Annotated in this window: 77 protein-coding genes, 1 other RNA gene and 3 pseudogenes (1 of these 81 cut by a window edge); 8 read left to right on the top strand and 73 right to left on the bottom strand. The window is 37.6% G+C overall.

Annotation, left to right across the window (positions count from 1 at the left end; genetic code table 11):
• Positions 1–207: 207 nt before the first annotated feature.
• From ACVBAX_RS17920 to ACVBAX_RS17890, 7 genes and pseudogenes are all read right to left on the bottom strand, one after another.
• Complete coding sequence (locus ACVBAX_RS17920; RefSeq protein ID WP_447118229.1) at positions 208–1,200, bottom strand: zinc-dependent alcohol dehydrogenase family protein; 993 nt, start codon at positions 1,198–1,200, stop codon at positions 208–210.
• Between the two features lie 72 nt (positions 1,201–1,272).
• The gene (locus tag ACVBAX_RS17915; RefSeq protein WP_447118235.1) at positions 1,273–1,800 is read right to left on the bottom strand and encodes a nucleotidyltransferase family protein; all 528 of its coding nucleotides are present in this window, start codon (positions 1,798–1,800) and stop codon (positions 1,273–1,275) included.
• 314 nt (positions 1,801–2,114) lie between these two features.
• Positions 2,115–2,563: pseudogene (locus ACVBAX_RS17910) on the bottom strand (GNAT family N-acetyltransferase).
• A gap of 350 nt (positions 2,564–2,913) precedes the next feature.
• On the bottom strand, positions 2,914–4,245 hold the full coding sequence (locus tag ACVBAX_RS17905) for a sigma-E factor regulatory protein RseB domain-containing protein (protein ID WP_447118227.1): 1,332 nt from the start codon (positions 4,243–4,245) through the stop codon (positions 2,914–2,916).
• Positions 4,235–4,786 carry a sigma-70 family RNA polymerase sigma factor gene (locus ACVBAX_RS17900; protein ID WP_447118226.1) on the bottom strand — a complete coding sequence of 184 codons (552 nt, stop codon included), beginning with the start codon at positions 4,784–4,786 and terminating at the stop codon, positions 4,235–4,237. Before ACVBAX_RS17900 ends, ACVBAX_RS17905 begins: the two co-directional genes overlap by 11 nt.
• A gap of 534 nt (positions 4,787–5,320) precedes the next feature.
• Positions 5,321–5,755, bottom strand: a complete 435-nt coding sequence (locus tag ACVBAX_RS17895; protein ID WP_447118225.1) for a DUF3231 family protein — start codon at positions 5,753–5,755, stop codon at positions 5,321–5,323.
• A gap of 173 nt (positions 5,756–5,928) precedes the next feature.
• Positions 5,929–6,150, bottom strand: coding sequence for a DUF3231 family protein (locus ACVBAX_RS17890; RefSeq protein WP_447118224.1), 222 nt, complete (start codon positions 6,148–6,150; stop codon positions 5,929–5,931).
• Between the two features lie 261 nt (positions 6,151–6,411).
• Here ACVBAX_RS17890 and ACVBAX_RS17885 point away from each other — a divergent pair, with 261 nt between their 5' ends.
• Complete coding sequence (locus tag ACVBAX_RS17885) at positions 6,412–6,873, top strand: hypothetical protein (RefSeq protein ID WP_447118223.1); 462 nt, start codon at positions 6,412–6,414, stop codon at positions 6,871–6,873.
• A gap of 101 nt (positions 6,874–6,974) precedes the next feature.
• On the opposite strand, the gene ACVBAX_RS17880 is transcribed toward ACVBAX_RS17885, so the two are convergent.
• From ACVBAX_RS17880 to ACVBAX_RS17825, 12 genes and pseudogenes are all read right to left on the bottom strand, one after another.
• Positions 6,975–8,552, bottom strand: a complete 1,578-nt coding sequence (locus ACVBAX_RS17880) for a SagB family peptide dehydrogenase (protein ID WP_447118222.1) — start codon at positions 8,550–8,552, stop codon at positions 6,975–6,977.
• Positions 8,553–8,575: 23 nt separating this feature from the next.
• Positions 8,576–10,522 carry a TOMM precursor leader peptide-binding protein gene (locus ACVBAX_RS17875; RefSeq protein WP_447118221.1) on the bottom strand — a complete coding sequence of 649 codons (1,947 nt, stop codon included), beginning with the start codon at positions 10,520–10,522 and terminating at the stop codon, positions 8,576–8,578.
• Positions 10,519–12,432, bottom strand: a complete 1,914-nt coding sequence (locus ACVBAX_RS17870; RefSeq protein ID WP_447118220.1) for a putative thiazole-containing bacteriocin maturation protein — start codon at positions 12,430–12,432, stop codon at positions 10,519–10,521. The genes ACVBAX_RS17875 and ACVBAX_RS17870 overlap by 4 nt, the downstream gene beginning before the upstream one ends.
• A gap of 155 nt (positions 12,433–12,587) precedes the next feature.
• Positions 12,588–12,914, bottom strand: a complete 327-nt coding sequence (locus ACVBAX_RS17865) for a heterocycloanthracin/sonorensin family bacteriocin (RefSeq protein WP_447118219.1) — start codon at positions 12,912–12,914, stop codon at positions 12,588–12,590.
• A 331-nt stretch (positions 12,915–13,245) separates the two neighbouring features.
• An RNA gene (gene ffs / locus ACVBAX_RS17860) (signal recognition particle sRNA small type) lies at positions 13,246–13,323 on the bottom strand.
• A 61-nt stretch (positions 13,324–13,384) separates the two neighbouring features.
• Positions 13,385–13,789, bottom strand: a pseudogene (gene hepT / locus ACVBAX_RS17855) (type VII toxin-antitoxin system HepT family RNase toxin).
• Positions 13,779–14,183: a type VII toxin-antitoxin system MntA family adenylyltransferase antitoxin gene (gene mntA, locus ACVBAX_RS17850; RefSeq protein WP_391559043.1), complete on the bottom strand. Its 405-nt coding sequence runs from the start codon at positions 14,181–14,183 to the stop codon at positions 13,779–13,781. The pseudogene hepT and the gene mntA overlap by 11 nt, the downstream one beginning before the upstream one ends.
• A 141-nt stretch (positions 14,184–14,324) precedes the next feature.
• The gene (locus ACVBAX_RS17845) at positions 14,325–15,074 is read right to left on the bottom strand and encodes a YwaF family protein (RefSeq protein WP_447118218.1); all 750 of its coding nucleotides are present in this window, start codon (positions 15,072–15,074) and stop codon (positions 14,325–14,327) included.
• 18 nt (positions 15,075–15,092) lie between these two features.
• A complete protein-coding gene (locus ACVBAX_RS17840) occupies positions 15,093–15,302 on the bottom strand; it encodes a hypothetical protein (protein WP_447118236.1) in 210 nt (69 codons plus the stop codon).
• A pseudogene (locus tag ACVBAX_RS17835) lies at positions 15,297–15,496 on the bottom strand (DNA replication protein DnaD); the annotation flags it as partial. The pseudogene ACVBAX_RS17835 and the gene ACVBAX_RS17840, both read right to left, overlap by 6 nt.
• Before the next feature lie 184 nt (positions 15,497–15,680).
• The gene (locus tag ACVBAX_RS17830; RefSeq protein ID WP_447118217.1) at positions 15,681–16,655 is read right to left on the bottom strand and encodes an aldo/keto reductase; all 975 of its coding nucleotides are present in this window, start codon (positions 16,653–16,655) and stop codon (positions 15,681–15,683) included.
• A gap of 66 nt (positions 16,656–16,721) precedes the next feature.
• Entirely contained in the window at positions 16,722–17,882 is a 1,161-nt protein-coding gene (locus ACVBAX_RS17825) for an MFS transporter (RefSeq protein ID WP_447118216.1), read from the bottom strand.
• 348 nt (positions 17,883–18,230) lie between these two features.
• On the opposite strand from ACVBAX_RS17825, the gene ACVBAX_RS17820 reads away from it, so the two are divergent.
• Together ACVBAX_RS17820 and yidA are read left to right on the top strand one after the other, a co-directional pair.
• Positions 18,231–18,776 carry a TetR/AcrR family transcriptional regulator gene (locus ACVBAX_RS17820; RefSeq protein WP_447118215.1) on the top strand — a complete coding sequence of 182 codons (546 nt, stop codon included), beginning with the start codon at positions 18,231–18,233 and terminating at the stop codon, positions 18,774–18,776.
• A gap of 205 nt (positions 18,777–18,981) precedes the next feature.
• On the top strand, positions 18,982–19,788 hold the full coding sequence (gene yidA, locus ACVBAX_RS17815) for a sugar-phosphatase (RefSeq protein WP_447118214.1): 807 nt from the start codon (positions 18,982–18,984) through the stop codon (positions 19,786–19,788).
• 77 nt (positions 19,789–19,865) lie between these two features.
• On the opposite strand, the gene gerQ is transcribed toward yidA, so the two are convergent.
• From gerQ to ACVBAX_RS17785, 6 genes are all read right to left on the bottom strand, one after another.
• Positions 19,866–20,357: a spore coat protein GerQ gene (gene gerQ, locus ACVBAX_RS17810; RefSeq protein ID WP_447118212.1), complete on the bottom strand. Its 492-nt coding sequence runs from the start codon at positions 20,355–20,357 to the stop codon at positions 19,866–19,868.
• 22 nt (positions 20,358–20,379) lie between these two features.
• The gene (locus ACVBAX_RS17805; RefSeq protein ID WP_447118211.1) at positions 20,380–20,856 is read right to left on the bottom strand and encodes a cell wall hydrolase; all 477 of its coding nucleotides are present in this window, start codon (positions 20,854–20,856) and stop codon (positions 20,380–20,382) included.
• 185 nt (positions 20,857–21,041) lie between these two features.
• Positions 21,042–22,292: an ATP-binding protein gene (locus tag ACVBAX_RS17800; protein WP_447118210.1), complete on the bottom strand. Its 1,251-nt coding sequence runs from the start codon at positions 22,290–22,292 to the stop codon at positions 21,042–21,044.
• Positions 22,293–22,463: 171 nt separating this feature from the next.
• A complete protein-coding gene (hprK, locus tag ACVBAX_RS17795) occupies positions 22,464–23,381 on the bottom strand; it encodes an HPr(Ser) kinase/phosphatase (RefSeq protein ID WP_430773508.1) in 918 nt (305 codons plus the stop codon).
• A gap of 305 nt (positions 23,382–23,686) precedes the next feature.
• A complete protein-coding gene (locus ACVBAX_RS17790; RefSeq protein WP_447118209.1) occupies positions 23,687–25,285 on the bottom strand; it encodes a nucleoside hydrolase-like domain-containing protein in 1,599 nt (532 codons plus the stop codon).
• Between the two features lie 180 nt (positions 25,286–25,465).
• Positions 25,466–26,344: an aldose 1-epimerase family protein gene (locus ACVBAX_RS17785; RefSeq protein WP_447118208.1), complete on the bottom strand. Its 879-nt coding sequence runs from the start codon at positions 26,342–26,344 to the stop codon at positions 25,466–25,468.
• Between the two features lie 186 nt (positions 26,345–26,530).
• On the opposite strand from ACVBAX_RS17785, the gene ACVBAX_RS17780 reads away from it, so the two are divergent.
• On the top strand, positions 26,531–27,157 hold the full coding sequence (locus ACVBAX_RS17780) for a metal-dependent hydrolase (RefSeq protein WP_447118207.1): 627 nt from the start codon (positions 26,531–26,533) through the stop codon (positions 27,155–27,157).
• Between the two features lie 102 nt (positions 27,158–27,259).
• Here ACVBAX_RS17780 and ACVBAX_RS17775 read toward each other — a convergent pair whose 3' ends face one another.
• From ACVBAX_RS17775 to ACVBAX_RS17735, 9 genes are all read right to left on the bottom strand, one after another.
• Positions 27,260–27,793 (bottom strand): M15 family metallopeptidase, encoded by a 534-nt coding sequence (locus ACVBAX_RS17775; RefSeq protein WP_447118206.1) that lies wholly within the window; start codon positions 27,791–27,793, stop codon positions 27,260–27,262.
• Positions 27,794–27,910: 117 nt separating this feature from the next.
• Entirely contained in the window at positions 27,911–29,752 is a 1,842-nt protein-coding gene (locus ACVBAX_RS17770) for a carbohydrate-binding domain-containing protein (protein ID WP_447118205.1), read from the bottom strand.
• Between the two features lie 113 nt (positions 29,753–29,865).
• Positions 29,866–31,797: a fructose-1,6-bisphosphatase gene (fbp, locus tag ACVBAX_RS17765; protein ID WP_447118204.1), complete on the bottom strand. Its 1,932-nt coding sequence runs from the start codon at positions 31,795–31,797 to the stop codon at positions 29,866–29,868.
• Positions 31,798–31,930: 133 nt separating this feature from the next.
• The gene (locus tag ACVBAX_RS17760) at positions 31,931–32,416 is read right to left on the bottom strand and encodes a nitroreductase family protein (RefSeq protein WP_447118203.1); all 486 of its coding nucleotides are present in this window, start codon (positions 32,414–32,416) and stop codon (positions 31,931–31,933) included.
• 27 nt (positions 32,417–32,443) lie between these two features.
• The gene (locus ACVBAX_RS17755) at positions 32,444–34,285 is read right to left on the bottom strand and encodes an ABC transporter ATP-binding protein (RefSeq protein ID WP_447118202.1); all 1,842 of its coding nucleotides are present in this window, start codon (positions 34,283–34,285) and stop codon (positions 32,444–32,446) included.
• A complete protein-coding gene (locus ACVBAX_RS17750) occupies positions 34,278–36,011 on the bottom strand; it encodes an ABC transporter ATP-binding protein (protein WP_447118201.1) in 1,734 nt (577 codons plus the stop codon). Before ACVBAX_RS17750 ends, ACVBAX_RS17755 begins: the two co-directional genes overlap by 8 nt.
• A gap of 124 nt (positions 36,012–36,135) precedes the next feature.
• Complete coding sequence (locus ACVBAX_RS17745; RefSeq protein ID WP_430773499.1) at positions 36,136–36,597, bottom strand: MarR family winged helix-turn-helix transcriptional regulator; 462 nt, start codon at positions 36,595–36,597, stop codon at positions 36,136–36,138.
• A 463-nt stretch (positions 36,598–37,060) separates the two neighbouring features.
• Positions 37,061–38,017 carry a siderophore ABC transporter substrate-binding protein gene (locus tag ACVBAX_RS17740; protein WP_447118200.1) on the bottom strand — a complete coding sequence of 319 codons (957 nt, stop codon included), beginning with the start codon at positions 38,015–38,017 and terminating at the stop codon, positions 37,061–37,063.
• Between the two features lie 174 nt (positions 38,018–38,191).
• A complete protein-coding gene (locus tag ACVBAX_RS17735) occupies positions 38,192–38,758 on the bottom strand; it encodes a GNAT family N-acetyltransferase (protein WP_447118199.1) in 567 nt (188 codons plus the stop codon).
• Positions 38,759–39,042: 284 nt separating this feature from the next.
• Here ACVBAX_RS17735 and ACVBAX_RS17730 point away from each other — a divergent pair, with 284 nt between their 5' ends.
• The gene (locus tag ACVBAX_RS17730) at positions 39,043–39,483 is read left to right on the top strand and encodes a DUF5392 family protein (protein ID WP_447118198.1); all 441 of its coding nucleotides are present in this window, start codon (positions 39,043–39,045) and stop codon (positions 39,481–39,483) included.
• A 45-nt stretch (positions 39,484–39,528) separates the two neighbouring features.
• On the opposite strand, the gene ACVBAX_RS17725 is transcribed toward ACVBAX_RS17730, so the two are convergent.
• From ACVBAX_RS17725 to ACVBAX_RS17710, 4 genes are all read right to left on the bottom strand, one after another.
• The gene (locus ACVBAX_RS17725) at positions 39,529–41,313 is read right to left on the bottom strand and encodes an ABC transporter ATP-binding protein (protein WP_447118234.1); all 1,785 of its coding nucleotides are present in this window, start codon (positions 41,311–41,313) and stop codon (positions 39,529–39,531) included.
• Between the two features lie 22 nt (positions 41,314–41,335).
• Positions 41,336–43,099: an ABC transporter ATP-binding protein gene (locus ACVBAX_RS17720; protein WP_447118197.1), complete on the bottom strand. Its 1,764-nt coding sequence runs from the start codon at positions 43,097–43,099 to the stop codon at positions 41,336–41,338.
• Between the two features lie 97 nt (positions 43,100–43,196).
• Positions 43,197–43,625 carry a MarR family winged helix-turn-helix transcriptional regulator gene (locus ACVBAX_RS17715; RefSeq protein WP_447118196.1) on the bottom strand — a complete coding sequence of 143 codons (429 nt, stop codon included), beginning with the start codon at positions 43,623–43,625 and terminating at the stop codon, positions 43,197–43,199.
• Between the two features lie 145 nt (positions 43,626–43,770).
• Positions 43,771–44,217: a YfmQ family protein gene (locus ACVBAX_RS17710; protein ID WP_447118195.1), complete on the bottom strand. Its 447-nt coding sequence runs from the start codon at positions 44,215–44,217 to the stop codon at positions 43,771–43,773.
• Positions 44,218–44,514: 297 nt separating this feature from the next.
• Here ACVBAX_RS17710 and ACVBAX_RS17705 point away from each other — a divergent pair, with 297 nt between their 5' ends.
• Complete coding sequence (locus ACVBAX_RS17705) at positions 44,515–45,972, top strand: aldehyde dehydrogenase family protein (RefSeq protein ID WP_447118194.1); 1,458 nt, start codon at positions 44,515–44,517, stop codon at positions 45,970–45,972.
• A 189-nt stretch (positions 45,973–46,161) separates the two neighbouring features.
• Here the strand turns inward: ACVBAX_RS17705 and ACVBAX_RS17700 are convergent, their stop codons facing one another.
• From ACVBAX_RS17700 to ACVBAX_RS17575, 26 genes are all read right to left on the bottom strand, one after another.
• Entirely contained in the window at positions 46,162–47,304 is a 1,143-nt protein-coding gene (locus ACVBAX_RS17700) for a glycerate kinase (protein WP_447118193.1), read from the bottom strand.
• Between the two features lie 146 nt (positions 47,305–47,450).
• The gene (locus ACVBAX_RS17695; protein WP_447118192.1) at positions 47,451–48,539 is read right to left on the bottom strand and encodes a tartrate dehydrogenase; all 1,089 of its coding nucleotides are present in this window, start codon (positions 48,537–48,539) and stop codon (positions 47,451–47,453) included.
• A gap of 33 nt (positions 48,540–48,572) precedes the next feature.
• Entirely contained in the window at positions 48,573–50,000 is a 1,428-nt protein-coding gene (locus ACVBAX_RS17690; RefSeq protein WP_430773488.1) for an aldehyde dehydrogenase family protein, read from the bottom strand.
• A gap of 24 nt (positions 50,001–50,024) precedes the next feature.
• Entirely contained in the window at positions 50,025–50,984 is a 960-nt protein-coding gene (locus ACVBAX_RS17685) for a transketolase family protein (protein WP_447118191.1), read from the bottom strand.
• Positions 50,984–51,838, bottom strand: coding sequence for a transketolase (locus ACVBAX_RS17680; RefSeq protein ID WP_447118190.1), 855 nt, complete (start codon positions 51,836–51,838; stop codon positions 50,984–50,986). Before ACVBAX_RS17680 ends, ACVBAX_RS17685 begins: the two co-directional genes overlap by 1 nt.
• Before the next feature lie 118 nt (positions 51,839–51,956).
• Positions 51,957–53,231 carry a TRAP transporter large permease gene (locus ACVBAX_RS17675; RefSeq protein WP_447118189.1) on the bottom strand — a complete coding sequence of 425 codons (1,275 nt, stop codon included), beginning with the start codon at positions 53,229–53,231 and terminating at the stop codon, positions 51,957–51,959.
• A gap of 4 nt (positions 53,232–53,235) precedes the next feature.
• Complete coding sequence (locus tag ACVBAX_RS17670) at positions 53,236–53,727, bottom strand: TRAP transporter small permease (RefSeq protein WP_447118188.1); 492 nt, start codon at positions 53,725–53,727, stop codon at positions 53,236–53,238.
• 59 nt (positions 53,728–53,786) lie between these two features.
• The gene (dctP, locus tag ACVBAX_RS17665) at positions 53,787–54,806 is read right to left on the bottom strand and encodes a TRAP transporter substrate-binding protein DctP (protein ID WP_447118187.1); all 1,020 of its coding nucleotides are present in this window, start codon (positions 54,804–54,806) and stop codon (positions 53,787–53,789) included.
• 87 nt (positions 54,807–54,893) lie between these two features.
• Positions 54,894–55,985, bottom strand: a complete 1,092-nt coding sequence (locus ACVBAX_RS17660; RefSeq protein WP_447118186.1) for an NAD(P)-dependent alcohol dehydrogenase — start codon at positions 55,983–55,985, stop codon at positions 54,894–54,896.
• Between the two features lie 46 nt (positions 55,986–56,031).
• Positions 56,032–57,063: a zinc-dependent alcohol dehydrogenase gene (locus ACVBAX_RS17655; protein WP_447118185.1), complete on the bottom strand. Its 1,032-nt coding sequence runs from the start codon at positions 57,061–57,063 to the stop codon at positions 56,032–56,034.
• A 297-nt stretch (positions 57,064–57,360) separates the two neighbouring features.
• Positions 57,361–58,359 (bottom strand): LacI family DNA-binding transcriptional regulator, encoded by a 999-nt coding sequence (locus ACVBAX_RS17650; protein WP_430773479.1) that lies wholly within the window; start codon positions 58,357–58,359, stop codon positions 57,361–57,363.
• Positions 58,360–58,526: 167 nt separating this feature from the next.
• Positions 58,527–59,468 carry an agmatinase gene (speB, locus tag ACVBAX_RS17645; RefSeq protein WP_447118184.1) on the bottom strand — a complete coding sequence of 314 codons (942 nt, stop codon included), beginning with the start codon at positions 59,466–59,468 and terminating at the stop codon, positions 58,527–58,529.
• A 325-nt stretch (positions 59,469–59,793) separates the two neighbouring features.
• Positions 59,794–61,170, bottom strand: a complete 1,377-nt coding sequence (locus ACVBAX_RS17640) for an APC family permease (protein ID WP_447118183.1) — start codon at positions 61,168–61,170, stop codon at positions 59,794–59,796.
• Between the two features lie 336 nt (positions 61,171–61,506).
• A complete protein-coding gene (locus tag ACVBAX_RS17635) occupies positions 61,507–62,091 on the bottom strand; it encodes a TetR family transcriptional regulator (protein ID WP_447118182.1) in 585 nt (194 codons plus the stop codon).
• A 65-nt stretch (positions 62,092–62,156) separates the two neighbouring features.
• On the bottom strand, positions 62,157–63,248 hold the full coding sequence (gene ribD / locus ACVBAX_RS17630) for a bifunctional diaminohydroxyphosphoribosylaminopyrimidine deaminase/5-amino-6-(5-phosphoribosylamino)uracil reductase RibD (protein ID WP_447118181.1): 1,092 nt from the start codon (positions 63,246–63,248) through the stop codon (positions 62,157–62,159).
• The gene (locus tag ACVBAX_RS17625) at positions 63,241–63,996 is read right to left on the bottom strand and encodes a GTP cyclohydrolase II (RefSeq protein ID WP_430773475.1); all 756 of its coding nucleotides are present in this window, start codon (positions 63,994–63,996) and stop codon (positions 63,241–63,243) included. The genes ribD and ACVBAX_RS17625 overlap by 8 nt, the downstream gene beginning before the upstream one ends.
• A gap of 34 nt (positions 63,997–64,030) precedes the next feature.
• Positions 64,031–65,089 (bottom strand): LLM class flavin-dependent oxidoreductase, encoded by a 1,059-nt coding sequence (locus ACVBAX_RS17620; RefSeq protein ID WP_447118180.1) that lies wholly within the window; start codon positions 65,087–65,089, stop codon positions 64,031–64,033.
• 207 nt (positions 65,090–65,296) lie between these two features.
• Positions 65,297–66,475, bottom strand: a complete 1,179-nt coding sequence (locus tag ACVBAX_RS17615; protein WP_447118179.1) for a sulfite reductase subunit alpha — start codon at positions 66,473–66,475, stop codon at positions 65,297–65,299.
• Between the two features lie 179 nt (positions 66,476–66,654).
• Positions 66,655–68,280 carry a ribosomal protection-like ABC-F family protein gene (gene abc-f, locus ACVBAX_RS17610; protein WP_447118178.1) on the bottom strand — a complete coding sequence of 542 codons (1,626 nt, stop codon included), beginning with the start codon at positions 68,278–68,280 and terminating at the stop codon, positions 66,655–66,657.
• 278 nt (positions 68,281–68,558) lie between these two features.
• Positions 68,559–70,328 carry an alpha/beta hydrolase family esterase gene (locus tag ACVBAX_RS17605; protein ID WP_447118177.1) on the bottom strand — a complete coding sequence of 590 codons (1,770 nt, stop codon included), beginning with the start codon at positions 70,326–70,328 and terminating at the stop codon, positions 68,559–68,561.
• 73 nt (positions 70,329–70,401) lie between these two features.
• Positions 70,402–72,483 (bottom strand): S-layer homology domain-containing protein, encoded by a 2,082-nt coding sequence (locus tag ACVBAX_RS17600; protein WP_447118176.1) that lies wholly within the window; start codon positions 72,481–72,483, stop codon positions 70,402–70,404.
• A 279-nt stretch (positions 72,484–72,762) separates the two neighbouring features.
• Positions 72,763–74,196 carry an aldehyde dehydrogenase family protein gene (locus ACVBAX_RS17595; protein ID WP_447118175.1) on the bottom strand — a complete coding sequence of 478 codons (1,434 nt, stop codon included), beginning with the start codon at positions 74,194–74,196 and terminating at the stop codon, positions 72,763–72,765.
• Positions 74,197–74,277: 81 nt separating this feature from the next.
• Positions 74,278–76,044 carry a thiamine pyrophosphate-binding protein gene (locus tag ACVBAX_RS17590; protein WP_447118174.1) on the bottom strand — a complete coding sequence of 589 codons (1,767 nt, stop codon included), beginning with the start codon at positions 76,042–76,044 and terminating at the stop codon, positions 74,278–74,280.
• Positions 76,041–77,036: a zinc-dependent alcohol dehydrogenase gene (locus tag ACVBAX_RS17585; protein ID WP_447118172.1), complete on the bottom strand. Its 996-nt coding sequence runs from the start codon at positions 77,034–77,036 to the stop codon at positions 76,041–76,043. The genes ACVBAX_RS17590 and ACVBAX_RS17585 overlap by 4 nt, the downstream gene beginning before the upstream one ends.
• A gap of 130 nt (positions 77,037–77,166) precedes the next feature.
• Positions 77,167–78,018, bottom strand: a complete 852-nt coding sequence (locus ACVBAX_RS17580; RefSeq protein WP_447118171.1) for a sugar phosphate isomerase/epimerase family protein — start codon at positions 78,016–78,018, stop codon at positions 77,167–77,169.
• A 41-nt stretch (positions 78,019–78,059) separates the two neighbouring features.
• Entirely contained in the window at positions 78,060–79,019 is a 960-nt protein-coding gene (locus tag ACVBAX_RS17575; RefSeq protein WP_447118170.1) for a hydroxymethylglutaryl-CoA lyase, read from the bottom strand.
• A gap of 289 nt (positions 79,020–79,308) precedes the next feature.
• Here ACVBAX_RS17575 and ACVBAX_RS17570 point away from each other — a divergent pair, with 289 nt between their 5' ends.
• Entirely contained in the window at positions 79,309–80,670 is a 1,362-nt protein-coding gene (locus tag ACVBAX_RS17570) for a hypothetical protein (protein ID WP_447118169.1), read from the top strand.
• A 42-nt stretch (positions 80,671–80,712) separates the two neighbouring features.
• Here ACVBAX_RS17570 and ACVBAX_RS17565 read toward each other — a convergent pair whose 3' ends face one another.
• From ACVBAX_RS17565 to ACVBAX_RS17530, 8 genes are all read right to left on the bottom strand, one after another.
• Positions 80,713–81,720, bottom strand: a complete 1,008-nt coding sequence (locus ACVBAX_RS17565) for a LacI family DNA-binding transcriptional regulator (protein ID WP_447118168.1) — start codon at positions 81,718–81,720, stop codon at positions 80,713–80,715.
• 116 nt (positions 81,721–81,836) lie between these two features.
• Complete coding sequence (locus ACVBAX_RS17560) at positions 81,837–83,114, bottom strand: TRAP transporter large permease (protein WP_430773459.1); 1,278 nt, start codon at positions 83,112–83,114, stop codon at positions 81,837–81,839.
• Between the two features lie 51 nt (positions 83,115–83,165).
• Complete coding sequence (locus ACVBAX_RS17555) at positions 83,166–83,657, bottom strand: TRAP transporter small permease (protein WP_430773458.1); 492 nt, start codon at positions 83,655–83,657, stop codon at positions 83,166–83,168.
• Positions 83,658–83,773: 116 nt separating this feature from the next.
• The gene (locus tag ACVBAX_RS17550) at positions 83,774–84,820 is read right to left on the bottom strand and encodes a TRAP transporter substrate-binding protein (protein WP_447118167.1); all 1,047 of its coding nucleotides are present in this window, start codon (positions 84,818–84,820) and stop codon (positions 83,774–83,776) included.
• Positions 84,821–85,342: 522 nt separating this feature from the next.
• Positions 85,343–86,467: a diguanylate cyclase gene (locus ACVBAX_RS17545; RefSeq protein WP_447118166.1), complete on the bottom strand. Its 1,125-nt coding sequence runs from the start codon at positions 86,465–86,467 to the stop codon at positions 85,343–85,345.
• 34 nt (positions 86,468–86,501) lie between these two features.
• On the bottom strand, positions 86,502–86,690 hold the full coding sequence (locus tag ACVBAX_RS17540) for a hypothetical protein (RefSeq protein ID WP_447118165.1): 189 nt from the start codon (positions 86,688–86,690) through the stop codon (positions 86,502–86,504).
• A 171-nt stretch (positions 86,691–86,861) separates the two neighbouring features.
• Positions 86,862–87,695: a rhamnulose-1-phosphate aldolase gene (rhaD, locus tag ACVBAX_RS17535; protein WP_447118164.1), complete on the bottom strand. Its 834-nt coding sequence runs from the start codon at positions 87,693–87,695 to the stop codon at positions 86,862–86,864.
• Between the two features lie 172 nt (positions 87,696–87,867).
• Positions 87,868–87,996 carry a hypothetical protein gene (locus ACVBAX_RS17530; protein WP_430773454.1) on the bottom strand — a complete coding sequence of 43 codons (129 nt, stop codon included), beginning with the start codon at positions 87,994–87,996 and terminating at the stop codon, positions 87,868–87,870.
• A 167-nt stretch (positions 87,997–88,163) separates the two neighbouring features.
• Between ACVBAX_RS17530 and ACVBAX_RS17525 the strand changes: the two genes are divergently transcribed.
• A complete protein-coding gene (locus tag ACVBAX_RS17525) occupies positions 88,164–88,409 on the top strand; it encodes a YkuS family protein (RefSeq protein WP_447118163.1) in 246 nt (81 codons plus the stop codon).
• A 41-nt stretch (positions 88,410–88,450) separates the two neighbouring features.
• Here the strand turns inward: ACVBAX_RS17525 and ACVBAX_RS17520 are convergent, their stop codons facing one another.
• On the bottom strand, positions 88,451–89,391 hold the 3' portion of the coding sequence (locus ACVBAX_RS17520) for an erythromycin esterase family protein (RefSeq protein ID WP_447118162.1). Its footprint extends 319 nt past the window's final position; only the last 941 of its 1,260 coding nucleotides appear in the window; its start codon lies off the right edge, out of view; it ends in the stop codon at positions 88,451–88,453.

Raw genomic sequence — 89,391 nt, 5'->3', positions numbered from 1 at the left:
TTCATTTTATACCCTCCTGGTTAATTGAGTTGTCCTTTTCGCTTGCAGGCTTTGGACTCTCTCATTCTACCAAGAGGTTATTTTTTTGTTCAAACCTCATTTTCATTCATTACAGGAATGCTGCCCCTTTTCTTAAGTAAGAGATTCAATAAAAATAGGCATTAATCCTTCTTGGATTAATGCCTATTTTTATTGAGCAAGATGTACTCAGTAACTTGTTAAAAATACTTTCCCTTTTGTTTTATTAGAAAATTCAACAGCGTCAATTGCCTTTTTAACATCCGACAAGTCATACTTTGAATCGACCATCATCAACCGTAATTGTTTACCATCTATTAGGCGTATTAAATGATTAAAAGTTTCTTGCCATTTTTTTGCAGAGACATTTTTATTCCAATTCCGTAAATGAAACATATTCGCATTCACTTTTGCTTGATTTACAATTTCTGCCCAATTTACTTGTACCCCAGATAAAAGACCGATTGTTAAAAACTGTCCATCGGGTCGGACACTAAAAGCTAATTCATTTCCATCCGAACCTCCAACAGAATCAATGGCAGCATGTGCACCCATTCCACATGTTAATTCCATAACGCTTTTATTTAGGCAACTTATAGAGGTATCAATCACATTAGAAGCACCGAGTTGAATTAATTCCTCTGTATACTTATTATTTCTAGTTACTGCAATCAATTGAAAACCTAAAATCTTTGATAATTGAGCAAAAATATGACCAATAGAAGAACCACATGCGTTAACCAATAAAACATCATTTGGTCTTATTTTTAAAACTTCCGTACAAACCACCCACGCTGTAACGGGATTGATATACATTTGTGATGCAATAAAATCATCAATAGAATCAGGTATATGAACGGCGAATTCTGCTGTTGTCTTAACAAACTCTTGCCATGTACCTTCCCCTCGCAAAGGTAAAACCCGTTTACCAATGAGGTTCTTTGAAACTAAAGGACCTACATCCTCTACAATCCCAACTCCTTCATAACCAGGAATATTAGGTAAAGAAATTCGATGAGAATACGCTCCTCTAACTGGAATTAAATCAGAAGGATTGATAGGTCTTGCCAACATTCGAACAAGAACTTCATTATCTTTTGGTGGTTCAATGGTTTTATATTCAATTTTTAAAACATCTTTAGGGCAGCCGAATTCGTAGAAATTAATATATTTTGCGTCCAAAACAATAAAGGCTCCTTAATATAAATTACAATTATTTAATTATAGCATTTTTGACTAAACTGCTCCTTTAGCTTAGTAAGAATGAGTAATATAATGCACTTTTAAATTATTCCAAATTGATTTCCAATTCTTTTTTATGATTCCGGCTTCGTAAATTTCAACTCGTTCTTTAGTCTCTCTAAAAAAAAGAGTTGGCTTCACTTCTAGATTAATAACATCACTAATACCACAAGGGGCTATTAATTTCACATTTTCTCTTTCATCTAATTTTACTCCTAAAGCTGTCGCTGTTTCTGGGAACTTGGAAATAGCATCAACGGAAGAAGAATAGGGGGGCATATTGCTTTTAATGTGCATTCTTGCTTCATTTTTTACAGACCAAGGAGCTTTAGGCATAAGGGTTTTAAGCATTTCCTCAAGCTTCTTTTCCGTTAATTCATCAATATTTCTAGGGTCAAAATAAATTACATCAATATCTGGAATTGGAGTTCTTTCATTGAAATTATGTAATGTATCCCATATTTTTGAACGAATAAATCCAGCACAGATCCACCAATCAGGCAAATTCAACGATTTAGCTGCTTTTAATATATCCATCATCCATTCATCTTCTGTTATAAGTTCAATGATTTTTTCCTCATTTATCACTGTAAATTAGCTCCTTAAAATGTGTATTACATTAATAATTCGTTAAACTTGAATGCTTATCCTTCTTCAACAAACCTGCTCCTTTTCTACAATTAGAAAAGAGGATTGCAGTAAAAAATCCTATTCTTACACTTCCTCTAATCTCGACCCAGTTTAGTTCCTATGTTTAAAGGCAACCAACTAGTGAACTGCACCCCAATTGTTAGACACTAATCTAACAATTGGGGTGCAGTTCACTTTCAGGTGCTTTTAAATTGGGTTTATTGTTATGAATTATTTTCTCTCCATTCGTTTGCTAAAACCCCATAAACGGTAATGTCAACATAATGGTCATATAGCCATTCTGCTTGCCTAATTATCCCTTCATTTACAAAACCTAATCTTTCTGGAACGCTCCTACTTTTTTTATTTCCCACAGCAGCTCGAATTTCCACTTTATTTAAATTGAGGTGAGTAAAAGCATAGTTAGTCAATGCTTTAGCAACTTTGGTCATAATCCCTTTTCCTTGATATTCTTTTCCAAGCCAATATCCAAAATATGCCGTTTGTTGGACCAATCTATACTGTTGAAGCCTGCTGTTCCAACAATTTCTCCATTGAATAAAATAACGGTATATAAACTTTGATTTTCGGCATAACCTTTTAAACATCCTCGAATAAAGTCTTTTGTATCTTCAACATAGAAGTCCCATGCCGAACATAGTAATTTAGCAATTGTACCAACAAATGCATAGCAGGAGGTTGCCACGAAGAAAATTGCTTTTTTATTCATTAACGAGGAAATAGTGACAAACAGAAGTACTGTTAGTGATAAATTTGAGCAAATAATCGATTCTGTATTATAAATTAAGTCTGTCATTAATAGATAGTTTCATAGAGTAAAGCCACACTTCACTTAATGAAGTATGGCTTTTTTATAGTATACCTAACTAAAATAATCTTAGTAGACCATAAAAACCAGGTCTTTATTAAAACAAAAGAAGAGCAAATCTCTCTGCTCTCCTTTCTTATTAGGTATCCTTCCGAATCTGCCCACAATATATCATTCTGTTGTAACTGATTCATTTACTCACGCACAATCTTTAACGTGTCTACCTTATACCCTTCAGCAAGTACGTGAAAATTATATTGGGACTTTTCGGATGAAGCTTTTGTAAGATATACAAACCCTACTTTTCCGTCCTTCTCAATTCTGTCCACTACATATCCTTTTTCAACAAAAATAAACCATTGGTCATACTGTCCATTAAAACGAAATAACGTTGTCTCATTTGGTCTCTTCTTTGCTTCTTCCCATTGATTCTTTAACTCCTCGGGGATAAATTCATCTATATTCCCATTAGTCATCTTAGGTTGAGTATCTTCTTCCACATCTAAATTCTTGTATCCTTCTAGGTTTGGAGTGAATTGTTTACTATCAATCGGAATGTTAATTTCAAGTTTAGTCGGATATAGGTAGTCCACAACCTCTCCTTCTGAGTTGTACGTTTCGTATTTAACTAGGATCCCTGTATCTTTATCCACCCAAAAACGGAACGATTGGAAATCTCTATGATTTTTATTTCCTTTAATAATAAGCGTATTATGCCCCAGTATCTCTTCATTTTGTTTTTCAATATCCCACGAGTTTAAGTCTCTTGTATAGTTGGATGCTATTTCATAAGGAAACAACGTTTCATTCGCAACACCAATAGGAGGTCTGCCCCGATAATTCGTAACATCGGTTCCTGGAAATGCCTCATCAAGTGTAATAGGTTGACCAAAATTATCATAATCAGCATATTTAAACTCTTTAAATGTATTTGTTTCTTCTGAGAGCGCCCAAACGGAACCACCTAAATAATATTCGGAATTTATTACCTTTTTACCATTAACAGCTTCTGTGGTTTTACTAACTCCTCCAGAAATCTCGCCAAGGCTAATAGTATACTCCACCTCATATTCAGCTGGGATATGACCGTAATGCATCTTGTACTGACCAGAAGCTGTTTTAAAATAATCAACAGTATTAATCATTTTTGTAAGAATTTCTTCTTTGGTCATATTATCATAATTTTCTTCTTGAACGGTTGGGACATATTCCGTTTCACTGTCTAATGGCTTCGTTAACGATTCCTTGGTATCTTCCTTTGGTTTGTCTATTTGTGTTTTCTCTGATCCCGAGGGCGAGTTTAATTGCATGCCTACAAAATACGTTATACCTAGAGCTATAAGGGATATAACGGACATACTGAGGACCATATTGAACTTGTTCTTCAGTGGCGATAATCGACTACTATTATGTTCGGGGTTTTTAATGGAATGTAAAACCTTATGATAGTGTTTATCCTCAAAAGATATGTCCCTAAAAATGGTTTCATCCATTTTTTCTTTTAGATTCTCCAATTTATTTTCCATTAATGGCCCACGCTCCTTCGAATGATTCTCTCAGCTTAAGACGTCCACGATGCAGCCGAGTTTTCACGGTACTCGAATTGGTTTTTAATAAGTTCGCGATTTCCTCTACCGAAAACTCCTCATAATAAAAGAGAATAATTACTTCGCGCTGTTTTACTGGGAGTTCCATTACTTTCTTGGATATATCTTCTTTGTCTTCTGAAACAACGTAAGTATGATCTAAGTTAGCTTTGGTTTGTTTGGACTTAAAGAAATCGGTTATGTATAAATTTTTATAAGACCAGCTCTTTAAAACATCTTTACACCTATTTACCGTGATTCTAATTAGCCAGGTTTTATAAGAAGATTCATTTCTAAAGGAATCCATCTTCTCATAACACTTAATAAATACATCTTGCGCTACATCTTCTGCTAACTGCTTTTGTTTTAGGTAGCTATACGCAATTCTTATCACATCATTCCCATAGGTCCTCATTAACCACTTCAGCTTTTCTTCTCGATTCAAATGTTCTAGTGGCTCTGATGTAGAGGCATCTATCATATAAATCTTGCTCCCCTCGCAATAATTTTTGTAATTAGACGATTCAAATTTTTCCAAGGTTCTGTTTTGAATTAATTTTATCCTTAATAACGCATTTATCGTATAGATTCTTGTTTTTCACAATAAAAAAAGACCTGAAACGAATTCAGATCTCTATTTTAATTGAAGTAGAAATTTTTCATTTATTAAAATAGATGTCTCTACTCTTCTTCTCCTGTGATGCTCGGATTTATCAAATCTGTTATCCTCGCGTCAAATTTTATTTCTACTTTAAATTCTCGTCATATGATGACAAATGACACAAATATGAAAAAATCCATCTACTACTTTACCATTCACTCTCAATATGTGTTAGCTCACTCCATAAAGGCAATATACCATTTTGTTCCATAAAAGAAACAAAACTACTACAGTTTGTTTCTGTGGTGGCCATTTCCATGTATACTATTGAAATAGTAATTATTATGAAGAAAGGGATGTAATCTTATTTACATCCCCTTTCCCTTATATTGCTTTTTTGACTGTCCAATAGCATTAGTTATTTATAATTTTCCTGTCATCCGCATTAGGAGGTTGCTCCATCCAATTTTTTTTAATCATTAACTTACCAAAACTACCATAAACAAGTAAATCATCTAGAATTGCTTTTTCACATAATGTTGCAATATCTGCCCTCATACTGTAAATCGCAGCAGTACCGTAATAGGAAATAGCTGCAGCAAATAAAGAGCCTGCATGAAACACCATCAGTTTATCAGAAAAGGGTGCTATATTTGAATTTGTTAATTCGGAGTCTAATGTACGAGGTATATGTAGGTTTTCTTCAAGTAACAATTTCGAAAAATTGCCAAGGTGTTTATTACTTACTTCTTTATCTTTACATACTTGCCTAAAGGCGATTAGACACCCCTTTGTAATGGAGCTTTTCTCCAAATTAAAATATATATTACCACATTCAAGAGTATTCATGGTTCTTTTATTACCAAATATATCCGTTACATAATCAAGAGTCCTGATAAATGAATTTTATCTGGTGTCGAATACAGCGGAGGTTTCTCGAGAAGATTTTTTTTAAACAAGGTCTGTCAATGATTCGTTATATAAATCCATAGTGTTAATATTACATTGGTAATAAAAATCTCTTATGTCCTGCCGAATGGAAAGAGTAAAAGCAAGGCTGTAAGACTGAGCTGCGTGCATAGACAACCAAGTCTATGAGCAGTTTGAAAAACTTTTTTTATCGTAGAGTCTTTAATGTTCTTATGCATGTACTTGATCACACAAATCCCCATTGTCTCACGTATGTAATGGGTCCACAAATTTGCTATTTCTGGAGAGGTTAATCTATCAGTATTTTGATTCATTTTTCTCATCCTATAATTTGTTATTTTTTTTATTGTTATCCATTTTATAGGTCATTATGTATTTTACATCATGCTCCCCCCACAGGGTCCTTGCCCGAAATTTAGTTACTTTGCTGATTAATACATGTTTCAAAAATACGAGACTCTAGTGACCCTTGTTCCCCGTATTCTATGTAAACACATACGTTTATCGTATAAGTCGAATAAATATATGAGCCAAGAGTAACACTACCAATAAAACTAATGTGGGGTATTAATGACATGAAACAGACTATTCTCTGGTCACTCTTGATATTGCCTTGGGCGTCCTTGTTTTTTTTGAAAATGGATATTGTACGCAGGTACATGCCAGTCGCTCTATTTATGACCGTTATTCATACCTTGGCATATCAAGCGGCTTACCATTACGGATGGTGGAAAGAGACAGGTTCGAGTCTGTTCGGGTGGGATAAAGTCATCCCGGTTCCTTGGGTGTACGGAGCATATTTAGTTATAGTTATCTGGATATTCCACTTTACATTCGGGAAATTTCGGATGTATTTGACTGTCAATATACTTTTGGACGGGGCATTTATGTACCTTGTTTATCCGGTATGGCAACGGATGGGGCTTGTATCGAGTGAATCGACATTGTCTACAATAGCTATTGTTACTATGATGGTCGGTTTTGCGTTAATTATCTATATGTATCAACTGTGGCAGGACGAAGTGTTCTTACCATGAAAAATGTGCGAATTCTACTTCTTACACTAATTAAAAAAGAATTCACCCACATAATCTCTGTGAAGTGAATTCTCCTACATAATATCCCATGAAGCAGGCTTTTAACAATGCAAACCTCCTACTAACCAAGGCCGGTGTTGATAAGGACCAATGGGAATCTGGATGAGAGCCGTATTTCCTTCAGTATCCAATCTATACAGGTGATCACACAATTTCACATCATATCCGAGGAGTGGGTGCCCTCCTAATCCTAACGCTGATGCAACGATGAGTAATCGTTGCACGAGCATACCTGCCTCCATCTGCTGGATACGATATCCTCTATATCCGAATGCATCTTTATCGTAATCCTTCTCTCCTGTCACATGAAAGCAGAGTTGGACTTGGAGTAAATTGACATTATCCATTGACATCCCGGATTGGAGCAGGAGTCGGTGATCCCCGGGTTGGACCTGTCTTAGTCCATGGACATGACGTTCATAGTGATATGCACCATCAGGAATGCCTTCTACATTATACATACAAACACTTAGATTGACGCGTGGCTCATGGTTATGATACACAGCTTCCAAATCATTTCGATACGAAAAGGAGTCCGTCGTCTCCTGCAAGAGATAAGCTACTAACTGTTGACTGACTTTTCCCAACACGAAATCCAAGCTAGGAGAAAATCGATTTCGACTTGCAGTTGCCAAATCATATGACATCCACTCTGTTTCAGGCAGAGCTAACAGTTGACCTTCCGCTTTCACATTTTGCTTTTCCTTGACAAATTCAAACGAAGAAGGAGAATTTTGCATGGCAGCTTGACTTAATTTGGTTAACATAGGGAATTCTTTTACCTTCTTTGAGCGGACATAGTGATCAGGATGAATCGCTTGTAATTCCCGGATCAGCTCTTCTGAGGATACCACTCTTTCCCTTTCACTCCCGTTTGCTGACCAAATGGTAGGTTCAACCGATAACGGGATGACCGCATAAACGCTTTCTTCTTTTTCCGATAAACCTAGCAAATGATTTACGGCCTGATCCAGATATTGAAAGTACACCCCTGATTCCCAGCTAAACCGTTTAGATACTTCCAATAGCTGCCCCATCAATACACCCGCATCCAAACCCTGCAGTCGGTAGGCAAAGTTATTATATTTGAAAAAATTTTTCCAAAACATCGTCGACACAAAAACCGTACCAAAACATGAAGATACGTCACAGCGATAACCAAGAGCCCGGGTAATATATGAATCGAAATTGCCTTCTCGCAGCAAGACCAAGCGGTGGTGTGCCACATCGTAATGGTAAACCCCGTGGGGCAAATCATCCATTTTCAGATATACGTATAATTCGTTTGGATACAACCCTCCACCCGACGGAGCAAATCTTCGGAACGATTGCATCATGTCTGTGTTGTTCTCTCCAGAACTTGTTGAGAAAACAGATTGACTAAATTGAGTCAGCCCGAAGACATACCATAGAAAATGACTGATTTCACGAAGATCGGGTTTTACGGGAGGTTTAGAACCTTCAAGTGTCAACGGTACATTTAGAGATAATGGTACGACAGGCAAACCTCGGTATAGTTTATAGGCAAGTGGCCCATCCTCCCAATCCACTTCCCAATTCGGGATGCTTGCCTTTTCAATATCGAAATGTAAATTGTGCAGAAACTCATCACAATTCATAACAATCGCCTCCTAGTGACTGCTTATGGAAACGGATGAGGATGGGGATTGAGCTGTTCGGTCGTCAGCGGTTCCGTTGTATATCCCAATTCCATCGGGACCCTTAACACCCTCTCGAGTCCGGTTATTCGTGTAAGATGCTGTCCGAATGTCATTGGAAGCATTCCTGGAATCAGTACTTTCACACAATATAGGTTGTTTTGAAGCGTTTCCGGTGTTGACTGATCCACCACAATCACATCGAGGTTTAATCGGCGAAATTCTTGAAGAAGTTCCAATAGATCATCGGTAAGATCTAAATGCTTACGTCTAGAACCATATTCCTCTTCAAAGGTTCTTAATGGGCGATTGTCCTCTAACAAAAACTTTAGGCGCTCTTCGGCCTCCGGTAATCCATACAACATCCCATGATCGTCCATCTGTCTTACCAAGCTTGAGTCATGTAACATACGCAAATACTCCGACTTGTTTTTCTCCAATTTCTCATCCAATGACAACATCATCCCAGCTAACTCGTGAACAGCCGTTTTTACCGCACGTACGGGGTCCAAATGAGCTCCAGCCGCACATATCAGATTCAAACCTGTTTTCTTTCTATTTTTTGCGATTGCTAAAATACTCGGAATTCCGTGCTCCATGGTCGAGTTATATAAATGTAAATCATATCCACCAACCGTTTGCATCCGGTCAATCATTAACAGAAGCTCTTGATCCTCCGTGGAGTATGGATCAAGACGCGGCAAAGGAAGCTCTGCATACCAAGTCATTAAGAACGAATCCCGCTCCACCACTTCCAAAATACCATAGAAAATAGCTTCTTCTAAACTACCTCCTAGCGCACATCCGTTGGAAGTCTCATAGACGAACCCTCGCGATTCGCAACCCAAACTGTAATAAGCCAGCAACTCGGGGACCAGTATCGGACGCTCCTGCAAAAATGAATATCCCCATACCCAATTGATGGGGCGATCGGGATCAAATTCTTCAAATGGAAAACCAGGTCTTTGGTACTGTTCTTTTTCGTGCACACCTACTTCAATCGGATGGAGTGCCTGATTTTTCAACATGTTATAACTATCATGGACCACGGTCCGTTTACCACGGGGCTGAAGTCCACAGTACCGCTCCAATCCTTCCAATATCGCCGTTAACTCACTTACCGCGAAGGAGTTGGTCCGGCCCGCTGTTCCCTCATCTCCCTCGAACAAAGGCAGATTAACACTTACATCCGCAAAGGTATGAACAAGGTTGACATGTTTTTCATTTAAAAGCCCTGTACGTGGATCTAGATAGTCTTTCATTAAAACTGTACTCAGACTATCTAGCGAACGGGTGCGGAAATGGTCACGGTTAAACTTCGGAGTATGTCTCAATGAAATACCTGCCATTTCGGGTGAATCGACTGGTATTGAACTGCAAACGGGACACAAAGGGTCAGGCAGGAACTTATGCCAGGAACAGTTCAAGGTTTTCAGATTGAGAAAACAGACTTTTCCTTCGGAGGCCACCTCTTCTCCTTGTATGATTCTTTTTACCTCAGCTTCAATTATGTGTGCCAACTGTTGGAGTCCTGTACGTGATGCCCAAGCTTCCTGGTGCATTCCCCCATTTGACTCCAACCGCCTCTGCATCTCCCGCATGTCTCTACGGTCGTGTCCTGTCAAAAGACGTCTTGTCTCCACACATTGAGTGCAACCCGGGGTACCAGGCCGAACTAGAGGACCTATGATTCCTTCTCCAAAAAAACCAAAACCTCGTAGCCATGGAGTGTTGATACGACGAAACATCTGTTCTGCTTGTTGATAAACAGAGGGATTCCAGACATCCTGCAGCACCAATGCCAAATCGATGGTTGTTGGTAGGATGCTCTCGAAATTAGATTTACGAACCACAAGGTATTGAGAGGATATTTCTTCACATATGAAGTCTGATAATATCCCTTCTCCGACCACTAACACAACAGCACTCACTTGAATCCCTCCTCTTGAATCAATACCCCGAATACCCCGGCCAATTTCTGTTTAAGAAAAGGTTCCACATCAAGTTCATACACCTGAAGCTGCTTTCTGTTCCGTTCAAGGACTTTAATTGCTTCCTGGAGGTCCTCAGAACGAATCCTGTCTTCACACATAAGAATTTCTATACTTTCCGGTTCTTTTTCATCCAAAAATAATGAGGTAAATTCCAATGATCGCGGTGTTTCCGATTCTCCATGGTTTTGGCCTTTTGCAATAGCCTGCTGCAAAGCGTTTCGGAGTGCCAAGGTTCTATTAATATCTACACTGCCATACCATCCGTCTCTTGTGCCAACCCACACAACCGGAAATCCCGACACATTCTCCCCTAAGGCAATGGTCGGTGCACCTTGCATAGTCGTTAGGGACTGCAAATAAAAACGGCAGCGTTGATCCTCTACCTTCCTGAACTTCACTATAGAAACGGAATAACTCGGCTCGCGGCTTTGTCGGATTAACTCCTCTTCCAAACATTTTTGCAGGCCCCGCCAAACCCCTTCCGCTAACATAATACCAGCAGCTATTTTCACTTGTGGAGGCAGCTCAAAGATGTCGGCCATTTTTGAGACATACATTTCAATTCCGGTCAGCCCTGCTTCTATTCGCGCTTCCTGATGTGTCAGTGCTGAACATACCCTCTCCTGCAATAGGTCAGTTGGTCCCTCGGTTAATGGATTAACCGCCTGAACCGAGCACTGCGATAATGGTAGCTGCTTTAAATCTCCTTCCTCCCATTTGTGAAAAATCCCTGATACCTTGGATGTTAGCAGATTAAAGTGAACCAGTAATGAACTCGGATCACGATTTTCTGTTCTCTGTTCCAGTCTTACATTGATATCCTCTACTAATCTAACAGACGGATGTCTAGTTACTAGTGGATGAGGAATGAACGGATGCCAGTTACCTTCAAGTGTTTCTAAATCTAGAAGAAAGAATCGTTCTTTCTGTTCCTTTTCAGACACACCTGTAACATGCTTATACAACTCAAATACAATCACATTAGCAAGCATGGATCCAGCTGTCGGAGAATATGCGGAAAATGGCTGGTCATTGATGAGTGCTGTTTGGTGAAGACGGCGCCATGCAGACTCCCAACACCCTTCTGAATTTGGATGCACGAACGGTCCAGCTAACCCGACCTGTTCCAAGCAAATAGCAGGGAGAAACACCTTCTTTCCCTCCCTGCTAACCTTATGTAGAAGTCGTAGTTCCTCTACATCAGCCTTTTCTGAAACATACAAAATGTAATCAAACGGTTTCATCACTTCCTGCCAATCTCTTTCCTTGTTTTTGGTAAGCTCCTCTATCTCCACTTCATCGTCTGTTTTACGGGCACGCGCCACAAGTTCGTTCAACCGTCGTCTATTGGTCTGATCCGTATCCATTATCAGGATTTTGAACTTGGGATGTCCGGAAGTAAGTAACGAAGAAATCAACGAAATAAAAAATGGCCCTGATCCTACAGCCAACACATTCGACTGTCGATAGCATTGAAAACGGAACGCTCCTGAATCTATTAAGTTATCGACAAATTCGATTTGACAAGCATGGTTTTTTATAACCTGTTCTGTCAATTGATGCGGACGTTCTTGACTTACATCTCGAGCAAAACCGTTACTTACTAGTGTTTCTGCAATTTCAAACACTCTGTCACGGTATGGACCCGGTAATCCGGTTGTCAAATACTCCAAAGTGTGCTGGCCATTAAACATCGGCATTAACTTTTCAACCCACTTATCGATCATACTGCCTTCCATACGAAAGGAACTTACATTATTCCGAAAAAACACACCGCTGTTGGGGTATGGGAGAAAAAACGTGTCCCTTTTTACTTTCAGACGCGCAGAAGGGGTTAAATTTGTCACTTTCGTTCCTCCTTAGGTCCTCATCATTAATTATCATCACTATTATCCTATGTACTGCAATTTGTCCCTTATGTTTATACTTATAGAGAAGAGCCCCTGCGACGTGCAAGGGCTCTTCTCTATAAGCAACTGGGTTTCCATTTATAAAGCGAAAACTATCTTCCTCCGCAGCGATTTCCTCCACCACAACGGTTTCCGCCTCCGCAATTATGACCACCGCAACGATGTCCGCCGCCGCAATTATGACCGCCACATCGATGCCCACCGCCGCAATTAAAACAGTTAAAGCAGCTGAAACAATTAAAACAATTAAAGCAATTAAAACAGCTGCTAAAGCAACTAGAACAACGGCCAAAACCACCCACACCTACGAATAAACGGTCCTGATCACCATAGAATTGGTTTGGATCGTACGTCACTGGTTGGGAAGCTTGGAAATCACCGAGATTTAACGCTTGAAGTTCATTTTGAAAATCGTACATTTATTTAACCTCCTAAATAATTTAACCAAGGGCAGTTTCACTTTTTTAAAACGAGGTATGACAAAAGTACTTTAAATATAGGTGATTATAATGATTTCGAATCCTCCCCAACAAAATATGTACAATGGGTGGGTGTTGCTACTGATATAAAAGCCTATTTTGCTGATTTTAAAGAATCTTCTCGAGTTACAAAAAGGGGTGCCTCCAAAAGTTATTATTTTGGATCATTGGAGGATTTCATTAAGGGAGTTGAGCATGTTTCAGGCAAGCGCACGCCTGTTGAATATAACAAAACCCACAAAGATGGAGTCTTTGTGGGTTAAACTTCGTATGTATCGCCACAAACAGGATTCTACTTAGTGCTGCTACCTTCCGGTCCTGACACATTTCATAGCTCTGTCTTGGCTTGTTTATATAATAACAAATATTATGGTGAAGATAAATAACAAATAATGTTAACTCCCTCAGAGTTAAAATAGAAGTATTGTCTTTGTAAAATGATTAAAATCTACTATATGATTCTCTAAAATTTTCTGCAGTATTTCTAAATTAAGATCTTGATAATCATGAACAGCAATGTTCCTAAATCCAACCAAGCTTTCATTTTACTTGATAATGAAGATGATATAATATTCTCTTGCTCTAATAATGTAAAAGCATCACGACTGTTTTGCGGTAGACCAAGCTTTTTTTCAGCTACTATATGCATCGCAAGACCTATACTTGCTTCACATGCTCGTTGTAGGTTTAATACTATAGAGTCTTGTTTAGTAAAATTTTTTAGATGCTCTGGGTGTATTTCCATATTCTTCATGAATACGCTTAATACAGCGTTCAACAATATTTATTTTATTTAAAATGACATCATTTTTCATAGATTGACCCGCTTTCATCTATTTGTTTTAAGATGGGAGCTCTTTCCTCGTTTAATTTGGCATACATCTTGAACGTTTTGAGTTCAAATTCTGCCTTTATATGTTCGTCTTCACAATATATTGTTCTTCCTGTATGAATAATCTGTGCTTGGAACACAGTACTTGCCTTTGATAGATCAATAAGATCAACTTCGATATTTATTTTTGAAGCTAATTCTTGTGCTATTAAAAATAGATCATACTTCTCTATTTCACTTTCTGATAGAAAAGCAATATCTATATCGCTATCCTTATTAGTTCTTCCAGTCACTCTCGATCCGAAGAGAATGATTAGTACAGGAGCTATTTTATTGGATAAAAATTGGATTATTATATTTTCAATATGTTTTTCCAATCTTAAAGTCCTCCCGACTTCTTTTTTTCAATTATAGCAATATTCCCTATAAAGTCTTATCGTTGATCTGTACAGTTCTATGAAAAATTGCAATAGCATCAATGATAAATTTCCTACCCTATATAAACGCTGAGGATCTACTTATATCCTAACCCTTCTTGTGTTATTTGATTTTCCTGACAGCTTCCATCGTTCAAATAATATAAAAGGCAAATAAAGCAATATACATAAAACGAGTGCAACTATCTCAAGTGAAATAATATACCAAGGCCATGGTCCAAGAAAATCAAGCAAAGATACAGTGTCAGGTTTTCTTGCGAGAAACATATAATTTGCTCCTGTTAATGCATTTACCGGGATCACAAACACCATTAGAACATTTAACCACAGCATCGTCCTTGCAACCGATATCCAAGTAGGTCTAAAACCTTCTACTGCAGTCATAAAAAGCGCTGTTAACAAGATTCCCCCATGTCCGATAAAAAAGTAAAAATACCAAAAATGCGGAAAAGCAACATCAAGCACTGGGGTTAATAACGCTTGTATCGCACCAAGGGTTCCTGCAAAAAAGACGAATTCATACAAGTAGAAATTACGAAAAAACAGCAGTAAGATCGATAAAAATAGGGTTAATGTACATAGATGAAACGGTAGCGATTGCTCTGCTGTCCAATTGCCGGTAGTGAGGTACCATAAATGTAAACCAACATGCAATAGGAGCATAAGCAATGCTAATCCGTAACGAAATTTACGGTTCCACCCGGGTTTACGTAAATGTGCTCGGAACCAAATGACTGTCCCTAAGACCAATATAATAAACAAAAGCGCCACACCATGCTGAAGCGAATACATTTCAAATGGGTTGCCATAGTGACCAAAGAATGTTTCCATAAGCCCCCTCCTATTTCACTAAGTAGTATACTTCCTTCCAAATATTAGTGATTTCCAGTTATATAATAATTCTTCACCAAATGTACTAAAAGCTTTTTGTTGTAGTTTTTCTTTTTCTTTTTTCTTTTTTTTATTTTCCCCACGTGTCGTATCATGACACATGGACGTATCGTCTAGATCTTCACATGCTATATCTACATATGTATCAGTTTCTTCTTCACTGTCCATTAATGAATGCACACTTTCGATGGAGTAGCCCAAATCAAAAGCCATTTGCTTTTTCGTAATTTTATAGATTCCAATTCGTGTCGTATCTGGATTGGTAAGTAGATACAGTAGAAGTATTTCTCCTCTCGCGTCATCTCCTCAGAGAAAATCGGGTTCTTCCAAAAATTAATTCGTACCATTCTATACTTTTCCATTTTAAACCACAGTCCTTTCATCTATTAAATTCCTCTCATAGATGATATATATTGAAATGTAGCAAATGGTTAGGTATTTTTCAAAAAAAAATCTATTTATTTAATGACAGCGGTATCAAAAAAGGGAACCAGGAAACCTCTGAACCTCTATTTAAGAGACTTAGGGGTTTCAATTTATATACTATTACTTAAAACCAACAATTTGATGTGGTATGTACGGCTCTTCTAAATAAGCAATCTCTTCAGGTGTCAAGTTAATCGAAAGAGCAGCTACCGCATCTTCTAGGTGAGACAACTTCGTAGCACCAACGATTGGAGCGGTTACAGGCTCCTTCAGCAGTACCCAGGCAAGTGCGATATGTGCACGTGGAACTTCATGTTTCACGGCCAACTCTGCTACTCTTTCAACAATTAAACGATCTGTATCTTTATTGTAAAAAGTACTCTTCGTACTGTCTTTTTCAGATCGAACCGTTTTATCTTCCCAATTTCTAGTCAATTTCCCGCCTGCAAGCGGGCTCCACGGTATTACAGCGATCTTTTCTTCTTTACATAGCGGAAGCATCTCCCTTTCCTCTTCACGATACAAAAGGTTTAGTTGATTTTCCATGGATACAAAACGAGTCCATCCATTTTTTTCAGCTACATGTAACGCCTTTAAAAATTGCCATGCAAACATCGATGAAGCACCAATATATCTTACCTTCCCAGCCTTAACCACATCATGTAAAGCTTCCATCGTTTCCTCAATAGGGGTGTTATAATCCCAACGGTGAATTTGATATAGATCTACGTAGTCTGTTCCTAGTCTCTTAAGGCTATGATCAATCTCCCTCATAATTGCTTTTCGAGAAAGACCTTTACTATTAGGACCGTCAGACATCGGGAAATAAAGTTTGGTTGTGATAACTATTTCGTCCCGATTTGCATAATCTTTTAATACACGCCCAACAATTTCCTCGCTCGTTCCATTTGAATAATAGTTTGCTGTATCAAAAAAGTTAATTCCTAAATCAAGAGCTTTTTTAATAATGGGACGACTATTCTCTTCATTTAATGTCCAAGCAGGATATCCTTGATCCGGTTCACCAAAACTCATACATCCAAGACAAAGTCGAGACACATCCAAACCAGTATTTCCAAGTTTTACATAATCCATTTTATCTTCCTCACTTCCAAAATATTATTTAAGGGTTAAGACCAATTGTGGGTGCTACATCCTATTTTAAACAGCGGCATCAAGATCCCTATTTTTTTGTACCAACCTATTCACATAAAATCTAAAGACTACCAATGCACACCCTACAGACACGGCACTAACGATGAAAAGTACTGAATAACTTGTGTACTGCGATATCCATCCCAACATAATTGATCCAAGTCCAATACCTAGATCCGTTGCAGTAAGCAAAGAAGCATTGGCTATCCCTTTACGATCTGGACGAGCAAGACGTACGGTGGCTGCTTGTATAGCAGGCGATGCCGAACCGAAACCTATCCCGTATAAAACAGCTGAAACGAGTATTCCAATTAACCCTTCCGCTAGACTCAAGGAGATGAGCGCTATAATTGTCATACCAAGAGCTGGAATAATCACATACTTCTCTCCATGTTGGTCCGAAAGTTTTCCAGCAATAGGGCGACTAAGAACAAGAGTTGCAGCATACACCATAAAAAAGGCACCAGAATTAAAGGCAAGAGAATTCGTAAATAAAGGGACGAAAGCTGTAATCCCACCATAGGCAACATTTAAAAAGAAGACACAGATAGTAATAGGTAGGACTGTTTTTTCAAAAAGCTCTATTTTTTGCATCCCCGTTTTCTTCGGTTGGAAAGGTATTTTAGCACCGAACATCAACAATAGCGCAACTACAGAAAGAACGACTGAGATGAAAAACAACGCTTGATAGGATATGTTTTGTGTAATCCAAATTCCGCACATTGGCCCAATTGCCATGGCGAGGGTCATAGCTGTGCTGAACCAGCCCATTCCTTCCCCTCTTCGTGTAGAAGGTATGATATCTGTAATGGCGGTAAAAATGGCAGTGGTTGAAACGGCCCAACTAAATCCTTGTAAGATCCGTAGGCCTAGTAAAACAAAAACTCCACCAACCCAGCTATAGAAATACATAGCCAATGTAAAAATTAGAAGACCCCATAAAATAAATGGTCGCCTACCGTAACGATCTAATAGCCCTCCGATGATTGGTCTAAGAATAACAGCAGATAGCATAAACGCACCCACTACCAGACCCACCTGACTTTCGCTTCCCCCAATGTGTTTAATAAACAGCGGCAGTGTTGGTAGAAGCATATAAAACCCAGTAAAAAGGAAAAGCATACTTACGGTCATTAGAATAAATGGCTTCGTCCATAATCGTTCCATGTTGTCATTCCCCCTAGATTACTAGTTAAATAGAAGCGACTGATTCTTCTCTCCTGAGTCTTCAATACAAAGCCATTATGAATCTTCACTTTATCACCTCTACTAATAGAAAAAGCAAAACCTTACCCTTTTTAAGGTAACGGTTTTGCCTGATTTATCAGTTACAACCCGTGTCTTATGTTTCCAATTATATATAATTGGAAAGCACTTTCAATTGTCAAAACAAAGGGGTTTGTAAATTAATAGACAAATGGTTGATTTTTGTTCAATATCTTTAAATAAATCATGTTACATTATTAGACATTTGTTTATAATTAAAGATAATTTATTAAAGTTGGTGAACATATAATGAGTAAAATCGATAGAAGAATACTTAAATCCCAAGACGCTATTAAAAATGCAGTTATTCAATTAATGTCAGAAAAACATTTTGATGATATTACAATTCAGGATATATCTGATAAGGCAAATGTAAGCCGAGGAACTATTTACCTTCATTATGTTGATAAATATGATCTATTGGAAAAACTAATTGAAGAACATATTAATAAGCTACGGGAGCTGTGCGAATCTGCATCTGATTTAGAATACGGAGAAGCAAATTTACCGTGGTTTAAATATCTAAAAAATAATTATTTGTTTTTTTCTACCATGTTAGCAAGTAAAGGGGCTCCTTCGTTTCGTAGGCAATTCATTGAATTTCTTATTGAGGAATTTACTGATGAAGTAGATGCTATAACTGGGGTAAATTCCGATGTAAATAAAGATATTATTCTACAATTTATTGTTACCTCATACGTAGGGATAGTAGAATGGTGGTTCAAAAATGGAATGCCGTATTCCCCGGAAGTGATGGCAGAACAAGTGGGAATATTATTAGAACGAAATTTATAAGCAAACGATATAATAAAAATACTCGTGATCCCGCGTGGTTTACACGACCGCTGACATTAATAAGGATGCAAGATTTAACTTAAGCAAAAGAATGCCTTCACATAAGTACCCCTTCAAACATGCTCTATTGTTTGTGAATTTCCTACATTCAATTTATTTGTGCTACCATAAGGTAAATACCTAATAATGGAGTGGATCAATAAACATGTATAAATTGCTTGCAATTGATATCGATGGAACCTTAATCAATGATCGTAAAGAGGTAACAAAGGAAGTAAATGAGGCAATCCAAGCAGCTAAGCGAAAAGGAGTCAAAGTGGTCATTTGTACAGGGAGACCTATCGGAGGAGTTCATGGGTTCATAGAAGAGTTAGACCTTCATGACCAATATGTCGTGACATTTAATGGCGCACTCGTTCAACATTCCGAAACAAAGGAAGTGGCGTCAGAAATTTCTTTAACACATGATGACTTAATGACACTTTATGGAGTCAGTCAGGAACTCCAGACATCCATGCATTTCTTTGATTCACAAAGAATATATACTCCCAATAAAGACATTAGTCCATTTACCGTTGTGGAATCATTTGTTAATGGTGTGCCTTTGCACTATCGTGAAATTGAAGAAATTCCATCAGACATCTTAATACCGAAAGTAATGTTTGTGGGAGAACCTGAGCGTTTAGAAAAAACGATAGCTACAATTCCAGCAACTCTTAAGGAAAAATATACGATGGTGCGCAGTGCTCCCTATTTTTATGAAATTTTACACCCAAGTGTAAGCAAAGGAAATGCCATAAAGCTTCTTGCTGATAAATTAGGTATATCTCGTGAAGAAGTCATCTGTATTGGAGATGGCGAGAATGATTTAACAATGATTGAGTATGCAGGTTGTGGCGTTGCAATGGGTAATGCCGAGGAAAGTGTCAAAGAAATCGCTCAGTTTCATACACGATCCAACAATGAGCATGGAGTCGCCTATGCGATTGAACAATTAATAATAAATACATAATATAGAAAGGCTTATATCATAACGAAAACCCGCTTTTCCGAATAAGGATTAAGCGGGTTTTAATTGGTTTTACAAACTCAGTCCGTAGATGTAAGAGACGCCTGAACTTCTGGAGAGATTGTTGGAAAAGGATAGTTAATTTCTTCTTCAAATTCCACCCAATCAAGATTTGCCATCATGAGCAAGTAGCGTTTGCCGCTTGTTGGATCACTTATGATGATATGGTCACGACCAGCTGTTTCTACTCGCCCGTGGTAAACCATCGCGTTCCATTTGCTATTACCTTGGTAAGTAAAGTAAAAAGTTCCAATTTTACCTTTGTTATAGCGTATTATATTTTCGATAAAGGATTCTTCCACCGCGCCTGCCACAAGCTGCTGTCCAGTCCCCATCGGAACCACTGGGACAGAATACGTTGGTCCAGAAGGCATGCCCGCCGGGAAGCCAGTAGGCATAGCCATAGCCGCTGGGAAGCCAGGAGGTTGTGTGCCACTTTCCCTGGTCATAGAAGATGGATAAAGACTAGAATAGTAGTTCATGGGATAATAATTAAAGTCTTGACAAGACATAAAAAATCAACTCCTAAAAATTTTATCTATAAAACTCTGTGCAGTAACCCGGTACAGCGATATAGAAGCAATGATTTCGGTACGCAAAATCAAACTTCGTCATAGGTGATCTAGGCATAGTAGCGCCACAAGGTGCTCGAAACTTTTTTCCGGGACTTGGGTTATAAAACCACAAATTCATTCTAGCACGAGGTTCCCTATGTCCATGCAACAAATTCCTAGCTCTTTGAAGGTCTTCTTCACTGGGCCGTTGTGTATACAATGATCCATTTAAGACGGGTTCGAAATGAGGGACCCCAGTTCCAGGTATCGTTTGATAAATGGCATGCCTTATATTACGTAGGTTTTTGAAATCAGGAGCACAGTTGGCCTCAACTCGATTGGCCACAACCGTTCCCACCTTGTTCATGCCTTGAACACCTTCTCCAATCGCTTCAGCCAACATGAGCCTTGCCAACTCTTCCACGTCACGTGAATTATGCTTAATTCGTCTGCCCATTTTCTCACTCCTTCGGCTTATACAATTAATTTATTAACCGAAGCTGGGTTTGGTAGCTTGCCTATCTGCCTATATTTTATAAATTATAATTAACAACATAATCACTCACCAAATTACTCAAAAGAAAAAAACCTTATAATTAAGGCTTTTGCTCAGCAATATTTTATAATCTTATAAAATACTTTCTATATAATTTGCGGTAATAAAATGATAAATTCTGTTCCCTTATCTTGTACACTATTTACTTTTATTTTTCCTTTGAAAGAACGGATTATTTGAAAACTTACCATCATACCTAATCCTGTTCCCTTTTCCTTTAAGGAGTAAAACGGAGATCCAAGTCTGTCTATTTGTTTTTTTGTCATTCCAATTCCTTGATCCTTAATCATAATCTTTATATATCCATCATCTGTTGGAGTACAGCTAACCCAAACCGTTCCCCCATTCGGCATAGACTCTACAGCATTTTTTAAAATATTAATCAACGACTGGTTCAGTTTTTGAGGATTAGCATAAATATAACAGTTAGTAAGAATATCCATTTTAACCACAACATTGTGATTTATGCTGTAACTTCGAATGATATTTACTACACGTTCTATCTGATACCCTACTTCGATTTTTTCAATGTTATTGATTGAGGGTTTTCCAAAGGATAAAAAATCATCAATAATTTCATTTGCACGATCTAATTCTTCAATTGATATTTTGATATAATTTTTCTTTTCTTTAGGCAATTCGCCTTCGTTAAGAAGTTGTAAAAAACCACGTGTAACTTGCATCGGATTTCTGATTTCATGAGCAAAAACACTTGTTAACTCACTTATCACTCGTAATTTTTCCGTATTTTGCACCTCTAGACGGAGCTGGTGAATCTCCCTGATTGTTTCTATTAACATTGTGAAGAACCAAGTAACAACTACTACAAAAATAAGATGAACAATCTGTACTTTTAGATAATCATAGGAAAAACCTCTTAAAATAACGAAAATAGTAAGACCGATAAGACAGTAGTAAAAGGAAAGACCCACCGCAATATTAACCCTTTTGTCCTTTTTCGAACGTGAAAACCTTCTTTGAAAATAAAATATTACAGGAAGTGATAAAAATAAAACAAGAATCGTATTGTAAAATCCTATACTGATGCCAAAGGAAAAGCGAAAAAGTACAATTAAGACAGATAAGAAGATTCCTGGCCAAAATCCACCATATAACGTCCCAATTAAAAGAGGAATGATTCTTAACTCCAAACGAGCATTTTCACCAAAATCCACTGGAAAGGACATGCAAAATATAATTGATATTCCCCACAAAACAGTCATTATGATGTTTTTATTTTTAGCACTTTTTACCTTTTCTGTAATAAATGTATAGTAGATAAATATGGGTATTACCATAAGGGTGAGTTGAAACAAAAAATCTTTTATAATACTCATCTTTGTGACCTTTCTTATATATAATCATTCTGAATTTGAGATATTTATATTATCAATATCGACCCATTTCCCCTAAAGTACAGTATTTCTGTAAAATTTTTATACAAAAACTAAAAAAAGGACATTAATCGTAATGATTAATGCCACTAATTACAAAGAATATTATATCAGCTAAATATCAGACTCTAACCGTTGTATAAACTCCTCCGCTGCACTGTATCCTTGCTGCTTCAGAAGCCAGTTATTTGCCGCTGCTTCAATTAAACCAGCCACATCCCGACCCGGTTGAAGCTGAATCTCTATATGGGGAATTTGCACTCCCATATATTCGGTGTATTTGGCTTCGTGATCCAACTCATTATTGAGTGAATTCTTCTGCCACTTTGTCAGTTCTATATCAAGTGCAATCCTCGTCTCATCTTGAAAAGCTTTTCTGCCATATAAGCGGACCACATTTAGAAGCCCGATACTCCGTAAAGCCAGGAACTCTTTTGTTTTTCCATCATGGGTTCCTAGAATCGTACGTGGACTGAGTTTTTTCAATACAACAATATCATCAGCCACAAGCCTGTGACCCCTACCAATCATCGTATGTGCCGTTTCGCTTTTACCGACACCTGAATTTCCCCGAAGTAAAATGCCCATTCCATATACATTGATACAAACCCCGTGCACTGCTATTGCTGGAGCTAATGCTTTTAGCATATAATCATCAAGATTTGTGATAAATTCAGAAGTAGGCTGAGGCTCATTTGTACATAACAACGGAATTCCCTCTTCAAGGCAATACTGAGTTAAATAAGTTAGCCCCTCCTGTCCAGCAGTAACGATAAAGCAGGGTGGATGGTATTTTACAATATTACCTATACGCATCTGACGTTCCTCTAAACTCAATTTGTGCAAATATGTAATTTCTTTTCTACCAAGAATTTGAACACGTTCCGTCGGAAAAAAATCAAAATGACCAACAAATTCCAAGCCGGGACGGTGGGATCTTGATTGTTTTATTTGTTGCTTTAATTTATTTTCCCCTGTTAGTATTTTTAATGAAAATTTTCGAACCAAATCTTCAACCGTTAAAATTTTCACATTCTATCTCCCTTTCATTCCTTATTACGTTCTTTGAATGAATATATAATATTATATCAATGTATATATCCAAAGACTATCTAAAACACAAGTGACACTAATAGCTGAAAAGAAAAAACCGTAGATTAAATCTACGGTCATACCTACTTTTCCAATAAAAATGTTAGCCCCCATTGCAGAACATTACTATAATCTCAATTAGAATTCGTTTAAGAAGGCGGGGACATATTTACAAAAAAAAGCCAAGGATTTCTTCTCCTTGACTTCGCTTCTTTTTTAAATATGAACTTTTAGGTTATTTACTTCTATTTAACTGTTAAAATAACACGTTGATAGTGTTTTAACCCATGTACACCATCATCTTGTACTTCTGCAACTATATGAATGGTGTCCCCTGACTTTGCATCTTCTGGGACAGTGAATTTCACGGTTTTTGAATTGGCTCCTTTTAAGGAAATACTGTCTGTCACTTCACCTTCAGCCAATTCACGATGAAGTCCTAGCTGTAAACCTCCTGCTAATTGTGGGATGGTTTCTTTTTGAGGTACCTTTGAGTCTTCATAAGTGTCTGCCTCAAAGTATCTCCACCATTTATATGTTAGCTTATCTCCATCCGGATCTGTCCCCTTAGCGTGCAGTGTTACTTTTTGTCCTTTGCTTACAGTTAAATCTAATCCTTCTTTAATTGTTAGAGTTGGATTATGATTGGCATCTTCATACTTTGAGGCTACTAGCCAATCAGCTCTTGCGGCAAAATCATCTTGTATATCGTCAAACCATCGCATTAAAGAGTATTCCGCTTCATAACGATTCGTGTAAACATTGTAATCTAAAACGGTGTTTCTGTATAACTTATCGTTTACCGCACCGAAGCGTCCACCCCAACCACCATAAGATGGATCTTCCATACTTCTTAACCCATTATTAATCAGATAGAAAAAGGAAGGTGAATCTCCTTCAGAAATGAAATCATATTTGTTATATTGAGGATTGTTCGTTAAATATTCTTCACTTCCACGTTGCTCTTCCGGTAATTCTCCTTCGATTATGTTACCGTCACCCATTAATGCATATAGCTCCATCAATGGTCCGTGTTCATACTTAATATTCTCCTTATTCCATGCACCTTGTAGCCTACTATTTACTTCATCCGTATGGTATTTCCATGCATAGGCAAAATGCCAAAAGTTCGATTGATCATTTATAATTCTTATATCTGGCCAATTCTTTGCAATATAAGAATTATAGCTATCATCTTGATCTAAAATGATATAAAGTACTAGTTTATCACTGACTCTTTTTTTAATTTCTTCCCAGTCTTCTGTACCTTCATATTCTTCTTGGATTGATTTTAACGCTCTAGCAGTTGTGTTTGTCCCACCCCAAGTTTGAACATATAAATCGCTTTCATTATTATCTAAAAATAGATCTTTTAAAAACTCAGATCCTTCTGTTATTTGTTCCATCTCACCTACGTCTGAAATATTACCAATTTTTGTTACGCTACGTATGTAGTCTGGAGTCGGATATCCATCGGCGTGTTGAATTAAATTTGGATAGCCCTCTTCATATGCGTCTATCATTTTCGATAACCATTCTGTTCCTGTCCATCTAAAAGGTTCTATGCCCTTTTCTTCATCACCAGCATAGTGATATACAGAGCTTGTTAGGACAATTCCTTCCAAATCCATCTCATTTGCATATAAAAGGTATCTGATAACGGAATTCATATCATCTACTTCACCATCAGTGGTAATGACTGTTCTCGCTTTTGAAGTTTGCTTATTCTTACTAACTTCAGGTTTTACAGCATTCTCTTTAACACTAACATTCTGGTTACTAAAACCGCTTGAAAAAAATACACTGACTAACAGCAGAATACATAATACCAATTTACGTTTCATTTTATCCTCCTAATTCTTTGTATTTTTCAACAAATAAAGCTTAACATTAAAACGTTTACATAACCGAGCAAACTTTTTCCCTTTCTCTCCGGAAAAGGTTATTGATTAATAACGTAATAGATAAAATGAAAGAACTCCTAAAAATGTAAGAGTTCTTTCATGTTTAAATTAAAATGTCTATTATTTAAATCTCATTGAATACTCAGTATGGAAAGTATTTCCTGGTTCAAGCATATTATTACCAAACTTTTCACTAAAGTTCCCTGATGTATCATATGTATCGGCCACCCCGTACCAAGGTTCTATGCATACAAATGGTGCAATACTGCCATCTTCATCGATATATTTTGACCAAATTCCAACAAACGGAAAATTTTCAAACATAACTTCTACACCATGACTGGATTTATTTGATACCAATGTAATCTTGTCAATATTGCTGAATACGAGAGCATCATGCGCAAATAATGAATTCGTTAATGGCAGCATTTCAATATCATAAACACTCCCTTTCTCGTGAAGCAAAGAGTTCTGCAACTCATATTCCATTACACTCTTATCTTCAGCAGGAGTAAAGTGTAGACGGTAATCCTCAATGGTTTCATTTTCTAATAGAGGAATCTTAAAGGCAGGATGAGCACCAATAGAAAAATGCATTTCCTTCTCATTTTCATTCACAATTTCCCAATGTACAATCAGTGAGTCGTCTTCAAGCATATACCGGATAATCGCTTGAAACTCATAAGGATACACCTCTCTAAAACGTCCAGCCGATTCAAAAATAAACGTAGCATTTGTTGCTGTCTGCTCTAGTACATTAAATTCAACGTCACGTAAAAAACCATGTTGTGACATCTTATACGTTTGACCATCGATTTGATATTGATCATCTTTTAATCGTCCTACGATCGGAAACAATACTGGAGACACTCTTCCCCAGTATTTGTTGTCCCCTGTCCACATATAATCTAGTCCATTTTTCTTATGCTTTACTTTACGCACTTCTGCTCCATGACTGTCTATACCTACCTTCAACCATTCATTTTCAACAGTAATCATATTCTCATTCCCTCTTCTTTCTAGTCTGATATGTATAAATTCTATACTAAAAGACTCACTCCCAAAAAGAAAGGCTTAGTGATTTGATACCAATAATAATTTTCTTCTAAACAGAACAGATGTTTTGTAGTAGAATATACAAAGTGTTTTGATTTACTACATAATAGATTTATAGAGGTGGAAGAATTGAATGGTACATTGCATGCAGCAGTAGGTTCAGCAACAGGATTTGTCGTCGCAAATTCATTACAAACATCACCGACTGCAACACTTTTGTTAATCGGGTTGGGAGGAATTTCAGGTTTAATCCCAGACCTGGATATTGACGGAAAGCTTCGTGGTAAAATTACCCTTTCACATAAAGTGATTCGGCTATCTGCTCTAATCATTGGAATAATGATGGTTATCTATAGTTTCTTTGAGAAGTCAGAGATTGAGAGATGGTTAGGAGTAGGTATCGGTTTAATGATCATGTTGATCTCATCATTAATTAGGCAAAAACATATGTTAACTATTACTGGAATAGCTGTTTTTGTAGGTGGATTTTCTATAGAGGAGCTTTGGGTCATTTTATTGGGGATATATATCATGATAGCATCTGTATCTTCGCATCGAAGCTATACCCATTCATTAGTTGGAGTGGCTTTCTTTGGCTTTATTGCTTCCCTTTTTGAGTCCTCACTTAGAATTGAGGGAGTGTTCTATGCTAGTCTAGGCGGTTACATTAGTCATTTGATTGGAGACTTAAAAATACTTCCGTTTAATAAACGAGGAGTAAAGATGTTTTTACCACTTTCATCCAAGGAAATATAAATCCGCACTTTGGCAGTAGTATGAAGGGAAAAAAATGCCGATCACCAATATAAGGTAATCGGCATTTTTTCTATTATTTTTAATAAACTCAGGTACGATTGATTAATAGGCTGTCAGTGCCTCTTCTGTTGGTCTTTCACCTCTTTGCAATTCATTAAGACTTAGACCAAAATCTAGTTGTAGATGGGGGTAATCTTCGAATCCATTCCAATCTCCTCCCCATTCAAATCCAAGTTTCTTAGCCCTTTCAACCACTTCCATCCAATCTGCCGATCCATTTCCATTTCCATCAAACTCCATATCCCAAATAACCTGTCCTGCTTCTGTCTTTAGAGCAAAGTCGACTGCAAGTCCAAAATTATGAAGTGACTCTCCACCCTTTGCATACGTAACAATACTACCTGCTGTCGTACGACCTTGTTCATATAGTCCATTTTGTTCCTCCACACTGCGGAAGCCATCCGTAATAACGACCGTAATTCCTTGATCCGCCATATTTTGAATGAGTTGATTTGTCCGCTCTTCTACTACTGGATGAAGAGTGGTTGGTAATGGGACATCTTCTTTTTTTATATATTGGTAGTATATAATAATTGCAATCAGAATCATGCAAATGAACATCCAAAATCTTTTCATGGCTGCGTTTCCTTTCAAAAAGTAGATCATACAGTATATAGACGTTCGAGAGTATGAATAGTTTCATTTTTTCATAGAAATTAAAAATCGAAAAGAGGGTGACTTCACCCTCTTGTTTTACCCATTCAGCCTTGTCATCACATTTGAGATTGTAAAATCTACTACGATAGTGCCACCGCTATAATCGCTGTCAGTGTATAAACCATTCGTTTCCGTTCCTGTTGAAGAACCTCCTGAATATAATGTATAGCTAGAATCTTTTGCTAAGTCCGGTGAACTAATATATAGGGACTGATAATCTTTTTCTGGTGCAAATGTGGCGATCGTGTTTCCTTCACTATCTTCTAGATGTACCATTGTTCCTGCCGCCTGCGATTCTGGATAAGTCATCATAATTGAATATTGACCAGACGTCTCGGAGCTAGTTTGTGTTTTCGTACTTCCAGCTGCTACTAATACTCCTCCCGTTATTTCAAACGTCTCCACATAGTCTATTTGACCATTTCCATCATCCGTTGGTCCATTCACAACAACTGTACCATCCGTCATAACAAATGATCCGTTGGAATCCAGTCCATCTCCCAGTGAATTTACAGATACATATCCGCCTGTAATCTGAATAAGATGATCCTCTGTTGTACTTTCCACCATGTTCTCTCCTGAGGAGTCAGCTCCACCACCCACATTTAGTCCATCATCAGCAGAAGTAATGTCGATTGTACCACCCGCAATCGCAACAATTTTACTTTCGATTCCTTCATAAGTCTTTGTAATTGTAAGATTTCCACCTTTAGTTACTACCGAAGAATCGGCGTGAATCCCATCATCTCCGGATGCGATTGTAAGTTCCCCAGCTTCGAATAGAACACTATTGCCACTGTGAATGGCATCATCATATGAATCAATCGTAAATGTTCCTCCACCAATTGCAAGCTCTGTTGTTGCTTTCAGACCTTTAGAGCTCGTTATTTCTGTAGTGGTTGTGGAGTCATCGGAGTGCCCTCCACTAGCAAACTCATTTATTCCAATGGTTTCAGGACTTCCACCACCCGTTGCAATGGTATACTCTCCATCTAATACATACAGGGAAGTTTGAGCTTGGATCCCGTCATTGTCTGCTACAATGTTATATGTTCCACCTTCAAGGGCAATATTTCCTTTTTCAGCATCTTCATCATTTGTTGATTTGATTCCATCACCGCCGGCTGTAAGTGTCAAATTCCCATCTTGAACAGCTACTAAATCACGTCCAACAATCGCATCATCTTCAGCCGTAACCTCAATATTGCCACCTGTAATTCTTAATTCATCTTTTCCAATTATTCCATCATTAAAGTTCGCCTCTACATAAAGCTTACCATCACCATTAATGGTTAAATGATCTTTACTAAAAATAGCTGAATTGGGTTCCTCTTCTTCTGTATCATCGTATACATATTGCGTTCCATCAGAAATTGTATTCTCTGTCCCCTCCGGTAACGATATCACCGTCTTTTCAGCATCCTTCACATAAATGGGAGCGGAAGTACTGCTATGAATGTCTACTCCATTTAAGACAAGTCGAACGGTACTTTTATCCTCCGCTTCCACAACGATTTGACCATCATCTAATGTTCCACTTAGAACATAGACCCCACCCGTACGGATGTAAATCGTACTTTCAGACACAACCACAGCTCCTGCTCCTTCATAGGAGGCTGTTGTCCCATTTAATTGAATATACGTTGGGTCCTCATCTTTCCACTCTGTATAAAGATCATCATCGCTGTATGTAGCTAGCTCACTTACAACTGTTTGTATATTCCCATCACCAATCGTACTTAATGTGTCAATATTTACTCCAGATGCGGTACTAGTTGATGTTGAAGTAACTGACTCCTCACTATTGCTACAAGCAAATAACAAGGTTGCACATACCAATGGTGCCACCCACTTTGTAAATCTATTATTTTTTTTCATTATTCGGCTCCTTTTTTTCTTGTTGAGCCTATTATGTTATATCAACCTTAACAAAACCTTAAAGATAAAAAGTTTATGTAAAAAAATAGGACAGTTTAATTCACTGTCCCGGCTTATTTCATATATCGATATTCTCGCAAACTATTCAAAATAGATATTTCCTGTAATAACTCTTCTCCCACATTTGTTTCTCTTACCTTTTTTCTTTCGAGTTCTTTATCTACCAATCTTTTTACCGATAGAACATCTGTTCCATTACATAGAACATCTTGTTTTGAATTAAATTGCTTATGAGCCACCAGCTGCATACCGTACGAATTATATAATAACGTATAACCCGCTATCCCTGTTGTTGATTGATACGCTTTGGAAAATCCTCCATCTATGACAAGCATTTTACCATTTGCTTTAATTGGATTTTCTCCTTCGATTTCTTTTACTGGTGTATGACCATTGATAATATGACCTTGATCGGGATTCAGACCAAACTCGGCTAGAATTTTACGGCATATGTCCTCGTTTTCACGTAAATAGTAGTATGGGTTCTTTTTCTCTTTATGGGTTTCCTTATCTTTAATGAAGTATCGCTCAAAGGTTGTCATCGCTCTTTTTCCAAAGAGAGAGGAGTACTCTCCTGTCCATAAATACCAGACCATATCTGTCGCCAGATCATCTGTCTCTTCAGGATTTGCAAAAGAATGACGTAAATAATGTTCAAATTTATCCAGTAATTCCCGACCAGCATAGGTTTTATTCTCAATCACCATTTTCTCCATATATCCTTCTTCATCTAAAGGAATACAGCCATGGATTAATAAGTTTCCGTTATATCTCAAATAAAGACTGCCTTTTTTCATTAGAAAATTCATATGTCTTGCTAACTTTTCCGAATGCTGGACAGAAAATAACAGTCTTTCGATCACTTGAGCTTCTTCCTCTAATAATTGATCGGGTTGTTCTGGATTCACTGTAGCAAAGCAGCTGTTTTCCAGTTGGAATGTTTTCCCATGGATGGTAATTTCATTTCTGTCATAATCAATTTTCTCGAGCAAAAGTCTCTCTGACATATTAAAGTTCGGGCGTCTCTTTATGATCGGCATCTCTAGTTTAAACTGAATCATGGAAATGGCTTGATGAATTTTTGTAATTTGTAGTCGTTCATGTTCTGATAGTTTCTTATCTGAATGTACCTTTGGTCTAAAAGCGGGATTGTCATTATAGTATTTCTCCGCCAGATTAAGAAGCGGTCTAAGATTGATTCCATAAACATCTTCAATAATATCCAAATTATCATACCGAGCACAGATACGTATAATATTAGCGAGACAAACCTTTGAACCAGCGAATGCACCTAGCCATAGAACATCATGATTTCCCCATTGAATATCAACAGAATGATAATTGATGAGAGTTTCCATAATTTTATCTGGTTCAGGTCCACGGTCATAAATATCCCCAACTACATGAAGATGGTCAACTACCAATCTTTGAGTAGTATAAGCTAGACCAATTATGAGCTTTTCTGCCTGTCCTAAGGAAGTAATTTGTTGAACAATCTTCGTATAATATTGTTCCTTATTGTTGGAATCATCTGCTTTATAAAGTAATTCTTCAATTATGTAAACAAACTGATTGGGCAATGCTTTACGTAATTTCGAACGTGTATATTTAGAAGAGGCATAAGATATGAGCTTTATCATACGATAGATGATGACTATATACCATTGGTTAACTTCTTGATCACTTCTAAAAGTATTTTTTACTAACTGTAATTTTTCTTCTGGATAATATATTAATGTAGCAAACTCATTCATTTCTTTTTCAGTTAAAACATCTTGAAACAGGTCTTTTATTTTTTCCTTTACATTTCCCGATCCATTTCTTAATACATGCTGAAAAGCTTGATACTCCCCATGCAAATCACTAACAAAATGTTCTGTTCCCTTTGGAAGATTAAGGATCGCTTCTAAATTAATAATTTCCGTTACTACTTTTTCTTCACAATCATATTTTTGGGCCAGTAAATCTAGGTATTTTGGATTCAAGGTATGTATCCCCTTTCATTGTTCACCACTATTTTACACTTTAATAGATTTTGAGGAAATACTATATTTCAAAGTCAACCATAAAAAAGCAGTGATCTCCCTATAGGAGCCACTGCTTTCAAGTCACTATTTTTTATGGAAGATACTTCATTTTTTCCTGTATAGACGTTCTTTCTTTTGGTTGACTAATCTCTTCTGGATAACCTATGCCAAATACCCCGATACAATCGTACCCATCTGGAATACCCATGATTTCACGGTTTTTAGCTGCATTCCCCATGGAAGACCAGAAAGTTCCAACGCCTTCTGCCCAAGCAGCTAAATTTACGTTTTGAACAAAACAAGCGGTGGCAAGAACATTTTCATATGTCTCTATTTCCGTGGATCCATGTTTGGATAGAACGGCTAGTACAACAGGTGCATGACAAAAATTTGTTTTATGGTTTAATTTTGTTCTTGTTTCTGACCCAATCATATACACTTCCCATGGCTGAGTCATTTTATGATTTGGAGCCATCGTTCCGGCTTCTAACCATTTATTAATTTGTTCTGGTTCAACCATGTCCGATTTAAATTTTTTGATATTTCGTCTAGAATATATAGTTTCTAAAATATTCAATGTATTTCCTCCCCTTTGTTCTGATCATTAACTTACACGTTTAAACTGACTGGTATAAAGCTCATAATAAAATCCTTTTTTCTCCACTAATTCATTATGAGTCCCTTGTTCGATAATCTCACCTCCATTAATAACTAAAATTTGATCCGCTTCACGAATGGTGCTCAAACGATGAGCAATGACAAAACTCGTGCGATCTTTCATTAATTTTTTCATCGCTTCTTGAATATGCATTTCGGTGCGTGTATCAATACTGCTTGTTGCTTCATCTAGAATTAATATCGCTGGATTTGCTAAAATCGCTCGTGCAATTGTAAGCAATTGACGTTGTCCTTGGCTTAGGTTCGCACCCTCTGCCGTAAGAACTGTATCATATCCCCTCGGTAGCTTTTGAATAAAGCTATCTGCGTTAGCTAGTTTAGCGGCTTCTTCAATTTCTTCATCAGTTGCCTCTAATCTACCATATCGGATATTTTCTCGAATCGTATCTGAAAAGACATAGGCATCTTGAAGAACGATCCCTAATTTCCGGCGCAGACTATCCTTACTGATCTCTTGAATATTTGTCCCATCAATAGTTATTTTTCCATGATTTATTTCATAGAATCTGGTTAATAGATTCACAATGGTAGTTTTTCCAGCTCCCGTTGGTCCTACTAAAGCGATAGTTTCTCCTGGTCTTGCTTTTAAGGATAAACCTTTTATTACGGGTAACTCTTTCTTGTATCCAAATGAGACATCATCAAAAATGACTTCTCCTGTCATATTTGTTATTTCTTTGGAAGATTGATCATTATCAAACTCCGTTACTTCATCTAATATATCAAAAACTCGTTCTGCACCTGCTACCGCTGATTGAAGCATATTAAATTGGTTCGCCAATTGATTTATAGGATCACTAAATTGTCTAGAATACGTAAGAAAACTCACAACGACACCAACTGTAATGGCTTGCTCATAGGCCATCCAGCCTCCTGCTGCAGCAATGATAGCAAAGCTTATATTTCTCATCACATTCATGACCGGTCCCACTAGACCGGAATAGATTTGCGCTTGAATGGATGAGTCACGTAATTTCTCATTAATTTGTTGAAATTCCTCTTTCACTTTTTCCTCACGGTGAAAGACTTTGACAACTTTTTGTCCGGAAATCGTTTCTTCAATATAGCCGTTCAATTCACCTAAATATAGTTGTTGGCTTTTAAAGAATGTTCGAGTATATTTGGCTATTTTGGAGGTTAAAAACACAACTATGGGAATCGTTATGAAACTAACAAACGTAAGCCAAATATTTAAATGAATCATAAAAGCTAGAGCACCAATTAATGTTACTACACTAGAGATAAGAGATGTGAAGCTTTGATTTAATGTATTCGTAATGTTTTCCATATCGTTCGTTGTCCGGCTCATTATTTCCCCGTGGCTTCGACTGTCAAAATAACGTAAAGGCAATTTTTGGAGGTGAGAGAATAAATCTTTACGCATATCAAGCACCGTATATTGAGAAACAGACGCCATAAAAAACGATTGAAGCCATGTTGCTAGAGCACTAAAAACATAGATACCTAGAAGGGCGAAACATAGCCACAACAACCCATTATAGTCTTTTGGTATGATAAAACGGTCAATGAAGAGTCCTATGAGATAAGGTGCCATTAGATTAAAGGCTGAACTAAGAATGGTGAGAATAACGACAAGAATCAGACCCTTTCTTTGCTTACCAATATATGACCAAATTCTCCGTAACGTTTTCTTAGTATCATATGCTCGTTGGACAGGCATGTTCCCTCGAAATGCCCCTGGCCCTCCACCCATTCCCATTTGCGGTCCCATTGGTGGTCTCATTTGGGGGTTTCTCTGTTCAGCCATATACGACCTCCTCCTTCCCTAATTGAGATCGATAAATTTCCTGATAGACTTCACTCTGACACATTAATTCTTGATGAGTTCCTTCCGCCACAATCTTCCCATCATCGAGGACAAGAATTTTATCTGCTTCTAATACAGAGGAAATTCGTTGAGCAATCAGAAAAGTAGTGCTTTCTTCCATAAGTTCCTTAATTGCTTTCTGTATTCGAGACTCGGTCCCTAAATCAACCGCACTCGTGCTATCATCGAGAATTAATATAGACGGACGAATTAATAGTGCTCTTGCAATAGAAATTCTCTGTTTCTGACCACCGGAAAGATTAACCCCTCTTTGGCCAAGTATAGTATCATAACCGTCTGGCATACTCATGATAAAATCGTGTGCACTGGCCGCTTTTGCCGCCTTTTCCACATCCTCTTGAGTTGCATATGGCATTCCATAACAAATATTGTCTCGAATGGTTCCGCTAAACAAAATGGTTTGCTGCAAAACCACACCCATTTGCGTTCGAAGATGTTCTAATGACATATTACGAATATCCTTGCCATCAATGAGCACTCGTCCTGCACTTACATCGTATAACCTAGGAATTAAACTTACCAATGTAGATTTACCTGAGCCTGTGGCACCTAAGACCGCAACCGTCTGACCAGCCTCTACCAAAAAGGTAATATCCTTCAACACGGTTTCCTTCGATCGATCAGAATAACCAAATGAAACGTGATCAAACATGACTTCACCTCTAGTAATGACATGGGATACAGCACCCTTATAGTCAGTTAGATCGGAATCGGTGTTGAGAACTTCTTGTACACGGTCGGCTGACACCTTTGCACGAGAGATATTCATCATGATCATTCCAATCATCATGATGGCTGATAAGACCTGCGTCACGTAGTTAATGAAGGCAATCAGGTCTCCAATTTCGAGGGATCCATTCCAGGTCTGTCCAGCTCCAAACCACAGAATAATGACTAAGCTAACATTTATAATGATCATCATGACAGGCATGTTTAATGAAACAAGCCGAGTCGCTCTCACAGCCATATCGGTATAATCCGTGTTTGTACGACTGAAACGAGTATTCTCATAATCAGTACGAACAAATGCCTTCACCACACGAATCCCCATTAAGTTTTCTTGCAGAACGCTATTCACCTTATCTAACTTTTGTTGAACAGTCGAGTATAGTGGGAACGCGTAACGGATCAGTAAATACAAAACGACTAATAAAATAGGAATCGTTAGAACAAATATAATCGCCAGTTTTATACTTATAGTAAAAACCATAATAACACTACCAATGGTCAATAGCGGCGACCGGATACTTCTAAGGGCCATTAAAACAAACATTTGTAATTGGACTACATCGTTTGTCAACCGTGTAATTAAGGATCCACCTTCAAATTGATCCAAATTTTTAAACGAAAATGTTTGAACCTTATCAAATGCATCCTTTCTTACATCAGCAGCAAAGTTCACCGACGCTTTACTGGCAAATACCGTACAGCCTACGCCACCAAGTAGACCAAATAAAGCCGCAAGAATCATGAGACTACCTGTCTTTAATATGAATTCTAAATCATTGTTAAAGACGCCATGATTCACAATCTCCGCCATCAGTTTCGGCTGAAGCAAATCCATAGATACTTCAATAATCATAAATAACGGTGCCAATATGGTTGCTTTCCAATAGGGCTTTAAATATTTCATTAACTTTCTCATAAAACACCTCTCTCTAACAAGGCAAAAAAAATGATACAAGAATACTACGTTGAGTTGGTCGATTTCATTTTATATTATATAGCGAACCTAACTATTTAACCGGCTTAAAGCCGAATAAAACCTGCTAGTCTTCTTTCCTACAGTGTGAACCATGTGGCTTGAGATTTGCTGTCATTTTCATCATAATTTCAACCAGCGTGTTCTGTTCCTCCTGGGTTAGCTGATTAAAGGGACCAGCCAGCATCTCCATTCTGGAATGTTTTATTTTAGAAATCATTTCTTTTCCAGCCTCAGTTAATTTTACGATGCGTGTTCTTGCATCATTTTTATCCGGTTCACGGTAAACCGTCCCAGCTAACTCTAATCGATCAATCATTTGAGACATGGAACTCGAACGAACTTCTAGCCGATCCGCAAGCTGACCGATTGTACATCCATCTTGTTTGGCTAGAAAACGTAAAATCATCCACTGTGTCTTCGTAATCTCGGTTCCTTCTTGATTATTCCTTTGACTCCTCTTCATGTGTCGACCAATTGCTTGAACACTATCTACAAATTGCTCTAATTGTTTTTCCTCTGATTCCATTATTTAGTCACCTCATATTTTAAATAATATAGCGACCCTAAATATCTGTCAATAAAAACCCTTGCTACACCTCCTTAGGTACACGAAGTTGGCGTAACACTTTTGACTTGAAGATTTCTTTCATAAACTCTTCTACTGAAGAAAATTGTCTATTGTTATAGCATCTTTGAATGCTTTCTAGAAGTGAAGACGGTACTGCTTTGCTTTATAATAAAGGATAGAATTCATTTTCATAAGCGGATAATTTCCTGCTAATGTATATTGTGGAGGCTTTGAAAGCAGATATAAGCGGAGATATTCCGACTAACTGCTCTAAATAAGACAAAATCCAAAGATTTGGATCATATAAACGGAAAAGCTCCCTTTATTTTTAGGGAAATATGGGTATTTCCCTAGTTAAGCGGAATTTCACCGTTTATTTTTCAAACAAACAAAACCGGAACATTTGTCCCGGCGTTCCTTACTATTCTAGTGCTGCTTTTACTTCTTCCGTCATTGCTTGTGTAGATGTAATACCGTTCCCAGCAATATACCAGTTAACTGCATCTAGGTATATAATCTTTCCATTTTTATAAGCGTTTGTTTTCTTGACTAGCTCGTTTTCGATTGTTTCTTTCGCTCCTACTTCTCCACCGACAGCTGCAGAGCGGTCAATAACAAAAATTACATCTGGATTTTTCTCGAGAATGTATTCAAACGTTATGCTTTGACCGTGCTGAGAGACCTCTATATTTTCATCTACTGCCTTAAAGCCAAACACATCATGAACGAATCCGTATCGTGAACCTGGTCCATACGCACTGACTTTTCCTTCGTTAGCTAATAGAATCAGAGCTTTACTTTCAGATGCAGATGCTTCTTTATTCACCTCGTCTATACTTGTTTGTAACTCTTCCATTTTAGTTTTTAATACATCCTCTTTTTCAAACAGTTCAGCTATAATGTTGAAATTTTCTTCAAGGGAAGGAATGTAATTCGCATAATCAACATCAACAAAAATTGTTGGGGCAATCTCAGCAAATTGCTCATATAATTCAGCTTGTCTTCCTGAGATAAAAATCACATCTGGCTGTAATTCATGGATGGCTTCAAAGTCAGGTTCTTTTAAACTACCTACATTTGTATATTCGGAACCTTTGTACTTTTCTAGACTTTCAGGTACAATGGCCTGCGGAAGCCCTGCTACTTCTACACCTAGTGCATCTAATGCATCTAATATTCCAAAGTCAAAAACAACTACTTTCTCAGGATTTTTCTCAAGTGTTACTTCTCCGTATTCATGTGTGAACGTAACTTCCTTTAATTCTTCTTCTTTTTTCTCTTCTGTACTTCCACTTGTACTCGCTTCCTCCGAACTGCCACACGCTGCTAGTAAAAACAGCATGGTGAAAATAAGAGAAAATAAACCTAATTTTTTCATTTTTTCTTGTCTCCTTTTATGTATTGATAATGATTATCATTTTCATATTTACAATCTTATATTGATAAACAAATAATGTCAACAGTAATTGAGAATGTTTTTCAACTAGATTTATTTTTAAATAAAAAAAATAGGACTGCCCTAATGCAGTCCACTCCACAAAGGATGGATAAGTCATAATTCTGATTGAGAGAATTCCTCCTTCAACAATGAATACATATATAAATCATCAAATTTCCCGCAAGTATATTCATATTTTCTCAGTAATCCTTCTCTAATAAATCCCTGTTTCTCCACTAATCTTTGGGATAATAGGTTAGGAGGTTCAATTAAAGCTTCTATCCTTTGAAATCCAAATTGTTGAAAACCATAGGAAATGATCGCTTTTAATGCCTCGCCTGCTATTCCTTTTCCCCAGTAATCTCTACTCAATTCAAATCCAATCTCTGTACGGAAATGTTGAGAAGCAAAGTTATGAAAACCACAACTACCTATAATTATTCCTTTTTCTTTTAACGTAATTCCCCATCTTAATCCAGTATGGTTTTTTTCAAGGGATTGATACCATGATATCTCGTCCAATGCCTCATTGATGGTTTTAAAGGGTTCCAATCCATAATATTTCATTACTTCATTATCAGAAAGGTAGCTAAATATATCGCTCGCATCGTCTTTTGTCATTTTTCTCAATACTAATCTATCGGTTTCAAGATTTGGAAATGTATGAATGTCTATAGACATAGTTCCCCACCCTTATCAGTTATTTCTTTTCATCATTATACCATTTTTAGACAAAACGAATCATGGTTCAAAATTGACAGAAATACCTGTTTTCCCTATAATAAAAGTATAAATTTCATACTTCCTAAAGGGGAGTAGCTTTTACAACAAGGTCGTCATTACGGAGCAGCTGGCTCTCGGCTTTGTTGGCAACTACTGTTGTTAGCAAGACCTTTACCAATTTATTTTGGTAAAGGTCTTTTTGTTTTTCATCCAACAAATCAAGGGAAAGGAAGAAAAAAAATATGAAGCTTTTCACAAAGGAAATGCCCCATTATATTAAAAGAGAAATCGAACTCATGCAGGAAAAACTTTCTCCCTTAATGAAGAAGGTATCTAGATATGCGTTATGGACCATGCCCTTAATTTGGGTATCACTATTCAATCTTGGTTATACATTATTTTTCGGTGAGATTACTCAGGAAACCATTCCAACCATCCTCATCTACGCCATAATTGGTGCACTTGGATTCGCTTTATTTCGGGAGCTAAGATTCCATCAAAAAGAAATTCAGAAGCAAAGTTCGGCATATATTATTGATCGAATTAACAATAGTGAAGTTGCCACTGATTACCATAAGAAAGAATATATTACTCTTATAAAAGAACAGCCAAACGCTCATGCGATTAACCATTTTATTCAATTCTTAATGGAAGAAAATCAGAGAAAGCATATGCTTCAATAATAAATAAACACCCTGGAGATATGAATCTTCAGGGTGTTTAAATTATTAAGATGCATCCTCAAACTGACTATTATATAAATCCGAATAAAATCCATTTTTCAAAAGCAGTTCTTGATGCTTCCCACTTTCAATAATGTCTCCATCCTTCATTACAAGAATTAAGTCTGCATTTTTAATTGTTGAAAGTCTGTGTGCAATAACAAATGAAGTTTTGCCCACAGTCAGCTTATCCATTGCTTCTTGAATCAATAATTCTGTACGTGTATCAACAGAACTTGTTGCTTCATCGAGTATCAGCAACGGAGCATCCTCAACCATGGCACGAGCGATGGTAATTAACTGTTTTTGTCCCGCAGAAAGATTCGCTTTATCATCAAGTACTGTGTCATACCCATTAGGAAGGGTTGTAATAAAGTGATGTAAACCTACTGCTTTGCAGGCTTCCTCTACCTGATCAATAGAAACTCCTTTTCGAGAGTAAACAATATTTTCTCGTATCGTTCCTTCAAACAACCATGTATCTTGAAGTACCATACAGAATAGTTCATGGATATTTTGTCGTGTGAGGTTACTTGTTGGAACACCGTCGATTAAGATTTCCCCACTGTTCACTTCATAAAAACGCATCAATAGATTAATCAAAGTGGTCTTCCCTGCACCTGTAGGGCCGACAATCGCCACTTTTTGCCCTGCATTTGCCTTTGCGGAAAAGTCCTTAATAACCATTTTATCTTGATTATAACCAAAGCTAACATGCTTAAACTCCACATCACCTTTTGCACTTTCCAGTCTTAGTGTCTTTCCACCTTCATTTGCCAGTTCTTCTTCTCCAAGAAATTCAAATACACGTTCACTCGCAGCAGTTGTGGACTGAAGATTTGTGGCTGCTTGTGCAAGCTGTGATAGTGGCTGTGTGAAGAGACGAATGTAAATCATAAAGGCAACAATCACCCCAAATGAGATACTACCATTAACCGCAAGCACAGCTCCGACTAAACACACCACCACATATCCGAAGTTCCCGACAAACATCATGAGCGGCATCATTAGACCAGACATGAATTGAGATTTCCATGCGCTATTGTATAGGCGTGAGTTAATTTCACGGAACGTTTCCTTGGCTTCTTTCTCTCCGTTATATACTTTCACTACATGATGTCCCGTATAAATTTCTTCAATATGACCATTCAATTTCCCTAGCTCTTTTTGCTGCTGGGCAAAGTATTTTTGAGATTTTGAAATGATGTACGTCATGAGCGCAAACCCTAAAATGGTAGAAAGTACAGCTGAAAGAGCCATCATCCAGTTCGTGTAAAACATCATAATCAGTGACCCAACAAACATGGTAATAGCTGAGACCAATGTACTTAAACTCTGATTCATCGTTTGTCCAATCATGTCAACATCATTTGTTACACGGCTAAGGACGTCTCCTGTACTTGTTGAGTCAAAATACTTTAATGGTAATCGATTGATTTTCGTTGAAATCTCTGCACGTAATTTTTTTGACACTTTCTGAGTGACAGTGGCCATAATATACCCTTGGATGTAGTTGAATATAAACGCTAACCCATATAGAAAAGCAAGAATCGTTGCGATTTTAACCACAGCATCAAGATCAATTTTGGTCATCAAGCCCTCTGTAATGAAATCTGTAATTTGACTAAGCAGTTCTGGTCCAACGATATTGAAAACTGAACCTAACATAGCAAGGACTAAGGCAACAGAAATAATAGGTATATATGCTTTACAATACGATATGAGCTGTTTTAAGGAGGCTTTATTAATCCCATTTGAAGGGGACGGTCCCCCGTGTTGAGGATGTTTCATGGCATTAGTTTTATGATTTTTCTTACCCAATTTCAAGCTCCTCCTTTGACAATTGAGAATAAGCAATTTCTTGATATACTTCGCAATTGATCATAAGCTCTCGATGCGTTCCCATGCCGACGACTTCCCCATCGTCTAAAACAATAATTCGGTCTGCATCTTTAATGGTACCTATTCGTTGTGCCACAATGATCGCTGTGGCATCCTTAATTTCTTTTTTCAATAACGAACGCAATATTCTATCAGTCTTATAATCTAATGCAGAAAATGAATCATCGAACAAATAAATTTCAGGTTGTTTGAAAATCGCACGTGCGATAGACAATCTTTGTTTCTGTCCTCCAGAAATATTGGTACCACCCTGAGCAATCTCACCTTTGTACTGATTTTCCATTTTTTCAACAAATTCTGTTGCTTGTGCAATTTCTATCGCTTTTTTAATACCTGTTTCTTCGGATACGTTGTCTATGTTGTGACCGTAAGCTACATTGGAAGACACGGTCCCTCTGAATAAAACAGCTTTTTGAGATACATACCCGAGCTTATCGTGTAATGCTTCCTGAGAATAAGTTTTCACGTTCACTCCATTAATGAAAATTTCTCCCTCCGTTGCATCATAAAATCGTGGGATCAAATTTATTAATGAAGTTTTCCCACTACCGGTTGACCCAATAATGGCCAACGTTTCTCCTTTATGTGCGGTGAAGCTGACGTTACGAAGGATATAGTCTTTTGCGTCTGGGTATTTAAAACTAACATTACGGAATTCAATTTCTCCAGAAAGACCTTCCTTACCCTCGGTCAAATTTCCATCTATAATTTTTGCCTTTGTATTTAGTACTTCGTTAATACGTTTAGCAGAGACCGATGCACGAGGAAGCATAATAAACACAAACGAAAGCATCATAAAGGCCATGATTACCTGCACCGCATATGACGAGAATACAACCATATCTGAGAACAAGGATAGTCGATCAGGTACAGCAGCCTGGTTGATTAAAAATGCTCCAATCCAATAAATGACTAGACCGAGACCAGACATGATTAATCCCATCGTTGGCATCAAAATTGCCATCACTCGGCTTGTAAATAAATTCGTATTCGTAAGATCATTGTTCGCTTGGTCAAACTTTTCTTCCTGATAGGCTCCAGCATTATAGGCATGAACGACCCGAATGCCAGACAAATGTTCTCTTGTTACTCGGTTTAAATTGTCCGTCAAGCTTTGAATCACTTTAAACTTTGGCAAAGCGACAATAATAATGACGGCTAGCATGACAATGATAAACAATACGGCAAAACCAGTAGCAGCTGTCCATTGCCAGCTCTTCCCCATGATTTTAAGAACTGCCCAAACTGCTAAAATGGGAGCTTTGACTAAGACTTGAAGTCCAGTTGCAATTAGTAGCTGAATTTGTGTAATATCATTGGTTGAGCGTGTAATCAAACTCGAGGTGGAAAAACCATTAGTTTCTTCCATTGAGAAAGACATCGTCTTGTCAAATACCATTCCACGAAGACGAACAGAAAATCCCGCAGCAACTTTTGCGGCAAAAAAGCCAGTAATCATAGCAGCGATCATACTGCCTACTGCACATAGAATCATGTATCCTCCCTGAACGAGAACCTCACTCATCTTACTTCCTTCTGTTTGCACGAGCATAGTAATTTCATACATATAGTCAGGGAGTTTTAAATCAAGCCAAACCTGTGCGACGATAAACACCAAGCTGCACATAATTAATAACCAGTCTTTTCCCTGAAGATGCTTAAATATTTTTAACATTCATTTACCCCCTAACCATACATTTCTCTAAAAACCTAATAGTGTTAGATACTTTATTAATTAAAAGCAGACGTATATTATGTGCCTGCATCGTTGATTACTCATTTTCAATGGTAATGTCGGTTATTCTTTTCAAGATACGAACAAATTCTTTCGCATCATGTTCCCCAAGTTTTTCAAGTGTTTGCTCAATCATCGATAACGCCTCTTTGCGTTCCTCTTCCATAAAATGAATTCCCTCTTCAGTAATCGTGACAATGACAACGCGTTTATCATTAGCATCTCTGCTGCGTTTAATAAATCCTTTTTTGGTTAAGCTATTGAGTGCGGACGCCACACGAGGAGTAGTTAGATATAATACCTCACTAAGTTCACCTGAAGTAGCACTGCTCTTTGCAAACGTAAGGAATCCTAAAATTTTCTTTTCTCCATGCGAAATATCTTCCACTTTTTTCTGAAATGGCATCTTAGCTGTTCTCGTCATATTACGTAACAGCTCTTCCGCCAACTCTTTATAATCCATCATAAGCTCCCTTCTAATTTATCTAACCCTATTAGATAAATTACTCCTGTTCGACCTCTCTTGTCAAGTGAAATAGAAAAACTACCAAGAAATATTTGGTAGTTTCCCTATCAATCTATAAATAATCCGTCCACACAGCATCATACGATTAAACTATTATCTTACCTTTTGAAATAAAGTATTCCTGTAATTTTTCTGAATGAATATTATACGAAATGACCTTTTTCTTGAACTGTTTGACCACATCAATTGAATTCTTATCATGATAAAGATAAAGTCTTACATCGTTTTTCCCCATTTTCGCTTCAATCATGATGTGTTTTCCATCTTTATCTGGTGGTAAATATGAATGTTCTGTTCCTGGATAAATATAATATTTTTCCATAAAGATCGCTTCGTTAAAGTCCTTAATAAATACCATCTTCTCTTCATGATCTAAAGAATTTTCATCTATAGTGACAGAAACCTTTTGATCATCAAGCTTCGAGTGTGTTGCAAACTTGCTCATAATCCATTCAACTGCTCCTAGTGGAAGTACGGTTGGTAACACTTTAACTAAACTTATAAGAATTAAAAACAAAATAGTCCAGACCATATTTATCATCTCCGTAGTTATTTACAAATAACAATTTTTCGATGTTATTTTTTATATTTGAATAATAACATAAAACCAATTATTATTAACCAGAAATCTACAAGCCACTTTACTAAATGAAATTAACCACTTACTTGAGCCACTAGGAACAAAAAAACTTAACATTATTAAAAAGTTGCATATATAGCAATAAGGCTGTTTACAACCCAATTACATACTCATATAATTCCTAACATCACCTACTTGATTTTTGCCCAAAAATGAAAACGTATCAACAAAACAAGAGGAGGAATGAGTATGCAATCTATTAAGGTGTTAAACAAAAGTTATATTAATGGTGAATGGACGGAAGGTGAAAGCACACGAATCTATGATATTTTAAATCCCTACGACCGTTCTGTAGTCACATCTGTAAGATTAGCAACAAGTGAACAGCTTGATGAAACATTTAAGATAGCAAGGGTGGCTCAAAAAGAATGGGCTAAATCGAAAGTGGAAGAACGTAGAACAGTTCTCCAACGGGCTATCGACTATTTAACTGTGAACAAAGAAGAAGTTGTAAATACAATCATCCGTGAAACTGGTGGGACAATATTAAAGGCCAATGTTGAACATCACTTAGCCATTGATTTTTTAAAGGAAGCCATTAACTATTGTGATGAAATATATAAAATTAAAGAAATCCCGGGTTCCCCAGAAAAGTTAAATCATGTGTATAAGCTTCCTCTCGGGGTGATCTCTTCTATTACTCCTTTTAACTTTCCATTAAACCTTTCGATGAGAGCGATCGCTCCTGCCATTGCATTAGGCAATAGTATTGTTCATAAACCTGATATCCAAGTTGGGCTTTCTGGAGGTTCAATTATTGCAAAAGCCTTTGAGCATGCTGGTCTTCCAAAAGGTGTTCTGAATGTCATATTGACGGATATTGAAGAAATTGGTGATGGGATGTTAACTAATCCAAACTTGGATTTGATCTGTTTTACCGGTTCTTCTACTGTCGGAAGATATATTGGCGGAATTGCCGGTCAAAACTTGAAGCGTGTTGCACTTGAATTAGGAGGGAACAGCCCATTGGTTGTGCTCTCAGATGCTGATATAAACCAAGCGGTTAATGCTGCGATATTCGGTAAATTTATCCACCAAGGTCAAATCTGTATGATTGTTAACCGAATTATCGTACACCAAGATAAATATGATGAATTTGTTGAAAAATTTGTTGCTAGGGCAAAAGAACTTCCCTATGGAAATCCAAGTGACCCTCAAACAATCATCGGTCCACTCATTAATGAACACCAAATAACAAAGGCTCTTCAATATATTAAAGAGGCAAAACAGGAAGGTGCTACGGTCGCTTTAGAAGGAAAAAGAGTTGGAAATGTGCTGACACCATATGTATTCACAAACGTAAAAAATTCTAGCAAACTAGCACAAACTGAACTATTTGCTCCGATTGCTTCTATTATTAAGGCACAGACAGATAATGAAGCCATAGAAATCGCTAATGACACTGCTTACGGATTAAGCTCATCCATTTTCACAAGTGACTTAGCACGTGGCGAGGAACTAGCTCTTCAAATTGATTCTGGAATGACCCACGTAAACGATCAAACGGTAAATGATGCACCAAATATTCCATTCGGCGGCAATAAGGCAAGCGGTTTAGGGAGATTTGGTAACCCATGGGTTGTCGAAGAATTTACTTTGACAAAATGGGTCTCCGTGCAGACAACTGATAGAAAATATCCGTTCTAATATTTATAAAAACAATCATCAATAACTAAAAGGGAGTAGAATATTTTCGTCTCTACTCCCTTCACTTATAATCTATTGAATTATTATTAACTGCATCAGCATCTTGGTATATATCTCTATAGGACTTGAACCAATTAACACTCGTACTCTAGGAACATCAACTTTCATACCTTGGGAAACGCTTACTATTTAAAGGTCTGTATCACTTAATATCCCCTTCAGGAATGAAGCAAGATTTCTCGCTTGGTTATACAAAAGTCGCTCGGCATTGTTCATGCATTCCTCAAGAGAGATTGGGCCCACTGTTATGGAATGGCAGCTCATAAAATAATCACGCAGTTTCTCATGTCCTTCGCCCAAGCTTCCAGAAAGCAAGATTGTTTTGACACCTTCTTCATTTGCCAGATTCGCTATATAGATAGGTACTTTACCAAATAGTGTTTGAAAATCACTTTGTCCTTCTCCCGTAATAACAAAATCTGAATTCTTTATGGAATGTCTTAAATTCGTTACTTCGGCAACAATTTTCGAACCAGATTTCATTATTCCATTTAGCATGAGAAAGGCAAAACCTAACCCACCTGCAGCACCAGCACCATCTATGTGTTTTAATTCCGCACCTAATTGATTTTCAACAAGAAGTGCGTATTGTTTCATGGCCTGGTCAAACTCTTCCAGTTGATCGTGTTTGATCCCCTTTTGAGGACCAAAAACATAGGATGCACCATTCTTTCCACATAATGGGTTGGTAACATCGTTCGCAATTATAAACTTGCATTCTTTTAAGAGGGGATGTAATGAAGAAAAATCCACCCTTTTCACATGAAAAATGGATTCTCCAACTGGTGGCAGCGTCTCCCCTTCGTTATTAAAGAATGTTACACCAAGAGCTTGAAGCATTCCCATGCCACCATCGTTAGTTGAGCTTCCCCCAAGTCCTACAATAAATTCTCGATATCCATCCTCCATGGCATGTAAAATCACTTCGCCAATTCCGTATGTAGTTGTCTGCTTTGGGTTACGCTCCTGAATGGGGACCATTGGCAATCCTGAAATAGCCGCTACTTCAATGACAGCTGTTTTTCCATCTCCTAAAACACCAAATTCTGTTTCTATTAATTGTTGCAAAGGCCCTCTTGCTCGGACCTTAATTCGGTTCCCCTTAGTTGCAAAAACGAGAGTTTCGAGTGTACCTTCACCTCCGTCAGCCATTGGAATGATTTCTACATCTAGATCTGGTAGTTCCCTACTAAAGGCATCCTTGATAATTGTCCCCACTTGAAGGGCTGATAAGCTGCCTTTATAGGAATCTGGAGCTACTAGAATTTTCATATTCCCACCTTTTTCTCTGAATATTAGAACAATATATCATAGTTTCTGAAAATTCCCAATATTATTTATTAGTTTAATTAGCTCAATAAACAACAAAGTAACTACCTAATAGTAGCTACTTTGTCTAGTCCTTATAAAATGATTACTTATACTCTTGCATTTGATTGAGCCACTTCAGTATACAGCTCTACAACACGTGCCCCAACCTCTGAAGTAGAAGCATAACCACCCAAATCTGGAGTAAGTATAGAACCCTCTACTAGTGTTTGCTCCGTGGAATGAAGGATCTGCTTGCCAATATCCTCGAAACCAAAGAAGTCAAACATTTGACTGGCAGACCAAATAGCTGCTAGAGGGTTTGCTATTCCCTTTCCAGCAATATCTGGTGCTGATCCATGAATTGGTTCAAACATGGAAGGGTACTTTCTTTCAGGATTAATATTAGCTCCAGCGGCCAATCCTAATCCCCCTGCCAGTGCCGCTCCCAAATCGGTTAGTATATCACCGAATAAGTTCGAAGTTACTACTACTTCAAATCTCTTTGGATCCTTAATCATAAACATGGCTGCTGCATCCACTAAATAGGAGTAGGTTTTAACATTTGGGTATTCCTTACCCACTTCCTCAAACACTTGATCCCAGAAAACCATTGAATAGTTCAGGGCATTTCCTTTACTAATACTAGTTAAAGTCTTTCCTCCTCTAGATGCTGTTTCAAATGCATAACGAATAATTCGCTCGGTACCTACTCTTGAAAAGACACCTGTCTGAAGAACCACTTCCTGAGGCTTTCCTTTGAAAAGCCAGTCTCCAGCTCCTGCATACTCTCCCTCACTATTCTCTCGGATAAAGAGCATATCAATCGTATCTTTACTTCCTCCGACTATGGGACAAGGTGCACCGTTTAAAAGAGTAATAGGGCGAATATTTACGTATTGATCAAACTCTTTACGGATTCTTAAAAGGAGGTCCCAAAGTGAAATATGATCTGGAACACCTGGATAGCCAACTGCCCCAAGGTAGATAGCATCAAAGCTTTTCAGCTGCTCGATCCCGTCCTCATCCATCATCCTCCCGTGCTTTAAATAATATTCGCATCCCCATGAGAAATGTGTAAACTCGAATTTCATTCGTCCGTCCAGTTCAGCGATTCGATTCATCAGTTTGATTCCTTCATTAATCACTTCAGGACCGATTCCATCACCTGGGATGACGGCAATCTTAAAGGTTTTCATTTTAACCAACCCTCCTAAAATACTTTTAGACTATTAATCTTCGAGGTTTACTACAACGGTTACTGTTTCAACAAGTTCCTGAATGGCGTAAGCTGGACCTTCCTTGCCATTCCCACTTTCTTTTACTCCTCCATATGGCATCTGATCTGTCCGGAAACAACAGGTATCGTTGATTACAACTCCACCAACCTCAAGAAGGTATGGAATTTTATAAGAAAGACTTAAGTCAGATGTGTAAATACCGGCTTGAAGACCATATTTTGAATCATTCACCCATTCAATTGCTTCTTCAAGAGTATCGTATGAAGTTACAGTTACTACTGGGGCAAACACTTCCTCGTCTGACACTTTCATTCCCTTTTTTATATTTGTAATGACTGTCGGATAATAAATACTTCCCTCACGCTTTCCACCTGTTAATATTTCAGCACCCGCTGACGCCGCTTCCTCTACCCACTGCTCAATTCGTTCCGCTTCTTTTACACTAATCATGGGACCAACAACGGTTTCTGGGTCAAGAGGATCTCCTACCTTTAAGCGAGACACTTCGCTCAAAAATAGTTCAAGAAACTTTTCCTTTACTGGGTTTTGAACAAATATTCTCTGTACTGAAATACAAATTTGTCCAGCATGCGCAAATGCCATCTTAGCAAGTTTTGCGGCTGCTTTCGAAATGTCCGCATCTCCATGAACAATCGTAGCAGAGTTTGAACCTAGCTCTAATGTCGCTTTTCTTAAACCAATGGTTTTTTGTATATGTTTTCCTACTGCAGGTGATCCGGTAAATGTATAATGTGTAATTCTTTCATCGTTTAAAAGTTGTTCCCCTACAGTTCCACCGCTTCCTATTACACAGTGTAAGAAACCTTTAGGAACACCGGCTTGTTCTAACAATTCACATAGTTTAATAGCAATAGTGGCAGTGTCGGATGCCGGCTTTAGAATTACTGGATTACCTGCTGCTAAAGCTGGTGCTACTTTGTGCACCACTAGATTCAGTGGGAAATTGAATGGTGTAATCGCGGCTACTACCCCAACCGGCTTTTTTATTGTATATAGAAAGCGGCCTTGTACATTGTAGTTCGGTATGATTTCTCCGACTAGCTTTTTGGCTTCATCTGCAGCGATCTGTAGGGTAGAGGCTGAACGTCTCACTTCTGCCTTTGCGTCAGTAATCGGCTTTCCCCCTTCCTTCGCGATAATCTCTGCTAAAGCATCGACATCCTGTAACAATAGTTCAGCAGTTTTCATCAATACTTGGTAGCGGAAGTCAGCTGGAAACTGCGTATATTTATGTGCATAGACCGCTGCTTCGACTGCCTGATTTACGCTTAATTCATCAGCTATACAAATTTCAGAAAATAGCTCACCCGTAAATTTGTTATACACTTTGTGTGTGTTTGACGTTTCGACCCATTTACCATCTATAAAAAGTTTTTCCGTTACAATACTCGTTTGCATGCTTTCCAGTCCCCTCTGATTTGTTTATTTTTGTTTCTTCTTTAGTGCTTCTTTCACAACTTTAACGATATGTCCTTCAGAAAGCCCATACTTTTCAAGCAAATCGTCATTATTTGCAGATTCAGAGTTTACATCCTTCACACCTACACGTAACATCGGAACTGGACATCCTTCAACTAGTACCTCTGCCACAGCACTTCCTAGTCCACCATAAATACTATGTTCTTCAGCGGTTACAATAACTCCAGTGCACTCTGCTGCTTTAACGATTGCTTCATTATCCAAAGGTTTGATCGTAGGCATATGAACAACCGCAACTGAAATCCCTTCGGCTTCTAGTTGTTTCGCAGCCACTAATGAACGACTAGTTTGTGTTCCTGTTGAAATAATCGTTATATCTTTTCCATCTTTTAAGGTAGCAGCTTTCCCGAATTCAAACTGATACTTACCATCAACAATTACAGGATACGGATCACGTGCGATTCGTATATAGACAGGACCTTCGTACTTATGTGCAAACTCCATCATTTGCTTCATTTCAATGGCATCTGCGGGAGCAAGAACAACCATATTGGCAAGAGAGCGGAAGATCGCAATATCTTCAAGTGACTGGTGTGTTTTTCCTGTAACTCCCGTTAATAAACCGCTATAAGCACCAATCATTTTCACATCTAGCTTCGGCTGTGCAATTTGAACTTGTATTTGATCAATTGCCCGTTTGGACAAGAAGGCAGCAAATGTACATGCCCAAGGCTGTAAACCCGTTGTCGCAAGTCCAGCAGCAACACTCATCATATTCTGTTCAGCAATTCCCATTTGTAGAAACTTCTTTGGATTGCCATTAGCCACTGTATCTAATTTGGTAGAATTCGCTAAGTCACCATCAATCGCATACACTCGACTAGACTCCAAGGAAAATTTAAGTAGTGTATCGCCAAACACATCTCTCATTGATACATTTTTTTGTGGAACTACACTTTTCATTACAATGCCCCCATTTCGAGTTCTTTTTTCGCCTGATTTAGCTCATCATCTGTCGGAATACGCGAATGCCATAGATATTGGTTTTCCATAAATGAAACACCCTTGCCTTTTACTGTGTTTGCAATGATCATAACTGGTTTTGTCTTAACTACTCTCGCTTCATTGAATGCATGCTCTATTTCCTCTTGGTTATGGCCGTCAATTTCAATCACGTGCCATCCAAAAGATTCCCATCTATCTTTTGGGTCATGGATAGGGCTCTTTCTAGACTTCTCTTCTCCACTCCAACCAAATTGCTGCAGCTTATTATAATCAAGGATGCCAACTAAATTATCTAGTTCATATTTAGAAGCAATATCCGCAGCCTCCCACACTTGCCCTTCTTGAGATTCTCCATCTCCAATCATGCAGTACGTTCGGTATCTTTTACCTTGAAGCTTCGCCCCTAACGCAATTCCAACAGCCGCAGAGATTCCCTGACCTAAAGAACCAGTAGACATGTCAAGACCAGGTAGAGTGTTCATATCTGGATGAGCCTGCAAACGGGAATTTAATGAATCAAAGGTTTGGAGTTCTTCTACTGGTAAATAGCCTCTCAATGCCAAAACTGCATAAAGGCCAATCGCTGAATGTCCCTTAGACAATACAAATCGATCTCTTTCCTCATTTCTTGGATCATCAGGATCGATATTCATTTCATGAAAATATAAATTGGTTAAAATATCGGTTGCTGACATTGGACCTCCGATATGACCCGCCCCTGCATGATGAACGGTCTCAATTATCAGTTTCCTAGCCTCAGATGCTTTTTCTTTTAGTAACATTATTTTTTCCTTACTTAACGACGAATTCATAAAAAAATCCTCCTTTAGTTCCATTTGTATTATTTAGTTAAGCGCTTTACCAAAATGGTGAAAAATTAACAAGATAAGAAGATGAACTTATCTTGCTTTTTCAATCAAACAATTCTTGCTATTTTAAAAGAGAAGGCAGCCAAGTAGAAAGTGGTGGGAAGAAAGAAATCACTAGCACGTCTACGATTAAAATAAAGATCAATGGAATGACTGCTTTGGCAATTCTTACAATCGATAACTTCGTTAGCTGTGAAACCACGAATAAATCAATGCCAACTGGTGGTGTTACTAGACCAATTGCTAAGTTACACACCATTATGACCCCAAAGTGAACAGGATCTATTCCTAAATTTACTGCAGTACCTAGTAATAATGGCACAAAAATTAGGATTGCCGCTCCCCCCTCTAGGAACATACCAGCCACAAATAAAATGATATTAACGATAATTAAAAAGATATATTTATTTGTTATGACGTCTGAGATAGAACTATAAATCATACCCGGTACACCATTCATTTCAATAAAGAACCCAAATAATCCTGCCGTTCCAATGACTATCATAATAACGGAACTGCTTATAGCGGATTTCTTTAATGTATCAGCCACTTGTAATATGCTTAGGTCTCGGTAAACGAAATAACCAACTACAAAAGAATAAACAACAGCTACAACTGAAGCTTCCGTTGGAGTGAAAATACCCGAATAAATCCCACCTAGTACGATTATTGGCATCAATAATGCTAAAATTGATTCTTTGAAAGACTTTAATACATCCGGAAAACTTTTTCTCTCTTCCCCTTTATAACCATTCCGATTGGCAATAATATACGCACTTACAAGTAGAGAGAAAGTGATCAATAACCCCGGGAGAATTCCTGCAATAAACAGATCTCCAATTGAGACCTCTGCAGCCACTCCGTACAGGATCATAGCAATACTTGGTGGAATAATGATTCCCAATGCTCCGGAAACGGCTTGATTTGCTGCTGCATACTCAATTTTGTAACCTCTGGCCACCATGGCTGGAATCAGTATGGATCCAATAGCAGCTGTAGTTGCTGCTCCCGAACCTGAAATAGCCGCAAAAAACATGGATGTCACGATTGCCACCATGGCTAAGCCACCGGTAAAATGGCCAACAAGTGAGCTAGCAAAATTAACAAGCCTCTTTGACATACTCCCGGCACCCATTAAATTTCCAGCAAGGATAAAGAAAGGAATGGCCATCAAAGGAAAGGAATTCATAGAAACAAATATCCTTTGAGGAACAATTTCTAAAGGCAGTGTATCATGCAGCCACACTCCTAATACCGTAGACAACCCTAAAGAAAACGCCACTGGTACACTTAAGAAAATAAACACAAATAGTGAAATAAAAAATACTGGTAACATCCCATCACTCCTTTCTTCCTATAAACTGTTCTAAAATACATGTTATTGTATTTAACAGAAGCAGTAGCCCTCCAAGAGGTAAGGAAAGGTAAATAAAGAACATTGAAATTCCTGTTCCAGGAGCGATCTGATTTCCAAAACTTTGTGCTACCTTCCACCCATAGAACATTAATACGATATAAAAGAAAGTCGATATGAAATGCACTAAAATAGTTAGCCATTTTTTAGCTTTTCCTTTTAATACTTCTGGAAGAATTTCCACAGATATTAACTCGTTATCTCTAAGAGCTAAGGAAGAGCCAATTAATATCATTAAGATCATCAGAAACCGCGATAATTCCTCAGACCAAGCTAAGGAGGAACCTACTACATATCGTGCGATGACCTGCCAGAAGATAATGATTGTCATAAATGCCAATATAAAAGCTAAGGCATAACCAAAAAATTTGTTCAACTTATCGATCGTTCGAATATACATTCCGCTTATGCTCTTCATTTTTTCAACTCCTTAAGGGAGGACAATATTTCACCGTTCATATTGCCCTCAAGAGGATACTAATACTTAAAATTCTTAACTTTTTCAATCATTTCCTCACCAATCTTAGGTGCCCATTTCTTATATACAGAATCGGTCTTTGCTTTAAACGATTCCTTGTCAGGTTCTGTCAACTCCAACCCCTGTTCTTTAAGGAATTCAGCTGCTTCACTAATTTTGTCATCGTTCGCTTGTCTTCCAATTGGTTCTGCGTGCTCAGCTGCCTTAATAACAGCCTCTTGTTGCTCTGGTGTAAGACTATCAAACGTTTTCTTACTAATAGAAATCGGACCTGGGGCGTAACGGTCTTCTAATAATGCAACATGACTTTGAACTTCAAAAATCTTTGATGTTTGAATGGTTGCTAAAGAGTTAGAATGCCCATCAATAACCCCTTGTTGTAATCCAGTAAACACCTCAGTCCATGCCATAGGTGTAGCGTCCGCTCCATATGCTTTCCATGCATCAATCTGTAACTCATTTTCCTGCACACGAACTTTTAATCCCTTTACGTCGTCCACAGTCTTAATAGGTTTATTTGAAGATGTTGCAACAAAACCATTTTCAACCCAACCAAGTACTTTTACATTTGTTTCTGTTTCAAATTTTTGAGCAAGTTCATCCCCAATTTCACCATCTAACACAGCTCGTGCGTGTTCAAGATTGTCAAAAAGGAAAGGAAGATCAAACATATTAAATTCAGGAACCCAGTTACCCATTGGCCCAGCGGATTGAATGGCCATATCCAAGGAACCCATACCCATTAATTCAAACACTTCTCGTTCTCCACCAAGCGAGTTATTATAATGAATTTTTACGGTTAGTTGATCATCCGTTAATTCTTCTAATTCATCTTTGAAAGCCTTTGCTGCCACATCAAACTTTGCTCCTTCTGGCTCAGGAATACTTAAATCAAATATGATTTGTTTATTTTCTGAAGCATCAGCATTGGCAGACTGAGTTTCAGACCCACCTCCACATCCTGCTAACGTCATTGCTAGTACAGCTGCCAGTGTAGTCCCTTTTACCAGTTTCTTCATCTCTATTTCCCCCTTTAATTTTATAAGTAATCTCTATTGAAAAATTTACTCCTATCCCCTTGTGCCCATAATCTATCCAGTAAAAAATTAGTTTGGAAAAACAATTACCTTCAAGCTATTACTTCTATTAGCATAGGCTTGATACATAGCCTCGTTTATTTGTTCTAAAGAATATCGATCCGTAATAATTGGTTCGATTTGACTGCCTAAATCCTCTAATATATTAATTGCTAATGGATACGTATTGGTATATCGGTAAACAGAGAAAAGATCTATTTCCTTCTGCAGCATAAGTGTCACATTCAATGGGACTTCCTCTGTATTAGGAAATCCTATTGTTACTACAGAACCACCTCGCTTGACCATCTTGATAGAAGATTGCAAGGCTCTTACATTACCCGAAGTTTCAAAGACAAGGTCAGCTCCTAACCCTGAAGTTACTTGCATTATCTCTTTAATTGTATCTGTACTTGATATGTCAATGACTTGGGTAGCACCAAGCTTTTGAGCAGTCTCTAGTCGCAATGGCTCCATATCCGTTACAATAATCTCTTTTGCACCATAAGCTTTAGCAGCTACTACTGTCATTAACCCAACGGGCCCCATTCCTGTAATGACTACAGTTGATCCGGGTTTTAACTTTCCTCTATTGACTGCATGAATGGCTACCGAAAGAGGTTCTGCTAATGACGCATGCTCAAATGAAAGTGAATCTGGAATAGGAAATAGAAAATCTTCAGGATGCTTTAAAAACTGAACAAATGCTCCTTTTACTGGCGGTGTAGATAAAAACTTTACATCCGCGCAGAGATTATACCTACCTTCCTTACACCACGAACAGGACATACAAGCAACACCTGGTTCAACAGCAACACGGTCCCCTATTTTAAATCGGGTAACTTTGTCTCCTGTTGCAACGACAATTCCAGCACACTCATGTCCTTGAATATGAGGATAGGTAACTAGTCGATTTCCAATCCTACCGTGAGCATAGTAGTGGACATCCGATCCGCAAATCCCTACTGCCATCACCTTGACTAGCACTTCTCTTCCAGAGACGGAAGGTACCTCCTCTTGATCCACACTCACTTCCAATGGTTTTTGAAGATATGCTACATTCATTTTTTTAGGTATAGCCAGGTCGAGATTATCTGAAGACTCTACTTTTATGCTAGGCATCCTAATTCTCCTCCTTTATTCCTGTTAAGCCCTAAGATAAATAGTATTAATCATGGCTAAGTAATACTTTTCCGCAACTCTTATCCTCACATAATTGGAATGCATCTTCCCATTCAGACAGTGAAAGCTTATGAGTAATAATTGGGGTTAGGTTAACCTTTTTCTGATCTAAAATTTGTATTACACGATCCCATGTCTTCATCGAATGTGCAAGCGATCCATAAACTTTTATTTGCTTATATAGAATTAAATCAAAATCTAAAGTAATCTCTTTACCAGCTATGCCGACTTGAATATGTTTCCCTAACTTTTTTAGCGCTTTCAAACAGCTCTTGATGGATGGACCAGCACCTGCACACTCAACTGTTACATCTACTCCTAAACTATTGGTCTCTTCCTCAATAACTCTGTCAAGATTCTGTTCATCAATATTGACAACAACATCAGCACCTAGTTCTTCTGCAATCTTCAAACGTAAGGAATCGGAGGATGTCCCTGCTACAATCACTTTGCATCCTTTAACTACTAGAAGTGATAAGCAAATCAATCCTATTGGGCCTGGTCCAGATAATAACACGGTATCACCAACGTGAATCGTAGTTAATTCTTCAATGGCTTGCACCGCACACGCAAGTGGTTCTGACATCGCAGCTTCCTCAAGACTCACATGGTCAGGTAACTTGTAAATCATGTCTTCCCGAACAACAGCATACTTCGTGAAACTTCCGTCCACACCGTGTCCCATACCTCTTCGATTAGAGCAAAACATATAATGCCCAGTTTTACAATATTGGCAAGACCCACAGGTTAAAGCAGTAGAACCAAGAACAGTGACTCGATCACCTACCTTTACCTTGGTAATGTTGGTACCTACCTCGGAAACAATCCCAGAAAACTCATGGCCCATAATAACAGGGGGATAGTTTTTAAATGTTTCGTGGTAGATATGAAGATCCGTTCCACATATACCGGTGTATTTCACCTCAACCTTAACTTTGTCAGCAGGACATGATGGATCGTTGATGTCTAATAATGAAACATTCCCTACGCCTGCTTTCACTTTTACTAATGCTTTCAAAATGATCCGCTCCTTCCTTTTGTCATAGAAAGCGCTTACTCTAATTTTTAAAAAAATATTATTATCATGCTGTTATGTATCAATGCTAGAACAACTATATAAAGCGCTTACTTTTAGAGTCAAAATAAAGTGCTTTATTCTATTAGTTTATTAAGCTAACGAAGTCACTTATTTTTAGTTAAGCGCTTTATCATTTTATCATTGGTTAAATTGTATTCAATACCTTTTAAAAAATCAACTGTTTTATTAAAAAATTTTGAATATTTTATACTATTATATTGCTATACCATTGGCTTACTACAATGGTGCGGTTGAGTTTCTTTCTACAAGCGAAGGTAATAATGTTAAACGCATTACCTCCTTTTTTTCGCCGTTGATCATGGATATAATTAAATCCAAAACCTCTTTACCCATGTTCTGAATCGGTTGTGCAATGGTAGTTAGTGGTGGTTCCACAATAGTTGCAATAAGTGTATTATCAAACCCCATAATAGAAACGTCGTCAGGAACACTTTTTCCTAGTTCTTTTACAGCCTGGATAGCACCAATCGCCAATAAATCATTGCAAGCAAAAATAGCAGTAGGAACATCATCAACTGTAAGATATTTAAGTGCCATTTTCTTACCTGGCTCCACATGGCTCGGACCATCAATATATTCAAAGTTACTCATAAACTCAATGTTTTTCTCTTCTAACGCCTGCTTAAACCCACGAAGTCTTTCCCTATTACTCCATACATCCCTAGCAATAACAGCTATCTTTTGATGTCCAAGCTTTATTAAATGAGAAGCGGCCAAATATCCACCCATAAAATCGTCTAGGGCAACTGTATTAATTGAGAACATTGGGAAGTCTCTAGCAACAATCGCTACAGGGACTTTTTCCTTCACCATTTCTTCAACTTTTTCTAAGTTTTCAAAACCCGAAGCTAAAATAAATCCATCCACATTCTTTCTTTTAAGCAGATTAAGGTACTTGTTCTCTTTCTCTGGCAAATAATCTGTGCTACAGATCACCAAATTATATCCAAACTCATGAGCACGGTCCTCAATGCTTCGTGCAAGCTCAGAAAAAAATGGATTTGCTAAATCAGGAATAAGAAGTCCAATTGTTTTTGTTTGTTTCCCCATTAAAGCAGAAGCCATCATATTGGGTTGATAATCCAACCTCTTCATCACTTCTTCTACTTTTCTTTTTGTTTTTTCTCCTATTCTCCCTGTATTGTTAATTACTTTAGAGACAGTTGCGATTGATACGTTTGCCTCCCTGGCAACATCATATATAGTTACTTTCATCTTTCCACTCCTAATTTAAATCTGAGAAGCACTAATTTATTTAGTTAAGCGCTTACTTAATTTTTATATAAATTAGCAATTATTGCAAGAGATTTTTTTATAAACAAGCAAATTGTTATTTCAAACAACCAAAAGAGAGGAAGTACTTCGACTCCCTCTCTCACATTCTATTCCTTCTTCTCTTTAATCTTCAACGCAGCCAAACTAGCAAAATCATGCACTATAGTTGCAGCTAATAAAGCGGTGATTTGTGTTTGATCATACTGAGGCAGCACCTCTACTACATCAAATCCAATATAATTGAATCCAGTAAGAGATCGAATCATTTGTAATGTTTCTCTACTACTGAAACCACCTACCTCTAACGTACCTGTCCCTGGTGCACAAGAGGGGTCAACAAAGTCAATATCAAAGGTTAAAAAGACGGGAGTTTCACCAATGACATTCCGCATTTTTGTAAGCACGCTCTCAAACCCCGTTTGTTCTAGATCGTGAGTAGTTATGACGTTATACCCTAATTCATAGCTTTCTTGAACGTCGCCAGGATGGTTGAGCGTACCTCTTATCCCGATTTGAAAGACCTTGGACGGATCAACCAAACCTTCCTCATGTGCACGTATAAAAGGAGAGCCATGCCAATACTTTTCTTCGTAATACGTATCCCAAGTATCCGTGTGGGAATCAAAGTGAATCAATGCTACGGGTCCATGGACTTTTGCTGCGGCACGTAAACTTGCAAGAGTAATTGAATGGTCTCCTCCTAGTCCAATGGGGATGACCCCCTTTTCCATAAGTCCCTTAACTGCATCTTCCATAAGTTCGTAGCTTTTATGAATATTATGCGGGATGACAGAAACGTCTCCGATATCAATGGCATTTGTTTCCTCAAAAGGATACACCTTGTGAATCGGATGGTACGGAAATAAAGTCATCGATGCTTGTCGGATGGCCTGCGGAGCAAAACGCGCTCCTACCCGAAAGGAAGCGGCTGTATCAAAAGGCATGCCAATTATAGCTAGTTTGGCATTCTCTCTTTGTTCGGGTAGTCTCACAAAAGACCCTGTTGTACAAAATTCAGGTTTGACCTCGGGCGATAATGGATATTTCATTTTTTATTTTCCTCCTGAAATTTATTTTGAATGGTTGAGTCACACTCAAAATTAAATTCATTGAAAGGAGTACTGGAATCAAAAAATGTAACATGTTCATTTTATCGCCTCAACTTTCTGTTAAATAATATGAATGACTGTCATTCATTTTTGTGCCTAAAAAATAAAATGACTCAAATTTATTTTTAATAATCTGAATATAAGTGAAAAGCAAAAAAATATCAAGTGAATATCTCCACCTTTTTACCAATTAAGAAGGGGAGTTATTTATTCCGTGTAGGTGCATGGTGTTCTTCTCGCACCCCTTCTATTTCATAAAAAAACCTTACATCTTAATTAACGTAGTTGGCTCAAGTTCTTCCATTTCATTAAATTCGATATTACTAACTTTTTTAGTAAACATTCTCGTAAGATATATTAGGTATAAAAGCCCAAAAGCAAGCCATGTCGCACCAAGAATAATAGAACTCTTTTCAAGATTTAACCACAAAACGAAAATGGCTCCCGCACCTAGCAAAGGCATAATGACATATGAAAACAAACCCTTTACTGTTTTGTACCGTTTATTCTTAAAGGCATAATGAGCAATGACTGATATATTTACAAATGTAAAAGCAATTAAAGCTCCAAAATTAATAAATGAAGCAGCAGTTGCAAGGCTGAAAAAAATCGCCGATAGAGAAGCTATTCCTACTATAATAATGTTTAATGCTGGCGTTCTAAGCTTGGGATGTACATATCCAAAAATTCTCTCAGGTAGGATCTTATCTCTCCCCATAACATATAACAGTCTCGATACGCTCGCATGTGAAGCAATTCCAGACGAAAGTGTGCCAGCTATTCCCCCAGCTATAAAGACAATCTGGAATATAGATCCTCCGATCGAGGCAGCAATTTCTGGAGATGATGCTTCTAGGTCAGTAAAGTCTTGAGGATTAGGAAAAACGAGCTGAATAAAATATGAGGTGACAATAAACATCAATCCACCTAGTAACGCAGTAAGAAAAATGGCCTTTGGAATGGTCTTTTTTGGGTGGGGTGTCTCTTCGGCTAGCATTGCCACCGCATCAAAACCTAAGTATGAAAAACACATTAACGTCGCTCCGGCAATAAGAAGAGATGAATCTAACCCTTGTTCAAAAAATGGCTGAATGGAGAATGCTTGTGCTACACCGCCGTCACTTAATAAATATTTAATAGCGACTCCAATAAACAATAAAATAATCGTTCCTTGAAGAATAACTAAGAAAGTATTAAAATTTGCCGTTGAATTGATACTCATTAAGTTAAAGAAGGTCACCACGATAACAAATCCTGCCACCCATATCCACTCAGGTACCGCTGGAAAGATAGAAGATAAATAGATTTGAAAGATAAGGGCATTGACCATTGGTAAAAATAAATAGTCCATTAGCGCTGCCCATCCTACTAAAAAGCCTAAATGTGGATTTATTGACTTTTGAGTGTACGTATAAGCAGATCCAGCGGTTGGATAAACTTGAATCATCTGTTTATAACTAAGTGCCGTTAACAACATTGCAACCAAGGCGAGGATATATGCTGTTGGAACATGACCCGCTGTAGCTTCGGAAGCAATACCAAAGGTATCGAAAACAACCATTGGTGTCATATATCCAATACCCATTAACACAATATGCGATAGCTTAAGTGATCTTCTTAATTCAATTCTTTCAGCCGGCATGTATCTTCCCCCAAACGAATATTTTTAAATATTTAGATAACTAAAAACATGTGCTCTTCTTTACATGTTAAAAATTAATAACCTCCCTCCCTCATTACTCAAAATGACTGAACGTCATTCATATTACTGCAAATTCAGAAACCTTATTAGTTAATATACTTAGACTTTTCTATTCTTTCCACTTCTTCGTTAGACTATCTCACATAACTTTAATGAAATCGCTTTCATTTTAAACCATCTTATTTCATGATGGAAGAGAATGCAAGATAATTTTTAATGTAACTAAAAAACGACAAACACAGGGTGTTGTTTGTCGTTTTTGATAGGATCATTTCCTCATTTTATTGATAATGACCTCTCTAGAAATCGGAATAGTTCTTCTTTCGAGTCTTCTAATACCATGTTTTGATCTTTAGCTATGTAGAAACGCTCAGCTGCATTTTCGACAAGATTAATAATCATCTTTGATGTCCACTCTACATGGAAACTACTAATAATTTCTTCATGGACAATCGCATGCTGTAGTATATCCTCAAACCATTGATAATAAGGCTGATAAATCGTTTCCCACGTTTCTAATGAATATTCTAAAGCAAGACCCGAATAGCAAAGAACAAGCACATCCTTGTACTCATCCGTAATACGGTACGTTTCGTCAATAAACACCTTTATTTTTTCCCAAAAAGTTGACGTGTCTACTACTCTCTTTTTTATATTGCTGAGGGAATACATAAGTAAGTTTTCAGCAATGGCTGGAATTAGGGCATTTTTTGATCGAAAATAGAGATAAAAAGTACCCTGTGCAACGCCAGCTTTCTTTACAATATCGGAAATTGATGTTTTGTCTAGACCTTTTTCAGAGATCACTTCAATGGCAGCTTGTAAAATTTTATCATATTTTTCATTGGTGTGACTCATCATTACCACCTCAAATGAATGAACTCCATTCATTTTACTATATATCATGAGTTACGAGCAAATGAACCTCATTTATAAATTGGGTAACCAACAAATTTAAAATCTTTCCCAATTTGGGTAATCGATGAATCTGAAAGTTCCACAGCATCCTTCATTTTTTCTACACCGCTCCCTCCCAGGAACGATGGAGACAAACTCCCACCGATTAACTTTGGAGCCATATAGAGAACAACCTTGTCTATCAACTGTTTTTCAAAGAAAGACGCATTAATTCCTCCTCCACCTTCAATTAGTAGAGAAGATACTATCTTTTCACCTAATATACTTACCACTTCGTTAGGGTCTACTTGTTTTTTTCCAGAGGTATGAAATACAGTAATTCCCATACCCTCTAATATTTGTTTCTTATCGTTATCGTAGCTGTCACTAGTGAAAATCCATGTTTCTGCCTTGTGATCAGTTACAACCTTTGAATCAAGTGGAAGTTTTAAAGAGGAATCCATAATCACTCGAATTGGATTCCTTCCATTAGGAATACGAGCAGTTAGTTCCGGATCATCCTTAATCACTGTATTTACGCCTACTAATATAGCCATATGTTGATTTCTAAGGTGGTGAACATCTTCTCTTGCCTCTGCGGAAGTTATCCATTTGCTATCTGAAGTGTGAGTGGCTATCTTTCCATCAAGTGTAATACCAGACTTTAATGTGACAAACGGCTTTTTCTGAACAATAAATTTATTAAACACTTCGTTCATTTGTTGAGATTTTTCCATACCTACTCCAACAACTACTTCAATACCTGCTTCTTTAAGGATTTTCACACCGTTACCTGAAACAACAGGATTTGGATCAAGGGTCGCGATGACTACCTTCTTAATACCTGCTTCTACAATTGCAACTGCACAAGGACCCGTTCTCCCGTGATGAGAACAAGGTTCAAGGGTGACATAGATCGTTCCCCCTCTCGCCTGATCACCAGCCATACGTATGGCGTGAATTTCGGCATGTGGTTCGCCCGCTTTTAAATGCGCCCCAATTCCTACTACCCGATTATTATTAACGATGACAGACCCGACTAATGGATTTGGATCCGTCTGTCCTTTCATAGCCAAGGCATTATTTAATGCCAAGTCCATATAAAATTCATCGTTAGTCATTTGGACAACTCCCTTCTTCTTCTAAATGGCCTGATCGCTTGATTTTTGTTTGAAGATAATTTTCATTGTATTCGGATATATCTCCCCACAATGGTTTTCTATCTGAGACTGTTAACCCCGCATTTTTTAATGCTTCAAGCTTTTTCGGATTATTTGTCATAAGGGTAACTGGTTTTGAGCGAAGCGCCTTTAGTACTTGAATTGCATCTGAATAATTCCTAGAATCATCTACAAAACCGAGACTTTCGTTTGCATCGACTGTATCGTAGCCATTTTCCTGGAGAATATAGGCCATTGCTTTACTAAATAAACCAATCCCTCTTCCTTCATGGTTAGCTAGGTAAAATAATGCACCTGTTCCATGGTCAACGATCATTTTCATCGATTGTTTTAATTGATATCCACAATCACATCTCTTACTTCCGAAAATATCACCCGTGTGACAGATGGAATGCATTCGAATAATAGCATCTTCTCCATAAGAAAAATCTCCATATGCTAAAACGCTGGATTGTTGAAGTTCGGCTAAATTAACAGAAGATAATTTATTGATGATTTTTTCGAAGTCTTCTGTTACTTCATCACAATTTAACCAACAATACCATTGAAAAACAACTGTTTCACCGTAAAGGTTAACAGGGAGTTTGATAGGACCAACTAAATAAATGGCTCCTTTGCCTGTTTTAATTAATTGAATTTTATCTTCTAAAACAGAAAGAACTTTTGAATCAAATTTTGTCTGTGTCAAAAAGGTAACCCCTTTTCATTATTATTTTCACTTTCTACTTACTTGTTTCTCTCCTAACGATTGGAGCTATCTGTGTAGCTAATATCTCTATCCCTTCCGCTACTTTTTCGAACGGTAACCCACCAATATCAATTTGTGCTATAAAGCGCTGATGGCCAAAAAGCTCATGTTGACGGAGTATTTTTTCTACGATTTGCTGCGGACTACCTACAAAAAGGGCTGTATCGGGATCTGTTAATTGATCAAATTCGTCTCTTGATAATTTTCCTGTTTTCCCTAATTGCTGATTGACGTATGACTTGTATACAGAATAATAAGGGTAAAATTCATCTCTTGCTTTTTGGCTGGTACTTGCAAAATACCCATGCCCAGTAACTCCTACTCTTAGTTTATCCGATGAGTGCCCTGCCTTACTACCAGCTTGTCGGTATAAATCAACTAATGGCTTAAACTTCATCGAATCTCCACTTAAAATAGCTACAGCCATGCCTACCCCAAGCATACCCGCACGTTCAGCACTTTCTGGTGAACCACCAACACCAACCCAAATGGGTAGATTATCTTGCAGGGGTCTTGGAGCAATTTCTGCGTTCATTAAGGGAGAACGAAATTGACCATTCCATGTGATCTTCTTTTGTTGATTTAATTGTAAAAATAGATCCATGTTTTCTAAAAATAATTCATTATATTCATTAATATCAAAACCGAAGAGAGGGAACGACTCTAAAAAAGCCCCTCGTCCAGCAATGATTTCTGCACGTCCATTAGAGAGTAGATCCAATGTTGCAAAATCCTCAAACAAACGAACAGGGTCAACGGTACTTAGAACAGTAGTTGCACTCGTTAATTTGATATTTTTGGTTAGTTGAGCCATTGCAGACAGTACAACTGGCGTAGAAGATATTGCGTAATCTAAACGGTGATGCTCACCAACCCCAAAAACATCAAGCCCCGCTTCATCAGCAAGCTTTGATGCATCCAGTATTTCCTTCAATCTTTGACCTGGACTAATCACTTTTCCGGTATGAGGATCTGGTACAATATCACCAAGTGTATAAAGACCAATTTCTATCCCTGAGTTTTTCACATGCATTACCAAATTCTCCTCATTAATTATCAGTTAGTTACTTTATGTAAGTAACTATAATATCACAATAAACTGGTGTCAAGTAAGTTTTCCTTTTGTATATTACTCGTTAATGTTACCTTAAAGATATTATTCCAATCTTAGAGCTTTTGTCTCCTAAAAAAATATATTAAAAAGAGCTATTCGAATGTTCGAATAGCTACTCTCTTACTTTTAGTATACATCACGCTGGTATCGACCCTGCTTTTTTAAATCATTTAAATAGCTTTCAGCCTCTTCACGTGATATCGAACCTTCTGTTTCAATAATCGTGATTAGTGCTTCATGCACATCTTTAGCCATATAGGTCTTGTCTCCACAAACGTAGAAGAATCCACCTTTATCTAGCCACTCATAAATTTCCTTACTATTTTCAAGCATTTTATGTTGGACATACACCTTTTGCTCTGTATCACGAGAGAACGCAGTCTCTAATTTTGTTAAAGAACCTTCCTTTACATAGCCCTCTAACTCTTCTTTGTATAAGAAATCTGTTGCCGAATGCTGGTCTCCAAAGAACAACCAAGATCTACCTTCTGCTTTACCCACTGCACGTTCTTGAATGAATGAACGGAACGGTGCAATCCCTGTACCTGGTCCAACCATAATAATATCTGCTTCGCTGGATTCAGGTAGATTAAAGTGCTTGTTTTGTTGAATAAATACAGGAATTGTATCCCCTTCTTCAAGACGTTCTGAACATTGTACTGAACAGACTCCCTTACGATCACGTCCGTGAGATGTATATCGTACAGCACCAATCGTTAAATGTACTTGCCCAGGATGAGCAACAAAGCTGCTTGCGATAGAATACAGACGTGGTGGCAATTTTCTTAAAAGAGATACAATTTCTTGTGCGGTCCCATTCCAAGGTCCAAAGTCGTGTAACAGATCAAGTAAGTCTCGACCATCCACATATTCCTTGAGTTCACCAATATTTTCAGCTGCTACAAGCACTTTTAACTGTTCGTTCTCAGTTAGTCCAGCAGCTTGTTGTAAAATCTTCTTTGTTAATAAAGTAATTTCAAAGTGAGTGGATAATGCTTCTTTCAGTGGTAGTGTTGTACCCGCTTTATCAATGATTACAGGCGTTTCTGCATCCCACTTCATTTCTTCAAGAATAGAAGCAACTAAATCAGGATCATTTTGTGGAAAAATCCCAAGGCAATCTCCCGGTACGTATGAAAGGCCAGAAGCTTCTAACGACAACTCTATATGTCTTGTTTCTTTATTAGAATCAGGGCCATTTAAATTAATATTTTTAAGGACCTTTGCTTGAAAGGGATTTGTTCTAGAATAAGCCATAGTCTCTTCCTTTTTTTGTTCTGAAATATTTTCTGCAGTACGTTGCATGTTCGCCACCTCACAAATTTGTATAACAATATTATTATAACATTTTTTAATTTTTCAGAAACTTATTTTTTATTGATTCATAATTCCATATGTATTGTAATATTTACTCTATACACATTACAAGTATGAAAGCTATAAGAAGAACCTCTCTAATATGAAAGGCTCTCTTAGTTTCCACTTCATTTAAGCTCTTTTAATTTTCGTGTCAGTTCATTAAATCTGCTATCTAGTTCATTATATGCTAGATCTTTAGGGGTCATAAAGCTTAGTTTTCCTAGAACTTCTTGTCTCTCGGTTTCAAGTTTTAGTCGCAATTCGTCTAGATTACTTGTTTTTTGAGATACGCTCCTAAGTTGCTTTTGGATCGTCATGTTATTTATAACAAGTTTTGTATTCGTAGTCTTGGCCAAGAAATATCGGTCGTGAGTAACAATGATTAACGTACCATTACACTCTGCTAAAGTCCTTTCCAGCTGCTCTCGGGAAGGTAAGTCGAGATGATTGGTTGGTTCATCCAATATGAGCACATCTTTTCCTTCTAAGATATATCCCATCAGTTTACACTTTACCCGTTCTCCCATGCTCATATTTTGAATCGGTTCTTTCCATTGAGAAGCTGTAAAACCTAAATGTTTCATGAGATTTTGAACTTTTCCTCTTGCATCAAAGGTTTCTTTGTAAAAAAGATCCTCTGGTGTTTTTTCTAATGGTAAATCAAACACTTCTTGCGTCAAATAACCAATTGTTGCTGTAGGAGAAATCCATACATCTCCTTCTGACGGTACTTGACCAAGTATGATTTTTAACAATGTTGTTTTACCACTTCCATTCGGACCAGTAATGGCGACCTTCTCCCCGTGGAGAAGTGTAAAACTGGCGTTGTTAAATAGCACTCGATCTTCAAAATTCTTTGACAAGTCCTTCACTTCTAGAAACCGTTTCCCAACCTTTTTATGATTTTCAATTGTAAAACGAACATCATACTCTGGTTCCACCCGATCGACTTTCGCTTTTTCTAATTCTTTTTCAAGACGCTTTCGTTTGGACTTTACTTGGGCATCCATGCGTTTTGCTTTTACACGATAAAATTCTTTAAATCCTTCCTTTTTCGTGGACTGTGAATGTGCTTTCTGTGACCAAGAATTGAGCTCATTCATTTGTGCTTCCATTCGCTCGACCATTTTTTGTTGCTTCTCATATTCTCGCTGCTGCGATAGTCTTTTCTGTTCGCGAGCTAACATATAACTAGAATAATTACCTTTCTGTTCAAAAACTTTAGTCTCTTCAATAGACCAAATTTTTGTAGCTACTTTATCTAAAAAATACCGATCATGAGATACAAGAATAATCGAACCTTTATAATTTTTTATTTGCTCAATCAAAAGCTGTGAACCCTGTTGATCTAAATGATTGGTAGGTTCATCCAATAACAAAAGGTCAGATTCTTTTGAAAAGCCATGTGCTAATCGAAGCTTTAGCCTTTCTCCTCCACTTAGATTAGAAAAATCAGTGTGTGTCGGCACCAACCATTTTTTATAAAAAACCGGTGACCCTTCCTCCACAAAAAAGACTTCCGTTTCTTGTTCAACTAAAGTCATTTTTACATTTCTTTCTACCCACTGAATACTTCCTTTAGTGGGAGCTAAATAATTGTATATAACATGAAGTAGGGTTGATTTCCCAGCTCCATTTTTTCCAATAATCCCTATAACATCTCCTTTATGAACATGAACATTTACATCTTTAAAAAGAGTCATACCATCTATTTCATAGCTAACATCTTTACATTTAAAAAGTTCTCTCATCTTTTCATCCCCTTGATTTACAGGGAGAATAAAAAAATCCTCCCAGTTAAATTGGAAGGATTAGTCGTTTCATACCATAGTCAAATAAAGCTTTTCCGTAAAAAAGCTAAGAACCGTATAGATAATGGGCAGACTAATCCTATTTTTTTGATTTGAAATATGAAATTTCAATCGTTATAAAATAAGATTAGTTCTTCATCGTTCACCCATCATCCCTTTCTATTTGGTAACATTAGTATAACATAGCTTCCTCTTAATGGTAAATAATTGTTCTGGGCTTACTCCGTATAATGACGGTTTCCTTCTCCATCCATTTCCCAATGAGAGAACCAGTTTTCCCATAGTTCCCACACTTCTGACACAATGAAGTTATGGGCTCTATCCTTTGTCTGAGTATATTTGTACATCGGTGTTTCATTGTTATCGTACCAAGTATAAGTTGTATATCTGTCCTTTGTTGTAACAATAGCATCACTCAGTTCACCAAGTTCGTTTCTATCCAACCAGTATTTCACAGTAGTATTTGTTTGCCCTGGTATCTTGTGGTCCCAACTCCAAATATCATATTCACCAAAGAGCAGATAAAACGGTACTTTATCATTTTTCCCTTCAATAGGTCTTAAAAGCGGACCTGAAGTTGAACCAAAAGCAGCAAAATATTCGGGCATGACAGCACTCGCATAGTTCGTGAACATTGAGCCAAGAGATTGACCGGTTAGATAACGCTTCCCAGGATCAATGTTGTAATCTTTGTCAATTTGCTTAACTATTTCCTCAAGGAAGACAAAATCATCTTGCTTATTGGTTGCGTAGTTAACATTCCATGTTACTTCTGTTGATGAATTGTATTGTTCACTAGGCATAACAAGCATAAATCCGTGTTTATCTGCTACCTCCCACCAATGGCTCGCGTCAAAGAATACTCGTGCCGTTTGCGTGTTTCCTGCAAGTACGAAGACTACCGGAATGTTTTCCTCAGGTGCAGAATCCGGGACATAGACTAAATACTCGCGAGTATATCCATCCAAATTCATTTCCTTGATTTCAACACCCATTTTTTCATAATCAGGTCTTACACCTAGAACATTGCCATTGACGGTTGTATTATCATAGCGAGTATAGTATGAAAGGAAATTATAAATTTTCTTGGTGAAACCCGTTTTATATACTCCGTTTCCGCCTTGATCAAGAACTGCCACTTTAGAGCGTACATCGCTGTAAGAAGTGACAATACTATCGGAATCTTCTTTTTGCATATAAACGGTACTTCCCATCAATCCCTCTATTGATCCTTTCTCTCCCATTGCAACTGTGTCGTTAGCACCCTTCCAGTATTCGACTAAGTTTTCTACGGAACTTGGGTGATCATTTACAAACCAAGTAGGAACAGGAACCTCAGAGTAAGAAATCTCTCTATTTTCAGCAAAAGTCTTTTCTCCTGTTTCCCGAATAAATTCTGAATCAAGATCTTCTGTTTCTACAAAAACGGAGCTAATGACAAAGAGTGGATTTTGCATCGCCCAAGCTTGAAGTGCTGTTCCTCCGTCACCATATCCGGCTAAATAGAAGACACCGAAAGTATTGTAATACTTCGTATCTTTTAATACCTTTACTGCTTCATTAATATAGGCAAGTTCTTCTTCCACACTTCCCCAACCATTCGCACCAGGCTCTAGTATGAACAATCCTTCTGATTTCTTATCCGCAATATCCAGCCATCCGCTTTTGTGAAGGAACTCTTCAGTCGTCATACCATCTGGAGCAGCTATGACCGTAAAGTAATCTCGGACTGTTGTTTCAGGCGCTACATATATTTTTACCGTACGCGTCTCATCACCGACAGTAACATTTCGAGTAAAGTATCCGTTTAATGGCAACTTGTTACCTAATGTAATATCAATAGCTGGTTTATCCATTCCATCCAAGGATATTGCTTCTCGTTCAAATGGATTCTTACTATTTATTGATGTTGCAGAAACTGGCATGACAATACTTAGTAGCAGTATTGAAATCACCATCAAAAACATGATTTTTTTACCACTCATCATATTTCACTCCTAACCTATTTAGTCTCGTAGGAACCAATACCATATCTATGGGTATAGGTTCCTACAAACTCATTTAATATTTTTCTACTGTGAAGGTGTAGGTACTAGTTGTTACTTTGTCTGGTGCTACTATATCAATTTTAATAACGGAGCCATTTTCAACAGAAACCTTATTAGATGAACGATAATCTACTTTTTTGCCGTTAATTCTGATTGATTTTACTTTAGTAGACATGGTTGTAGGAATAACGGTTATTTCATCATTAGCCTCAGGGACTTTAATTGTATAGTCATAAGACCACGGGTCAAATTTATTTGGCAATGAATTACTAACGGTCATAGTTTCACCAGCCCATGAAAACGGTTTAGAGTCTGGTGCAAATTGTACGGTTTTACCGACCAGTTCCCCGCCATCAAATTCAATATTAGAAAGGACAGAATATTTCAAGTAACCGCCCTCACCATTGTAATTAATAGGAGCTGATGTTAGATACTCGGTATTGTCCCCTTTTATTCCAGGTAGTTTTATAGCAATCCAGTTGGTTCCATCCTTCCACATGTCACCAATAATTGTTGTTCTGCTATTTGGAGCATCATTATTGCCACGTAGAGTTGGAGAAGTACCTGCTTCTCCTTTATCAATTACTTGTTGTACGGCAGATTCATATAACCCAAGGTGACTAGGTTGTAGGGATGATTCGTCGTGACCTGTAAAAATCTTGGTAATCTTGCCCCCATCTTTTTTCAAGTTTGAGTATGTTTGTTGAACCAGTGAGAGGAATAGATCCGTACGAACTCCAGACACATTCACGTTATCTGCAGAACCTGCTCGGGTACAGCCGTAAATATCAGAAGCGAATACTAAACCGTTTTTCTTGTCCTGAAGGATAATATCACTGTGATCGTGCCCAGGCAAAGCGTATACATGTAGTTCACTTCCGCCTATGTCAATCACATCACCCTCGTCAACATTCTTTACTTTTGCCTGATGTTCGCTATTGTTTAGGACTTGAACCCCAATGGCTGCCCATCCTCTTTCATTCACATAGACATCATGATCGTCTATAAAGTTTGGTACCTGAGCCATATGATCTCCATGAGCGTGCCCAACAACTACTGAGTAAGGTTTTCTAGAAATATTTTGATCAATATATTCTTTTAGATTCTTAACATCGTATCTAGTTTGTAATGCATCGAATAAAATACCCTTATCCTGCCCTTCTATATACCAAGCCATCGGTCGAACAGACTCTGCATCATTGTAGATTTGGTATATGGCTGGACTAGTACTCGTACCTTCCTGAATAAGAGTATGCTGAAAATCAGCAACGGCCGGACGATAGAGTTTCCAAGTGAAAGTTTGCACTGGACTTGTGATCATTCCATCCTTTACAGCAATAGCCTTGTATATCACTGTTCGCTCAGGTAATTGATTATTACTTAACATTTCATTTATGTGACCTTTTGATTCTACTGAATAGACTTCACTTGATGTAGTTGGAGTTGAACCGTCAGTAGTATAGTAGATAGTAGCACCTGGTGTAGGAGTATAAAGTTTAACGTATCTTCTTGGGGCAATAGCATTTTGTTTTGGAAGTGCTTGGACTGGAGTGACCATTGTGCTAGTAATCTTATCAAATATTCGATTTACCTCAGATCTTTTAATAGGCTCATTAGGCTTAAAATGCTTTGCCGTACTTCCAGTCATATAACCTAATTCTACTAGGGCATTGACACTTCCTCTAGCCTCTGAACTTATCGTTTCATAGTCTGTAAATGGTGCAGCCTGATTTGACTCTTCAAGTTTAAAAGCATCTACAAGTATTACAGCCGCTTCTTCACGAGAGATTTCGCTTTTGGGATTAAAACTACCCGAAGCGTCAGGGCTTATAAGACCTTCCTCATAAGCGGCCTCAATCTGTTTCCCAAATGGATCTGTCGTTTTAACGTCATTAAATTGTTTAAGTGGTGCTTTCCAAATATCGTTGTAATCACTAGGGTGAGGCCAAGCGAAATAGTTAGAAATTTTACCGATAAATTCTGCTTTTGTAATGTTATCTCCACTTGCAGCAGATGCAAAGGGAGAGCTTGGTACTAACATGACGACCATAATCAAGGCTAAGAAAATCTTAAATTGTTTCTTTAGTTTAGACATCATCTTCCTCCTCATGTTTACCTTTTAAGTACATTACTGAATTGTTCCCTGTTACTCCCTAACACCACCCTTGTAACGTTAGCAATGGTGTAAATAGGATAGTTAAGTATGGAAAGCTTTGTAGCTTCCTTTAGATTTGTATGCGCTTTCAATATTGTCTACATTTAACATCACCTCCTCTCAATTAATGGCAGAGGTATAATAGATAAAATAAAGAGGCTACTCAAAAGTCACAATTTATTGTTTCTACGAGTCTGCCTCTTTATCTATCTAACGATCTTATTTTTCTAGCTCTGGATCAAAAAATTCACCAAATAACTCTGCATCAGAAGGTTTATCTTCTGGAATTGGTTTCGACACCCACGTATAGTTCATATAATGTTTAAGATTCACGTTCTCTGAGATGATATTTCCTCCCCATGTTCCACAACCAAGGCTTGATGTCATTGGCATACCATTCGTAAACGAACCCGCATTTGCTTTTGACTGGGGTTGGCGAACCATAATCCGGCTCACTGGTGCCGCTAGTCCTAGGCGATGAATATGATCATCGTTAAACGAGTATATACCACATGAATGTCCTTTTCCTCCCACTTCATAAATAGCTCTCATCATATCAAGTGCATGTTCAAACTCACCTTCATATTTATACACCGCTAATAAGGTGGTTAATTTTTCACCCGAAAAAGGGTATTCTTTTCCGATTTTATCACCTTTTACAATGATGAATTTTCGGTCTTCAGGAATCGAAAAGCCCGCTTCTTTAGCTAATTGTTGCGGAGCAACAGCGACCGTGTTAGGAAGACGATGCCCCTCTGCATCCCACATAACAGAACGAAGGCTAGCTTTTTCGTCATCATTGGCTAAGTAGCCACCTACCTTCACCAATTCTTCTAGCAACGCCTCGTATACTTTGTCACTTATAATTAAATTTCCATCAGCTGAACAACCGGAACCAAAGTCTGATGTTTTACTTTGCATCGTGTTTAGTGCTGCTTCCTTCACATCAGCTGTATCATCTATGATCATCGTTGAGTTACCGGCACCTACACCGTAAGCCGGTGTTCCTGAACTATACGCACTTTTGACCATATCTTTCCCACCCGTAGCAAGAACTAGATCTGACCTTGACATGAGTGCCTTTGTCATCGGTATATTAACTAATGTTAAGCACTGAAGAAGATCTGCTGGTGCTCCTTCCTTCTCAAGCGCTTCCCTCATGAGCCTAACAGTTTCAAATGTCGTTTTTTTCGAACGAGGATGCGGTGAAAAGATAACGGCATCTCTTGCCTTAATGGCATAAATAGCCGTACCTGCTGGGGTTAGATCAGGATTCGTTGTGGGCACAATCGAACCGATAATACCTACTGGCTTCGCATATTTAACAATTCCTTTTTCAGGTATTTCCTCAATAGCACCCACGCTTTTTTGGCGGAGGGCATCTCGTAAAATGCCTCGAATTTTCATTCGTTTCCCCATTCGACTCACACGGTCACCTAGCTTACTTTCCTCAATTCCCATATCAACTAATTCAGTAAAAGTTTTTTTATTGGATACTGCCCATGCGACTGCCTGGCATAAGCGATCCAGCTTTTCCTGACTATATGACTCAATAATATCCATTGCCTTTTTTGCTTTCTCAAACGCAAGATCTAATTCCTTTTGTTGTTCTTCCGTGAGTTCGGTTGGTTTTTTTATTGCATTGGTAGACAATAACATTACCTCCTACAAATTTAATAGATTAGTAGATCGATCTTATTTCAGCTTAGCAAAATCATTGAATCCCTTGATTGGTTAGACAGATACGTGGTGTACACTTTTCCCAGGAGAATAGATGTCCATGATGTTCCAATGTCCATCGGTAGGTACTGGGTTATTCAGCATCGCTACGTCAATTACGACTGGCTTATTCGCTTTTATGGCTTTTTCTAAGGCTGGTTTGAATTCTCCTGCAGACTGAACCTTGATTCCTTCCACCCCGTAAGCTCTAGCAATTGCTGCATAATCTGGAGAGTAAGGTTCTCCATCTTTTTGAAAGACAGTCCCTAAAGTCGTACCAAAATGAGCTTTTTGTAGACCTGCGATCGTGCCAAATGCAAAATTATTCATAATAACCCAAACAACCGGGATATTTTCCTCTGCCGCTGTTGCTAATACAGCTGGATTTTGACCAAAACCACCGTCACCCACTAATGAAACAACGATTCGATTTGGTGCCGCAATCTTTGCACCCAGTGCAGCTGGTGCTCCAAATCCCATCGTAGCGTATCCTCCAGGAGTCAGAATGGACCCAGCCTCATAAATAGGGAACTGCTGACCTACTCCATTTTTATTCCACCCAACATCCGTTGTAATAAGAGCATCTTTAGGGAGAACTTGACGTACTTCATCAACAATTCGTTGTGGCATCATTGGGAATGATTCATCTTCAATAAACTTTCGATTGCTTTCCTTAAACTCTTTGCGATATCTCTCAATCTCTTCTTTTAAAGTATCAAGAGAGTCACGTTGTACCCCGTATGGGAACATTTCTTCAGCTACTCGATTTAATACGGTTAATGCTTGTTTTAAATCGGCGACTACACCAATTTCAACTGGGTAGTTCCTTCCAATTTCGCTCGGATCAATATCTATTTGTATTAATTTCGTTGGAGGGAAGTTGAACGTGTATTCCGGTTCCCATGAACTACTATCTGCTTCGGCGAAGCGAGTTCCTAAACCAAAGACGTAATCTGCGGATTTGCATTTGTCATTTATAAATTTAGTTCCCCAAAATCCAGTCATCCCTAGTGTCAACGGATGATCATCAGAAACTGCACCTTTCCCCATTAAGGAATGGGCTACAGGCATGTTCAATCGATCTACTAGTTCTCTAAGCTGATCTGCTGCATCAGCTAATAAGATCCCTCCACCTACATAAAAGATCGGACTTTTTGCTTCAGCTAGCGTTTGGATGATTTTCTTTGCTGTTTCGTTGTCAATTGATGGCTTATGAAAATTCTTTGCATTCAGCTTTTGCTTTTCAAAGTAAGAGGTTTCTAATTCTTTTGAAAAAATGTCCATTGGGACGGAGATTAACACAGGGCCAGGATTTCCGCTTTCAGCTAAATGAAAGGCTTTTTCTAAAATCTCAGGAAAGAGATGTGCACTATCGACCCTCCAAGCTCTCTTGACAAAAGGACGATAGATTTCATATTGAGTTGCATCACCATGTAAATTTACTTCTTGATGCGGATGCTTTCCGTAGTAATGAGTTGGTACATCGCCTGCAATTACGACCAATGGTATCGAATCCAAAGCTGCATTCGCCACTCCCGTTGCTGCGTTTGTGAGTCCTGGACCTAAGTGGCTTAAAAGAACGGCTGCTTTTTTCTTTATCCTCGCATAGCCATCAGCCATATGGGCGGCAATTTGCTCATGTCTAACATTCACAAACTTAATTTTGCTATTCTCTAAGGCAGAAAGTACGGCAATATTTGTGTGACCACAAAGTCCAAAAATATGTTCAATGCCTCTTTCTTCAAGATAATTTACTAATTGATATGATATTAACTGTTTCATATATGGCCTCCTTTAAAATCTAATAATATTTTGCCACACTGACCTGAGATGGCGTAAATATATGCCTTTTTAAACTCTTTTAGAGGGAAAATATTAGAAATAATTGGCTTTACATCAAAATCATCATTAAGAAGATAGTCTACACACTTAGAAAAATCTTCAGGAAAATTATAAATAATTGATCCATGAATCGTAATTTCATTTCTAACAATTTGTACAATTGGCAGGGTTGCTTCGGGAGTTAGACCTATTAAAATGACAGATCCGCCTTGTTTAACCACTCGTACCGCTTGTTCCACAGCCTGTTTTACCCCAGCGGCTTCAATGACCACATCAAACTTTTCGTCCTTCACTTCATGAGCTAAAACGGTATTAACTCCAAAAGCAGCTTTTACTTTTTCAAGCTTTGATTGATAAATATCTATCGCGGTCACCTTCGCTCCAAGGAAGTTAGCTAAAGCAATTGAAAGCATTCCCTCCGTGCCACAACCAATGACTCCTACAGTTGTACCTTTTGTAATAAATGCTTTTTCAAAAGCATGGGTGATAACGGCGAATGGTTCAATTAACACTGCTTTTTCATCTTGTAGTTCCTCAGGAATTGGAAGAACATACTTTGATGAAATGATAATCTCTTCTGAAAATATCCCATCCACATTGACTCCAAGAGATTCCTTAAAAGAACAAATATTTCGATAACCTCTTTGACAATTCTCACATTCGCCACAAAAAGTATTAGGTGTAACAACAACCTTTGTTCCAGTGGTAAGATCGACCTTTTCACCGACCTCAATCACTCTCCCTACTAACTCGTGACCAGGTCGAACCGGGTACTTCGCGTGACCAATCTTTCCCTTATAAACACCAATATCAGAACCACAGATACCGCCATAAATGAGTTTAATTCTAACTTCGTTTTCTTTAAGAGGGGATTCAACTGGAAATTCTTTTAGTTCTAGTTCCCCGGGGTTTTTCAAATGTAATCCCCACATAAATGACCACCACCCAAAATATTTAGATCGATCTAAAATAAAGAAAGCGTTAACATAATAGTACCTTTTGTTCCAAAGAATAGCAATCAAATATTTCCTATATTACTGAAAATATAAATTAATCAGAAAACTAAAGTCCGATTTTTTTACGTAACGATTTCTCTTCGGTTGCATGAATAGAAAGAAACTCTTTTGCAGTTTCTAAACAGCGTCGCGCATACTCTTCATAACCTAGCTCTTTTACTCGTTTAATATTTGGCATTTCAATCGAGCATGGTGTATTCACTGGTATACTGTTTACGATACCAGCAATATCGATTCCCCCTTCGCCAACATAAAGACGTTCCTCCCTAAGGATCCGCTTCATTTCATCAATCGATGTTGGTGCTTGAGAAGGGGCATCGCATAGATGGAAGTAACGAAAGTATGAACTAGGAATATTTTGGAGGTCCTCTAGTTGATCTCCTGACCGGTGAAAATGGTGCGTATCGATCATAATTCCCGCATTAGATCGATTTGCCGAATGAAGAATATCTAACGTGTCTGCAAGAGTCCTGACACTTGCTATGGGTACAAATTCAAGTTCCACTGTTAGATCAAATTGCTTAGCAAGATCACAGACTTCGCCAAACTTCTCAATCGCATCATTCCGGTTATCTGTCCAAATACTGCTTAGAACATGGCGTCCACCTAACTCTGCAGCAACTTCAAAAGCCGGCAAGTAGTTTAAAGGATTCATTCCATCAAAAATTCTAGCTAACTCAATATCCAGTAACCTCAAACCTGTGTCTGCAAGTGCTGCCTTTGTATCTCTCATCATCTGTTTATTGTTTGCAAGGTCATAATTCGGCTCTCCTGGTAACCCCATATAAATCGGCCGAAGACTCACAAAATCATAACCCACTCTAGATGCAATATGAATGATTTCAGCTGGAGTACAATGAAGTGCAGTAAGGTGTGCAATTGAAAATGGTCTTGTCATCATTTTCCTCCCCAACATAAAAGACTAATCTCGTAACCCAGTTATTTTTCTATTTTTCGTTGACTCGTTACCTTTGTGTGTAGATGAGAAGATGGCCCCGCTTTCAACATATAGCTTTCACTGTCGCATCCTAGCTTCTGTTTTACAGCCTTTGCCGTGTGGATAACCTTATTTAGATCCATTCCCGTCTCCACCCCCATTTCATGAAAAGCATAAACTAGATCCTCGGTCGCGACATTTCCTGTTGCTCCAGGTAAATATGGGCAACCTCCTAGTCCGGCTATTGAACTATCAAAATGAACAATTCCCTGCTGCAACGCACTAACTGCATTTGCAATCGCAAGACCTCTAGTATTATGAAGGTGTAAAGTAAATAAAATATCGGGAAAAGTATTACGTAAATGGCCAATCATTTCATATACTTGTTTTGGATTTGCGGCACCAGTGGAATCCGCCAATGAAATTTCTTTGACACCCATTGATTCGTATCTATATACAATCTGATTTATTCTTTCTTGAGGAACTTTCCCCTCAAACGGGCATCCAAAGGCTACGGATATAGACCCTCCCACCTCTATCCCTTTTTTTTGTGCTAATTCAATGATCGGATAAAAACCATTCTGAGCTTCTTCCGTTCTACAATTGGCATTAGAGATACTATGTGAGTCAGTGGCAGATAACATGAGTTTTATCTTGTTTATGCCTGCCTCAATGGCTCTTTCTGCTCCTTTTACGTTTGGTACTAATGCTCTAAATTTAATATTTTTCAAGTCATTACATGAACTGACAACCTCTGTAGCATCCTTTAATTGAGGTATTGCCTTTGGATGAACAAACGACGTAATCTCGATTGTAGTAACCCCTGTTTCTGCTAACGATCGAATGATTGAAACTTTTTCTTCTGTAGGAATCCATTGATATATCGCTTGGAATCCGTCACGAGGAGCAACCTCGCAAATATAAGCCCTTGAAGGTAGTGCGAATTCGGTTAGGTTGTTCATACGTACACTCCTTTACTTAATAGTTCTTACTGTACTAAAACTGAAAAAGAGTAATTATATCGATCTAATAAAATATTAAAAAAATATGTTAAGCCAGATCCCCACCTTTTAACCATGGTAACAGCAATAAAGAAAGCGTTACCATAATAATACATGATTTCCGGTTGTTTGCAAATATATTTACCAGAATTTTCTCAATAATTTAAAAAAGAATGGACGTTGATGAGGAGGTTTAGTATTATTTAGTAAGTGGTAGATCGGTCTAATAATAAAGGGGTTAGCAAATTCTATGAGATTTTATATATATTTAATACTTATTATTTTGTATATTGCATCCAACTTCACATCCAGCTCTGTGCTCCCTTTTATTATTGGTATGGTAGCTATCATTGGATTAATCGTCTCTTTTCTTCATGCCTCGGGAATGTATCTGTATTCTGGATTAGTCTTTCTGTCTCTAGGAGTTTGTTTATATTTCATCAACATAATAACAAATGATCTTCCCTGGTATCATCTATTTTTGCATTTCGAGTCAATGCTAGGTATGCTCTCCCTTTTTTGGGTTCTCCCCTTTATTAATACTCTGATTCGAGTCGGTAAATATGATAAAAATTTGAATGTCTTACTTCAGCAAGGCATTAAGAACGTAAGTAAACTATATAGAAGGAGTTTTCTTGTTTGCCATCTTTTAGGGCTATTTTTAAATATTGCTACCATTCCAATCCTAAGAAACTCCATGAAAAAAACTCTTCAGCAAATTCCAAAAAAAAGCCAAGAAAAATTTTATACACAGAACCTATTACGTGCATATGCGCTTTGTCTTATATGGAATCCACTAGAAGTTATGGTTGTGACATCTCTAGACATTACTAATACTGATTATTTTAAATTTTTCCCAATAATTATTTCAATCGTTCTATTGTTTATTCTGATTGATTGGCTTCTGTCTCATTTTAAATATTCACGAACTAGATTAGAAGTCGAATATAACGATCAGATAAATCTGGTCAAAACGGTTAAAAAAATAATTGAATTAATTCTATTGCTCCTGGTCCTTGTATTAGTTGTTACGATAGTTCAACGGATCCTTGATAAAGGCTTTCTTTTTTCTATGGTATTAGTGATCATACCCATTTCCTTTCTATGGGCATCCTTCGTTGGTATCTGGAAAAGGTATAGTAAAGTTGCCGTTTCACAATGGACAGAAAGAACAAAAGGACTTTCCAATTACTATTTTATGTTTTTAAGTGCAGGATTCTTGGTAGGAATGATTTCGAAATCTACGTTAATTTATTTTTTGCAGACACTATTTGAAGATACTTCAGAACATAGATTATTGCTTTACTTAGTAATTGGTGGATATTTTCTTGTATTATCTCTTATCGGTTTTCATCCTCTGGTGTCACTTACACTTTTAGCAACTTTACTACATCCACTTTTACCGAGCATTTCATCCGTATCATTGGCTGTTGTTCTGATTACTTGTAGTCTAGCTTCCGTCATGTATAGTCCTTTTAACTTATCGGTATCATTATTAGCTGATCAGTTAAAACTAAATTCTTATCGAATGGGTATATGGAATATTTTATTCGCGATTTCATTTATGATTATCTGTATACTCATCGCCTATCAACTTAGCTTTATCATTTAAAAAAGGGAGCCCATCGGCTCCCTTTTTTGTTAAAATAAGTATTCACGAAGATTTTCTTACTACCAATTCAGGCTGCAAGATAATTCGCTGGTTTTCACGATCTTGATTGACAATTCTTTGGTGAAGCAGAATCGCCGCCTGTGAGCCTATAAGGCTAGCATATGAAGAAACGGTTGTTAATGGAGGATTATATAATGGTGCCTCATTATTATTATCAAAACCAACTACAGCGAGATCTTGCCCCGGTTTTAATCCCGCATCGTTTAATCCAAGCATAACACCATGTGCGACTAAGTCATTAAAACAAAAGGCAGCCGTAGGTGGCTTCGCCTGGAATAACACCTTTCGAATGGCTCCCATTCCGCCTTCTCTAGTAACAGGACTTTCTACAATTAGCGTCTCATCGATATCTAAACCCGCTTGTTTTAACGCACTACAATACCCATTCCGCCTTTCCTTCCATGCAGTTGAATGGGAAGTTCCGCCAAGAAAAGCAATTCTTCTATGGCCTCTATGAATTAGGTGGTTTACAGCCATTTGAGCTCCCACTTCGTAGTCAATTCCTACATAATCACAGGAAACGTTTTCAATCTCCCTTACCGCTAAAACAAGTGGGATATCGATCGACTTCACCCGTTCAATACTATTTTTAGAGCTTTCTGAAACAGGACATAAAATGATCCCACCAACCCGATGTTCGAGCATTCTTGATATAAGCTGTTCCTGTTTCACATCTGAATCAAAAGTAGTACCTAGGAATACCGTATAACCTGCTTCCTCTAAGGAATGATGAACACCTCTAAGTAATTCTGCGTAAAACGGATTCGCGATGTCGGTAATAATTAATCCAACTGTTGAAGAAGACTGTGAACGCATATTGGCAGCAACTCTGTCATACACGTAGCCTAGCTCATGCATTGAATTCAGTACCTTCTGTTTTGTCTTTTCTGCAATTTTAGAACTGCCACGAACAATTAATGATGCCGTCGCCCGGGAAACGCCAGCATGATTTGCTACATCTTGCAGAGTTACTCTTTTTTTATGCGTCATCTTTAATCACCAGCTCACCAAAAATAATTTAGTTTCTATGTCTGTATCTTAAATACTACAGTTAATCAATTAATATACTATTACTATGTAGTATATAAGTATTAGTGTCAACTTTGTTATTCCATAAACTCAACTAAAAATAATGACACTTGTGGTATATAAGTTAAAATAAGAAGTGAAATAACCATTGCAACGAAAAATGGCATAACCGCTTTCGCAAGTGCTTCAATTGAAATCCCTGAAACACCAGACCCCACAAATAAATTTACGCCTAGCGGAGGAGTAATAAAACCTATAGCCAAATTAACAACCATTATTAAACCAAAGTGAATAGGGTCTACTCCAATATTCATTGCTACAGGTAATAAAAGTGGCGTTAAAATAATAATAGCAGCAACCGTGTCCATAAAACATCCTACAATTAAAAGTAAGATATTGATTAACAATAGAATAATAATCGGGTTACTAGAAATAGAAAGTAATCCCTCTGTAATTTGACTCGGAATTTGTTCGACCGTAAGTATTCGGCCGAATGCAGTTGCTGTTCCAACAATTAGCATAATCGTTGCTGTTGTAATTCCACTATCGATCAGCATTCGAGGTATATCTCTAATTTTAAGTTCTCGATATAAGAATATCCCAGCGATAAACCCGTATACAACGGCAATTCCAGCTGCTTCAGTTGGTGTGAAAACCCCTCCATAAATTCCCCCTAATATAATAATAGGGACTAATAGTGCCCATTTTGCATCCCAAGTAGCTTTCAAGAATTCTCTAAAAGTACTTTTTCCAATTCCTTTGTACCCTTGTTTTCGGGAATAAATATACGTCCAAATCATTAAAGCGACACCGACTAATATCCCTGGTAAGATTCCAGAGATAAACAACTTCCCTATTGATTGACTTCCAACTACTCCGTACATAACCATGGGAATACTTGGAGGAATGATTACCCCAATAGAACCTGCAGCACAGACAACTGCTGTTGCAAATTTCTTATCGTATCCTTGTTTAATCATTGCCGGTATCATGATCCCTCCAACAGCAGCAACTGTTGCAGGTCCTGACCCAGAGATGGCTGCAAAAAACATACAAGTAATAATTGCTGCGATAGCAATACCACCTGTTTTGTCTCCAACAATTGTATTAGCAACTTTAAATAATCTATCAGATAGCCCCCCCTTCCCCATAATCTCCCCCGCTAGAATAAAAAAGGGAACAGCTAATAGAGGGAATGAATCAATTGAAGTGATTAAACCTTGTGCCAAATATTCTAACGGCATAGAACCCGTATATAAAATGGTGACTAATGTTGATAATCCGATTGAAATACCAATCGGCACCGTAAGTATTAAAAATAGAGCAAGACTGCCAAATAAGACAAGTGCTGTCATCTTTTTCCCCTCCGTTTCATTTACATTTTAAAAATAACAACAGAGCAGTTATTACTGTGAAGCTTCTTTCCCAATAAGAATTTTCACCTGTTGGATAATTTGCTGAATCAAACGAATACCTGTTAATCCCATTCCAATTGGTCCAGCTAAGTAAACAAAACCAACTGGCAAACTAAGCGCAGGTGACAACTGTCCCCATGTAAGGAGCTTCATTGTAATTTGGTATCCATAAATCATTCCAAAAAGAGCAAATGCCAAAAATAATAAATTCCCTACTATCCTCAAGGCAGCTTGTGATTTCCCCTTTAGGGCTAAATAAAGCACATCCACACTCATATGCTTTTGTTTTTTCACTCCATAGCTGATTCCTAAGTACACTAGCCAAATAAAGCAGTACCTAGCTAACTCCTCTGACCAAGGTAATGAATCCTGCAGAACATATCTCATAAATACCTGCACCGAAATAACAAATACCATTACAAAAGAAAAAATTCCTATAAATAACTCTTCAAAATGCTCGTCAAGCCAGTGTAATATTTTCATATTCCATTCACCTCTTTCTAAAGGTAGAATACTCTTTTTAAATGTTTTATTTATTTATGTATACGGGTGATAAGATGAAAGCTTAAGGGGATTTTCCCCCTTAAGCTCGGTTTAACTTATTTTTTCAATTTGTTTATTTCTGCTAATAATTCGTCTACAAAATCCTCTCCAATACTAGCAGAATACTTCTCATATACTGGTTTAACTTTTTCTAGGAACGCTTCCTTTTCTTCGTCTGTAATATCAGTAACCGTCATACCATTTTCAGTTAGGAATTTATATCCATCTTCATCTTCTTTTTGGTTTAACTCTCTTTGATGATCTCTAGCTTCATCAGCGGCTTCTTGTACTGCCTTCTTTTCCTCATCGCTTAATGTATTCCAGAAATCTTTGCTAATTAAGAATGGACTTGCATTATATACATGGCCAGTCTTCGATAAGTATTTTTGTACTTCATAAAATTTATTTGCTGTAACATTTCCTACTGGATTTTCTTGACCGTCAACGACCCCTTGCTGTAATCCTGCGAATAATTCTGTGAACGCCATAGGAGTTGGGTTTGCACCTAATTCAGACCAAATATCCATATGGAGGTCATTTTCAAGAGTTCTAATCTTCAATCCTTTTACATCATCTGGTGTTTTTACTTCCTTTACACCATTGGTTAAATGTCTAAAACCATTCTCCCAATAGTTTAATCCAATTACATTCTGACTCTCCAATTCTGCTAATAAATCAGTTCCAATCTTTCCATCTAACACTTCATAGGCTACTTCAGAATTCGGAAATAAGAACGGTAAGTCAAATACGTTAAACTTAGGAACAAACTGAGCAATTGGTCCTGTTGACATTGTAGTTCCTTGAATGGATCCGAATTGTAACGATTCAAAAACTTCACGATCTCCACCTAGTTGACCGTTTGGATATACTTCTACTTTGATGGATCCATTTGTCTTACTTTCTACTAATTCTCCAAACTTCACTAACCCTTTTGTAAGTGATCGATCTTCTGAAGTTACGACTGCTAATTTCATTAATTTCTCACTCGTCTTAACATCGGAATCCTTTGGTTCCTCGTTATTCTCATTATTTGTAGATTGTTGTGAACACGCACCTAAAAACATTAAACATAAGACGAATAATAATGATAAAACTCTTTTCATTTCTCATTCACTCCTTATTGATAGTTTTAGAAACTAAACATTTAAACACTTAAAAAGATAACGCTTTCAAAAAATCACAATAACTTACCTCTGACCCCTCTTTGACCGTGTGAACAATTATAAAAGTTTAATAAATCAGAATACGCTTTCATTAATGAGATCGATTTAAATACTTTTATCTTTAACTAGATCTCCCCCCTCTCCTACCTACTTGTTCTAACTTTAAGGATATAAACGGAAGAATTAAATCGATCTAATTTATATCCATAATTTCTCTGTGTTTATAGTATATAACAGATAAATTGAGTAAAACAACTATTTTTTTAAAAGATTCTCAATTGTTTGTTAATTCAAACGGTACTAATTTCTATTAAAACAAAGCATGATCACGCATTTTTCTCCTGTTTATAGGAATTCAATACATATTTTTATTCATTACTTAAACCTAAAACTATATCTTTATTATTATATCGATCTAATTTTTATTAAATTCAATAAAAAATAAAGGCTTCGTAAAAGCCTTTATTTTCCCATCTCTTCTCTATATATCTCTACTCGACTTTTACCTTTCAATTTTGCTTTATAAAGCGCCTTATCCGCATTTGATAAAATCCTTTGTACAGTATTTCCGTCCTTCGGGAAGACGGCTACTCCCAATGATGATGTAGCTTCCACCACCCTGCCATTTAGCATCCAAGGTTCGCTTAATGAATCGCATAACATATACGCGATAGGAACAATGTAATGGTCACTTGGTAGGTCCGGGACTATGGCGATAAACTCATCTCCTCCATTACGTATAATTGGATCTGTGAAACGCAGATTTGATTGAAGCCGTTTCACGAATTGTATAAGTAATTGATCCCCTATTTCATGCCCCATCGAATCGTTAACATGTTTGAATGAGTCGATATCAAAGTAAATTAACCCAACCTTTGTTCCACTTATTTCAGAGTCTACTAGTATATTGGGTAGTTTTTCCATTAGAAAGCGTCTATTATAAACACCTGTTAGTGCATCTTGGTAAGCAAGCTTTTCTAAGTATGACTCATTGTTTTTTCGATCAGTAATGTCTCGAGCTGATATAATAACATGATCAAATTCTCCATTTTCCTTAAAAACACATGAACAAATGGATTCATACCATATATAATCCCCATCGGCTCTTAGTAATCGACTCTCAATTTTATTTTTTAGGATACTACTATCTACCATATCTTCAATCATTTGATTAATTCTCCGCGCATCATCAGGATGCATAATGGGAAACAAGGGTTTACCAATAAATTCATCAGCTGTGAAACCAAGGATATGCTTAAAAGAAGGAGATAAGTATAGAACGTTTCCTTCTTCATTAACCGTAATAATAATATCCTTCATATTCTCAGCAATCAATCGGTATGTCCGCTCACTTTCCTGAAGTTGAGCCTCTGCTTTTTTTCGTTCGGTTATGTTTCTACTGACAATGACCAAATGATGACGGTCTCCAGATTCTTCAAAGAAAGGAGTTTTGATCACCTCCCATACTTGACCCAAAATCGTTTTCTCAATTTTTAAAGCTGAACCTTGTATCCAAGCCTGCTCATCAGTGCTTGTGTTATATTCAAAAGACTCTCTAAATTTTGGTTGTAATTCAGCTAACTCCAAGTCTGTTTTTCCTCGATAGTCGATTCCCTCGAGTTCATATGCTTCCAAAACTTGTAAGTTTGTGACTATCTATCCACCTGCCAAATCCGTCCTTTACAACGATAAACTCCTGTATCATATCAATTAAAAAACGCAGTTGTTTTTCATTTTCCGATAAAGTAAGTAGGTCCTCCGTTAGAATTGACTGCGCATCAAATAACGAGAATGGATTCGTGTTACTCATTTCATTTCACCCTTCTCTTATAAACAATCATTAGTATTTTTTAGTTATAAATCCATTTTAGTATAAAAGTCCTACAAAAAGTATAGGAAAAAATTTCTTTCTTTTTGGTGAGATGAAATAAAGAACCATTCGTTAGGTTTACACCTTTCAAATGGTTCTTAGATTTCTCAACTATTTACTTACATTTGTTATCTCCAATATTCCTTCTCTCGGAATTACCTTAAATGCATCAGCTAAAGATTGAAGTTGTTCGTCAGATATCGTTTGTTTCTTACCGCCTTGTGAACAAACGATTGTGTATACTTCAGCTGCTTTTTCAGCGGTTTCGATTAATCCGAACGTTTCGTCAATTGTCGTTCCTGCTCCAAATACTCCATGGTGTGGCCATAGTACAAGTCTTGCATTTTCCATTTTCACAGCTGTCTCTTCACCAATCGCATCTGTTCCAGGTACCATCCAAGGGATAATAGACACACCATCTGGGAAAACAACAATACATTCTGTACACATTTCCCAAAGAGTTTTTGTAAAATCTTTTTCGTTGAGACTGTGAGTAAAAGTCATAGCTAACAAATGAGTCGCATGGCAGTGCATGATCACACGATGATTTGCATCTACAGCTAAGCGTTTCATATGGTTCTTCAAGTGTGTCGGTAATTCACTTGTTGCTACTCCTCCATCTTCAAAGCCCCAAAGAATGTCGTAATGTCCTCCATCCTCAGAGATTCGAATTAATCCGAGGTTAACAGCTGGGTCATTTGTTACATTTTTAAAATATTTGCCTGAACCAGTTACAATAAAATATCTTCCAGCAAGAGAAGATGCGTCAAAATTCATCGGTATTGTACGGACCTCTATATTATCTAAGTATGGATATACTTCTTCCATTGTTAACAAATAACTAATGTTTCCACCATTTCTTTCGTCCCATCCTAGACGGTATAAATTAGCTGTTGCTTCCTTCATTTCCTTAACAAATTTAGATTGTAAAATATCTTTACTCATTACACTCACCTGATTCCTGGTTTTTGTTTTTGTTTGTTTATACCATTATAATACACTCAAACAAAAGTAGAATCAACAAAACAAAATATAATATATTTGTTTATTTTTGTTTTGTTCATAACTCTGTCAAAAACCCATACAAAAACAATCAAAAGGGTTGCTCCCACTCCGTTTAGTATTTTTTCAATTCCTTAATAATCTCATTAATACGTTTTTCCACTTCATAAAGGTTCTTCTGCATGCGTTCACGCCGACCAGTCAAGACCTGCAATTCCTGTTTTAATTCTTCTGTTTTGCTCATAACTTCCCCTCCAGAAATGAAATAACATGACCGTTTTATTATGTGATTACCCAAGAAACTTATTAATTTGATTTATATTCTTCATGATGCTCACAATTTTGATCACACAATAGATGGAATTAAACAATAATAAATTGGGAAACTTAGAGTTGGAGGAGGTGGTACATATGCCAAGAGTTGGAGTTGAAGAATCATTATCGAATATCACTAGTGCGCTTCGTGAAAAGGGATACGATGTTGTTGAACTTAAGCAAGAATCTGATGTACAAGGCTGTGAATGCTGTGTAGTTACTGGGATTGACTCAAACGTTATGGGGATGTCTGATGCTAACATTCAAGGGCCTGTAATCGAAGCAAACGGTCTTTCTGCTGATGAGGTATGTCGTCAGGTTGAACAAAGAATGGGAAGATAAGCCGAAAATAATAGAAATCGGTTGGGTAAACCCAACCGATTTTATATTTTAACAGATTGTTTTGTAAATAATGGTGATAAAGCATTTGTTTCATCTACATGAATAAAACAATCGTACCGGTCTGAAACTCTAGTTGAAACATAATTTCCTAAATGCTCTACTTCTGGATTGTATACTACACCGATCGCACGATGTCCAATGACATCATTAAACAATTCTCTGTTTTGATCATCAAACAAAAAATATTTATTATAAGGTCCCGCTTCATGGAGAATGTACTCCCAGCTTCCCTTCCTAGCATTTGGTACAGGAAGCTCCTCAACCTTACCACCCCACTCGCGAGCCGCAATAACGGTTCCACGATGAGTACCAAACCCGACCGCATACACACTATTTCCATACTTCTCTCGTAACAATTGGCCAACATTTACTAACCCTTCCTCCGCCATGTCTGTTGCACGAGCATCTCCTAAATGGGTATTGTGTTCCCACACCACACATTTCGCCTTTTTTTGATGGGATGCTATGATTTTTTCTAGAGCTGCTACCATATGGCCATCTCGTATATTCCAGTCCTCTGGTCCCCTTTTTGCCATAGCCCGGTAATATCTCTCAGCATTTAACATCACCAAACTGTTTATGTCTATATTTAAGCCTTGCTCGTTTTTCCCATCATATTTGTGCTTATTTTGTTGAAGGGTTACTAAAACATTTAACACTTCCTCTGTACAACCTTCACCATAAAAGGCGGCAGACACGGCATAGTCTTCTGCTTTACGGTTAAATGGTTCAAAGCATTCGAAAGCCTTTTTCGCAGGATCCACAAGAGAGGGTGACACTTTTTCAAGCTGGTAAATAATTTCATCCATCGACTCCCAAAGACTATACACATCTATTCCATAGAAACCAACTTGGGAATGAGTCCTTGTGTTATGCTGCTTTAACCAAGTGACAAAATCCATAACTTCTTCATTTGCCCACA

It is taken from the genome of Robertmurraya sp. GLU-23 (assembly GCF_052983275.1).
This window is presented reverse-complemented; position numbering and strand designations above follow the sequence as displayed.

Excerpts from the sequence above, each read along its gene's own strand:
- ACVBAX_RS17785 (WP_447118208.1), bottom strand. The coding sequence starts at position 26,344 with ATGATTACTGTTGAAAATGAATGGTTGAAGGTAGGTATAGACAGTCAT.
- ACVBAX_RS17525 (WP_447118163.1), top strand. The coding sequence starts at position 88,164 with ATGCCAAGAGTTGGAGTTGAAGAATCATTATCGAATATCACTAGTGCG.
- ACVBAX_RS17600 (WP_447118176.1), bottom strand. The coding sequence starts at position 72,483 with ATGTCTAAACTAAAGAAACAATTTAAGATTTTCTTAGCCTTGATTATG.
- gerQ (WP_447118212.1), bottom strand. The coding sequence starts at position 20,357 with ATGTCTTGTCAAGACTTTAATTATTATCCCATGAACTACTATTCTAGT.
- ACVBAX_RS17710 (WP_447118195.1), bottom strand. The coding sequence starts at position 44,217 with ATGGTCTGGACTATTTTGTTTTTAATTCTTATAAGTTTAGTTAAAGTG.
- ACVBAX_RS17575 (WP_447118170.1), bottom strand. The coding sequence starts at position 79,019 with ATGAACAACCTAACCGAATTCGCACTACCTTCAAGGGCTTATATTTGC.
- ACVBAX_RS17670 (WP_447118188.1), bottom strand. The coding sequence starts at position 53,727 with ATGAAGAGCATAAGCGGAATGTATATTCGAACGATCGATAAGTTGAAC.
- ACVBAX_RS17915 (WP_447118235.1), bottom strand. The coding sequence starts at position 1,800 with ATGATGGATATATTAAAAGCAGCTAAATCGTTGAATTTGCCTGATTGG.
- ACVBAX_RS17540 (WP_447118165.1), bottom strand. The coding sequence starts at position 86,690 with ATGAGTAACACGAATCCATTCTCGTTATTTGATGCGCAGTCAATTCTA.
- ACVBAX_RS17720 (WP_447118197.1), bottom strand. The coding sequence starts at position 43,099 with ATGTTAAAAATATTTAAGCATCTTCAGGGAAAAGACTGGTTATTAATT.
- ACVBAX_RS17885 (WP_447118223.1), top strand. The coding sequence starts at position 6,412 with ATGAAACAGACTATTCTCTGGTCACTCTTGATATTGCCTTGGGCGTCC.
- ACVBAX_RS17755 (WP_447118202.1), bottom strand. The coding sequence starts at position 34,285 with ATGGCTGAACAGAGAAACCCCCAAATGAGACCACCAATGGGACCGCAA.
- ACVBAX_RS17565 (WP_447118168.1), bottom strand. The coding sequence starts at position 81,720 with ATGACGCATAAAAAAAGAGTAACTCTGCAAGATGTAGCAAATCATGCT.
- ACVBAX_RS17530 (WP_430773454.1), bottom strand. The coding sequence starts at position 87,996 with ATGAGCAAAACAGAAGAATTAAAACAGGAATTGCAGGTCTTGACTGGT.
- speB (WP_447118184.1), bottom strand. The coding sequence starts at position 59,468 with ATGAAATATCCATTATCGCCCGAGGTCAAACCTGAATTTTGTACAACA.
- ACVBAX_RS17705 (WP_447118194.1), top strand. The coding sequence starts at position 44,515 with ATGCAATCTATTAAGGTGTTAAACAAAAGTTATATTAATGGTGAATGG.
- ACVBAX_RS17895 (WP_447118225.1), bottom strand. The coding sequence starts at position 5,755 with ATGAATACTCTTGAATGTGGTAATATATATTTTAATTTGGAGAAAAGC.
- ACVBAX_RS17660 (WP_447118186.1), bottom strand. The coding sequence starts at position 55,985 with ATGCCTAGCATAAAAGTAGAGTCTTCAGATAATCTCGACCTGGCTATA.
- ACVBAX_RS17745 (WP_430773499.1), bottom strand. The coding sequence starts at position 36,597 with ATGGAATCAGAGGAAAAACAATTAGAGCAATTTGTAGATAGTGTTCAA.
- ACVBAX_RS17865 (WP_447118219.1), bottom strand. The coding sequence starts at position 12,914 with ATGTACGATTTTCAAAATGAACTTCAAGCGTTAAATCTCGGTGATTTC.
- ACVBAX_RS17880 (WP_447118222.1), bottom strand. The coding sequence starts at position 8,552 with ATGAATTGTGATGAGTTTCTGCACAATTTACATTTCGATATTGAAAAG.
- ACVBAX_RS17605 (WP_447118177.1), bottom strand. The coding sequence starts at position 70,328 with ATGATGAGTGGTAAAAAAATCATGTTTTTGATGGTGATTTCAATACTG.
- ACVBAX_RS17800 (WP_447118210.1), bottom strand. The coding sequence starts at position 22,292 with ATGAGTATTATAAAAGATTTTTTGTTTCAACTCACCCTTATGGTAATA.
- ACVBAX_RS17715 (WP_447118196.1), bottom strand. The coding sequence starts at position 43,625 with ATGATGGATTATAAAGAGTTGGCGGAAGAGCTGTTACGTAATATGACG.
- ACVBAX_RS17890 (WP_447118224.1), bottom strand. The coding sequence starts at position 6,150 with ATGAATCAAAATACTGATAGATTAACCTCTCCAGAAATAGCAAATTTG.
- ACVBAX_RS17750 (WP_447118201.1), bottom strand. The coding sequence starts at position 36,011 with ATGAGAAAGTTAATGAAATATTTAAAGCCCTATTGGAAAGCAACCATA.
- ACVBAX_RS17685 (WP_447118191.1), bottom strand. The coding sequence starts at position 50,984 with ATGAAAAGTGTAGTTCCACAAAAAAATGTATCAATGAGAGATGTGTTT.
- ACVBAX_RS17775 (WP_447118206.1), bottom strand. The coding sequence starts at position 27,793 with ATGAAAAGATTTTGGATGTTCATTTGCATGATTCTGATTGCAATTATT.
- ACVBAX_RS17820 (WP_447118215.1), top strand. The coding sequence starts at position 18,231 with ATGAGTAAAATCGATAGAAGAATACTTAAATCCCAAGACGCTATTAAA.
- ACVBAX_RS17640 (WP_447118183.1), bottom strand. The coding sequence starts at position 61,170 with ATGCCGGCTGAAAGAATTGAATTAAGAAGATCACTTAAGCTATCGCAT.
- ACVBAX_RS17615 (WP_447118179.1), bottom strand. The coding sequence starts at position 66,475 with ATGCAACGTACTGCAGAAAATATTTCAGAACAAAAAAAGGAAGAGACT.
- ACVBAX_RS17770 (WP_447118205.1), bottom strand. The coding sequence starts at position 29,752 with ATGAAAAAAAATAATAGATTTACAAAGTGGGTGGCACCATTGGTATGT.
- ACVBAX_RS17900 (WP_447118226.1), bottom strand. The coding sequence starts at position 4,786 with ATGATAGATGCCTCTACATCAGAGCCACTAGAACATTTGAATCGAGAA.
- ACVBAX_RS17695 (WP_447118192.1), bottom strand. The coding sequence starts at position 48,539 with ATGAAAACCTTTAAGATTGCCGTCATCCCAGGTGATGGAATCGGTCCT.
- ACVBAX_RS17580 (WP_447118171.1), bottom strand. The coding sequence starts at position 78,018 with ATGACAAGACCATTTTCAATTGCACACCTTACTGCACTTCATTGTACT.
- ACVBAX_RS17570 (WP_447118169.1), top strand. The coding sequence starts at position 79,309 with ATGAGATTTTATATATATTTAATACTTATTATTTTGTATATTGCATCC.
- ACVBAX_RS17740 (WP_447118200.1), bottom strand. The coding sequence starts at position 38,017 with ATGAAAAAATTAGGTTTATTTTCTCTTATTTTCACCATGCTGTTTTTA.
- dctP (WP_447118187.1), bottom strand. The coding sequence starts at position 54,806 with ATGAAGAAACTGGTAAAAGGGACTACACTGGCAGCTGTACTAGCAATG.
- ACVBAX_RS17555 (WP_430773458.1), bottom strand. The coding sequence starts at position 83,657 with ATGAAAATATTACACTGGCTTGACGAGCATTTTGAAGAGTTATTTATA.
- ACVBAX_RS17635 (WP_447118182.1), bottom strand. The coding sequence starts at position 62,091 with ATGATGAGTCACACCAATGAAAAATATGATAAAATTTTACAAGCTGCC.
- ACVBAX_RS17805 (WP_447118211.1), bottom strand. The coding sequence starts at position 20,856 with ATGGGCAGACGAATTAAGCATAATTCACGTGACGTGGAAGAGTTGGCA.
- ACVBAX_RS17825 (WP_447118216.1), bottom strand. The coding sequence starts at position 17,882 with ATGGAACGATTATGGACGAAGCCATTTATTCTAATGACCGTAAGTATG.
- rhaD (WP_447118164.1), bottom strand. The coding sequence starts at position 87,695 with ATGAGTAAAGATATTTTACAATCTAAATTTGTTAAGGAAATGAAGGAA.
- ACVBAX_RS17680 (WP_447118190.1), bottom strand. The coding sequence starts at position 51,838 with ATGAATTCGTCGTTAAGTAAGGAAAAAATAATGTTACTAAAAGAAAAA.
- ACVBAX_RS17560 (WP_430773459.1), bottom strand. The coding sequence starts at position 83,114 with ATGACAGCACTTGTCTTATTTGGCAGTCTTGCTCTATTTTTAATACTT.
- ACVBAX_RS17650 (WP_430773479.1), bottom strand. The coding sequence starts at position 58,359 with ATGAAAGTAACTATATATGATGTTGCCAGGGAGGCAAACGTATCAATC.
- ACVBAX_RS17620 (WP_447118180.1), bottom strand. The coding sequence starts at position 65,089 with ATGCATGTGAAAAACTCAGGGATAGAAATTGGTCTTTATACACTTGGT.
- ACVBAX_RS17735 (WP_447118199.1), bottom strand. The coding sequence starts at position 38,758 with ATGTCTATAGACATTCATACATTTCCAAATCTTGAAACCGATAGATTA.
- ACVBAX_RS17730 (WP_447118198.1), top strand. The coding sequence starts at position 39,043 with ATGAAGCTTTTCACAAAGGAAATGCCCCATTATATTAAAAGAGAAATC.
- ACVBAX_RS17830 (WP_447118217.1), bottom strand. The coding sequence starts at position 16,655 with ATGGATTATGTAAAACTTGGAAATACTGGTTTGGATGTGTCTCGACTT.
- ACVBAX_RS17675 (WP_447118189.1), bottom strand. The coding sequence starts at position 53,231 with ATGTTACCAGTATTTTTTATTTCACTATTTGTGTTTATTTTCTTAAGT.
- abc-f (WP_447118178.1), bottom strand. The coding sequence starts at position 68,280 with ATGAGAGAACTTTTTAAATGTAAAGATGTTAGCTATGAAATAGATGGT.
- ACVBAX_RS17790 (WP_447118209.1), bottom strand. The coding sequence starts at position 25,285 with ATGAAACGTAAATTGGTATTATGTATTCTGCTGTTAGTCAGTGTATTT.
- ACVBAX_RS17700 (WP_447118193.1), bottom strand. The coding sequence starts at position 47,304 with ATGAAAATTCTAGTAGCTCCAGATTCCTATAAAGGCAGCTTATCAGCC.
- ACVBAX_RS17550 (WP_447118167.1), bottom strand. The coding sequence starts at position 84,820 with ATGAAAAGAGTTTTATCATTATTATTCGTCTTATGTTTAATGTTTTTA.
- ACVBAX_RS17845 (WP_447118218.1), bottom strand. The coding sequence starts at position 15,074 with ATGGAAACATTCTTTGGTCACTATGGCAACCCATTTGAAATGTATTCG.
- ACVBAX_RS17905 (WP_447118227.1), bottom strand. The coding sequence starts at position 4,245 with ATGGAAAATAAATTGGAGAATCTAAAAGAAAAAATGGATGAAACCATT.
- yidA (WP_447118214.1), top strand. The coding sequence starts at position 18,982 with ATGTATAAATTGCTTGCAATTGATATCGATGGAACCTTAATCAATGAT.
- ACVBAX_RS17690 (WP_430773488.1), bottom strand. The coding sequence starts at position 50,000 with ATGCAAACGAGTATTGTAACGGAAAAACTTTTTATAGATGGTAAATGG.
- ACVBAX_RS17840 (WP_447118236.1), bottom strand. The coding sequence starts at position 15,302 with ATGGACAGTGAAGAAGAAACTGATACATATGTAGATATAGCATGTGAA.
- ribD (WP_447118181.1), bottom strand. The coding sequence starts at position 63,248 with ATGACTAACGATGAATTTTATATGGACTTGGCATTAAATAATGCCTTG.
- ACVBAX_RS17585 (WP_447118172.1), bottom strand. The coding sequence starts at position 77,036 with ATGTGGGGATTACATTTGAAAAACCCCGGGGAACTAGAACTAAAAGAA.
- ACVBAX_RS17725 (WP_447118234.1), bottom strand. The coding sequence starts at position 41,313 with ATGAAACATCCTCAACACGGGGGACCGTCCCCTTCAAATGGGATTAAT.
- ACVBAX_RS17590 (WP_447118174.1), bottom strand. The coding sequence starts at position 76,044 with ATGAAACAGTTAATATCATATCAATTAGTAAATTATCTTGAAGAAAGA.